The 112,437-nt window shown below is 61.7% G+C and carries 112 protein-coding genes, 2 tRNA genes and 1 pseudogene (2 of these 115 cut by a window edge); 46 read left to right on the forward strand and 69 right to left on the reverse strand.

The annotated features are described in order from the left end of the window. From fliP to flgF, 13 genes are all read right to left on the reverse strand, one after another. Nucleotides 1-471, reverse strand: partial view of a flagellar type III secretion system pore protein FliP gene (gene fliP, locus J7U39_RS16665; RefSeq protein ID WP_011424032.1) — the 5' portion only. 267 nt of this gene lie to the left of the window's left edge; only the first 471 of its 738 coding nucleotides appear in the window; the start codon lies at nucleotides 469-471; its stop codon lies beyond the left edge, outside the window. Further along, nucleotides 468-971, reverse strand: a complete 504-nt coding sequence (locus tag J7U39_RS16670; RefSeq protein ID WP_210629202.1) for a flagellar basal body-associated FliL family protein — start codon at nucleotides 969-971, stop codon at nucleotides 468-470. The genes fliP and J7U39_RS16670 overlap by 4 nt, the downstream gene beginning before the upstream one ends. Nucleotides 972-983: 12 nt before the next feature. Continuing rightward, on the reverse strand, nucleotides 984-1,700 hold the full coding sequence (flgH, locus tag J7U39_RS16675; RefSeq protein WP_210629203.1) for a flagellar basal body L-ring protein FlgH: 717 nt from the start codon (nucleotides 1,698-1,700) through the stop codon (nucleotides 984-986). Then, nucleotides 1,697-2,236, reverse strand: a complete 540-nt coding sequence (locus tag J7U39_RS16680) for a MotE family protein (protein WP_210629204.1) — start codon at nucleotides 2,234-2,236, stop codon at nucleotides 1,697-1,699. The genes flgH and J7U39_RS16680 overlap by 4 nt, the downstream gene beginning before the upstream one ends. Continuing rightward, the gene (locus tag J7U39_RS16685; protein ID WP_210629205.1) at nucleotides 2,233-3,354 is read right to left on the reverse strand and encodes a flagellar basal body P-ring protein FlgI; all 1,122 of its coding nucleotides are present in this window, start codon (nucleotides 3,352-3,354) and stop codon (nucleotides 2,233-2,235) included. Before J7U39_RS16685 ends, J7U39_RS16680 begins: the two co-directional genes overlap by 4 nt. After that, nucleotides 3,351-3,833: a flagellar basal body P-ring formation chaperone FlgA gene (gene flgA, locus J7U39_RS16690; RefSeq protein WP_210629206.1), complete on the reverse strand. Its 483-nt coding sequence runs from the start codon at nucleotides 3,831-3,833 to the stop codon at nucleotides 3,351-3,353. The genes J7U39_RS16685 and flgA overlap by 4 nt, the downstream gene beginning before the upstream one ends. Before the next feature lie 16 nt (nucleotides 3,834-3,849). Further along, on the reverse strand, nucleotides 3,850-4,638 hold the full coding sequence (gene flgG / locus J7U39_RS16695) for a flagellar basal-body rod protein FlgG (protein WP_210629207.1): 789 nt from the start codon (nucleotides 4,636-4,638) through the stop codon (nucleotides 3,850-3,852). A 19-nt stretch (nucleotides 4,639-4,657) separates the two neighbouring features. After that, nucleotides 4,658-4,999 (reverse strand): flagellar hook-basal body complex protein FliE, encoded by a 342-nt coding sequence (locus J7U39_RS16700; protein ID WP_210629208.1) that lies wholly within the window; start codon nucleotides 4,997-4,999, stop codon nucleotides 4,658-4,660. 3 nt (nucleotides 5,000-5,002) lie between these two features. Then, entirely contained in the window at nucleotides 5,003-5,419 is a 417-nt protein-coding gene (gene flgC, locus J7U39_RS16705) for a flagellar basal body rod protein FlgC (RefSeq protein ID WP_064693821.1), read from the reverse strand. A 5-nt stretch (nucleotides 5,420-5,424) separates the two neighbouring features. Continuing rightward, the gene (flgB, locus tag J7U39_RS16710; protein ID WP_011424023.1) at nucleotides 5,425-5,817 is read right to left on the reverse strand and encodes a flagellar basal body rod protein FlgB; all 393 of its coding nucleotides are present in this window, start codon (nucleotides 5,815-5,817) and stop codon (nucleotides 5,425-5,427) included. A gap of 158 nt (nucleotides 5,818-5,975) precedes the next feature. Beyond that, nucleotides 5,976-6,518 carry a flagellar protein gene (locus J7U39_RS16715; protein ID WP_210629209.1) on the reverse strand — a complete coding sequence of 181 codons (543 nt, stop codon included), beginning with the start codon at nucleotides 6,516-6,518 and terminating at the stop codon, nucleotides 5,976-5,978. A gap of 2 nt (nucleotides 6,519-6,520) precedes the next feature. Continuing rightward, entirely contained in the window at nucleotides 6,521-7,918 is a 1,398-nt protein-coding gene (gene fliI, locus J7U39_RS16720; RefSeq protein ID WP_210629210.1) for a flagellar protein export ATPase FliI, read from the reverse strand. A 3-nt stretch (nucleotides 7,919-7,921) separates the two neighbouring features. Beyond that, on the reverse strand, nucleotides 7,922-8,656 hold the full coding sequence (gene flgF, locus J7U39_RS16725) for a flagellar basal-body rod protein FlgF (protein WP_210629211.1): 735 nt from the start codon (nucleotides 8,654-8,656) through the stop codon (nucleotides 7,922-7,924). Between the two features lie 255 nt (nucleotides 8,657-8,911). Between flgF and motA the strand changes: the two genes are divergently transcribed. The 6 genes from motA (at nucleotide 8,912) to J7U39_RS16755 (ending at nucleotide 14,214) form a co-directional block, all read left to right on the forward strand. Further along, nucleotides 8,912-9,784 carry a flagellar motor stator protein MotA gene (gene motA / locus J7U39_RS16730; protein ID WP_020920386.1) on the forward strand — a complete coding sequence of 291 codons (873 nt, stop codon included), beginning with the start codon at nucleotides 8,912-8,914 and terminating at the stop codon, nucleotides 9,782-9,784. Next, the gene (locus J7U39_RS16735) at nucleotides 9,785-10,735 is read left to right on the forward strand and encodes a FliM/FliN family flagellar motor switch protein (RefSeq protein ID WP_210629212.1); all 951 of its coding nucleotides are present in this window, start codon (nucleotides 9,785-9,787) and stop codon (nucleotides 10,733-10,735) included. 65 nt (nucleotides 10,736-10,800) lie between these two features. Further along, the gene (gene fliN, locus J7U39_RS16740; RefSeq protein WP_210629213.1) at nucleotides 10,801-11,388 is read left to right on the forward strand and encodes a flagellar motor switch protein FliN; all 588 of its coding nucleotides are present in this window, start codon (nucleotides 10,801-10,803) and stop codon (nucleotides 11,386-11,388) included. 27 nt (nucleotides 11,389-11,415) lie between these two features. After that, entirely contained in the window at nucleotides 11,416-12,456 is a 1,041-nt protein-coding gene (gene fliG / locus J7U39_RS16745) for a flagellar motor switch protein FliG (protein ID WP_210629214.1), read from the forward strand. Nucleotides 12,457-12,688: 232 nt separating this feature from the next. After that, a complete protein-coding gene (gene flhB / locus J7U39_RS16750; protein ID WP_210629215.1) occupies nucleotides 12,689-13,768 on the forward strand; it encodes a flagellar biosynthesis protein FlhB in 1,080 nt (359 codons plus the stop codon). A gap of 5 nt (nucleotides 13,769-13,773) precedes the next feature. Beyond that, nucleotides 13,774-14,214 (forward strand): hypothetical protein, encoded by a 441-nt coding sequence (locus tag J7U39_RS16755; protein WP_210629216.1) that lies wholly within the window; start codon nucleotides 13,774-13,776, stop codon nucleotides 14,212-14,214. Nucleotides 14,215-14,278: 64 nt separating this feature from the next. Here J7U39_RS16755 and J7U39_RS16760 read toward each other — a convergent pair whose 3' ends face one another. The 13 genes from J7U39_RS16760 to J7U39_RS16820 form a co-directional block, all read right to left on the reverse strand. Beyond that, nucleotides 14,279-15,025 carry a helix-turn-helix transcriptional regulator gene (locus J7U39_RS16760; RefSeq protein WP_210629217.1) on the reverse strand — a complete coding sequence of 249 codons (747 nt, stop codon included), beginning with the start codon at nucleotides 15,023-15,025 and terminating at the stop codon, nucleotides 14,279-14,281. Between the two features lie 8 nt (nucleotides 15,026-15,033). Beyond that, nucleotides 15,034-15,780, reverse strand: coding sequence for a LuxR C-terminal-related transcriptional regulator (locus tag J7U39_RS16765; RefSeq protein WP_210629218.1), 747 nt, complete (start codon nucleotides 15,778-15,780; stop codon nucleotides 15,034-15,036). 442 nt (nucleotides 15,781-16,222) lie between these two features. Continuing rightward, a complete protein-coding gene (gene fliF, locus J7U39_RS16770) occupies nucleotides 16,223-17,914 on the reverse strand; it encodes a flagellar basal-body MS-ring/collar protein FliF (protein WP_210629219.1) in 1,692 nt (563 codons plus the stop codon). 197 nt (nucleotides 17,915-18,111) lie between these two features. Beyond that, nucleotides 18,112-18,501, reverse strand: a complete 390-nt coding sequence (locus tag J7U39_RS16775) for a hypothetical protein (RefSeq protein ID WP_088395213.1) — start codon at nucleotides 18,499-18,501, stop codon at nucleotides 18,112-18,114. Nucleotides 18,502-18,517: 16 nt separating this feature from the next. Beyond that, entirely contained in the window at nucleotides 18,518-19,072 is a 555-nt protein-coding gene (cheD, locus tag J7U39_RS16780; RefSeq protein WP_210629220.1) for a chemoreceptor glutamine deamidase CheD, read from the reverse strand. Then, nucleotides 19,069-19,458: a response regulator gene (locus tag J7U39_RS16785; protein ID WP_004672258.1), complete on the reverse strand. Its 390-nt coding sequence runs from the start codon at nucleotides 19,456-19,458 to the stop codon at nucleotides 19,069-19,071. Before J7U39_RS16785 ends, cheD begins: the two co-directional genes overlap by 4 nt. Beyond that, nucleotides 19,459-20,502, reverse strand: coding sequence for a chemotaxis response regulator protein-glutamate methylesterase (gene cheB, locus J7U39_RS16790; protein ID WP_210629221.1), 1,044 nt, complete (start codon nucleotides 20,500-20,502; stop codon nucleotides 19,459-19,461). It lies immediately after the preceding gene. After that, on the reverse strand, nucleotides 20,499-21,407 hold the full coding sequence (cheR, locus tag J7U39_RS16795; protein WP_020920377.1) for a protein-glutamate O-methyltransferase CheR: 909 nt from the start codon (nucleotides 21,405-21,407) through the stop codon (nucleotides 20,499-20,501). Before cheR ends, cheB begins: the two co-directional genes overlap by 4 nt. Continuing rightward, entirely contained in the window at nucleotides 21,404-21,871 is a 468-nt protein-coding gene (locus J7U39_RS16800; RefSeq protein ID WP_011424005.1) for a chemotaxis protein CheW, read from the reverse strand. Before J7U39_RS16800 ends, cheR begins: the two co-directional genes overlap by 4 nt. Before the next feature lie 3 nt (nucleotides 21,872-21,874). Next, entirely contained in the window at nucleotides 21,875-24,154 is a 2,280-nt protein-coding gene (locus tag J7U39_RS16805) for a chemotaxis protein CheA (RefSeq protein WP_210629222.1), read from the reverse strand. Between the two features lie 17 nt (nucleotides 24,155-24,171). Further along, entirely contained in the window at nucleotides 24,172-24,537 is a 366-nt protein-coding gene (cheY1, locus tag J7U39_RS16810; RefSeq protein WP_003570362.1) for a chemotaxis response regulator CheY1, read from the reverse strand. Further along, a complete protein-coding gene (locus J7U39_RS16815) occupies nucleotides 24,534-24,830 on the reverse strand; it encodes an STAS domain-containing protein (RefSeq protein ID WP_210629223.1) in 297 nt (98 codons plus the stop codon). The genes cheY1 and J7U39_RS16815 overlap by 4 nt, the downstream gene beginning before the upstream one ends. 63 nt (nucleotides 24,831-24,893) lie before the next feature. Further along, the gene (locus J7U39_RS16820; RefSeq protein WP_210629224.1) at nucleotides 24,894-26,525 is read right to left on the reverse strand and encodes a globin-coupled sensor protein; all 1,632 of its coding nucleotides are present in this window, start codon (nucleotides 26,523-26,525) and stop codon (nucleotides 24,894-24,896) included. A gap of 641 nt (nucleotides 26,526-27,166) precedes the next feature. Here J7U39_RS16820 and J7U39_RS16825 point away from each other — a divergent pair. Beyond that, nucleotides 27,167-28,588 carry a glycosyltransferase family 39 protein gene (locus tag J7U39_RS16825; protein WP_210629225.1) on the forward strand — a complete coding sequence of 474 codons (1,422 nt, stop codon included), beginning with the start codon at nucleotides 27,167-27,169 and terminating at the stop codon, nucleotides 28,586-28,588. A 16-nt stretch (nucleotides 28,589-28,604) separates the two neighbouring features. Here the strand turns inward: J7U39_RS16825 and J7U39_RS16830 are convergent, their stop codons facing one another. After that, nucleotides 28,605-28,901, reverse strand: a complete 297-nt coding sequence (locus tag J7U39_RS16830; RefSeq protein ID WP_210629226.1) for a helix-turn-helix transcriptional regulator — start codon at nucleotides 28,899-28,901, stop codon at nucleotides 28,605-28,607. A gap of 32 nt (nucleotides 28,902-28,933) precedes the next feature. Here J7U39_RS16830 and ybaL point away from each other — a divergent pair, with 32 nt between their 5' ends. The 4 genes from ybaL to J7U39_RS16850 all read left to right on the forward strand — a co-directional run bounded on the left by ybaL (nucleotide 28,934) and on the right by J7U39_RS16850 (nucleotide 34,708). Continuing rightward, on the forward strand, nucleotides 28,934-30,751 hold the full coding sequence (gene ybaL / locus J7U39_RS16835) for a YbaL family putative K(+) efflux transporter (RefSeq protein ID WP_210629227.1): 1,818 nt from the start codon (nucleotides 28,934-28,936) through the stop codon (nucleotides 30,749-30,751). A gap of 54 nt (nucleotides 30,752-30,805) precedes the next feature. Continuing rightward, nucleotides 30,806-31,183 carry a hypothetical protein gene (locus J7U39_RS16840; protein ID WP_210629228.1) on the forward strand — a complete coding sequence of 126 codons (378 nt, stop codon included), beginning with the start codon at nucleotides 30,806-30,808 and terminating at the stop codon, nucleotides 31,181-31,183. A gap of 85 nt (nucleotides 31,184-31,268) precedes the next feature. Next, nucleotides 31,269-33,818 carry a protein translocase subunit SecD gene (gene secD, locus J7U39_RS16845; protein WP_210629229.1) on the forward strand — a complete coding sequence of 850 codons (2,550 nt, stop codon included), beginning with the start codon at nucleotides 31,269-31,271 and terminating at the stop codon, nucleotides 33,816-33,818. A gap of 173 nt (nucleotides 33,819-33,991) precedes the next feature. Further along, nucleotides 33,992-34,708, forward strand: coding sequence for an ATP-binding protein (locus J7U39_RS16850; protein ID WP_210629230.1), 717 nt, complete (start codon nucleotides 33,992-33,994; stop codon nucleotides 34,706-34,708). Between the two features lie 136 nt (nucleotides 34,709-34,844). Here the strand turns inward: J7U39_RS16850 and J7U39_RS16855 are convergent, their stop codons facing one another. From J7U39_RS16855 to J7U39_RS16865, 3 genes are all read right to left on the reverse strand, one after another. Then, nucleotides 34,845-35,282: a response regulator gene (locus J7U39_RS16855; protein WP_210629231.1), complete on the reverse strand. Its 438-nt coding sequence runs from the start codon at nucleotides 35,280-35,282 to the stop codon at nucleotides 34,845-34,847. A 28-nt stretch (nucleotides 35,283-35,310) separates the two neighbouring features. Beyond that, nucleotides 35,311-36,015: a helix-turn-helix transcriptional regulator gene (locus J7U39_RS16860; protein ID WP_210629232.1), complete on the reverse strand. Its 705-nt coding sequence runs from the start codon at nucleotides 36,013-36,015 to the stop codon at nucleotides 35,311-35,313. A 478-nt stretch (nucleotides 36,016-36,493) separates the two neighbouring features. Beyond that, a complete protein-coding gene (locus tag J7U39_RS16865; RefSeq protein WP_210629233.1) occupies nucleotides 36,494-36,871 on the reverse strand; it encodes a response regulator in 378 nt (125 codons plus the stop codon). 194 nt (nucleotides 36,872-37,065) lie between these two features. On the opposite strand from J7U39_RS16865, the gene J7U39_RS16870 reads away from it, so the two are divergent. The 4 genes from J7U39_RS16870 to J7U39_RS16885 are packed head-to-tail and all read left to right on the forward strand — an operon-like array spanning nucleotide 37,066 to nucleotide 42,926. Then, nucleotides 37,066-39,210, forward strand: coding sequence for a PAS domain-containing sensor histidine kinase (locus J7U39_RS16870; RefSeq protein WP_210629234.1), 2,145 nt, complete (start codon nucleotides 37,066-37,068; stop codon nucleotides 39,208-39,210). Further along, a complete protein-coding gene (locus J7U39_RS16875) occupies nucleotides 39,197-39,622 on the forward strand; it encodes a response regulator (RefSeq protein ID WP_210629235.1) in 426 nt (141 codons plus the stop codon). The genes J7U39_RS16870 and J7U39_RS16875 overlap by 14 nt, the downstream gene beginning before the upstream one ends. Before the next feature lie 4 nt (nucleotides 39,623-39,626). After that, nucleotides 39,627-41,222 carry a response regulator gene (locus J7U39_RS16880; RefSeq protein ID WP_210629236.1) on the forward strand — a complete coding sequence of 532 codons (1,596 nt, stop codon included), beginning with the start codon at nucleotides 39,627-39,629 and terminating at the stop codon, nucleotides 41,220-41,222. A 21-nt stretch (nucleotides 41,223-41,243) separates the two neighbouring features. Beyond that, complete coding sequence (locus tag J7U39_RS16885; RefSeq protein WP_247241679.1) at nucleotides 41,244-42,926, forward strand: VOC family protein; 1,683 nt, start codon at nucleotides 41,244-41,246, stop codon at nucleotides 42,924-42,926. On the opposite strand, the gene J7U39_RS16890 is transcribed toward J7U39_RS16885, so the two are convergent. The 3 genes from J7U39_RS16890 to J7U39_RS16900 all read right to left on the reverse strand — a co-directional run bounded on the left by J7U39_RS16890 (nucleotide 42,892) and on the right by J7U39_RS16900 (nucleotide 45,884). Continuing rightward, nucleotides 42,892-43,797, reverse strand: a complete 906-nt coding sequence (locus tag J7U39_RS16890) for a DMT family transporter (RefSeq protein WP_210629238.1) — start codon at nucleotides 43,795-43,797, stop codon at nucleotides 42,892-42,894. The genes J7U39_RS16885 and J7U39_RS16890 overlap by 35 nt on opposite strands. Nucleotides 43,798-43,907: 110 nt before the next feature. Beyond that, nucleotides 43,908-45,392 (reverse strand): FAD/NAD(P)-binding protein, encoded by a 1,485-nt coding sequence (locus J7U39_RS16895; protein ID WP_210629239.1) that lies wholly within the window; start codon nucleotides 45,390-45,392, stop codon nucleotides 43,908-43,910. 63 nt (nucleotides 45,393-45,455) lie between these two features. Beyond that, nucleotides 45,456-45,884 carry an OsmC family protein gene (locus J7U39_RS16900; protein WP_210629240.1) on the reverse strand — a complete coding sequence of 143 codons (429 nt, stop codon included), beginning with the start codon at nucleotides 45,882-45,884 and terminating at the stop codon, nucleotides 45,456-45,458. Nucleotides 45,885-46,028: 144 nt separating this feature from the next. Here J7U39_RS16900 and J7U39_RS16905 point away from each other — a divergent pair, with 144 nt between their 5' ends. From J7U39_RS16905 to ligD, 4 genes are all read left to right on the forward strand, one after another. After that, complete coding sequence (locus tag J7U39_RS16905; RefSeq protein ID WP_210629241.1) at nucleotides 46,029-46,289, forward strand: hypothetical protein; 261 nt, start codon at nucleotides 46,029-46,031, stop codon at nucleotides 46,287-46,289. Nucleotides 46,290-46,361: 72 nt separating this feature from the next. Then, nucleotides 46,362-46,592, forward strand: coding sequence for a DUF2188 domain-containing protein (locus J7U39_RS16910; RefSeq protein ID WP_210629242.1), 231 nt, complete (start codon nucleotides 46,362-46,364; stop codon nucleotides 46,590-46,592). An 18-nt stretch (nucleotides 46,593-46,610) separates the two neighbouring features. Next, nucleotides 46,611-47,462, forward strand: a complete 852-nt coding sequence (locus J7U39_RS16915) for a Ku protein (protein WP_210629243.1) — start codon at nucleotides 46,611-46,613, stop codon at nucleotides 47,460-47,462. A gap of 1 nt (nucleotide 47,463) precedes the next feature. Continuing rightward, nucleotides 47,464-49,974: a DNA ligase D gene (gene ligD / locus J7U39_RS16920; protein WP_210629244.1), complete on the forward strand. Its 2,511-nt coding sequence runs from the start codon at nucleotides 47,464-47,466 to the stop codon at nucleotides 49,972-49,974. 101 nt (nucleotides 49,975-50,075) lie between these two features. Here ligD and J7U39_RS16925 read toward each other — a convergent pair whose 3' ends face one another. From J7U39_RS16925 to J7U39_RS16945, 5 genes are all read right to left on the reverse strand, one after another. Next, nucleotides 50,076-50,879, reverse strand: coding sequence for a Ku protein (locus J7U39_RS16925; protein WP_210629245.1), 804 nt, complete (start codon nucleotides 50,877-50,879; stop codon nucleotides 50,076-50,078). Nucleotides 50,880-50,970: 91 nt separating this feature from the next. After that, nucleotides 50,971-52,116 (reverse strand): right-handed parallel beta-helix repeat-containing protein, encoded by a 1,146-nt coding sequence (locus tag J7U39_RS16930; protein WP_210629246.1) that lies wholly within the window; start codon nucleotides 52,114-52,116, stop codon nucleotides 50,971-50,973. A gap of 222 nt (nucleotides 52,117-52,338) precedes the next feature. After that, nucleotides 52,339-53,361 (reverse strand): ABC transporter permease, encoded by a 1,023-nt coding sequence (locus tag J7U39_RS16935; protein ID WP_210629247.1) that lies wholly within the window; start codon nucleotides 53,359-53,361, stop codon nucleotides 52,339-52,341. Then, nucleotides 53,345-54,865 (reverse strand): sugar ABC transporter ATP-binding protein, encoded by a 1,521-nt coding sequence (locus tag J7U39_RS16940; RefSeq protein ID WP_210629248.1) that lies wholly within the window; start codon nucleotides 54,863-54,865, stop codon nucleotides 53,345-53,347. Before J7U39_RS16940 ends, J7U39_RS16935 begins: the two co-directional genes overlap by 17 nt. Before the next feature lie 167 nt (nucleotides 54,866-55,032). Next, a complete protein-coding gene (locus J7U39_RS16945; RefSeq protein WP_210629249.1) occupies nucleotides 55,033-56,019 on the reverse strand; it encodes a sugar ABC transporter substrate-binding protein in 987 nt (328 codons plus the stop codon). A gap of 303 nt (nucleotides 56,020-56,322) precedes the next feature. On the opposite strand from J7U39_RS16945, the gene J7U39_RS16950 reads away from it, so the two are divergent. The 9 genes from J7U39_RS16950 to J7U39_RS16990 all read left to right on the forward strand — a co-directional run bounded on the left by J7U39_RS16950 (nucleotide 56,323) and on the right by J7U39_RS16990 (nucleotide 65,668). Next, a complete protein-coding gene (locus J7U39_RS16950; RefSeq protein ID WP_210629250.1) occupies nucleotides 56,323-57,330 on the forward strand; it encodes a LacI family DNA-binding transcriptional regulator in 1,008 nt (335 codons plus the stop codon). A 224-nt stretch (nucleotides 57,331-57,554) separates the two neighbouring features. Then, complete coding sequence (locus tag J7U39_RS16955) at nucleotides 57,555-58,286, forward strand: FadR/GntR family transcriptional regulator (protein WP_210629251.1); 732 nt, start codon at nucleotides 57,555-57,557, stop codon at nucleotides 58,284-58,286. Beyond that, nucleotides 58,283-59,869: an ABC transporter substrate-binding protein gene (locus tag J7U39_RS16960; protein WP_210629252.1), complete on the forward strand. Its 1,587-nt coding sequence runs from the start codon at nucleotides 58,283-58,285 to the stop codon at nucleotides 59,867-59,869. The genes J7U39_RS16955 and J7U39_RS16960 overlap by 4 nt, the downstream gene beginning before the upstream one ends. Nucleotides 59,870-59,965: 96 nt before the next feature. After that, nucleotides 59,966-60,925 (forward strand): ABC transporter permease, encoded by a 960-nt coding sequence (locus J7U39_RS16965; RefSeq protein ID WP_210629253.1) that lies wholly within the window; start codon nucleotides 59,966-59,968, stop codon nucleotides 60,923-60,925. Between the two features lie 3 nt (nucleotides 60,926-60,928). Further along, a complete protein-coding gene (locus J7U39_RS16970; protein WP_210629254.1) occupies nucleotides 60,929-61,804 on the forward strand; it encodes an ABC transporter permease in 876 nt (291 codons plus the stop codon). A gap of 19 nt (nucleotides 61,805-61,823) precedes the next feature. Continuing rightward, nucleotides 61,824-62,741 carry a dihydrodipicolinate synthase family protein gene (locus J7U39_RS16975; RefSeq protein WP_210629255.1) on the forward strand — a complete coding sequence of 306 codons (918 nt, stop codon included), beginning with the start codon at nucleotides 61,824-61,826 and terminating at the stop codon, nucleotides 62,739-62,741. A gap of 8 nt (nucleotides 62,742-62,749) precedes the next feature. Further along, on the forward strand, nucleotides 62,750-63,769 hold the full coding sequence (locus tag J7U39_RS16980; protein WP_210629256.1) for an ABC transporter ATP-binding protein: 1,020 nt from the start codon (nucleotides 62,750-62,752) through the stop codon (nucleotides 63,767-63,769). Next, nucleotides 63,766-64,719, forward strand: a complete 954-nt coding sequence (locus J7U39_RS16985; protein ID WP_210629257.1) for an oligopeptide/dipeptide ABC transporter ATP-binding protein — start codon at nucleotides 63,766-63,768, stop codon at nucleotides 64,717-64,719. The genes J7U39_RS16980 and J7U39_RS16985 overlap by 4 nt, the downstream gene beginning before the upstream one ends. 10 nt (nucleotides 64,720-64,729) lie before the next feature. Further along, nucleotides 64,730-65,668 (forward strand): dihydrodipicolinate synthase family protein, encoded by a 939-nt coding sequence (locus tag J7U39_RS16990; protein WP_210629258.1) that lies wholly within the window; start codon nucleotides 64,730-64,732, stop codon nucleotides 65,666-65,668. Nucleotides 65,669-65,757: 89 nt separating this feature from the next. Here the strand turns inward: J7U39_RS16990 and J7U39_RS16995 are convergent, their stop codons facing one another. After that, on the reverse strand, nucleotides 65,758-66,162 hold the full coding sequence (locus tag J7U39_RS16995; RefSeq protein ID WP_210629259.1) for a RidA family protein: 405 nt from the start codon (nucleotides 66,160-66,162) through the stop codon (nucleotides 65,758-65,760). Between the two features lie 162 nt (nucleotides 66,163-66,324). Between J7U39_RS16995 and J7U39_RS17000 the strand changes: the two genes are divergently transcribed. Next, a complete protein-coding gene (locus tag J7U39_RS17000; protein WP_210629260.1) occupies nucleotides 66,325-66,933 on the forward strand; it encodes a TetR/AcrR family transcriptional regulator in 609 nt (202 codons plus the stop codon). 40 nt (nucleotides 66,934-66,973) lie between these two features. Here J7U39_RS17000 and J7U39_RS31820 read toward each other — a convergent pair whose 3' ends face one another. Next, nucleotides 66,974-67,201: a hypothetical protein gene (locus J7U39_RS31820; RefSeq protein ID WP_184457179.1), complete on the reverse strand. Its 228-nt coding sequence runs from the start codon at nucleotides 67,199-67,201 to the stop codon at nucleotides 66,974-66,976. Between the two features lie 210 nt (nucleotides 67,202-67,411). On the opposite strand from J7U39_RS31820, the gene J7U39_RS17005 reads away from it, so the two are divergent. Both J7U39_RS17005 and adhP read left to right on the forward strand, forming a co-directional pair. Then, nucleotides 67,412-68,668: an arsenic transporter gene (locus J7U39_RS17005; RefSeq protein ID WP_210629261.1), complete on the forward strand. Its 1,257-nt coding sequence runs from the start codon at nucleotides 67,412-67,414 to the stop codon at nucleotides 68,666-68,668. A 392-nt stretch (nucleotides 68,669-69,060) separates the two neighbouring features. Next, on the forward strand, nucleotides 69,061-70,134 hold the full coding sequence (adhP, locus tag J7U39_RS17010) for an alcohol dehydrogenase AdhP (protein ID WP_210629262.1): 1,074 nt from the start codon (nucleotides 69,061-69,063) through the stop codon (nucleotides 70,132-70,134). Between the two features lie 320 nt (nucleotides 70,135-70,454). Here the strand turns inward: adhP and J7U39_RS17015 are convergent, their stop codons facing one another. The 6 genes from J7U39_RS17015 to J7U39_RS17040 form a co-directional block, all read right to left on the reverse strand. After that, nucleotides 70,455-71,003 carry a DoxX family protein gene (locus J7U39_RS17015; protein WP_247241680.1) on the reverse strand — a complete coding sequence of 183 codons (549 nt, stop codon included), beginning with the start codon at nucleotides 71,001-71,003 and terminating at the stop codon, nucleotides 70,455-70,457. Further along, a complete protein-coding gene (locus J7U39_RS17020; RefSeq protein WP_210629263.1) occupies nucleotides 71,000-71,776 on the reverse strand; it encodes a DNA-binding domain-containing protein in 777 nt (258 codons plus the stop codon). Before J7U39_RS17020 ends, J7U39_RS17015 begins: the two co-directional genes overlap by 4 nt. Before the next feature lie 2 nt (nucleotides 71,777-71,778). Further along, entirely contained in the window at nucleotides 71,779-72,666 is an 888-nt protein-coding gene (locus J7U39_RS17025; RefSeq protein ID WP_210629264.1) for a DUF692 domain-containing protein, read from the reverse strand. A gap of 62 nt (nucleotides 72,667-72,728) precedes the next feature. After that, the gene (locus J7U39_RS17030) at nucleotides 72,729-73,016 is read right to left on the reverse strand and encodes a DUF2282 domain-containing protein (RefSeq protein ID WP_210629265.1); all 288 of its coding nucleotides are present in this window, start codon (nucleotides 73,014-73,016) and stop codon (nucleotides 72,729-72,731) included. A 200-nt stretch (nucleotides 73,017-73,216) separates the two neighbouring features. Further along, nucleotides 73,217-73,489: a hypothetical protein gene (locus J7U39_RS17035; RefSeq protein ID WP_247241681.1), complete on the reverse strand. Its 273-nt coding sequence runs from the start codon at nucleotides 73,487-73,489 to the stop codon at nucleotides 73,217-73,219. Nucleotides 73,490-73,635: 146 nt separating this feature from the next. Beyond that, on the reverse strand, nucleotides 73,636-74,529 hold the full coding sequence (locus tag J7U39_RS17040; RefSeq protein WP_210629266.1) for a LysR family transcriptional regulator: 894 nt from the start codon (nucleotides 74,527-74,529) through the stop codon (nucleotides 73,636-73,638). A gap of 99 nt (nucleotides 74,530-74,628) precedes the next feature. On the opposite strand from J7U39_RS17040, the gene J7U39_RS17045 reads away from it, so the two are divergent. From J7U39_RS17045 to J7U39_RS17065, 5 genes are all read left to right on the forward strand, one after another. Continuing rightward, nucleotides 74,629-75,090, forward strand: a complete 462-nt coding sequence (locus J7U39_RS17045) for a cupin domain-containing protein (RefSeq protein WP_210629267.1) — start codon at nucleotides 74,629-74,631, stop codon at nucleotides 75,088-75,090. Between the two features lie 87 nt (nucleotides 75,091-75,177). Beyond that, nucleotides 75,178-75,993, forward strand: coding sequence for an arylamine N-acetyltransferase (locus tag J7U39_RS17050; RefSeq protein WP_247241686.1), 816 nt, complete (start codon nucleotides 75,178-75,180; stop codon nucleotides 75,991-75,993). A gap of 38 nt (nucleotides 75,994-76,031) precedes the next feature. Next, nucleotides 76,032-76,649, forward strand: coding sequence for a YceI family protein (locus J7U39_RS17055; protein ID WP_210629269.1), 618 nt, complete (start codon nucleotides 76,032-76,034; stop codon nucleotides 76,647-76,649). Between the two features lie 193 nt (nucleotides 76,650-76,842). Further along, entirely contained in the window at nucleotides 76,843-78,024 is a 1,182-nt protein-coding gene (nhaA, locus tag J7U39_RS17060) for a Na+/H+ antiporter NhaA (protein WP_210629270.1), read from the forward strand. Between the two features lie 217 nt (nucleotides 78,025-78,241). Then, complete coding sequence (locus J7U39_RS17065; RefSeq protein ID WP_210629271.1) at nucleotides 78,242-79,063, forward strand: hypothetical protein; 822 nt, start codon at nucleotides 78,242-78,244, stop codon at nucleotides 79,061-79,063. 168 nt (nucleotides 79,064-79,231) lie between these two features. Here the strand turns inward: J7U39_RS17065 and J7U39_RS17070 are convergent, their stop codons facing one another. Further along, nucleotides 79,232-80,023 (reverse strand): hypothetical protein, encoded by a 792-nt coding sequence (locus J7U39_RS17070; RefSeq protein WP_210629272.1) that lies wholly within the window; start codon nucleotides 80,021-80,023, stop codon nucleotides 79,232-79,234. A gap of 369 nt (nucleotides 80,024-80,392) precedes the next feature. On the opposite strand from J7U39_RS17070, the gene J7U39_RS17075 reads away from it, so the two are divergent. From J7U39_RS17075 to J7U39_RS17085, 3 genes are read left to right on the forward strand one after another with little or no spacing between them, the layout of a single operon-like run. Beyond that, nucleotides 80,393-82,333, forward strand: a complete 1,941-nt coding sequence (locus tag J7U39_RS17075; protein WP_210629273.1) for a DUF3604 domain-containing protein — start codon at nucleotides 80,393-80,395, stop codon at nucleotides 82,331-82,333. Next, a complete protein-coding gene (locus J7U39_RS17080) occupies nucleotides 82,330-83,247 on the forward strand; it encodes a peptidylprolyl isomerase (protein ID WP_247241687.1) in 918 nt (305 codons plus the stop codon). The genes J7U39_RS17075 and J7U39_RS17080 overlap by 4 nt, the downstream gene beginning before the upstream one ends. After that, entirely contained in the window at nucleotides 83,244-84,239 is a 996-nt protein-coding gene (locus tag J7U39_RS17085; protein WP_210631695.1) for a HupE/UreJ family protein, read from the forward strand. Before J7U39_RS17080 ends, J7U39_RS17085 begins: the two co-directional genes overlap by 4 nt. A 213-nt stretch (nucleotides 84,240-84,452) precedes the next feature. On the opposite strand, the gene J7U39_RS17090 is transcribed toward J7U39_RS17085, so the two are convergent. The 10 genes from J7U39_RS17090 to J7U39_RS17135 all read right to left on the reverse strand — a co-directional run bounded on the left by J7U39_RS17090 (nucleotide 84,453) and on the right by J7U39_RS17135 (nucleotide 90,537). Beyond that, nucleotides 84,453-84,528: transfer RNA gene (locus J7U39_RS17090), tRNA-Phe, on the reverse strand. 180 nt (nucleotides 84,529-84,708) lie between these two features. Next, nucleotides 84,709-84,921, reverse strand: a complete 213-nt coding sequence (gene yacG, locus J7U39_RS17095) for a DNA gyrase inhibitor YacG (protein ID WP_064800614.1) — start codon at nucleotides 84,919-84,921, stop codon at nucleotides 84,709-84,711. A 131-nt stretch (nucleotides 84,922-85,052) separates the two neighbouring features. Then, a complete protein-coding gene (locus J7U39_RS17100; RefSeq protein WP_210629274.1) occupies nucleotides 85,053-85,673 on the reverse strand; it encodes a Maf-like protein in 621 nt (206 codons plus the stop codon). 36 nt (nucleotides 85,674-85,709) lie between these two features. After that, entirely contained in the window at nucleotides 85,710-85,928 is a 219-nt protein-coding gene (gene infA / locus J7U39_RS17105; protein WP_003545338.1) for a translation initiation factor IF-1, read from the reverse strand. 122 nt (nucleotides 85,929-86,050) lie between these two features. Next, nucleotides 86,051-86,536, reverse strand: coding sequence for a low molecular weight phosphatase family protein (locus J7U39_RS17110; protein ID WP_210629275.1), 486 nt, complete (start codon nucleotides 86,534-86,536; stop codon nucleotides 86,051-86,053). Next, the gene (locus J7U39_RS17115) at nucleotides 86,533-87,006 is read right to left on the reverse strand and encodes a UPF0262 family protein (protein ID WP_210629276.1); all 474 of its coding nucleotides are present in this window, start codon (nucleotides 87,004-87,006) and stop codon (nucleotides 86,533-86,535) included. Before J7U39_RS17115 ends, J7U39_RS17110 begins: the two co-directional genes overlap by 4 nt. Nucleotides 87,007-87,016: 10 nt before the next feature. Continuing rightward, the gene (hisD, locus tag J7U39_RS17120) at nucleotides 87,017-88,312 is read right to left on the reverse strand and encodes a histidinol dehydrogenase (protein WP_210629277.1); all 1,296 of its coding nucleotides are present in this window, start codon (nucleotides 88,310-88,312) and stop codon (nucleotides 87,017-87,019) included. A gap of 57 nt (nucleotides 88,313-88,369) precedes the next feature. Next, on the reverse strand, nucleotides 88,370-88,801 hold the full coding sequence (locus tag J7U39_RS17125; RefSeq protein WP_210629278.1) for a DUF2948 family protein: 432 nt from the start codon (nucleotides 88,799-88,801) through the stop codon (nucleotides 88,370-88,372). 156 nt (nucleotides 88,802-88,957) lie between these two features. Continuing rightward, a complete protein-coding gene (murA, locus tag J7U39_RS17130; RefSeq protein ID WP_210629279.1) occupies nucleotides 88,958-90,250 on the reverse strand; it encodes a UDP-N-acetylglucosamine 1-carboxyvinyltransferase in 1,293 nt (430 codons plus the stop codon). A 92-nt stretch (nucleotides 90,251-90,342) separates the two neighbouring features. Beyond that, a complete protein-coding gene (locus J7U39_RS17135; protein WP_011423945.1) occupies nucleotides 90,343-90,537 on the reverse strand; it encodes a hypothetical protein in 195 nt (64 codons plus the stop codon). Between the two features lie 156 nt (nucleotides 90,538-90,693). Between J7U39_RS17135 and J7U39_RS17140 the strand changes: the two genes are divergently transcribed. Then, nucleotides 90,694-90,768 (forward strand) — tRNA-Thr (locus J7U39_RS17140). Between the two features lie 346 nt (nucleotides 90,769-91,114). Continuing rightward, nucleotides 91,115-91,357, forward strand: a complete 243-nt coding sequence (locus tag J7U39_RS17145; protein WP_210629280.1) for a DUF982 domain-containing protein — start codon at nucleotides 91,115-91,117, stop codon at nucleotides 91,355-91,357. Nucleotides 91,358-91,579: 222 nt separating this feature from the next. On the opposite strand, the gene J7U39_RS17150 is transcribed toward J7U39_RS17145, so the two are convergent. Then, complete coding sequence (locus J7U39_RS17150; RefSeq protein ID WP_210629281.1) at nucleotides 91,580-91,843, reverse strand: hypothetical protein; 264 nt, start codon at nucleotides 91,841-91,843, stop codon at nucleotides 91,580-91,582. Between the two features lie 228 nt (nucleotides 91,844-92,071). Here J7U39_RS17150 and J7U39_RS17155 point away from each other — a divergent pair, with 228 nt between their 5' ends. Beyond that, nucleotides 92,072-92,338 carry a hypothetical protein gene (locus J7U39_RS17155; protein ID WP_210629282.1) on the forward strand — a complete coding sequence of 89 codons (267 nt, stop codon included), beginning with the start codon at nucleotides 92,072-92,074 and terminating at the stop codon, nucleotides 92,336-92,338. 96 nt (nucleotides 92,339-92,434) lie between these two features. Further along, entirely contained in the window at nucleotides 92,435-94,495 is a 2,061-nt protein-coding gene (locus tag J7U39_RS17160) for an ATP-dependent helicase (RefSeq protein ID WP_210629283.1), read from the forward strand. Nucleotides 94,496-94,542: 47 nt separating this feature from the next. On the opposite strand, the gene J7U39_RS17165 is transcribed toward J7U39_RS17160, so the two are convergent. From J7U39_RS17165 to mscL, 6 genes are all read right to left on the reverse strand, one after another. Continuing rightward, nucleotides 94,543-95,511, reverse strand: coding sequence for an MBL fold metallo-hydrolase (locus tag J7U39_RS17165; RefSeq protein ID WP_210629284.1), 969 nt, complete (start codon nucleotides 95,509-95,511; stop codon nucleotides 94,543-94,545). Nucleotides 95,512-95,753: 242 nt separating this feature from the next. Then, nucleotides 95,754-96,806 (reverse strand): enoyl-CoA hydratase/isomerase family protein, encoded by a 1,053-nt coding sequence (locus J7U39_RS17170; RefSeq protein ID WP_210629285.1) that lies wholly within the window; start codon nucleotides 96,804-96,806, stop codon nucleotides 95,754-95,756. An 83-nt stretch (nucleotides 96,807-96,889) separates the two neighbouring features. Further along, entirely contained in the window at nucleotides 96,890-98,851 is a 1,962-nt protein-coding gene (locus tag J7U39_RS17175; protein WP_210629286.1) for an EAL domain-containing protein, read from the reverse strand. 116 nt (nucleotides 98,852-98,967) lie between these two features. Continuing rightward, nucleotides 98,968-100,002, reverse strand: a complete 1,035-nt coding sequence (galE, locus tag J7U39_RS17180; protein WP_210629287.1) for a UDP-glucose 4-epimerase GalE — start codon at nucleotides 100,000-100,002, stop codon at nucleotides 98,968-98,970. 203 nt (nucleotides 100,003-100,205) lie between these two features. Further along, nucleotides 100,206-101,372, reverse strand: a complete 1,167-nt coding sequence (locus tag J7U39_RS17185) for a pyridoxal phosphate-dependent aminotransferase (RefSeq protein WP_210629288.1) — start codon at nucleotides 101,370-101,372, stop codon at nucleotides 100,206-100,208. A gap of 186 nt (nucleotides 101,373-101,558) precedes the next feature. Beyond that, entirely contained in the window at nucleotides 101,559-101,996 is a 438-nt protein-coding gene (gene mscL / locus J7U39_RS17190; protein ID WP_037143248.1) for a large conductance mechanosensitive channel protein MscL, read from the reverse strand. A 222-nt stretch (nucleotides 101,997-102,218) separates the two neighbouring features. Here mscL and J7U39_RS17195 point away from each other — a divergent pair, with 222 nt between their 5' ends. Beyond that, entirely contained in the window at nucleotides 102,219-105,722 is a 3,504-nt protein-coding gene (locus tag J7U39_RS17195; protein ID WP_210629289.1) for a PAS domain-containing hybrid sensor histidine kinase/response regulator, read from the forward strand. 9 nt (nucleotides 105,723-105,731) lie between these two features. On the opposite strand, the gene J7U39_RS17200 is transcribed toward J7U39_RS17195, so the two are convergent. Next, on the reverse strand, nucleotides 105,732-106,289 hold the full coding sequence (locus J7U39_RS17200; protein ID WP_210629290.1) for a TetR/AcrR family transcriptional regulator: 558 nt from the start codon (nucleotides 106,287-106,289) through the stop codon (nucleotides 105,732-105,734). Nucleotides 106,290-106,424: 135 nt separating this feature from the next. Here J7U39_RS17200 and J7U39_RS17205 point away from each other — a divergent pair, with 135 nt between their 5' ends. Beyond that, a complete protein-coding gene (locus tag J7U39_RS17205; RefSeq protein ID WP_210629291.1) occupies nucleotides 106,425-107,621 on the forward strand; it encodes an MFS transporter in 1,197 nt (398 codons plus the stop codon). A gap of 15 nt (nucleotides 107,622-107,636) precedes the next feature. Here J7U39_RS17205 and J7U39_RS17210 read toward each other — a convergent pair. Beyond that, nucleotides 107,637-108,081: pseudogene (locus tag J7U39_RS17210) on the reverse strand (nuclear transport factor 2 family protein). A 98-nt stretch (nucleotides 108,082-108,179) separates the two neighbouring features. Continuing rightward, nucleotides 108,180-108,584, reverse strand: coding sequence for a GFA family protein (locus J7U39_RS17215; protein ID WP_210629292.1), 405 nt, complete (start codon nucleotides 108,582-108,584; stop codon nucleotides 108,180-108,182). Between the two features lie 115 nt (nucleotides 108,585-108,699). On the opposite strand from J7U39_RS17215, the gene J7U39_RS17220 reads away from it, so the two are divergent. Next, complete coding sequence (locus J7U39_RS17220) at nucleotides 108,700-109,143, forward strand: MarR family transcriptional regulator (protein ID WP_247241689.1); 444 nt, start codon at nucleotides 108,700-108,702, stop codon at nucleotides 109,141-109,143. Between the two features lie 314 nt (nucleotides 109,144-109,457). On the opposite strand, the gene J7U39_RS17225 is transcribed toward J7U39_RS17220, so the two are convergent. Then, entirely contained in the window at nucleotides 109,458-111,662 is a 2,205-nt protein-coding gene (locus J7U39_RS17225) for a 3-hydroxyacyl-CoA dehydrogenase NAD-binding domain-containing protein (protein ID WP_210631696.1), read from the reverse strand. Nucleotides 111,663-111,733: 71 nt separating this feature from the next. Then, on the reverse strand, nucleotides 111,734-112,437 hold the 3' portion of the coding sequence (locus J7U39_RS17230) for an acetyl-CoA C-acetyltransferase (protein WP_210629294.1). Its footprint extends 505 nt past the window's final position; only the last 704 of its 1,209 coding nucleotides appear in the window; its start codon lies off the right edge, out of view; the stop codon is at nucleotides 111,734-111,736.

Raw genomic sequence — 112,437 nt, forward strand, 5'->3', positions numbered from 1 at the left:
CCCGCGCTCACGCGCCAGATCGACGAAGAGCGCCAAATCCTTGTCGCGGGTATTGGCCGCCATGAAGGTGCGGAAGGGCTCGGCGATACGCTGCACCGCCTCCGTCTCGTTGATCTGGTTGGCAAGCAGTGGCTGAACGCCGTTCTGCCAGGCCTGATCGAAGGTCGGCGACATGACGTAGAAGGTCATGAAGAGCGACAGCGACAGGAGGATCATGTTGGAAGGCGTCGAGGAGAGGCCCATCCCCGAGCGCAGGATCGAGAAGGCGATGACGAAGCGCGGGAAGCTCGTCACCATGATCAGGATGCCGGGCGCGACCGAAAGTACGGTCAGCAGGCCGAAGGTGCGGATGATCCAGGCGGCGACGGAGCCATCGACCGGCACGTTCAACAAGTCGGTCGGCAGCTGCTGTGCCACCGCCAGTTCCGGCACCGCCATCATGGCGGCAAGGAAAACTATGAAACGAATCATTCGATGACAAAGGTCCTGAACATGACCTTCGATACCCGCCCTTGCGAGCGAAGGTCAACACGTTCCTGGATGTCATCCTTGAGATATTGAAAGCCCCGCGGCCCCTCGATCTGCTGAAGGGAAACGGTCCTGACATAGGCGAGGATATCCTGATGAATGTCCTCGGCGACCTTGACGTCGGGCGGCCCGTTGAACAACAGCGCGACTTCTAGTCGGACCCAGTTTTCCGACGGGTAAGCAAGGTTCGATGTAATCGGCTCGAGCTGGACGACGTTGTTGGCCTCGGTCGAGATGCGCGCCAGCCCCTCCTCGGCCTTCTTCTTGGCCTCGGCTTCCTTGGCCTGCTCTGCCTCTTTGGCGCCCTTGATCTGGGGCGCGACGATCGTGCCGACCGCCCAGCCGCCGCCGGCGCCGAGGAGCGTCAGGACGGCAATGCCGATGATCGTCATCAGGCCGGATTTCTTCTTCGATTGACCTGCGCTTACGTCTTCGTCTGCCATCGTCGTTGGGCCTCAAAGCGGCGAGAAAAGATCGACGGCCTGCTGCCCGCGCGGAGGCTGCTGCACTTCCATCAGGCGACCGCGGCCGCCATAGGAGATGCGGGCTTCGGCGATCTTGTCGTAGGAGATCTGGTTGTCGGCGTTGACGTCCTGCGGACGCACGATACCGGCGACGTTCAGGATGCGCAGCTCCTGGTTCAGACGGACTTCTTGCGAGCCAGAGATGACGAGGTTGCCGTTTTCAAGAATACCGGTGACGACGGCCGCAACGAGAAGGGTCAGCTTGTCGGTGCGCTCGATCTTGCCCTTGCCGTCGGTGCTGGTATCCGAACCGTAGGTCAGATCGGTCTTCGATTCCGGGGTCCAGCCGAAGATCTGGGCATTGACGTCCCAGTTCATGCCGCTCGAATTCTTGCGGCTGCGGTTGGTCTCGTTGTCGAAGGAGGCTTTGTCGTTGATCTGGATGTCGACGGTCAGGATGTCGCCGACGTTCAGCGCGCGTGCATCCTTGAAGAGCGCGGCCTGCGAATCGCTCCAGAGCGAATAGCCCTGCGCCACGGCACGCGGCTGCTTCGGATAAAGCGCCATCTGCGGGGTCTGGCCATAGGCAAGTCCACTGCCGATCGGGCTCATGGCGGGCGCACGGCCGATCTCGCTGACTGCCGTCGGGGACTGGCAGCCCGCTAGGAGTGCGAGGGCGGCGACCGCGGCCGGGAAACGCATGTTCATGAAGGATCCTTCGACGTATTGGGATCGGACGCACTGGCGATGATGCCGGCGATGATGGCGGCTTTCTGCGGGTCCATCTCGTTGAGGATGAGGCTCGACTGACGCGGACCGAGCCGCATGATGACGGCCGAGGCCACTTCGACCTTCATGTCCTGCAGCTGGAGCGCCGCCGCATCCGGCTTCATCTTCTTATAGATTTCGGTGAGGCCGGCTTCCGCCTGCTGCAGGAAGTCGTCGCGCCGCTTCAGCCAGTCCTGGTATTCGGCCTTGCGCTTGTCCATCTCCTCCATCCGGGCGTCGATGTCGGCGCGGAGCCTTTCCAGCTCCTGTTTCTGCAGCAGGTAGCGCTGGTCGCGGGCTGGATCGGCGATGTTGGTGCAGAATTGCTTGATCTCGTCCTGAGACGTGATGTCTCCCTCCGGGTGCTCCTGTGCGAAGGCACCCGGGATCGACAGCAGGACGAGGCCGGCTGCCGGCAGCGCCAGGCGGCGCAGCAGCTGCAGCACGGTCATGTCAGGATTCAGGATCGTCATCATTGCAATACAAGCTCCGCCTGCAGGGCGCCCGCCGATTTGATGCCCTGGAGAATGGCGATGATCCCATCCGGTTTCACGCCGATATTGTTGAGACCGGCAACAAGGGTCCTGAGGTCGGGACCGTCGATTATGGCAACGCGCCCGCCGGTCTGCTCAGCCGCGATATCGGTCTGCGGCTGAACGGCAGTCCGCCCGCGCGAGAAGGGTTCGGGCTGGATGATCTGCGGCGTCTCGGTGACCTGAACCGTGAGTGTGCCGTAGCTGACGGCGACCGGCGAGACGCGGACATCGGAGCCGATGACGATCGTTCCAGTGCGCTCGTTGATAACCACCTTGGCCGGCGTATCGGTTTCGACGATGAGGTTTTCGACGTCGGCCATCAGCCGGGTGAGATCGGCCGTGCGCGGTTTCTGGATCACCACTTCCTGCGAATCCTTGGCTTCGGCGACCGGGCCGCCGAAGCGCGCGGAGGCATAGCCATTGACGATGTCGGCAATGCGGATCGCCGTCGAGAAATCGGGATTGCGCAGCTGCAGGACGAGATTGACTGAATCCTTGAAATGCGACGGCAGTTCGCGTTCGATGATCGCGCCGCCGGGTACGCGGCCGGCGGTGGTGACGCCTTCGGTCACCGTCGCCGCCTGGCCCTGCGCCTGAAAGCCGGAGACGATAACAGAGCCCTGGGCGACAGCATAGATCTGGCCGTCGGCACCGGAAAGCGAGGTCATGACGAGCGTGCCGCCGCGCAGCGAGGTCGCATCGCCGAGCGAGCTCACCGTAACATCGAGACGGCTGCCGGGGCTCGCGAAGGGCGGCAGGTTGGCGGTGACCATCACGGCCGCGGTGTTCTTCGCGTTGGACTGGCCGCCCTGTGTCGAGATGCCGAGATTCTGGAGCATTGCCCGCATCGACTGCTCGGTGAAGGGCGAGGAACGGAAGCCGTCGCCGGTTCCCTGCAGGCCGACGATCAGACCGTAGCCGATCAGCTGGTTATCGCGGCCGGCCTGAAGCGAGGCGATATCCTTGATGCGTGACGTCAGCGCCCAGGCGGGCGCCACGTCGGCCAAACTCATGGCGACAACCGCAGCAAAGGCGACGATACGGAAGAACAATTTCATTTCGCCCTCACATGGATCGTGCCGTCCGCAAGCACCGTGCCGCTGACGATGACGCCGGAATCCATATTACGTGCACGGACCACCTGCCCCGTCGCGCCGTCTTCGAGCGGCGTGCCGGCAGCGGAGATCGTCATTGCGCCGAGAGAGAAGACCAGGCGGATCGAAGAGCCGCGCGTCACCGTATAGGGCTCGCGCAGGGCTGAAACCGAGATTGTGCGCCCCGGTAGCAGCGTGCGTTTGGAAACCAGACCTTCGACCTGCGAAATCGATTTGGCATAATCGCCGGCGAGGTTGGGGTTGGTGACCTCAACCTCCTGAAGCTGGCTGCCCGACAATGTGTCGCCGGGGTAGATGATCGTCGTCGGGACGACGGCATAACCCATGCCGGCACCCGCGTCCGCAGGCAAGACCACGCCCGCGAGTGCGATCGTGGCTGCCGCCACCCATCCTGAGATGCGTCCTGCCCGGCAAAACATCATGTTTCGGCCCTTCCCTTTACTTCAGGTTCTTGCTGACGATGGAGGCCATTTCATCAGCGGTCGTGATCACCTTGGAATTCATTTCGTACGCACGCTGAGCCGATATCAGCTCGGTGATTTCCTTCACCGGGTCGACGTTCGAGGATTCCAGATAACCCTGCTTCATATAGGCAAAGCCTTCCTCGTCGGGGTTGCCGACGACCGCATCGCCCGAGGCCGGCGTTTCCTGGAAGAGATTGTCGCCGATCGGCTGAAGACCCGCTTCGTTGACGAAGTCGGCAAGCGTCAGCTGTCCAAGAACAGTCGGATCGGTCTGACCCGGCAGCTTCGCCGAGACCTCGCCGGAGCGGCTGATGGTCAGTTCGGTCGAACCCTGAGGGATGGTGATCCCAGGCAGGACTTCATAGCCGTCGATGGTGACGAGCTGGCCCTGGTCATTCTTGTTGAAAGCGCCAGCGCGGGTATAGAGCGTCGTGCCATCGGTCGACTGAATCTGAAAGAAGCCCTTGCCGATCAGCGCCACGTCGAGGTCGTTGCCAGTCTGTGTCAGTTCGCCCTGGAGATGCAGATTGCGGACCGCGGAGGTCTGGACGCCGAGGCCGATATTTGCGCCTTCAGGAACGACGGCCTGATTGGCCCGGTTGGCGACGCCCTTGGCGCGTTCGGTCTGGTAGAGAAGGTCGGTGAACTCGGCGCGGGCCCGCTTAAAGCCCGTCGTGTTGATGTTCGCAATGTTGTTGGCGATGACTTCCAGATTGGTCTGCTGGGCATCCATGCCCGTTGCTGCGATGGCGAGCGCTCTCATGTATTCGTCCTCAAATCAGTTACATCTGCATCTTGGTGACTTCGAGAAAGGCCGAAACGACCTTGTCGCGGATGGCAATCGCGGTCTGCAGCGTCTGCTCGGCCTGGAGCATGGAATCAACGACTTCACGGGTCGTCGCCGTGCCCTTGATGCCGGCGAAGGACATGTTTTCGGCACCCTTCAGGCTGTTGACGGCGTCGGTCGCCATGCCGCCCAGGACCGAGGCGAAGCTCAGGCCATTGGCCGCACCGGCGGTGCCCGGCATGGTCGTTGCGGAGGACGAGGCGGAATTTTCGGTGTCGACGGCGCCGAGCGCGCGGGACATCGAAAGATTGCTGACATTCTGGACGCTGCTGATCATTGATTATTGGCTCTTCAGAAGATCGATCGTGGACGAGATGAGGTCGCGGGTCTGCTTGATGGTCTGCAGATTGGCGTCATAGGAGCGATTGGCTTCACGCATGTCAGCCATCTCGACGAGGATGTTGACGTTCGGCAATTTGACGACGCCCTTGGCGTCCGCCGCCGGATTGCTGGGGTCGAACTCGGTGCTGAAATCGCCTTCGTCGACGCCGACCTTCTTGACGTTGACGGTCTCGACGCCGCTGGTGCGGTCCATCTGCTGGCCGAAGGTGATCGTCTTGCGGCGATAGGGGTCGGCGCCCGGCGTGTCACCGGTCGAGCGGGCGTTGGCAATGTTTTCCGAGACGATGCGCAGGCGCGTCGATTGCGCCTCGAGCCCCGAACCGGCGATTTTCATAGCTGCGGAAAGCGGATCCATGACAATTACTTCCTGACCGTCATCAACATCATGCGGTTGAAGGAGCTGACCAGCGAGGTGTTCAGATCGTACTGGCGCTTGATGTCACCCGACTTGGAAAGCTCTTCGGCCAAACCGACGGTGTTGCCGGATTCCTGAATGCCGATCTCCTGGTCGAGGGCTGCTTCCTTGACGTCGATATCGCCGCTGTCGCTGAAATCGTTGCCGCTGAAGTGCGCCGGATTGGTGCGCGCCATGGTGATGTCGGATCTGTCCAGCACGGCATCGAAGGGCGTGACGTCCTTGGCGCGGAATTTCGGAGTATTGGCATTCGCGATGTTGCCGGCAACAACCTGCTGACGGATCGTCAGCCATTCCGCCTGTCGCGAAGCCAAGTCGAAAAGTTGGATCGGTTGCATGAGAACTCTCCGTTTTTACTATCCGGAACCTAGAGCGGTAATCTTGCGTGGGACTTACGGGAATTCGGCCTTCGAGGCCTCGCCGAAAACCGCCATAGAAAAGGGCCCCTGCCGGTTCGCGGCGGAGCCCCTCTTGTCTTCAGCCGTTGCGAAGGGATTCAGTCGTTCTTGTAGATATCGCCCTTGGAGGTGATGATCACCCACTTGCCCTCGCGCTGCTCGATCATCGCCAGGCGGCTTTCGTCGGGCAGGACCGAGCCGATGCGCACCACATACATGCCCGAGGGATCCTCGATCAGCGCCCGGCCGTTGGACACGTGGAGAAGGCGGAAGGAAGACTTGCCCGGGAAAGGCTGGTCTTCCAACATCACGCCGCCGTCACGCTGCTTGCCGAGATCGGAGACCGTCGCCGTCGTCAGCGGATCGATCGGCGGAGCCTTCTTGGCTGCCTCGTTCTTGTTGACCATGGCCAGCGGTGAGACGCTGAAGACGTTGCGGGCGGGCCAATCCGGCAGTTCGCGCGAATTGCTGCTGGTGGCGACGTTGATGCCGAACTTGTCCGCATTGAAGAAGACATACCAGGGGAAAAAGGCGGAGGCGCCGGCAAGCGCCAGGCCGGCGAAGGTGAGAAACCGATCCAGAGTGGCGGTCTTTTTGCGCTGCTTCAGGGAAGCGATGCGTTCATCGTCAAAATCAGCCACTTTTATCTCCTCTGCATGGGTGCGCCCTGATTGCCCATGCCGGCAGCAGCCTTGAGCGCGCCGGCGAGATCGGCAAAAGCGTCAACCGAGTCGCGATCGCCCGGAGACTGTTTCAGGACGTCGTAAATGATAGGGACCTGCTTGACCGCCATGTCGAGATCAGGATCGGCCCCCTGGCGATAACCGCCAATCAGGCGCAGGTCCCTCGTTTCCTCAAAGCGGTGGATCAATACCTTCAAGCGCGACACCAGCTTTTCCTGATCCGGAGTCCAGGCCTTGCGGGCAAGACGCGAGATCGAGGCGAGCGGATCGATCGGAGGATAGCGCCCTTCTTCGGCGAGACTGCGCTGCAAGACGATATGGCCGTCGAGAATGCCGCGCGTCGAATCGGCGATCGGGTCGTTGTGGTTGTCGCCATCAACGAGGATCGAGATAATGGCGGTGATCGTGCCGGCGCCTTCGGGGCCAGGACCGGCGCGTTCGAGCAGGCGCGGCAATTCGGTGAAGACAGAGGCAGGATAACCGCGGGCGATCGGCGGTTCGCCGGAGGCGGTCGCCACCTCGCGGATCGCATGGGCAAAACGCGTGACGCTGTCGACGATGAAGAGCACGTTTTCGCCCTTGTCGCGGAAATGCTCGGCGATGGTGACCGCCGTCAGCGGCGCCATCTTGCGCAGCATCGGGCTTTCGTCGCTGGTCGCGACGACGGCAATCGCCTTCTTCATATTGCTGCCGAGCGTATCCTCGATGAATTCGCGCACCTCGCGGCCGCGTTCGCCGACGAGCGCGATGACCACCTTGTCGAAGGCATCGGCGCGGGCAAGCATGGACAGAAGCGTCGACTTGCCGACGCCGGAGCCGGCAAAGATGCCGAGACGCTGGCCGAGGCAGAGCGGCGAAAAGATGTCGATCGCGCGCACGCCGGTCTTGAAGCCGGTCGCCACGCGCTGGCGCGTCATCGAGGGTGGCGCAGCGTTGGAAATCGAGCGGCGATCGAGCCCTTGGCCGATCGGACCCAGCCCGTCGATCGGCTCACACAGCGAATTGATCGTGCGCCCGCACCAGCTGTCGGATGGCGAAATTCGGAAGGCGCCTTTGCGAATGACCGTGTCATGGATGCCGATCGGCTCGCCCGGTTCGATCGGGCAGACATAGATCAGGTCCGGCTCGACACGAACGACCTCGCCGAGATGGATGCCAGTCGCCGATTTATGCGCTACGAATTCACCGAGACGAACATGACGGGAGAGACCGCGAACCGTATAGTGGCCGGCAGCGATGGTCTGGACGCGACCGCCATGAGCGACGGCGAATTCCGGCGATGCGTATCGGTCGACGAGACCCGCCAGATGCGCGAGCTTCGGAGAAAGGCCGTCTTCGGACAGTAGCGTCGTGCTCATTGCTTAGCGGCTGCCCCCAAGCGTCTGGACGGCCTGCTTGAACGAATCCTCGCTGTCGCGCATCAGCGAGGAAATGCTTTCGAAGGCACGGTTGACTTCGATCAGCTGAGTGATCTCGCGCATGGCGTTGACGTTGGAATTTTCCAGATAACCCTGCTCGACACCGACATTGAAGCGGTCGACGACGGCGCGCGGCTGGTCGGTGGTCAGGATGCCGCTGTTTTCGTAGCGCAGGTAACCCTTGCCGATATCGGCCTCGAACAGGCCCAGCGAACCGACCTGGCGGTCGCCTTGATAGATGATGCCGTCGGTGCCGACAGCAGGCTCGCCGCCCTTCGTGTCGAGCTGGATCGGTGCGCCGCCGGCATCGAGAACCGGATATCCGCGGATCGAAACGAGTTCGCCGGTATCCCTGAGCGTAAAGCGGCCGTCCCTCGTGAGGACGCGGCCGGCCGGTGTGTCGAGGGCAAACCAGGCATCGCCCTTGACGGCGAAATCAAGCATGTTGCCGGTGTGCTGCAACTCGCCGTTCTGCTCGTTCAGGTAGTCGTTGCCCTGGGAAACGAAGGCGACCTTGGTGTTCAGCTTGTTCTTGGTGGCCGCCACCATCTCGTCGAACTTCACCTCGGTGGCGCGAAAACCGGTGGTGTTCACGTTCGCCATGTTGTCGGCGATGGTGTTCAAGCGCTTTTCAAGCGCCATCTGCGACGACAGAGAAACGTAAAGACCGGATTGCATGTCTGTAAGCTCCAAGCATTGGCGATGAACGGAACGAAAAGCCGGGCGTCGTCTGATCTGGTTCGGCCGGGATTTCGCTGAGGCGGCATCTCAGAAACGGGCGCGAGCGCGCCCATTCGTCTCCTTTAGATTGGCGGCAGATGCTTGCGCGAAGCTGGCACGTGGAAATGCCTGGGACCGACCCTTTCATCAGCCTCACGCAAGGCAGAAACCCTATCCGTCTCGAAGAAAAGCAACGTTCAGATTGGGCTGACGATGAACATCATTATCGGATTTATTGTTGTCTGCGGCTGCATCGTCGGCAGCTTCATGGCAATGGGCGGCGAAGTGGATGCGCTGTTCCAGCCCTTCGAATTTCTCATCATCGGCGGCGCCGGTCTCGGCAGCTTCATCATGGCGAACCCGATGAAGGTGGTGAAGGATTCCGGTAAGGCGCTTGCAGAGGCCTTCAAGCACGCCGTACCGAAGGAGCGCAATTATCTCGATACGCTCGGCGTGCTCTACTCGCTGATGCGGGACCTGCGCACCAAGTCGCGAAACGAAATCGAAGCCCATATCGACAATCCTGCCGAATCGACGATCTTCCAGCAGGCTCCGACGGTTCTGAAGAACAAGGAACTGACGGCCTTCATCTGCGATTATGTGCGCCTGATCATTATCGGTAACGCCCGTAGCCACGAAATCGAGGCGCTGATGGACGAAGAGCTCAACACCATCATGCACGACAAGATGAAGCCCTATCACGCGATCCAGATCATGGGCGATTCCTTCCCGGCGATCGGTATCGTTGCGGCCGTTCTCGGCGTCATCAAGGCGATGGCCCACATCAACGATTCGCCCGAGGTGCTTGGCCATCTGATCGGTTCGGCGCTCGTCGGCACCTTCCTCGGCATTCTCCTATCCTATTGCGTCTGCTCGCCGCTGGTTTCCCAGATCAAGGTCGTCCGCAACAAGCAGCATCGCCTCTATGTCATCGTCAAGCAGACGCTGCTTGCCTATATGAACGGTTCGGTGCCGCAGGTCGCTCTCGAATACGGCCGCAAGACGATCTCGGCCTACGAACGTCCTTCCATCGATGCGGTCGAACAGGAAATGATGAACCCAGGCGGCGAAAACAAGGCGGCTTAAATGACCATGAGCGATGCTTCGCGTGACAAACCGGCAATGGATCCCGCCCTTCTCGCCAAGCTGACCGGCGGGCTCGGAGACAGAGGCAGGGTCGCCAAGATCTGCAGCGCCTTCGGGGAGGTCTACAGCGAGTTCTTTCCCGACGTCATCAAAAGCGAGACCGGCCTCGACGTGACCGTCAGCTATCTCGGCTGCGAGATCGGCTACAAGAACCACCTGGTTGACGACCTCAGCCACAACGTCACGCTCGTCGACGCGACGCTGCGCAACTGGTCTCAGAATGTCACGCTTGCCTGCGGCAACGGTTTCGTCATCACGCTGATGGAACACCTGCTCGGCGCCACCGCCGATACGATCGAGGAGCCGGCCGAGCGGCTGCTCTCGGTCATCGAACTCGATCTGGCGGTCATGGTCTTCGACAAGATCGCCAAGGTGCTGCGCTCGGCGGTCAATGCACCTGGCGGTTTCGAGCCCAGTCTTTCGGCCCCGCACGCCCATGACGCCAGCCCCCGGCCGGCGGAGGACAAGCCGGACGAATTTGCCGCCGCCATCAACATGTCGATCACGCTCGCCGGCATTGTTTCGGAATTCGCACTGATCATTCCGCAGACGGCGCTGCTCAAGACCAAGGTGACGCCGCCGAAGCCGAAGCGCCAGACCGGCGGCAATTCGCCGGAATGGGCCGAACAGCTTGGCGATCAGGTCCGCCGCTCGCATGTCACGCTCGAGGCCAGGATCCGGCTACAGGACCTGACGCTGCGCACCATATCGAAGCTGATGGTCGGCGACGTCATCCCGTTCCGCGACGGCCGCGACGTCCGCGTCGAGGTCAGCGCCAATAGCAAGGAATTGTATATATGCGAGTTCGGGCGTTCTGGCGAAAACTACATGGTCCGCGTCAAGGATACGATGAACTCGGATGACGAACTCATCCGTCATTTAATGAATTGATCGGTTCTCTGGCTTCCGGGCTGCAAAGGCAGTTTGAGGCAAGTTTCAACTGGAATAGTGATTTCATGGCAACGAAGAAAACACAGCAGAACAGTGACCTCTCCCTGGATATGCCGGGCAGCGAGGCCGATCTCGACCAAGCGATCGACGATCTGCGCGGCGTGCTGAAGAAGGATGCCGATAGCGACCTGTCGCAGTTTGGCGCCGAACTGGAGAATGATGGCTTCGCGGCAGGAACGGATCTGACCGCCTTCGGCGGCGAGATTTCGGATTCCCCTTTCGGCGGCGATGATTTCGGCGGCGATTTCGGCGCCGGCAATGCCAGCCCGGCTGCAGGCATGGATTTCGGCGGCAGCTCTTCGTTCGAGGCGTCATCGGCGCCGCTCGGCAGCGCGCTGACCTCGAATTTCGAGCTGATCATGGACATTCCGATCGATGTCCAGATCATGCTCGGCACCAGCCGGATGCAGGTCTCCAGTCTGATGAATCTTAATGAAGGAGCGACGATCGCCCTCGACAAGAAAATCGGCGAACCCGTTGAGATCATGGTGAACGGCCGCAGGATTGCACGCGGCGAGATTACGGTTCTTGATAACGACGACACCCGGTTCGGCGTGAAGCTGATAGAAGTTTTGAGTACGAAAAAAGCCTGATCCCTGTGGGGACGGAGAGGTTAGACCATGATGGACTTTGACGATTTCGGCGGCGCGCTAGCCGGGAAACCGTTGACCCAGGCTGAAAAGGCGGCGGCGGTCCTTCTCGCCATGGGAAAGGGTGTCGCCGGCCGGCTGTTGAAATATTTCACTCAGGCCGAGCTGCAGACCATTATCGCATCGGCCCAGTCACTGCGCGCCATTCCGCCGGACGAGCTCCTGTCGCTCGTCTCCGAGTTCGAGGACCTCTTCACCGAGGGCGCTGGACTGATGGACAATGCCAAAGCGATCGAGGCCATTCTGGAAGAAGGCCTGACCCCCGACGAGGTGGACAGCCTGCTCGGCCGCCGCACGGCATTCCAGGCCTACGAGACCTCGATCTGGGATCGCCTCAGCGAAGCCGAGCCGGCATTCGTCGCACAGTTCCTGCTGCGTGAACATCCGCAAACCGTCGCCTACATCCTTTCGATGATGCCCTCCTCCTTCGGCGCCAAGGTGCTGCTGCAGCTTCCCGACAACCGCCGCGCCGACATCATGAACCGGACGGTCAATATGAAGGCCGTCAGCCCGAAGGCGGCGCAGATCATCGAGAACCAGGTGATGACGCTGCTTGCCGAAATCGAGGCAGAGCGCAACGCTGCCGGCTCGACGAAGGTCGCCGATCTCATGAACGAGCTCGACAAGCCGCAGGTCGACACGCTGCTCACCTCGCTCGAATCGATCAGCCGCGAGGCGGTCAACAAGGTTCGGCCGAAGATCTTCCTCTTCGAGGACCTCATGTACATGCCGCAGCGCAGCCGCGTCCTGCTGCTCAACGATATTTCGACCGACGTGCTCACCGTCTCCTTGCGCGGCTCGCCGGCCGAGATCCGCGAATCGGTTCTGTCCGCCATCAGTCCGCGCCAGCGCCGCATGATCGAATCGGATCTGCAGAGCGGCATGGGCGGCGTCAATCCGCGTGAGATCGCCATTGCGCGCCGCGCCGTGGCACAGGAAGCGATTCGCCTGGCCAACTCAGGCCAGATCGAGCTCAAGGAGAAGGAAGGCGAGGCCTCGGCCGCCGCCTGACCCTCTGAGACTGTTGACAAATCCGGCCGGCAAGCAGGCCGCTGTTGATCGCCGCGCCGCGGGCGACTACCTTTCATCGATCGGCCGCACTCTATGGCGTGTCGCAGAGCACATGGCTCCTGCGACGCGCCTTGGGTTTTTGTTTTGACGCATCTCGTCATCCCAGAATCGCTGCCCTGTTCGGGGTGGCATGCATTCGCTGCGGCCTGTTTCTTTGACGGAGGGCCGCGACTTGGCCGATGATGACAAGGACAGCAAAACAGAAGCCCCGACCGCGAAAAAGCAAACCGACGCCGCGGAGAAAGGCAATGTGCCGTTTTCGCGCGAGCTGTCGATCTTCGCGACCATCCTCGCCACTTTCATCTATCTGGTGTTCTTCCTTCCCGATAGCGTCGGCCGCATGGGCGAAACGCTGCGCGACATTTTCGAGCAGCCCGACCAATGGAAAATCGAGACGGGACCGGATATTCTGGCGCTCTTCGTCCGGCTCGGCTGGGCGAGCGCGGCGCTGCTGGCACCCGCCCTCATCCTGTTCATGGTCTTCGGCATCGCCTCCTCGATCTTCCAGAACCTGCCGACGCCTGTGCTCGAACGCATCAGGCCTCAGGCCTCACGCATCTCTCCGGTCAAGGGCTGGTCACGGCTCTTCAGCCTGCCCGGCCTCGTCGAGTTCGGAAAGTCGCTGTTCAAGGTCGTCGTCGTCGGGGTCGTCCTGTTTTTTGTGCTCAGGAGCGAATATTTCAGCTCAATCGACGCCATGTTCTCCGATCCGCAGACAATCCTCGTGCGGATGATGACGGCGATGCGCAAGATCATCATCGTCATGCTGATCGCCACCGCGATCGTGGCGATCGCCGATCTTTTCTGGACGCGCCATCACTGGTTCACCGAGCTCAAGATGACGCGCCACGAGGTGAAGGAAGAAAACAAGCAGGCGCAGGGCGACCCCTTTGTCAAAAGCCGGCAGCGCTCGCTGATGCGCGACCGCGCGCGCCGCCGCATGATCGCCAACGTGCACCGCGCCACGCTTGTCATCGCTAACCCGACGCACTATGCCGTAGCGCTGCGCTATGCGCGTGAAGAGAACGACGCGCCTGTGGTTCTGGCAAAGGGCCAGGACCTGATTGCACTCAAAATCAGAGAGATCGCCGAGCAGAACGGCATCCCGGTGTTCGAGGATCCGCCGCTCGCGCGCTCCATGTTTGCGCAAGTCTCGATCGATAGTGTCATACCGTCAGTCTTCTATAAGGCCGTTGCGGAGCTCATACACAGGGTCTACGCCGCAGACGCCAAGAACAAACGGGTAAGATAAGCCGAATGAAAAAATGCCCTCACTCTGCCCAGCGTGAAAAGATCCTCGCAGACGCGATCAGCCCCGTCGCCACCGAACTGCGCCTTCTGGATGCCTCTGACCTCATTTCACTGCTGCGCTTCGAGTATTACGGCAATCTGGCCGATCTCGTCGCTTCGGCGGCGGAGCTTTTCTTTCATCCGGGCACGGTCAATTTCGGCCTCGGCGGAAACTATACGCTGGAATGGGGCGGCAAGCCCGAAGTCGTTCTTGACTTGGAAATCAAGCCGCGGGGCGTCACCGTCTACGCCCAGCTCACCCTTGCCGACAATCATGCCGGCATCGAAATCAACCACATCGCCTTCGAGGACCCCTCCTCCGACCCCGACGAGAACACTACCTTTCTGGAAAAGAGCCTTCAGCAGTCCCGCTACAGCGTGAAACCGCCGCGCGCGCTCGCCAGCTGATTTGCCCCCAGGACAATCCAGCCTCGCTTTCGCGCCGCCTTTCATGAAGGCGGCAGGAACCGGTTCAGCTGATGTAGCCGAGCCGGATCGCCTTGGCGATCGCCTGGATGCGGTTGACGGAATCGAGCTTGATGGTCGCCGAGCCGAGATAGGCATTGACCGTGTGCACGGACAGGCCGAGTTTTTCGGCGATCTCTTCGCTGATACGGCCATCGCCGGCGAGTTGGAGACAGGCGATTTCGCGTTCGCTCAGCGCTTCGGCGGCGGCCGAGCGGCGTTCGTCGAGAGAGAGCAGATCCATCATCACGTGGCAGCAGCGGCCGTGCAGCTCGACGATCGTGTCGCTTGGAGGATCGATATCATCGCCGGTGAAAAGGATGAAGCCGTTGCCGAGGGCGCCGAGCCGCACCGGGAAGGCAAGGCCGGAGAAAGGCAGAATTCCATCCTTCAGGCGTGTCATGAAGGGCGCGAAATCCGCCGGACCGGGGGCCGCTCGGTCGTGAGCGCCGGCCCATGAAAGCGGCAGCAGCGACTTTTCGATATGGTCAAGAAGAATATCGCCATAAGCATCCGTGAAGGCCTTGGCAAAACCGGTATTCGAAGGCCCCCAGTTCTCGAGCTCACAGACTAGGCGCTGCTTTGCCGGCAATCCCGAGCCGCTGACACGGTAGATCGCGAAGCCTTGAGCGTCGGCGAGCTTCTGCATCGCGACCAGCCGCGGAAAAAGATCCGAACGGCTGGAAATCCTGTTCACCCGCACCACGCGCAGCGGATCGGCGCCGTTCATCGCCCTGCTTGATGGATGTGCCATGGATTCCCCTATACGAGATTGTTGCGGACCGCGAAGGCAATGGCCTCCGACCGGGTCTTGGTCGCCGTCTTGCGCATCACGCTGGTGATGTAATTGTTGATGGTATTGCGGGATATTCCGAGAATCATCGCGATCTCATCGCTGGTCTTGCCCTCGGCGATCCAGAACAGGCATTCCAGCTCGCGGTCGGTCAGTTCGAAATCGCGGTCGACCTTTGCGCCCCCGCAGCGAAGGAAGCTCGCGACGTAGCCGGCAAGCAGTCCCACATCCCGCAGGCGCTCCGGCGACAGGATGAAGCCTTCGCCGAACAGGAACATCAAGGCGAGCCGCGAGCGGCCGACATTGAAGGTCAATGAGCAATATTGGCGGCTGGCGCCATCAGGCACATCGGCGTCATCGGGCAGAAGAGCGAAGTTCGGCTGGAAAACCTGCATGCATTTTTCCAGCTCGGTCGAACGGGCATAGGTGCTGACCAGATCGTTGGCGATATCCTTAACCAGATCGAACGGCCAGTCCGACGAAACGATGAAATCGAGACCGCTTTCCTGGATGAGATCACAGCGCGCCAGAAGATAGTGCGACGCACCCACATAGTCCGTCAGCGCGCGCAGACCGGACTGCAACCTCCCAGTGTCGGCGACACCGTGCAGGCGCCGAATCAGCTCGTCGCGCGGCAAGAGAGCCGGCGCCACCACGCTCGCGAAATTCGCCATTTGCCTCTCGCCTTTGCTCGCCTGAAATATCGTCATATCCATTGGCAATTTCCTGCGGCTGAGGAACGATCAAACTCGGTGCAACAGCGATTTTTTTGTGAAGGATTCAATTCAAGCCCCGCTCGAATCCCATTTCGAATCACCTAAGGGTAAGCCAGCCGGTGTAAATCACCATCTCCGACTTCTAGGGATTTACTTTCGCTGTCGCTCATGCCGTGATTCGAGGACGACTTGCGCCCCTCAGAATACTGGGAAGGCTAAGATGATTCTGGCTGTACCGCAACTTCATTCGCGTTTTACGCGAGTGATCTTCAACAGTATTATTCAAATCCTTCACGCGGCCGTTTCTATTCCCGTTCGACAGCCGGAGCCGAATACAAACCGGGGAGCTGTCGGCTCCCCCGCGGAGGACCGATAACAATCCTGCTCCGGCAGTGAAAAGCCTGATACAGACATGAAAAGGGCCGGTTGCCCGGCCTCTTTCTTATGCTGCGTCGTCGATCGCCCACTTCCTGAGAATTTTGGCGGCGCGCTCCTCGTTGATCTCCACCATGCGGGCAAGCTTGCGTTCCGGGCCCTCCTTGACGCGGCGGTTGAAGTTGCCGTCGTCGTCGCCGAGGCTGAGCAGATCCTCGGTGCTGTCGAAGCCGAAATCGGAGCCGAAGCCGTCCATGAGAGCGCCTCCAGGAGCGCCGGCCGCCGGCGCGAAGTCCGGAAGTTCGAGACCGGCCGCTTCTGGCGTGGCGTCGCCAAGCACCGAGCTCGCGCCGTTACCGCTGACGCTGCGTACCAGCGGCCGCAGACCCATCCAGACCACCACGAAGGCGACCGCCACGAAGGCGAGCGAGTTGATGATGCCGGCAAGGTTGCGGCTCAGCATATCCATGACGCGGACACCGCCGGTGGCGTCTTCCAGCAGCTGGTTCTCGAGGAAGTCCATCGCCGTGACGGTGACGACATCGCCACGCTTGGCGTCGATGCCGGCTGCCGAAGCGACAATCTTCTGCATTTCGGCGAGATAGGCGTCGATCTTGGCCTGATCGACGGGCTCGCCGACCATCTTGGCGATGCGGCCCTTGTTGACCACGACGGCGATCGAAAGCTTCTCGACCTGATAGCTGTTGCGGGTCGTCGCCGTCGTCTTGCTGTTGATTTCGTAGTTGGTCTGCTCTTCGCGCTTGTCCGACTTGTCCTGTGATTCCGGACCGCTTGCGCCGCCGGCATCGGGGGCCGCCTGGGGAATGTTCTGTTCGACAGTCGTTGCGTTGTCGGACTGCCTCTGCTGCGACTGCTGGGCTTCCTTCGTCGAGCGAACGGAGCGTTCGACCTTGGATTCGGGATCGTAGACCGTTTCCTGAATCTGCTGAGCATCGGTGTTGAGGTCGGCGGTGACGCTGGAGCGGAAGTTGTCCGTGCCGAGGAAGGGCGCCAGCGCCTTGTCGATGTTGGATTCGACTTCCTGCTGAACGTTCTGGACGATGTTGAGCGAGCGGTTCAGCGAGCTGTTGCTCGCCTCGTCGCCGGACGCGAGAAGCTGGCCGGCAGAATCAAGAATCGTGACGTCATCGACATCAAGCCCCGGCACGGCCGAGGCGACGAGGTGACGGATCGAGGTCGCCGCGCCGCGCCCGGTGGCGGCGCTGGCGCGAATCATCACGGAGGCGGTCGGTTTCTGCTCCGCCTTCCGGAAGTTTCCAACCTCGGGCATGACGATATGGACGCGCGCGGCCGTTATGCCCGAGATCGATTGGATGGTGCGTGCGATTTCGCCTTCCAGCGCTCGAACCCGCGTCACCTCCTGCATGAAGGAGGTCAGCCCAAGCGAGCCGACATTGTCGAAGAGTTCATAGCCGGCATTGGCGCTGTTCGGCAGGCCGCGCTCGGCAAGCATCAGGCGGGCCTTGCCCGTCATACCAGCCGGAACGGTGATGCTGGAGCCGTCCGTGCCGACCTGGAAATTGATGTTGGCTTCGGCAAGCGCCATGCTGATCTGGTTGAGATCGGGAGCGTCGAGACCGACATAGAGCGTTTCTTGTGCCGGTTTGTTGACGAAAAGGGCGGCCGCAAGGATGATTGCGATGGAAACGGCGCCGACGCCTCCCAGAATCATCAGGCGTGTCCGGCCCAGGGCGCCAAAGTTCTTAAAAATCTGAACTAATTGATTTAACAGATTCATTCTGTTCTCGCACGATCCGTCAAAGACAAAGCAGGCTTATTGCCTCATCCGACGAATAATAGGCGAAACTTGTGCGAGCGTTTCGTGAGGAGCGCGCGAGAGCGAAAGGCTGAAGCATGTCGCGCGGCGAGTTTGCGAGAACGACATGCTTGAAAAGGACCCGAGGCGCGAGAAGCGGAGTTGAAAAACCGTTCGCTTCAGAAGAAGTCGAAGTCGCCGGCGGCCTTGCTCAGCGGCTGCGAATGACCGTGGCGCGTGGAGCCGCCCAGCGCCTTCTGCATCTCCGCCAGCTTGACGAGGCTGAGCGCGGTGGCGACGTCGACCGTCCAGCCGAGCGGGATTTCGCCGGTGATGGTGTCGATGAATTCGGCAAGGCCGCGTGACTTCTGCACGGCCAGGTCGATGCCCTGCATGACCTTCATGGCGTCAGGCGAGTTCAGAATTTCAGCGCCACCGAGGTCGAGAAGCTGCGGCTCGATGCGCTCGATCAGGTAAGCCACATCGTGCAGTTCCGAAACGATGCGCATCAGGATGTCGCTCAGCGCTTCGACAGGCGCGGGCGGCTCCATCACCGGAGTAAATGTCATATCAAAATCCTCGCCATCAAAAAAATTCGATGCTGGTTTCGGCGGGCTTCTGCGGAGCGGCGGGACGCTGCTCGAGAGCGACGGTTCTCTGCGTTTCGGCGCCGGTCAAAGGGTATTGCCGGGCCCGACCGGAGACCGGCCAATATTCGAGCTTGCGCCCATGCTCTCCGCCTGTGGAGGAGCCGACCACCGGAATGCCTTCATCCCTCAGGAACTGCATGGCGAAGGCCGCATTCTGCTCCCCGACGTTGGAGAAAGTCGAGATCGTCTTGGCGCCGCCGAAGATCTTTGCCTCCAGCCGGTCGCGCCGGGCGCCCTGCTTCAGGAGACCGTTGATCAGCAATTCCATCAGATGCACGCCGTAACGTGTGGCATCGCCGCCTGATGTCGGCGACGTCGCCGAGCCGGGCAACAGAAAGTGGTTCATGCCGCCGACACCGGCGACCGGATCTCTGAGGCACGCAGCCACGCACGAGCCGAGAATGGTCGAGAGAACCGCATTCGGATCGCTCAGAACCTTGTACTCGCCTTGAATGATGTGCACGCGGCGGGCTGCCCCCTCAATGATCATTTCAGAGCTCCAAACACGGCTTCGATAGCAGCTTTCATCTTCTCGATCGTGAATGGCTTGGCGAGCACGTTGTTGGCACCGAGCTGGGCCGCTTTCTGCACCAGCGCGCGATCGCCCTGGGCGGTGAGGATGATGAAGGCCGCCTTCTTGGTGTTCGGGTTGGTGCGCACGGCCTGAAGGAAGCCGATGCCATCCATCTTCGGCATGTTGAAATCAGAGATCACCAGGTGGTGCGGCTGCTCGGTCATGATCTTCATGCCCTGCTCGCCGTCGCCTGCGGATGTGATCTGCTTGAAGCCGAGCTGGGTCAGCGCGTCGCTGAGCAGCAACCGGCTCGTTACCTGATCATCGACGATCAGAACTTTGATTTTCTCCGCGATCGACATTTATTCGGTCCCTTCCTTTCGGGCGGCTGTCAATTTCAATATTTCTTCACCGATGGCAGTCAGTGGCAGCTGCTGCTCGACGGCGCCAAGTTCGTGAGCAACCCTTGGCATTCCGTAAACGACGCAGGTTTTTTCGTTCTGGCCGAGCGTTCTGGCGCCCGCGTGGCGCATTTTCAACAATCCGGCGGCGCCATCGCGGCCCATTCCGGTCAGAATCACGCCGACGGCATTGCGGCCTGCGAGTTCCGCGACCGAATCAAAGAGCACGTCCACGGACGGGCGGTGACCGTTGACGGGCGCCCGATCGACGAGACGGCAGCACGGCGCGGAGCCGCCGCTGACCTGAAGATGACGTTCGCCGCCCGGCGCCAGATAGATCTTGCCGATCTCGAGACGGGCGCCGTCGGTCGCTTCCTGCACCACCGGCGCGCAGAGACGGTTCAGCCGCTCGGCGAAGCTCTTGGTGAAAGTCGGCGGCATATGCTGAGTGATGACGGTCGGTGGGCAGTTTGCCGGGAATTTCTGCAGCACGGCGATCAGCGCCTCGACGCCGCCGGTCGACGAGCCGATCGCGACGATCTTGCGGCCGACGCGAAAATCGGCGACGGAGGGCGGGGGCGCGACGGCGGCGGTCGGTTGGGAGAACTGACGCTGCGTGCGCGCGGCCGCCTTGACCTTCTCGGCGAGATCGCCGAAGGGCCTGGGTTCGCCGGGACCTGGCTTGCCGACGCAATCGAAGGCACCGATCTCAAGCGCCGCAAGCGTCGCTTCGGCACCGCGATGCGTCATCGTCGAGACCATGATCACCGGCATCGGCCGCAGGGTCATGATCTTTTCAAGGAAATCGAGGCCGTTCATGTTCGGCATCTCAATGTCGAGCGTCACGACGTCGGGATTCAGCCGCTTGATTGCCTCCCGCGCTTCCAGCGCGTCGCCGGCCTGGCCGATGACGCTCACTTCCGGGTCGGAGCTCAGCACCGCGGTAATCAAACCCCGCATCGTCGGCGAGTCATCAACAACGAGAACTCTGGCCGGAGCGCTCATGCCTTCCTCCCGAGACCCTTGGTCGTGTAGCGATAGGTCGTGATGCCGATATTGTCGAAGACGTGCTTCGCCTCACCGGAGACGCGCTCGGAATGGCCGATATAGAGATGGCCGCCTTCCGGCAGCAGGCCGGCAAAACGCTGCCAGATCTTCATCTGCGTCGGCTCGTCGAAATAGATGACGACGTTGCGGCAGAAGATGACGTCGAACTTGCCCTTGAACGGCCATTGCGCCATCAGGTTCAGCTCATTGTAGGTGATCAGCCGCTTGACGCGGTCGTCGACCTGGAACTTGCGCCGGCCCTGCACCTCGACTTCGCTGAACCATTGCTTGCGCATGGCGGGTGAAACGGTTTCGAGCGCGCTCTCGTCGTAGGCGCCGGCCCGGGCGATGGCGAGGATTTTCGGATCGATGTCAGTGGCCAGGATCTTGAAGTCGTAATCGGCGACGTTCGGCATCAGCGACAGCACGGTCAGCGCGATCGAATAGGGCTCCTGCCCGTCGGAGGAAGCAGCCGACCAGATGCGCACCCTGCCGCCCGATCTCGCCCGCTGCAGAAGCTCCGGCAGAACATGATCGCGCAGATGCTCGAAATGATGGTTTTCGCGGAAGAAGCGAGTGAAATTGGTCGTCAGATGCGAGAGCATTTCGCGGCGCGCCGCAGCCCCCGCCGGCGAAGCGACGAGTTCGCAATATTCCCGGAAGCCGGACAGACCAAGATTGCGGATATGTTTCGACAGACGCGAATAAACGAGCGAGGCCTTCGTCTCGTTGAGGAAGATGCCGGCATCCGAGTAGATCATGGCGGCGATTTCCGTAAGGTCGCGGCGCGTCAGCGGATATTCTCCGCTCGCCAGCACCTCATCGGCTCCCTGCCTCTGATCTTTTGCACCCATTGCACTCATGCGGCTTCGCTTTCGGTCTCGGAAAAGAGGGCTTCAAGTTCGATCAGGCAGATCATGCGCTTGTCGATGGCGAGAATGCCCCGTGCAAATTGGCGCTCGAGGTCGGAGGAGATTTCGGGCGTCGGCTGAATGATCTCGTCGGTGACGGTCAGAATGTCGGAGACGGCGTCGACCAGGAGGCCGACGACCTTGCGACGGACCTGGGCGACGATGATGACATGACGGGCTGTGGGATCGGCCGGCTTCATGCCGAGCCGGGCGGCAAGATCGATGATCGGCAGCACCGCGCCGCGCAGGTTGATGACCCCCAGCATATAGGCAGGCGAGTGCGGCATCGCGGTCGCGGGGGTCCAGCCCCGGATTTCGCGAACCGACATGATATTCACGCAAAATTCCTGATCTCCGATGCGGAACGCGATCAGTTCGCGATCCCCCTGGTTCAGACTTTTTACAGCGTACGACATTCCTTACCCTACCGCTGCTAACGACATTTCCGCTTTGAGCGACTGGCCGCGCGAGGCGCCGACAACCGCGTCGACATCGAGGATGAGCGCCACGCGGCCGTCGCCAAGGATGGTGGCGGCGGCGATGCCGGGCACATGGGTGTAGTTGGCCTCCAGGCTCTTGATAACCACCTGGCGCTGACCCTGGATGGCATCGACCATCAGGGCACGCTGGCCACCGCCTTCCGATTCCACCAGCAGCGCCACGCCCTCGACGGGGTTGGCCTGGGTCGCGCGGAAGTTCAGGATGCGGCCGACATCGACCAATGGGCAGAACGAGTTGCGGATCGAGATCAGCCGGTGGTTCGCGCCGAAGGAGTGGATTGCGGACGCTTCCGGCTGCAGGGTTTCGACGATCGCGGTCAGCGGCACGACCAGCGTCTGGCCGGCGACGGTGACTACCATGCCGTCGAGAACGGCAAGCGTCAGCGGCAGGCTCATGGTGAAAACCGAGCCGTGGCCCGGCTTGGAGGTGATGTTGATGCGGCCGCCGAGCGCCTGGATCGAGCGCTTGACGACGTCCATGCCGACGCCGCGGCCCGATATGTCGGAGATCTTGTCGGCCGTCGAGAAGCCCGGCAGGAAGATCAGGTTATCGATTTCCTCATCCGACAGGTTGGCGTCGGCGGGGATGAGATCGTTGTCGATCGCTTTCTGGCGGACCTTCTCGCGGTTGATGCCGGCGCCGTCGTCGGCAAGCTCGATCAGGATGCGGCCTGAGCGGTGCTTGGCGGTGAGGCGAACCGTGCCTTCGGTGTTCTTGCCGGCGGCTGCGCGTTTTTCCGGGGTTTCGATGCCGTGGTCGACGGCATTACGGATCATGTGGGTCAGCGGCTCGGCCAGCTTGTCGATAACCGTCTTGTCGACTTCGGTATTTTCACCTTCGGTAATGAGGCGAATCGACTTGCCGGTCATATCGGCGATTTCGCGGACGATACGCGACATGCGCTGGAAGACCGGCTTGACCGGCTGCGCGCGGATCGCCATGACCGAGTCCTGGATCTCGCGGGTGAGCTGCTGCAGCTCCTCGAGACCCATGTTGATCGAGGACGTGCCTGTTGTGTCGTTCTCGATGACGCTCTGCGACAGCATTGCCTGGTTGATGACCAGTTCGCCGACGAGGTTGATGAGACGGTCGACGCGGTCGAGATCGACGCGGATTGTCTGGCCGGCGCCGGCGGCATTGTTCTGGGCGGCGGCATTGGCCGCGGCGGCCGCGGCGGCCGATTCCTTCTTCTCGACGCGAGCGGCGGCTGCCGCCATCTGCGTGACGTTGGAAGCGGTTTCGGCGGCGGCAACGGCAGCGACCGTGTCTTCGGACCGTGCAGCGGAAACGCTCTCCGTTGCGTCGGTCTCGTCCAGGATCGAGAGGTCGAAGGGAACCGGCACCATCGGCAGTTCCTCGTTGCTCGAAGCGGCGCCACTGGTCTCCTCAACCGGCTTCACCGTCAGCTCGCAATCCCACTCGGCGAATTCGAAGACGGCGCGGATCGCATCCTCGCCCTTGTCGGTCTTGAGCGTGACGTTCCAGAAGAAATAGGCAGCCTCCGGATCGAGCTCTTCGAGACCCGGCAGCTCATCCGTATTGCAGTAGATCGTCATTTCGCCGAGGCGCGAAAGGTCGCGCAGCAGCAGGGTGGCGTCGTTACCCTTCGAATAGAGTTCGTGGCGCGGCTTGAAGGTGATCTCGTAGGCCGGCAGGCCGGTCTCTGCGCCGTCCTCGTCGGCGAAATCGTCGAAGGAAAAGGGGACGGGCTGGAAGCCGCTGTCGTCGGTCGGCTTGGGGGCCGGCGCCGGAGCGGCCGGAGACGCCTTTGCGGCGGCCTTGGGCGCAGGCGCTTCGGCCGAAGGAGACGGCAGCTCGCCGTTGGCCAGCGCCTCGAGCTCCTTGACGAGGCCGCGGCTGCGGCTTTCATCGACACTGCCGCCGTCGCGTGCAGCATTGGTCAGGTCGGCGAGCACATCGGCCGACTTCAGCATCACCTTCAGGACGTCCTGGGTCGGCTCGAGCTTGTTGGAACGAACGCAATCGAGAGTGGTCTCGAAAACATGGGCGAAGGCAACCAGATCATCAAGGCCGAAGGCGCCGGCACCCCCCTTGATCGAATGCACGGCACGGAACACCGCATTGACGGTTTCCGGATCGCGATCGCCATCGTTCATTTTCAGCAGACCGGATTCCAGCTCGGCGAGCTGTTCCTCGCACTCCTGGAAAAAGATCTCTTTGATTTCGTTCATATCCATAGGAGCAAATCCTGGGTTTAAGCGGTTACGCGCTCAATTGCATCGATCAGCTTGGCCGGGTCGAAAGGCTTGACGATCCATCCGGTGGCGCCGGCCTGGCGGGCGCGGTTCTTCTTTTCCGCATCGCTCTCGGTGGTCAGGACCAGGATCGGGATCGCCCGATATTTTTCGTTGCGGCGCACACCTTCGATGAAGCCGAAGCCATCGAGGCGCGGCATATTGATGTCGGTCACGATCACGTCAGGATTGGATTCTTCGAGCACCTCAAGGCCCTCGACGCCGTCTTCCGCCTGGATCGTCTCGAAACCGGCATTGTTCAGCGTCACGAGCAGCATGTTTCGGATGGTGCGGGAATCATCCACGGTAAGCACTTTTTTCTTCATTGCCGAATCTCCTTGGCAAGCAGGTGGTCAATATTGACGCCAACCAGCTGCATGGTTTTGTGAAATGCGTCGGACACCTTGGAGAAGGTGAATGGCTGCTTGTCCTGCTCCCAGGTCTTCTCGGCGGACATCAGGACCTGAGCGCAAAGAGCCCCGATCCGCTCGACGCCCGATGCGTCGATTGAAAGACCGCTGCCCCTGAGAGAAAGGAGCTTGTCACGCAAGGCGGAAGCCTCGTTGAGATCGAGCACCGCTGTCAAATTCAGCGTCTTGCCACTCTTCTTTGCTACCATCAGCTTGTCCTTGTCCCTTTGTCCCCGGCCCGAAAAGATGAGCTGCGGCGATCATCCGATAGGTTAGTAAACATTCCGCCCACCTCCGACGCTTACGAGCGATTGCGGAAGGCCAAAATCATCATTTTCGTATTCGTCTTCGACCGCAGGACGGGCAGCCGCTTCGATCGCGCGCGACGGCGCCGCGCGGACCGATGCTGCACGCCCGGTGTGCGCATTTTCCCGGGCGATGCGGAATTCGCGAATCGTCTGGCCGAGCTCGAGAATGACGGTATGGAGGTGGTCGGCGCCTTCGGCGGAGCACTCGGCCAAACCGGCATTGTCCGCCACCTCTGCGCCGAGACCCTTGACGTCGGCCGCCACGCCGTCGAGGCTTGCGGCATGCTCGCCGGTCCTGGTGGCGATGCCGGATATGGCGGCGTTGATGTCGGTGACCTGCCGCACGATGCTGCCGATCGAATCCTGGGTACGTCCGACCATCTGCACGCCGGCGTCGACCTGCGCCTTGGTCGTCGTTACCAGGGTCTTGATCTCGCGGGCGGCGTCGGCCGAGCGCTGGGCAAGCGCGCGGACTTCCTGGGCAACGACGGCAAAGCCGCGGCCGGAATCGCCAGCGCGGGCCGCCTCGATGCCGGCGTTCAGCGCCAGCAGATTGGTCTGAAAAGCGATCTCGTCGATCGCGCCGATGATCTGGCCGATCTTCTCGGCCGACTGCTCGATGTCGGCCATGGCGCTGATGGCGCGGCCGACGACCTCGCCGCTTTGTTCGACCGCAGCGCGCGTCGAGGCGGCCGCCTGTTCGGCGGCGCGGCTGTCGGCGGCGCCGTCGCGCACGCTTCCGGCAATGCCGGCAAGGGCAGCGGCGGAAAGCTGCAGCCGGCCTGCCTGGCCGGACGCAGTGCCGGCGAACTGCCGCGACTGAGCGGCAAGCGAAGCGGTCGCCGTCTCGGCCTTATCAGCGCGTTCGGTCATGGCGGCGAATTCTGCCTGCAGGCCATCCAAGGCGCCGTTCAGGGCGGCGGCGATGCCGGCATAGGCGCCGTCGGCCTCGACAGGCGCGCGCCGCGTCAGGTCGCGGGCGGCGAGGCCCTCGATAACCTCACCGAAGATCCGCCCGATCTCCGCTTCACTTCCGGCGCGCTGATCGGCGAGCGCGCGGCTCTGGGCGGCTCGCAGCGCATTGAAGCGAAGCGAAACGGCAATTTCCACATCGACCATGACGATGCGGATGATCGCCGTCATCAGATCGGAAATTTCGCGGGTGCGGCGCCTGGCCGAGGGCAGCAGGGGCCGGCCGGCGATCTCTTCGGCGAGGCCGGAAAGGACGTGTTCCAGCATGACGCCATGGCCGGCCACGTGCCAGCGCGGCTCGAGGCCCATCTTGCTTTCGGTGTCGGCGAGGACCTTGACACGCTCGGCATAGAGGCTGTCGAAGCGCGCATCCGTCAGCAGGTCCCAATGCGAGGACTGCAGATCATGCAGACGATCGACCTGTCGGTCGCTCTCGAAATTGCGAGCGGCGTCGGGATAGGACTGGAACCTGTGGAAGAGATCGCGCAGGCCCGCTTTCAGATGCGCTTCGAGGGCCGGTCGGTTACGGCGCACCAGTTCGCACTGATCGGCATCGAGACCGGCAAAACGCAGGCGGTCGCGCAAGCTGCCTGCCTGCGCTCCACGAGCCTGATCTGATGGCATGTCCTGCCTCAACGCCTGTCCCCGACCCACTTTCCAGGCGAATGCCCGGCAAAAACTTTTGCAGCATTCGATGAACGCAAGCGTGGAGCCGGTCTTCACCACCGGCGACGACCGGCAGGTAAAAGCCCCTGATCAGCTATGTTTCGAAGCTGTCTGAAGAGATGGATACCGGATCGACCCGGTACGGCGGTACGGCGTCATGCCTGCTGGGAACGAGCACATCTTCCCATTCCGACGTGTAGCCCAATGTTTATGGTTAATTCCTTGCCCGAAGGTTAATACGCCGTTCCAGGCGCAGGCTTTTGGAGCAATTCAAGGCAGTTCGCAGGAAATACTTCCACGGAGTTGCACGGCTGCTACAAGGCACACGCAAGCTCCGTGTTATAGGCCGGTCGACAACCAAGACATGACGTCGACAAGGACAGAGCAATGATTGTTCTCGGATTGGGTTCCTGCTTGATCGCAATGGGCGTACTTGCCGCCATCGCCAGCCTCGATTTCCTTGCCGCAAGCCGCGACATCCGCATGCTTCGGGTGTTCTGAAAGCTCTCCCGCTCCAAGCCGATCCATCCCCCGTTGGCAGTCCGGCGCCTTTGGTGTAATCGCACTCGCGCCTTTCATGTCAGCGGAACACTCGGTTCATGTCCCCCAGATCTGGTCTCCTCATCGTTCTCGGCTTCACGTTCTGGCGTGTCGTCACGCTGCGTTTCGATGCTACTGACCTGTTTGTCGACGAGGCGCAGTACTGGTTCTGGTCGCAGAATCTCGATCTCGGCTACTATTCGAAACCACCGATGATCGCCTGGGTGATCCGGGCAATGACGGAGCTTTCCGGCTCCAACGCCATCTATTTCATCAGGCTGCTCGGGCCGCTGATCCACATGGCGGCGGCACTGGTGCTGATGAAGGTGGCAAAGCGTTTCGTCGGGCCGGAGATCGAAGGCTGGACGGGCGCCACCTATATTACGCTGCCGGGGGTGGCGCTTTCTTCAGTGTTCTTCTCGACCGACGTCATCCTGCTGTTCTTCATCGCGATCGCTCTGCACGCCTATTTTGGCCTGACGCAGCGGCGCTCGGTCGGACTGGCGCTCATCATGGGCCTCGGCGTCGGCCTCGCCTTCCTGACGAAATATGCCGTGCTGTTCGTCGTACCGGGCGGCGCGATCGCCCTCCTGCTCATTCCGTCGGCGCGCATCGCCGTCCGGGACTTCATCATCGCGGTCGCGGTTGCGGCTGTCGTCGCCCTGCCAAACCTCTGGTGGAACCTGCAACACGACAATACGACGGTGCGCCATACGCAGGATATCGCCCATTGGAGCGACATCGGCATCAATCTGCGGCGCGGGCTCGAATTCTTCTCCGCCCAATTCGGCGTCGTCGGACCGATCATCTTTTTCGCAATGCTCTGGGCGGTCTATCGCATGATCAAGGGCCGGAGCGACGACCGCGAAAAGATGCTGATCTGGCTGTCGATGCCGGTGGTGGTGCTGATCACCTTGCAGGCGACGGTCGCGAAAGCCTATGCCAACTGGGCCGTGACCGCCTATGTCGCGGGGACCATTCTTGCCGTCTGGCTGCTTTACCGGATGTGGCCTAAGGGGTTGAGGCTGTCGCTCACCATCAACGGCATCGCAAGCCTGCTCTTTCCGCTGGCGACGATCTTTCCGCAGCAATTGCTGTTGCCGAACGGCGACGAATTGATGAAGCGCTATCTTGGTCGCGCCGAGGTCAGCCGCGAGGCGGGAGCCCTTGCAGCTCAGGCCGGCACCGACATTATCGTCACCGACAACCGCGATATGGTCGCCGACCTCTTTTATACACTGCGCGACGCATCCTACAGGATCTACGCCCGGGCGCCCGCAGGACTTCCGGAGAGCTACTACGAGCAGGAGTTCGCGCTGCCCGCCGACGTCACCGGCAAGGTGCTTTTCCTGACGGACGTCCCCCTTAGCTGTGCCACGGAAACGCCGGAGGTACTGAAGAAATGGCAGCCGACCGCGGGCTATTACAAGGGCAAGGCGCTTTCCATCTACAAAGTCTCCGCCGGCTGCCTGGCGCCCTGAGCCGGCTTCAGCCTGTTCAATTGGGCAGGCAGAGGCCGGTGCCTGCCCCTTCGATCTCGACGAACCTGACACCACCCCTTTCGAAAGCAAGGCGCAACTGCGCCTCCGTCGCGCGGTGGATGTCGTGGTGGCGTCCCTCGTAATCGCGGATGGTGCTGCGCGAGACGGCGGCTCTTTCGGCCAGATCGGCCTGGGTCCAATCTAGCAGGCCGCGCGCCGCGCGGCAGAGAGCCGGAGTGAGAATTGTTTCCCTTGCGCCTTGACCCATGGTGTGATGTTGCCCATATTGGTTGAGATAGACCATATATGTCATATTACGCGGGATTTCCAGATCGGGAGACAGCAATGCCGCACGATACGCCCTTGATTTCGACAATCGTCGGCGGCCTCGTGCTGGCTTTCATCTTCGGCGCCCTTGCTCATCGGCTGCGCATGCCGCCGCTCGTCGGCTATCTGATCGCCGGCGTGCTGGTGGGACCGCACACGCCGGGCTACGTGGCGGATCAGAGCCTTGCGCCGGAGCTTGCCGAAATCGGCGTCATCCTGCTGATGTTCGGCGTCGGGCTGCATTTCTCGCTCAAAGACCTGCTGTCGGTACGCGGCATCGCGCTGCCGGGTGCCATCGTGCAGATCAGTTTTGCGACTTTGCTCGGCTGGGGGCTCGGCGCCTTGATGGGCTGGCCGACCGGCGGCAGCCTGGTCTTCGGCCTGGCGCTGTCGGTCGCCTCTACCGTCGTGCTCTTGAAGGCGCTGCAGGAGCGCCGGCTGGTGGAGACGGAGCGCGGCCGGATCGCCGTCGGCTGGCTGATCGTCGAAGACCTCGCCATGGTGCTGGCGCTGGTGCTGATCCCGGCGGCAGCCAGCATCGGCGGCGGCCATGGTCCGGTCGAGCCGCTGTCGGCGGCTCTGAACAGCCTGCTCGGCCTCGATCTCGGCATCGGCGGGATAATCGCCATGACGCTTGTCAAGGTGGCGCTGTTCGTGGCGCTGATGCTGGTCTTCGGCCGCAAGCTCATTCCCTGGACGATGCACCGCATCGCCCACGCCGGCTCGCGCGAGCTCTTCCGGCTCGGTGTGCTCGCCATCGCTCTTGGCGTTGCCTTCGGCGCGGCGAAGCTCTTCGGCGTGTCCTTGGCGCTCGGCGCCTTCTTTGCCGGCATGGTGCTGGCCGAAAGCGAGCTCAGCCACCGCGCGGCCCAGGAAAGCCTGCCGCTGCGCGACGCCTTTGCCGTGCTCTTCTTCGTCTCGGTCGGCATGCTGTTCGATCCGAACATCCTGCTCGACAGGCCGCTGCCGATCCTTGCCACCGTCTTCATCATCGTCATCGGCAAGTCCGTCGCCGCCTTTCTGATCGTGCTCGCCTTCAGGAAGCCGCCCGGCACGGCGCTGACGATTTCGGCAAGCCTCGGTCAGATCGGCGAGTTCTCCTTCATTCTCGCCGCTCTCGGCACCGAACTCGGGCTGTTGCCGGAGGAGGGCCGCGACCTGATCCTTGCCGGCGCCATCATCTCGATCGTCCTCAATCCGCTGCTGTTCTTCCTCTGCGACCGCATGCGGCCTCTTCTCGAAGGTGCAAAGCGCGAGGAAACCGTGGCCGACCCCGCTTCCGCCGCGGTTGCGGATCCCGCTCAAGAGCAGGCGGCGTCTGACAACGACGACGCGCATCCGACCACGCTAACCGGCCACGCGATCCTCGTCGGCTATGGCCGGGTCGGCAGGATCGTCGGGCAGAATCTCAAATCGTCCGGCACGCCCTTCCTCGTCATCGAGGATTCCGACAAGCGCATCGGCGAGTTGAAAGCACAAGGGATCGAAGCCTTCATGGGCAATGCGGTGGCGCGGGAGACGCTCGATCTCGCCAATCTTTCGACTGCGCGCAGCCTCGCCATCGCCATCCCGAACGCCTTTGAGGCCTGTCGCATCGCCGAGCAGGCGCGCAGCGTCAATCCCTCGATCCTCATCGTCGCCCGCGCCCATTCCGACGCCGAGGTCGACGAGCTGAAGCAATACGGCGCCGACACCGTCATCATGGGCGAACGCGAAATCGCGCTTGGCATGGTTGACCGGCTCGCTCAAGTGCATCATGAGAGTGTTTCCTATGAAGACAGGCAGGAGCCTGATACAATCATCCCGACGGGCACTGCTCCGCCGGAAAGAGAATGAGAGATTGGCGCGCTTTTGAGCCGATACGGTAGTGACATCGCCGGGACGGAGGAGATGGAGCTGGACCAGCACCGTCTGACGAGCCGTATCGCCGCTTCCCTCCTCTTCGCCATTCTTGCCTATATCGGCCTGCTTTTCGGCGGCAATCTCATTGAGCCGGCGACCGCCGTCAACACGCTTTCCTCTTCCGGCCGCGATCCCCAGCCGCAGCAACTGAGCGCGCGCGAAGCCGTGCGCGGGGTGCTTGTCGCCGAGCGCAAGCTTGCGCCGAAACAGACCGGCTACGACGCCGGACCGCCGGCCCTTGCCGCCGCCCCTGCTGTCGACTTTACCGGCTGGGACATTGCCGCTCCTCTTGCGGCATTCGAGCCTGCGCTTCATCAGGCAGTTTCCAGGACCCATCAGGCGCGCGCACCGCCGATCGTCGCCTGAGGCCTGCGCCGAGCGGCGCTTCCGACCATTGACGACATGCCGCCAGCGCCCGGGCGCCGGCCCTCGATTATCTAAGGAATACAACATGCGTACTTCACCATGGCTGGTGTTCACCTATACGGTGATCATCGTGATCGGCTTATTCATCGCCCTGCCGAACGTCCTGCCGCAGTCCACCCTCCAGCGCATTCCGGCATGGCTGCCGCATGAGCAGGTGTCACTCGGCCTCGACCTTCGCGGCGGTTCGCACCTCGTCCTGGAAGTCGACGAAGCGGACCTGACCAAGGAGCGGCTGCAATCGCTGCTTCAGGACGCCCGCCGCGTCCTGCGCGAAAAGGGCATCCAGCCAAAGGCCGTCGTGCGCAGCCAGAACCAGATCGTCGTGACGCTCGCCGATGCCGCGCAGAGCGATGCGGCTGTCACCGATCTGAAGACGCTTGCCAACCCGATCAGCACCGGCCTCAGCGCCGGCCAGGCAGATCTCAATGTCACCGCAAACGGAGCGACCATCACTGTCGGCTTCTCGCCGGCCGGCATCTCCGCCAATGTCGACAATGCCGTCCAGCAGAGTCTTGAAGTCATCCGCCAGCGCGTCGACCAGGTCGGCGTGTCCGAGCCGACCATCCAGCGCATCGGCGGCAACCGCGTGCTCGTCCAGCTTCCGGGCGCGCAGGATCCGTCGCGCCTGCGTGAACTTCTGGGCTCCACGGCAAAGATGTCGTTCCACATGCTGGCGCCGAACAACCAGCCCGGCCCCGGCGTCACCATGCTGCAGGACGACGAAGGCAGATCCTATCCGGTGCTCGATCGTGTCGAAATCTCCGGCGACCGCCTTTCGGATGCCCGCGTCAGCTTCGATCCCAACACGCGCGAACCCATCGTCAGTTTCCGCTTCGACAGTGCCGGCGCCACCCGCTTTGCCGAGATCACCCGCCAGAATGTCGGTAGTCCCTTTGCCATCGTCCTTGACAACAAGGTGCTGAGCGCTCCCGTCATCCGCGAGCCGATCACCGGCGGTTCCGGCCAGATCTCCGGCAACTTCTCGGCCGACAGCGCCACGACTCTTGCCGCCATGCTGCGCGCCGGCGCCCTGCCCGCCAAACTGACTGTTATCGAAGAGCGCACGGTCGGCGCCGATCTCGGCGCTGACGCCATCAAGATGGGCATCTATTCCGGCATCGTCGGCTTCGCCCTTGTTGCCGCCTTCATCTTCGTTCTCTACGGCACCTGGGGCATCCTCGCCAATGTGGCGCTGCTGATCCACACGATCCTGACCTTCTCGGCCCTGACTCTGGTCGGCGCGACGCTGACGCTGCCCGGCATTGCCGGTGTCGTTCTCGGCATCGGCCTTGCGGTCGACGCGAACGTCCTCATCAACGAGCGCATTCGAGAAGAGACCCGCAAGGGCAAGGGCGCCTTTGCCGCCATCGACACGGGCTTCAATCGTGCCTATTCGACCATTATCGACGGCAATATGACGGCCCTGATCGCTGCGGCCATCCTGTTCTGGTTCGGTTCCGGACCGGTTCGCGGCTTTGCCGTGACCATGGCGCTCGGCCTGATCATCTCGATGTTCACCTCGGTTGCCTTCGTTCGCGTCGCGATGATCGAGATTACCCGCCGCCGCAGGTTCAAGGTACTGAACATCCGGCCGTTGATCCCCTTCAGCCCTTATGACAAACACATCCAGTTCATGAAGGCGCGCTTCTTCGGCGTCACCGTTTCGGCGCTGCTTTCGATTGCCTCCGTCGTGCTCTTCATCCATCCCGGACTCAACTACGGCGTCGATTTCCGCGGCGGCATCCAGATGTCGGTCAAGACGAAAGAGGCGGCCGATCTTGCGAAGTTCCGCGAGGGACTTGATAGTCTCGGCCTCGGCGAAATCACGCTACAGACCTTTGGCGACAACAACAGCATTCTCGTTCGGGCGCAGCGGCAGGAAGGCGGCGAGGAGGCGCAGACGGCTGCGGTGACCAAACTGAAGGCCGAAGTCGCCAAGATCGATCCGAGCGCTACCGTCGAAGGTACCGACGTTATCGGCCCGAAGGTCAGCGGCGAGCTTGCCTCGGCCGGTATCCTGTCGGTCGTGATCGCCAGCTTCGCGATGCTCATCTATATCTGGGCGCGGTTCGAATGGCCGTTTGCCGTCGGCGCCATCGTTACGCTGGTGCTCGACGTCACCAAGGCGATCGGCTTCTTCGCAATCACCGGCCTCGACTTCAACCTCACGGCCATTGCCGCCATCCTGACGCTCGTCGGCTATTCGGTGAACGACAAGGTCGTCGTCTACGACCGCATGCGCGAAAACATGCGGCTCTACAAGTCGATGCCGCTGCGCGAGATCATCGACAAGTCGATCAACGAGACCCTGGCGCGAAGCCTTTACACCAACGCGACGGCCTTCCTCGCCCTGGTGCCGATGGCGATCTGGGGCGGCAGCGCCGTTTCGAGCTTTGCGATCCCGATGGTCTTCGGCATTCTGGTGGCCGGCGCCTCGTCGATCTTCATCGCCGCACCGATCCTGCTGTTCCTCGGCGACTGGCGCCGCCGCCACGCCAAGGCGGCACTGGCAACCGATACGGCAGCCGAAATCATCCCGCCGGAAGAGGGCCGCTCGCGCAAGTCGGTGAGCTGAAAAACGGGTTGTTAACGTATCCTTGAAGAGGGCGCCGGTTGCAGAGCCGGCGCCCTCTTTTTATTGTTGCCTATTGCCAGGATAAAATTGTGCAGCAATTCAAGATATTACAGCGTCCGTCGCGCGGCTGAAAAAGGCGCGCGACGCCGCAGCAGAGATCGGGAAACCGCCAGATGTCACCCAACCCGGCGAAACCGCCTGAGACCAATATTGCCGGCGATAACGAGGAGCGCATCAAGCGCTTTCTCGCAACCGCCTCGCACGACCTGCAATCGCCGCTGCGCCATATCGCCATGTATGCCGAGCTGCTGCTCGACGATCTCGAGGAGACACTCGACGGCGAACAGCTTCAGAGCCTCAAGATGATCCTGGAAAAGGCGCAAGCCGCACAACGCCTCACCAAGGCACTGATGAGCCTTGCCGGTGGAACACCACAGGTAACGCCCGAAAAGGTCGACCTGAAGGCCTTGGCCGAGAAAATCTGGGGCGACCTCATCGATGAGACGGGGGCTCGCGACGCGACGTTCGCCAGTAAGGGACTCCCCTCCATCCGCACCGACCCCGCGCTGTTCGGACTGGTGCTGAGGCAGCTCATGTCCAACGCACTCACCTATCGGAACTCATCGCCGCCGCATGTGGCGATGACGGCGGAACAAGAGGGGGCGAACTGGTTCGTCCGGATTTCCGATAACGGGATAGGCATCGATCCTGCTTATCGAGAACGGATCTTCGAGCCGTTCTGGAAATTGCCGAAGGCGGGGGCAGCCCCCGGCGCCGGCCTTGGCCTGACGACGGCGCAGGAAGTTCTGAAGGCGCTTGGCGGCGATATCAGTCTCGAGCATTCCGACGAAACCGGCAGCCGCTTCACCGTTCGCCTTCCCGCCGGCTAAGCAACCTATTGCAATCGCTCAGCTTCGTTTGCCGTGCTTGAAGCGCTTTGCGATCTCAGATTCGCCGGACGTGCTTCCAGTCCTTTTCTGCGCATGCCGCTACCGCAAAACGTTCGCGCTATTTTGCGCGCCACGCTCAAATGCTGTAATCGTCCTTCCAGAAATCCGGGACATCATAGTTCACATATTCGCGGATGATGTGCTGCAGCGTCTGAACGTCGATTTCGTCCTTGCCAATGCGGAAGTCGACGCCGTAATCCGGGAATTCCTGGAAATAGCCACCCGATATGTCGGTCGAGACGACGCCGATCGGGCCGGTATAGCCGATGCCGCGCAACTCCGGCACCGTCTCGCGGAAATCGGCATTGGGCAGAAGGCGATTGTCGAGCAGGATGAGATCGAAGCGCGCCGCGCGGACCTTTTCCAATGCGTCTCCGATCGACGGCGAATATTCGACTTCGACCGCCGGCTCGGAGAGATCTGCGATCTTCTTTTTGAGCGCGCGGAATTCGATGAACTCGTCATCGACAAAGAGAACCTTTACGGCATTCTGTCGGACCGTTTTGGTGATCATTTCATTTTCCCAGTCCCGAAGCCAATTTTCACGAAACCAACCCATTCCTCAGGGCGATCGCCACCATGTGGACGCGGTTCACGGCGTCGAGCTTACGCGCGGCCGCAGTGATATGCGAATTGACCGTATGTTCGGACAGACCGAGAATGATGGCGATTTCGGCCGAGGTCTTGCCTTCGCTGGTCCATTTGACGATTTCCGATTCGCGCTGGGTCAACCGTCCGGACATCTCAGGCGTCAGGATTTCCTCGTAGAGCTTGTCGAAAATGCGCATGGCATCCAGAAGCATGTCGGCGATCTCACCCTGATCCGGCTCTTCACGCTCGCCGCTCAGCACGAGGCAATATCGCCGCCCTTCGGGCGTGAACAGCGGAATGAAGAGGAAGACGCCGCAGCGGAACTCGTTGAAAAGCAGATCGGAGGGAAAGGTGTCCGGCTGCGCGCTCCTGCCATGGACGGGCGTCGCCAAAAACTGGGCGCTCTTTGCCCGGACGGTCCCGAGCGCCTCCCTCAACGTCGCAATGAAAAGGCCGACCCGTCGCTCGGCGACATTGGTGATGACGATATCGCGCTCGCCGAAAGGAGTCGAAGCCTCGGAAATGCGGGCAAGCGCGAAATTGTCGAAGTGGTAATGCTGCGCCGCCGCTTTCAGCAGACGGAAAAAATCGGTGCGGTTAATCGCCCGGCTCAGCTCCGGTCCGGCATGAAAAGGAGTTGCCGCGGCATTGTTCATTCCCACTCTTCCTCTCCTCCCGCCATGCCCCCGATCCCCAAATCTTGGGATATACGTCTTAAACGCGAACAGCTACAAAAATTGCGAGACGGTTGATGAGAGATATCGAAACGGGGACTTTCGGTATACAAGGCGGATATCATCAAATGCCTCAACTACAGGTGATGCACGGGCAGATATACTGAGGGGCAGTAATTCTTACCTGGGTATCGTAAATCTTCGCGCGTTCAACATCCATGAATGCGAGAAGGCAGTGCCAGACGTAAGCGCGAGAGAGCCGATAGGCCCATTCAGCTAAGGGGTTGGCTGGAAGTTCGTGGCGGCGAACACGGGTCAATCGGTTCTCTCAGCGCTTATTTTTTGTTCCGTCCTTTTCGCTTCGGTTGCATCTTGAAATGCACACTCCGCCTTGTCAATTGCGGTTTGTCACTTCGCCCGGACGAACGCCAGGAAACGCACCATTCGGTTTCGCTGTTTCCTACACTTCCAGATTGAGAAGGATCGCGGCGAGGTCAAGCGGCTTCTCAAGGTAAAGATCGGCACCGGCTTCGAACGCGCGCGCGCGATCCTCATCGGCATCCGATCCGCTGCAGATGGCGAGACGCATCGTTCTGAAACGATCATCCCCGCGCAGGCTGCTTACCAGACCAATGCCGCTGTCGAGGGGCATGTAGAGATCGGCGACCAGCAGCTCCGGCGGGGCCCAGCCTTCCGCCACGCGCTGCTTCAGCGCCTCCAGCGCCGTCTCGCCCGTCGAGAAACAAAATAGATCGACGTCTACCTGCTGCTTCTTGCGGATATAGTCGAGATAGAAGAGATCGTCCCTGCTGTCGTCGACGTAAACTATCGTAGGCATGCGGCACCGTGATCTGGGTATTGTTCGAATGAACCTCGTTGTCTTCCGACGTCACGATATCGCGATTTCACGAAAATTCGATCTGCCCGATCGAAAAATCATTTCGGAAAAAGCGCGATGGCGGCGTCCACTGCCTATTGAGTATTCCTCGATTTCGGAAAAAATGGCCGCGCGAACCGAGAGAGGATACACGGGTGCAGGATAAGGGCAACGTGGACCTGCAGGACCAGCGGAGGCGATGGCGCTACCGTGCCTTCGCGATTGCGGTCGGTTGCCTGCTGTTCCTTCTCGGGGTGAGCGCCCTTGCCGGCTGGCTGTTGCAGATCAAGCTCATCATTTCGCTCTTCCCCGGCTTTCCGTCGATGGCCTTCAACACCGGGCTCTGCTTCATACTGTCCGGCCTTGGGCTTGCCGCATCGACGTTTTCCGCCCGTCGCTTTCTTACAATGGCAACTGTCATGACTGGGTTTGCAGCGGCGATCGCGGCAGCCCGGCTCGTGGAAATCGTCACCGCCGGCCGGACCGTCCACTATGTCGACCAGTTGATCACTGGCTGGGTGATTCCGCCCGATTTCATCGCAGAGATCGGCGGCGGCATGGGACCCAATACAGCGCTGATCTTTCTGATCGCCAATCTTTCGCTGCTGCTCTCGCTTCATGTGGAAAAGTCTGGAAATCAGGTGGTGCAGGAGCTGACCGCCTATGTCGTCGTCACGCTCGGCATGATCGCGCTCGCCGGCTATCTCACCGACGCCGAACAGGGCTACCGCTGGGGCCCCTATGCGGCGATGGCTTTGCACACGGCGATCGGAATGGTGCTTTTCGGCGCGGGCCTGCTTGCCCGCTCCTGGTGGATGCAGCCGACAAACCGGGCGCAGATTCCGCTCTGGATTCCGGCGGCGGTCTGCTTCACCGGCCTTGTCGTCGATCTCTATACGCCGCTCGGCCTTGCCAACGGCATTCTTTATGTGCCGCTGGTGCTGACGGCCCTCTGGTTCGGCAACAGGAATGCGCCGCTCTTCTTCGCCTTTGCCTGCACCGTGCTCCTCATGCTCGGCTTCTTCGCCGTCAGGCATGACGAGGCGGCATTCTGGCAGGAGATCGCCAACCGCACCATCACCGCTGCCACCCTCTGGCTGATCGCCATCCTTATCTTCTATTTCCTGCGCAACAACAACAACCTGGAAGCCGAACGCGTTCGCTTCGGCGCGCTGGCGCGCAGCACGCCGGATGCCGTCCTCGTCATCGACGGACGTGGAACGATCAAGAGTTTCAATCCGGCAGCCGAGATCATGTTCGGCTATTCGCCGCAGGAAACGATCGGCCGGAACATCAAGATGCTGATGCCCGAGCCTTATCATTCCGAGCATGACGGCTATCTCTCCCATTACCGGCAGACCGGCGAGGAACGTATCATCGGAACGACGCGGATGGTCTCCGGTCGGCGCAAGAACGGCATCGTCTTCCCGATCGAAGTGTCCATCAGCGTTGTCGTCAGCGGCGAGACCAAGACCTTCGTCGGCATCGTACGCGATATCAGCGAGCGCGTGCGGCAGGAAGAACGGATGAAAACGACGCTTGCCCAGCTCGAGGCCTATACGGCGGAGCTCGAGCGCAGCAACCACGACCTGGACGAATTCGCCTATATTGCCTCGCATGATCTGAAGGAGCCGCTGCGTGGCCTGCACAACCACTCGCGTTTCCTCCTCGAGGATTATGAGGACAAGCTCGACGTGGACGGCGTGCGCCGGCTGAACCGGCTCGTGCGTCTCAGCCAGCGGATGGAGAAGCTCGTCAACGACCTGCTCTACTTCTCCCGGCTCGGTCGGCAGCAGCTGGCAGTCAAACGCACCGATATCGGCCTGATCGTCAAGGATGTGGTCGCGACGATGGAGCTGTTGCTGGAAGAGCGGCATGCCAGGGTCGTCACCGACGGCCGGCTGCCTGACGTGGTCTGCGACGCGCCGCGGCTGACCGAAGTGTTCCGCAATCTCATCACCAATGCGATCAAATACAACGACAAGCCGGCGCCGTTAGTCTCGATCGGCTATCTCGAACGGTTCGTCGGCAAGGACGGCACGGTTGCCCGCAACGTGTTTTTCGTTAGGGATAACGGCAAGGGAATACCCCAGGAATTCCATGAGGACATTTTCCGCATTTTCAAACGGCTCGAAAAGTCGCAGGATTCCGACGACGGGACCGGAGCAGGCCTCACCTTCGTCCGCAAGATCATCGCGCGGCACAACGGCGATATCTGGCTGGAGTCCGAAGTCGGCGTCGGCACCACGTTCTATTTCACCCTGGGAAGAAAGCGCGAGGGGCAGAATGCAGCAGCGTGACACGCAACCGATCTTGATCGTCGAAGACAGTGAAGACGATTTCGAAGCGACAATGCGCGCCTTCAAACGGACCAACCTGCGCAACTCGATCCGATGGGCCGCCTCGGGTCAGGAAGCCCTCGACATGCTCGCCGTGATGGCGCCGAAACCAGGGCTGATCCTGCTCGATCTCAACATGCCGGGTCTCGATGGCCGCAAGACGCTGCAGGCGATCAAGTCGAACGACGGCTGGCGTAAGATCCCGGTGGTGATCCTGACGACGTCAGACGATGAACGCGACATCGAAGGCTGCTACGCGCTCGGCGCCAACACCTATGTGCAGAAGCCGGTCGATCTCGACGGCCTCTTCGCCGCGATCCAGCGGCTGAAGGAATACTGGTTCGAAATCGCGATCCTGCCGCTCGAGGACTGACAGTTTGGCGGAAGACTGCTGCATTCTCATCATCGACGACAACATCGACGACCGCGAGGTCTATCGCCGCATCCTTCGACGTGTCTCCAGCACGGCCTATACCGTCCTCGAGGCGGAGACCGGTGAAGAGGGACTTGCGCTGAACAGCCGGAAACGGCCGAACTGCATCCTGCTCGACTATTCGCTGCCGGGGCGCGACGGACTCGGCGTTCTTGCCGATATATTGGAGGACGATCCCGCCGCAAACGTCATCATGCTGACCGGCCAGGGCAGCGAAACCGTCGCCGTCGAGGTGATGAAGAGCGGCGCGCGCGACTATCTCACCAAGGATTCCCTTTCACCCGAAACGCTGCATCGCTGCATCCAGAACGCCATCATGCACGGCATGCTGGAAGGCCAGCTGGAGCAGAAGCGGCAGTCGCTGGAGATCTTCACACGCGCCATGGCGCATGATCTGAAGGAGCCGCTGAGGACCATCAAGTCCTTCAGCCGGATCCTGCACGGTTCTGCAGTGCTTCCGGCGGAAGACCGCGAGCTGCTCGATTATGTCCTGAGCGCCGCCGACCATATGGAAGACCTGATCGTCAAGGTTTCGAACTTCACCAAGCTCGAAGCCTATGGCGGGCCGGAGTTGACGCCGGTCTCGCTGTCTGATGTGCTCGACCAAGTGGAGAACAATCTGCGCCAGCAGATGGAGAGCCGCGGGGCCGTCATCATCCGCGGGCCGCTGCCGGAGGTGATGGGCGATGCGACACTGCTGACCCAGCTTCTCCAGAACCTGGTGTCGAATGCCATCCGCTACTGCGATCAAAAGGTTCCGGAGGTCCAGATCTCGGGCGAAGCGCATGGGAATAGCTGCCGCCTGACGGTGCGTGACAATGGACCGGGCATCGATCCCCAGCACCGCGAGCTGATCTTCCAGCCGTTCAAACGGCTCGTCGGCCGCGGCATCGAGGGCACCGGGCTCGGCCTTGCCATCTGCCGACGCATCGCGCAGCTGCATGGCGGCTCGATCTGGTGCGAACCGGAGAAGGGACCTGGCGCCACCTTCGTCGTCGAGATGCCGCTCGCCGCGGCACGGCCCGCGCCGCCCGCCGCATCAGCCGTTCCGCCCAGCCTGAAGCCGGCGGAGCAGCCGGGCGAGGGTTCCGGCAGGCTTGCCGAGGTGCTGCTGGTCGAAGACAGTCCCGCCGACATCCAGATTCTGAAGATCAAGCTGATGCGGCGGGAGAAGGTGGCCTTCAACCTGCATGTCGCCACCAATGGGCGCGAGGCGATGCGGCTGCTCGAAGAGCGCGCCGGCATAGCCGACGTCCCGCAGATCGACCTGATGCTGCTCGACATCAACATGCCGATCATGGATGGTTTCGAGGTGTTGAACGCGCTTTCGGCCGATGCCCGTCTGAAACGGATTCCCGTCTGCATTCTCAGCACCTCAAGCGATGAGACCGACATGCAGCGGGCCAGAAATCTCGGCGCGCGCGCCTATATGGTGAAGCCGCCGACCCTGCAGCAACTGGAAGAGGCGCTCGAAGATGTCGACCATCTGGAACTGCTCCAGCGCGGCGATTCGCTTGCGCTTTGCGCGGAACAAAACTAAGCGGTGGTCATTGGCAACGGTATGACTTTCGCAGCTCTCATACTCGCGCTCCTGACGACGCCGCTTCAATCAGGACTGCTCTCGATGGTATCAGGCATACATCACGTTACAGCCATCACCCGAAAGGTGCAGGCGAACGTGGATTTTTACGCCGGCTTTCTCGGCATGCGGCTCGTCAAGCAGACGGCCGGCTACGAGGATGCGACGCAGCTCCATCTCTTCTACGGCGATTCGGCAGGCACGCCGGGTTCGCTCGTCAGCTTCCTCGTCTGGGAAGATGGCGCGCCCGGCCGGGCGGGCTACGGCCAGATCAGCGAAATTTCGCTGGCGATCGATCCGGCGAGCATCGGCTACTGGCTGACGCGCGCCATGAGCTTCGGCCTGCGCTCGGAAGGACCCGCCGATGAATTCGGCGAGCCTGTCCTCAGGTTGAAAGACCCCGACAATATCATTCTCAAGCTCGCGGGCGCAAAGGACCTGACATCGCCGGCTGTCTGGGACGGCGCCGCGATCCCGGTCGGGCATGCCGTCCAGCGGGTGCGCGGCGCAACCATGCTGACGGAAAAGCCGGCCGAGAGCCGCAGCTTCCTCGAGCGCCATTTCGGCTACCGCTTCCTGGCCAACCGCGGCACGATCGACAGGCTGGTGTCGCAATCGGGCGATGTCATCGATGTGCGCGATGCACGCGGCTTCTGGTCCGGTGCGCCGGGGACCGGCACGGTCGATCATGTCGCTTTCCGGGCCGCCGATGAGGAGGCGCTGCTTTCGGTATCCAAGGCGCTGGAGAAGACCGATGCATCGCCGACCAACATGCACGACCGCAAGTATTTCCGCTCGCTCTATGCCCGCGAGCCCGGCGGCACGCTGGTGGAGCTTGCAACCGACAAGCCCGGCATGACTGTTGACGAAGAGCATGCAGCCCTCGGCACCAAGCTCTTCGCGCCGCCGGAAGCGATCACCAATCTCGACGACCTCAAGGTGGTTCTGCCGCAATTTTCGTTGCCCGGCCAGCCGCGCATCAATTACCGCGAGCTGCCGTTCGTTCATCGCTTCTACACGCCGCCGAATCCTGACGGCAGTGTCTTCGTGCTTCTGCACGGCTCGGGCGGCAATGAGACGACGCTGATGCCGCTCCTCAACAAGGCGGCACCGCGCGCAACACTGATGGGCGTGCGGGGCCGGGCGACGGAAGAAGGCTTTCCGCGCTGGTACAAGCGCATTACACCCTTCTCTTTCGACCAGAACGACATCAAGACCGAGGCCGAAGCCTTTGCGGCCTTCATCGAAGGCGCCGTCAAATCCTACGGCCTCGATCCGAAGAAGATCGTCTATGTCGGCTATTCCAATGGCGCCAACCTCTTGAACTCGCTGCTCTACCTGCATCCGAACCTCGTTCACAAGGCGGTACTGCTGCGCTCCATGCCTGTGCTCAGTGACTATCCGCATGCCGATCTGAAGGGCACGGACCTGCTCGTCATCAGCGGCAAGACCGATGCCTACGGCAAATATGCGAGCGACCTGGAGGAACGGCTGAAGAGTTCCGGCGCCACCGTCGATTCCGACGTCATCCCCGGCGGCCACGATCTCGGCGACGCCGATGTGCCGATCATCCAAAAGTGGCTGCTTCAGAGAATGGGGGACGATCCAGCGCCGCTGGAGCAGCAAGCGGTCAGGCCGGCGAGCGAGCCGTTCGGGCAACCATGATGCCGGCGAGCACCACCCCGGCGCCCAGCGCCTGCATCGTCCCGATCGCCTCGTCGAGCAGCGCCCAGGCGAGGATTGCGGCGACGACCGGCTGCAACAGCAGCGTCAGCGATGAAAAGGCGGGCGGCAGATAGGCCAGCGCATAGGTGATCGCCACCTGCCCGCCGGCATGACTGACAAAGGCGAGGCCGAAGAGGATCGACCAGCCGTAGAGGGTCGCCGGCAGCATCTGCCCTTCGAAGAAGAAGGCGATCGGGAAGATGCAGACGGCAGCCGATGCCGTGCTCCACAGCATGATGCGGATCGTATCGAACCGGCTGCGCAGCCTGCCGATCGCCAGGATATAGCAGGCATAGAAGAAAGCGGCGATCATCGCGGTGCCGTCGCCGCTCAAGCCGCCATTGCCGAGCCCTGCCGGTCCGCCTTTTAGGATAACGACGCCGGCAAGCGCCAGGACCAGCCCCAGCAGGAAAACACCGCTGGTTCGCGCCTTGAAAAACAGGACGGCGATCAGCGTGACGAAAACAGGCGCGAGGTTTGCGAGCAGCGTCGCGTTGGCGACCGAGGTCATGGTGAGCGAAAGATGCCAGGCGGCGAGGTCGAGCGCCAGCATGAGGCCCGGAAGAACCAGCAGCCCATAATCGGAGAGGCTTTGCGGCTTCGGCCCCCTATCCTTCTTCATGAGCGAGACGATGAAGATCGGGATCAGCGCCAGCGCCACACGCCAGAAGGCAGTGGCCATCGGCCCGGCTTCGGACAGCCGAACGAAGATCGGCGAGCCGCCGATCGCCGCCCCGCCGACAACAAGAGCGGCCAGCGCCAGACGGTTGGAAGGCGAGGCTTCGGAGAGAGTGGAAGCGGTCTGCGACATGGTCTCGATTTTCTTGATTGCCCGAACATTGGCGGCGGGCCATTGACTGGAGCGTGCGTAGCAGAAGTCATGTGCCGGCGACAGTCGAAGAACGACATCGGAACGGAAAATCAGGCCGGGCGGGTGTTCGTCTCGGCCAGCCGCAGCTTTGCGGCGATTTCGCCTGCAACGAAGAAGGCATGCTCGGTCACCTGCGGCAGCCCCATCAGTTCGCCGAAAGTGCCGCGCGCCAGTGGACCGGAGATCAGTAGCGAAGGATCCGCCTTTCCCGACGGGCCGATCGCCTCCGACTGCTCGGTGCAGGCAAGGCCGAGGCCTGTCGGGTCAAGCGACAGGTGGCCGCTTGCAGCAAGCGCCGCGAGCCAGGGCTGAGTTTCGAGAATGCCGCCATGCGCCGGGCCCGTGGTGACGACGACGGCGTCATAGCTCCGCTCCAGGGACTGACGCCGATGGCGCGGCTGCAGGGTGCAAAGAACAAGCTCTCCTTCAATGCGCGCATCGGCGACCGACCCGGCAAGGACTTCCAGGCGGCCGGCGGCAATCGCCGCGTCGAGCACGGCTTCCACCTGCGGCGCGATGCGAAAGCGATGCACATCCCAATAGGGACGCAGATGGCGGACGAGACGGCGCCGTTCGGCGATCGGCAGCGCCTGCCAGAGTTCGTATCCCTGCGCCCGCACCTGATCAATCACGCCGTGCCAACTTATGCCCTGCGCCTTCGCGGCCTCTATGTCGGCGCGGATCCTGACAAGCAGCGCAAGGGCGGAATGCGCGGCCTGGGAGACGAAGTCTCCAAAGAGCTGCTGCGGTTCCGGCGAATGGCCGCGCGAACGCAGGCCGCGGCGCGAGATCGCCGTCACAGGGCCATCATGACCGCACTCGGCAAGAGAGGCGATGACATCGGCGGCCGTCAAGCCGTTGCCGATGACCAGCACCCGGTCATGCCGACGGATCACGCCGAGCGCGCCCGGCTTGGTGGTATCGGCGACGAAGCGGGGATGGGCGGCCAAGCTGGCGGCAAGCCGGCCCGGCGCTGCCGGCGGCGGATGGCTGGTGGCGATCGCAACTATATCGGCCTCCGTCACCCCGCCTTTGTCGTCCTGGATCGACCAGCGGCCGCCCCGGCGCTCGAGACCGGTCACGCGGGCGCAGTTGTGGAGCACGACGCCCTCTTCCAGCAGCGGTTTCAGCAGGGAGGCGACATATTCGCCGAAGAGCCGGCGCCGGGGGAAGAGCATGCCGTCCGGTTGTCTTGCCCCCGGATCGTCCGCGACGGCGTCGCGAGCTTCGATCCAAGCCTGGAATTCGCCCAGGTCGTCGGGCTGCAGGCTCATCTTGGCGGCGGGAACATTGATACGGTGCGCCGGATCGTCCGTGTCATAGGCAAGGCCGCGGCCGAGCTCCGCGCGCGGTTCGAAGACCATGATGATGGGGCGCTCACCGCAATTTGCCCTGGCGAGATGATAGGCGACGCCCGCGCCGGAGAGGCCGCCGCCGATAATGGCGACGACGGATCGTTCGGACTTCGGGAGAGGCTTCGGATGCATGACGGCCGGGATATTCACTTGCGATGGCCGAGCATAAATGCCGGACATTTCCCGCGCAATCTCCCTCACCGCGAATTGTCTATAAATTTTATTGGGTTTCGAGTGCGACCTCTATCCCACTATCGTGGTCGAGAATTCGGGATTGCCGCGGATGGTGTTGCTGACTGTGCAGATCTCCTCTTCGGCAGCATCGACGATCTTGCGGCGGGTCTCTTCGTCGACATCGCCCTTGATCGAGAAGACGATGTTGAATTTTGCAACGCGTGAGAGCCCTTCCGCCGCCTTCTCGCCGGTGACGTCGGCGGTGATCTCGCTGATCCTGTCGAGAACCCCCATCTGACTGGCTGCAATGCGGGCGCTGAGCACGAGACAGGCCGAGAGCGAGGCATAGAGCAGATCGAGCGGGCTGAAGCCCGGCTGAGAAGGGGCGGTGACGATATCGATCTCACCCTTGGTGGTGGACGTGACATGCGGAAAGCCGGTACGGCCGAGAGTGGCGATAGCACCTGTCGGACGGGGGCGAGCCTTGAGATCGGCCATGAAAAGATCCTCTGACAACAGCCTCGCAGAAATAGCGAGTTACGCCTCGGCCCGCAATGACGGCGCGATGCTTGGTAACGGAACCTTTCCTTCCGTCATCAGTTGACTACACCTGAACGAAATCAGTGACAAAGGTGCATAACGATGCCGCATGCCCGCAACATGCATCGTCAGGACCGGCGGATGGACGCCCGCGACCGGCTGATTGTCGCGCTCTATGCACAGCTGAAGGCCGAGCGGGAAACGCGCGAGACGCTGGAATGGGCCATCCGCAACGGCGCCATCTCGCAGGAGGTGCTTGAGGCTATCGCGGCCGATCCGGTTCCCGTCGTCACCAGCGAGGACATCGCCTCCCTGGAGAAAATCATCGCGCTCGATGAAAGACGCAAACCACATCGGAACTAGGCGTGATGCCGAAGCGTGCGCGGTTTTCGACCGGCATCATGCCGCCATCGAACTGAAAAGAGGAGATCCGAAATGGCTGACATCACCTATCAGGTCGTGCCGCATGACAATGGCTGGGCCTACAAGCTCGGCGACACGTTGTCGGAAACCTATGCGACGGCTGAGGAAGCGATTGTCCACGCCAAGGATGCTGCGTCACGTCAGAAAATCGGCGATGGCGACGCGTTGCTCGCCTATCCTTCACCCGATGGCGGCTGGGCGTTTCAGGAACTCGAAACAGATAAGAGCAACAGTCGTCTGTGATTTGCAACGGAGGATGGCATGGCCGCGCGGGCAAGCTGGAAAGGTCATCTGAAGGTAGGCGACCTTGCTTGCGCCGTCGGGCTCTATACCGCCATCTTCTCCTCGGACCGGGTTTCCTTCAACATCATCAACCGCAGGACGGGACACCGGGTGGAACGGCAATTCGTCGACAGCGAGACCGGCAAACCGGTCGAGCGGGACGAGCAGGTCAAAGGTTATCAGATGGAGAATGGCGACTACGTCGTCATCGAAGGAGACGAGATCGCAGAGATCGTGCCGGAGAGCGACAAGCTGCTCAACGTCAAAGCTTTCATCGCCTATGACGATATCGACAAGCTTTATTTCGATCGTCCCTATTACCTCGCACCTGTCGACGAACATGATGAGGAGGCGCTGTCGCTGATCGTCCGCAGCATGCGCGACGGCAAGGTCGCGGCGCTCGCCGAAGCCGTGCTTTTCCGGCGCATCCGAACGCTGCTGATCCGGCCTCATGACGGCCACATCATCGCGACCACGCTGAACTTCGACTATGAGGTGCGCTCGACCGACTCGGTCTTCAAAGACATTCCCGACGTCAAGTTCGACAAGGAGATGCTCGAACTCGCCGGTCACATCATCGAAACCAAGCGCGGCAGCTTCGATCCGAGTGCCTACGAGGATCGCTACGAAGCGGCCCTCGTCGAACTGGTGAAAGCAAAGATCGAGGGCCGGGCAGCGCCGAAGAAGGAACCGGCGCCGGAGGGCAAGGTCGTCGACCTGATGGAGGCGCTGCGCCAAAGCGCGGGGATGAGCGGCAAGACGGCGAAGAAGGCGTCGGCAAAGAAGAAGGCGCCGGCGCGCAGCGATAGCCTAAGGAAGAAGGCAGGCTGAGATGGCCCTCGAGACCTATGAGGCGAAGCGCAATTTCAAACTCACTCCGGAGCCACGTGGTCGCTTGGGCCGCAGCAGCGGCAACAGTTTCGTCATCCAGAAGCATGATGCAACGAGGCTGCACTATGACTTCCGCCTGGAGATGGATGGGGTGCTGAGGAGCTGGGCCGTGACCAAAGGGCCGAGCCTCAACCCCGAGGACAAGCGCCTTGCCGTACACGTCGAAGATCACCCGCTTTCCTATGGCGATTTCGAAGGCATCATTCCAAAAGGTCAATATGGCAGCGGCACTGTCATCGTCTGGAATCGCGGCACTTGGACGCCCCTCGGCGATGCGCACAAGGACTATCGCGAGGGCCATATGGAATTCGAGCTCGATGGCGAAAAGCTGAAGGGCCGCTGGCACCTCGTGCGCATGCATGGCCGGCCCGGGGAAAAGCGGGAGAACTGGCTGCTGATCAAGGGAGATGATGCCGCGGCGCGCCACGACGGCGACATTCTTCAGGAGCGGCCGGAATCGGCAAAGACCGGCCGCCGGCTCGAAGAGGTGGCGGGAAATCCGGATACGACCTGGACCTCCAAGTCGAAAGACGGCAAGCCGGCTGCCGCTAAAAGACCGGCTTCAAAGGCCGAAGCCGCCGCACCAGGAGAACGCGACTGGCCGAAGGGTGCTCGCAAGGCCGCAATGCCCGATTTCATCGAACCGGCGCTTGCCAGGTTAAAGACGAAGCCGCCGGCTGGTGATCGCTGGATCCACGAAATCAAGTTCGACGGCTACCGGCTGCAGGTCAGGGTCGAGAACGGCAAGGTCAGAATGTTGACCCGCAGCGGCCTCGACTGGACGGAGAAATTCGGCAGCGAGGTGCTCGAGGCCTTTGCCGCCCTGCCGGTGCAATCGGGGGTGATCGACGGCGAAATCGTCGTCGAGCGCGATAGCGGCGCCTCGGATTTCTCGGCGCTCCAACGCGATCTGAGCGAGGGCCGCGACGATCGCTTCGTCTTCTATGCCTTCGATCTTCTCCACCTCGACGGCCACAGCCTGGTGAATGTGGCGCTCACCGATCGCAAGCAGCTGCTCGAAAGCCTGCTGCCCGACAATAACGACAAGCTGCGCTACAGCGCGCATTTCAACGAAAGCGGCGGCCTGGTGCTTGACCATGCCTGCCGGCTCAGCCTCGAAGGGGTGATTTCCAAACTGCGCGATAGCAAATACACGTCGGGACGCAAAGGCGATTGGATCAAATCGAAATGTTCGCACCGGCAGGAATTCGTCATCGGCGGCTACGTGCCGTCGACATCGATGAAGAATGCGATCGGCTCGCTGGCGATGGGCTATTACCAGGACGGCGAACTCAAACATGTCGGGCGCGTCGGCACCGGATATACGGCGGCGACCGCGCGGATGCTTTATGAGAAACTGTCGCGCCTGACGCAGAACGAGACATCATTCGACGACAAGCTGACATCGGAGGAGCGGCGCGGTCTGATCTATGTGAAGCCGCAGCTGGTTGGCGAGGTCGAGTTCCGCGCCTGGTCGGCCGATGGCAATCTGCGCCATGCCGCCTTCCGCGGTCTGCGAGAAGACAAGCCTGCGAAGGACGTGACGCGCGAGACGGAAAAGACCATGGCCCCTGCTCTGCCGAAATCGGCTGTGACACTCACCCATCCCGACCGCTTCTACTGGCCGGACGAGGGCGTTACCAAGGAGGGGCTGGCGAATTATTACGCCCAGGTCTGGCGCTTCATGGCGCCTTACGTCGTCAACCGGCCGCTGGCGCTCCTGCGCCTGCCGGACGGGATCAATGGCCGGCAGCGGTTTTTCCAGAAGCACGCCTGGAAGGGCATGAACCCGCATATCCAGGAGATTACCGATCCCAAGGACAGGCAGGGGGAGAAGCTGCTCAGAATTACCGATTTCGACGGGATCGTGGCGCTGGTGCAATCGGCCGCGCTGGAAATCCACCCCTGGGGCACAACGACCGACAATTGGGAAAAGCCCGATATGATCACCATGGACTTCGATCCCGATGACGGGGTGGCGTGGGCAGATGTGATCGCCGCTGCTTACCAACTGAAGGAGCGGCTGGAGGCCGAAGGCCTCGCCGCCTTCGTCAAGACCTCGGGCGGCAAGGGGCTGCATGTGGTGACGCCGCTCACGCCGAAGGCCAGCTGGGCCGAAGTGAAGGGTTTCGCCAAGTGGCTCGCCGACAGCATGGCCGCCGACGATCCCGACCGCTATCTGGCGACGGCAACGAAGGCCAAGCGCAAGGGGAAGATCTTCATCGACTATCTCCGCAACGGCCGCGGAAATACGGCGGTCGCGCCTTATTCGACACGGGCACGGCGAGGCGCCGCGGTCTCGATGCCGCTGGAGTGGAGCGAACTCACCGCCGACGTCGGACCGGCCTATTTCACGGTGGACAATACGCCGACGCGGCTCAACGCGTTGCCGCGAGATCCCTGGGACGGATTTTTCGCTGCAGCGAAACCGTTGGAAAAGAAGAAGCGTTAGAGCGTAAAATCATCCCGCTCTGACCTTTGGATTTGCGCAATTCCAGGCAAAGCGCTTCGCTTTGCCTGGGAAAACCGCTTCGCACTTTTCCTGGAATTGCTCTAACGCGACTTCCGCCCCCTTTGCGAAACCAGGCTCTTCTTCAGCGCATCCATGATGTTGATGACGTTGCCGGTCGATTTTTCCGGTGCGGTTTTTTTGGCAGGCGCTGCCTTCTTCAGGCTCTTCTGTTTGCCGCGGATCATCGATTTCAGGCGCTTTTGGATCGGGTCCTGCACCATGGCCGGGCTCCAATCCTTCGTCTCTTCCTTCACCAGCCGCTTCATCAGCGTCAGCAGCTTGCTGTCGATCTCCGCCTTGTCGTCGATTTCGGCCGACGGTTCGCGCACCTCGTCGCCATAGCGCAGGGTCCAGAGCACGATGCCCTTGCCTTGCGGCTCCAGGAGCACGGCACGCTCGCGCCGATAGAGAACCAGGCGGGCAATGCCGACGACGTCGTTTGCCTTCATCGCCTCGCGGATGACGCAGAAGGCTTCCACGCCGACTTTGTCCTCCGGCGCCAGGAAATGCGGCTTGTCGTACCACACCCAATCGATCGAGCCACGCGGTACGAAGCTGTCGATATCGATGGTGCGGGTGCTGTCGAGCCCGACTTCCTCGATCTCCTCGTCTTCGAGAAGAACATAATCGTCCTCGCCGCGCGGATAGCCCTTGACCTGGTCCCTGTCGGCCACTGGTTTATGGGTAACGCTGTCGACATAGCGGCTTTCGACCCGGTTTTTCGTCTGGCGATTGAGGACGTGGAAACGCAACTTGTTGCTTTCGGTCGTTGCCGGCGTCAGCGAGACGGCGGCGGTGACGAGCGAGAGCTTGAGATAACCTTTCCAGAACGCCTGACGTGCCACGACTGTCCTGCCCTCCCGGACCGATGGAACTTGGCAGTCAACGGCAAAACCGGCCTTTGGTTCCGGGCCTGGCATACCGGGATTACTTGGTTCAGATCGAGAGATACCGCTTCTGCCACGGCAGCATCTTTTCCTGCCATGCGCGCGGCGTGAACTCGTCATAAGCGGTCTCGGCGATCGCCAGCATCCAATTGCGGCCCTTGCGGGCCAACAGCACGCAGGACAATTCCATGCCAGGCTCGACGGCAATGGAAGGGCGGTTAGCGCCAGGAATATCCAATCCCTTGTCGCGCCACTGGATGACGATCTCATCGGGCTCGGATGTCCATTCACCCGAGGCGACGGAGGCCTTGCCGTCGGTATTGAAGCGGAGCGGCGGCGCCACAAGGTTCAAGAAGCTGCCGTCATTATGGTAATTGCTGTCGATCTCGCCGGCGGTGCTCTTGCCCTTTCCCGACAGAACCAAGTCCTGGCCGCATCGAATGAATATGTTGCGCCGGAGGCTCCCGGACCATGGACGATTGGCGAAAAAGGCGATGTCGCAGCCGCTGATGACGTTGTCGTGGATGTCGATGTCCTTGCGAAATGCCCGCTCCTGGTCGGAAAAGCCGCTCAGGCTGATGCCGCGATTGTTGTTCTCGATCCAATTGTCATAGACGTGATGGCCGGTACGGTCTGCCTTGTCGCCGATGCCGTAACCGAAGGAATAGTCGTTCATCCTGCCGTCGCGCATGATGTTGCTGCGCACCACGGCATCGTCGCCGATCGATGAAAAGGAGAAATTCTTGCCGCCGATGAAGTTGTACTCGACGAGATATTTCCGGGTTTTATCGCAGACCAGGGCGCCTTTGTTCGAGGTGCTCGTCGGCGACTGCAGGAAGAGGTTGCCGCGGATCACCACGTCCGAACTGATATTGTCGTCGCTGTTCTGATAGGCGAACTGGCAGCAGTCCGCGCCCTCGCCCGGAGCCGCCCCCATACGGTTGTTTTCCAGAAGAACGTTCTTCGTCTTCGTCAGATAAATGCCATCGCCCCTGACATTCTCCGTTTCGCAGCGTCTGACGACGAGGTTGCTGCCGTTGTGAAACTTGAAGCCACGAGGCGAGTTCTTGACGACGACGTCTTCGACCACCGTGTCGGAAAACACCTGATAGGCGACGCCGATATCCTCTGCACCGTCGATGACCTCAGCCCGGGTGGACGCGCCGTGAACTTTTTTTCGCAGGACTGCGGGCATCGGATCTCCATCGACGCGGTTACCGCAGCGCCGCGCATCGTCTCAGATGCGCCAAGGGTGCGGCTGGGCTTTGAGCTGCTGCAGCATTATCCTTAAATCAATTCCGATCTAAGACATACGCAGTCGCGTCGAATTAATGCAGGGCATGTGGCAGGAGTTTGACGGCCTGCCTCGACTTTGCACGCCGCCATGCGACCTCAGAGGCCCACGCCTTGCGATCGGTCACCGCGTTTCGAGTATCCGCATCAACCGGCCGCGATAGCTGTCCAGGATAACGGCAAGCACGATGACGGCGCCGATGACGATCGGCTTGATGTTGTCGTCGGCGCCCAGCAGCTGCAATCCCGTCGACAGCACCTGCAGAATGCAGGCACCGACCAGCGTTCCGACAATCGAGCCCTTGCCGCCCGAGAGGCTGGTTCCGCCGATAATGACCGCGGCGATGGCGTTCAACTCATAGCCGATGCCCGCAACCGGGCTGCCGACATTGAGGCGAAGCAGGTAAACCATGGCTGCGATGCCGGCGGTCAGGCCCGAGATGGTGAACACCGCGATCTTGTAGCGTTTCGGCTCATGCCCCGACAGCCGCACAGCCTCTTCGTTGGTGCCGATCGCGAAGACGAAACGTCCGAACACGGTATAACGCAGGACGAACCAGCCGGCGAGGACGACGATGATGGCAATCAGGAAGATCGACGGGAAGACGCCCCAGAAGATCAGGTTTCCGAAATCCACGAAAGGCTGCGGCAGGCCGGTGATGGTGGAGTTGTCGCTGACGACGCGGGCCAGGCCGCTGGCGACATTCAGCATGCCGAGCGTGACGATGAAGGACGGCAGTTTCCACTTTTCGCAGACCCAGCCGTTGATGGCGCCAAGGATCGCGCCGGTGCCCATCGAGGCGAGCGAAGCGAGCACGATCGCCTGCCAGGGCGAGAGCCTGGGGTCGATCATGATCGTCGCGCCGATGACCGTGCATAGCGCCAGCAGCGAGCCGACCGAGAGGTCGATGCCGCCGACCAGGATGACGAAGGTCATGCCCGAGGCAAGCACGGTGTTGATGGCAATCTGCACGAAGATTTTCAGGAAATTCTCAGGCGTCGCGAAATACGGCGCCGTCGCCGAGAAGAAGGCGACGATCAGGACGAGGGCGATGGCAACGCCTGCCTCTTTCATCGAGATCCGGATCAGCTTGTCCCAGAAGCCCGTCTCTTTCGCTTCGACCTTGGTTTCAATGTTGCCGGACACGACTGTACTCCTTGTAAGCGAGTGAGAGGATCCTGCTCTCTTCGAATTGATCCCGTGCGATTTCGCCGGCGATCTTGCCGTCCGACAGGACGATGATGCGATGGCAGATGCCAATGAGCTCCGGCAGATCCGAGGATACGACCAGAACACCCTTTCCTTCCGCGGCAAACTTCCAGAGAAGGTCGTAGATTTCGGCTTTCGCGCCGACATCGATGCCGCGGGTCGGCTCATCGAAAATCAGCACCTTGGGGCCGCGGAACAGCCATTTGGCGATCACCACCTTCTGCTGATTGCCGCCCGAAAACGTCCTGACCCGCTGATGGACGGATGGTGTTTTGATGCGCAACTCGCGCACGAGACGCTGCGCGTTTTCGTTCTCCATCCTGCGGCTGATCAGCCCCTTGCGGGAAATCTTGGCGAGATCGGTAACCGTGGTGTTTTCTGCGCAGCTCATGTCGAGCATCAGGCCCTGCAGCTTGCGGTCTTCCGTCGCCAGGCACAGGCCGGCGGCAACCGCATCTTTCGGCGAATGGATCGCAACCAGTTCGCCGTCGATGCGGATTTCGCCCCCGGCCTTGGCGTCGGCGCCGAATATGGCGCGGACCGCCTCTGTCCGGCCGCTACCCACAAGGCCGGCAATGCCGACGATTTCGCCCTTGGCCACTGAGAACGACAATTCCGGGCTGTTTCGGGTCACTTTCAGACCGGAAACGCCGAGCGCCTCGCCGAACACGGCGCTGTCACTGCGAAAGACGCCATGATCCGAGAGCGTTCGCCCGACCATCAGCTCGACGATGTCGGGGATGGCCAAGCCGGACAACGGTCGCGTGATGACATGCTGGCCGTCGCGCAGCACCGTCACATCGTCCCCGACTTCAAAAATCTCCTCGAGCCTGTGGGATATGTAAAGCGTCGTCACCCCACGCGCCTTCAGACGCTTCAGAATTTCGAACAGCCGGTCAACTTCCTTGGACGTCAAGGTTGCCGTCGGCTCGTCGAGAACGAGCAGCTTGCTTTCATAGCAGAGCGCCTTGGCGATTTCGAGCAGCTGCAACTGCGCGACGCTGAGACGGCTGGCGAGCGTCGTCGGCGCCACATCGAGGCCAACTTCCGCCAGCAATTCGGCCGCCCGGCGGTTCATCTGCCGGTAATCCACCAGGCCGTATCGCCGCGGAAGATGTTCGAAGAGCAGATTTTCGGCGACGCTGAGATTGGAAAGGGGGTGGAGCTCCTGGTGGATGATGCGGATGCCGGCCTTGAAGGCCTCCAGCGGCGAGGCAGGATGATAGGGCCCGCCGTCAAATGTAATCTGCCCGTCGTCCGGCTTGAACACACCGCCCAGCAGGTTGATCAGGGTCGACTTGCCGGCACCATTCTCGCCCAGCAGGACGTGGCCCTTGCCGCGGCCGATCCGCATGGAAACATTCCTGAGCGCCACGACGCCCGGGAAGCGCTTGCCGATCCCCTCCAGCTTCAGGATGTGGTCATCTGCTGCGTCTGACACGTCCCACCTCGTGCATGATCTGTTTGAATTCGAGATGGCCACCATCCGAACATGCACACTCCCAAAGGCCCGCAACGAGCCTCATCGGGAGTAGACGCAATCGGTTGGCAGCTGTCAGCGCCGGCGGGCAGCCGGCGCCTCCTTTCGTCCTAGCTCGGCAATATCGATTATTTGAGGTCGCCGGCGGTAACGAGCTTGATGTCGGTCTTGACCCAGCCGGTGAATTTTTCGCCGGCCAGTTCACGCATACCATAGTCGATGCCCATGACCGCCATCTGCGCGCCATATTGCTCGACAGTGGCAAGCATCTTGCCGTCCTTGATCAGCGGCTGGACCGGCGGGATGTTGTCGAAGCCGACAACCTTGATCTTGCCGGCCTGGCCGGTTGCATCGAGAGCCTTGACGACACCGAGCGCCATGGAGTCGTTGGCCGCCATGACACCCTGAATATCCTTATATTTGGTCAGAAAGTTCGTCATGACGGTGTTGGCTTCTTCGGTCTCCCAATGGGCGGTCTTGCTGTCGAGAAGCTCGAGCTTGCCCGACTTGACGGAGGCCATGAAACCTTCCTTGCGCTCCTTGGCATTGTCGGCCTCGGGATTGCCCTCGAGGATGACGACCTTGGCGCCTGGGCCCAGATCCTTGGCCAGCGCGTCGCCGGCGAGCTTTGCGCCTTCGCGGTTGTCCGGACCGAAGAATGCCAGGTCGATACCGGCTGCCTTCTTGGCATCGGCATCGAGCGGCACGTCGATGTTGATGACCTTGACACCTGATTTCACGGCCTTCGCAAGCGGCGTCGCCATCGCCTTGGAATCGGCCGGGGCGACGACGATGATGTCGTATTTCTGCGTCACGAAGTTTTCGACGGCATCGACCTGGGCGGCAAAATCGCGCTCGTCCTTCATGCCGACGGCCTTGAAGTCGAACTTGTCCTTGTTCTCAGCCGCATATTTATCGGCGCCGGCCTTCATCTGCTTGAAGAACTCATTCGACAGAGACTTCATGATCAGGCCGACCTTCGGCTTGCCGGCCGCAAAAGCGGGCGACACGCCGCAAGACAGTGCGAGCACCAACGTGCCGGCAAGTCCAAGCTTCAATGCCGCACGGCGCGGCGTACGCATCAGGACGGAATCACGCTTCGTAGATTGGGACATTTCTCTCCTCCGAACGGTTCCGGGCCTATCCTCACCTGAGTGCCTTCGAAATGAACCGTTTCCAACAGCACTTGGGTAACAACGCCCCGCAGGATTGTCAAGGCAGCGAAAATGGCCGCATATGGAAGAATGAGGCGCCTGTTGATGAACCGTTTCCATTGAATGCCGGCGTTCCTCGTGTTATGCAAACGCCGTCAAATTGACTGCGGCCCTTTGACGAAGGCGATGGAGACCATTAGCTGAAGCCTCATCGGGTGCCTCCGCGTCCCCGAGACCCAAAATGAAGGGACATATTCTTCCATTATGCCAAAGGTCGGAATTCGAGACGTTGCCAAACTTGCCGGCGTTTCCACCGGGACCGTCTCACGGGTGCTGAATGACCACCCCGCCGTGACCGATGAACTGAGGGCACGCGTCAGACGCATCATCGACGAACTCGGCTACAGGCCCGACCCGTCGGCCCGAAGCATGCGCAGCAAGGTCAGCCGGCTCATCGGCATCGTCATTCCCGATCTTACCAATCCGTTCTTCTCGGAACTCGTGCAGTCGGCCGAGCAGGCGGCGGCAAGCCATGGCTATAACATCATCGTCATGACTTCGTTTGACGATGCGACCAAGGAAGCAGACCGCATAGGTCAGCTGACAAGCCGAAAAGTGGACGGTATCATCCTGGTTCCCAGCAATGATTTCCATACGCTGAAGCTGCCGAAGGGCTTGCCGATCGTCGTCGTCGACCGCCTCATGCCAGGATATTCCGGGATCGCTTCAAACCACCGGGCGGGCGTGCGTCTCGGCGTCGAGCATCTCTTGAAGCTCGGCCATCGCCGCATCGGCTTCATCTCGGGACCGAGACATTCCGTGCCTGCCAACGATCGCCTTACAGGTTACCTTGACGCCATGGGGCAGCCCGACGACGGCGGACAAACAGGGTCGCCGCTGATCGCAGAGGCGGCTTTCGACTATGAAAGCGGACGATCGGCGGGAAACTATCTGCTGGCACGCGCCCGCAGCGAGCGGCCGACAGCCATTTTCGCAAGTTCGGATCAGCAGGCGATCGGCTGCATGAGAGCGGCACATGATCTGGGGATACCGATACCCGCAGCCCTTTCGATCGTCGGATTCGACGGCATCCCGCTCTCGAGCATGACCACGCCGCGCCTGACAACCGTCAAGCAGCCGATCCAAAAGATTGCCGCAGCAGCGGTCGCCGTCCTGCTGAACAGGCAACCGACGCCAGACCTCGACCACCCGATCCTGCTCGCTTGCGAGCTTTCGGAGGGGGAAACGACCGCTCCCCCGCAACCCGATTGAGCGCCGGGCCGTTCGTATGGTTTTCCGCTACTACTCACGCGGACGCGAGCTGCGTATCCGTCGCAACGCGCAGCGATCCTCCATCACCACAATGACTACTGCCAGCGCTCGGAGCGTGCGCGTCCGACCTCTCGCCGACATTCCGAAGCGAAGGAATGCTGTTGACGGATATCCTACAAGTGGATATCTCTCTAACATCTCCATTGCGGACGGAATGAGAACGCATGTCGCTGAAATCCATGAAACCCCTCGCCCGCGCGCCCCTACTTCACGTCTCGGTGCAGGAAAGCCTGCGGGCCTATATCAGCGACAACGGGTTGAAGCCCGGCACGCTGCTTCCGCCTGAATCCGACCTGGCGAACCAGCTCGGCGTCAGCCGCAATTCCCTGCGTGAAGGCATCAAGGCGCTGGAATCGCTCGGCGTGCTGGAATCGCGCCGTGGTGTCGGCATCTTCGTCAAGGCATTCTCATTCGAGCCGCTGCTCGACAATCTCGCTTATGGCCTCGGCGGCGCCTTGCGCCAGATCGAAGAAGTGATCGAGATCCGGCGAACGCTGGAAGTCGGGCTGATCGGCAAGACGGTTGAGATGATCGGCGACGACGATATTGCCGAGCTGCGCGCCACGGTGGAGCGCATGCGGGTCCATGCGGAACGGGGTCAATCCTTTGCCGACGAAGACCAGCTTTTCCACACCCTGCTCTTCCGCTGCCAGAACAACGAGACCCTTGCGCGGCTGATCGACGTGTTCTGGCTCGCCTTCTACAAGGCGTCCGATTTCGTCAACCTCGACAATGTCGACCCCGTCGCCACCTGGAGGGATCACGCGGCGATCGTCGATGCCATCGAGGCAAGGGATGTCGCGGAAGCGCAGAAGCGCCTGGACCGCCATTATGACGGCATTTCCCGGGTGATCGCAGCCAACAAGAAAAGTGCCAATGTGGGAGGAGCACAATGAAACGACTGCAAAGACTATCATCGGCCATCGCATTGAGTGCCTTGATGGCGACGACCGTTGCCCCGGCCTTCATCGGCCCAGCGAAGGCAGCCACGCTGTCCGGCGGCTTCGATGTCGGCCCGGGTGGTTTTCAGGGCAATTTCAATCCGCTTGCCGCAACGGGCGGCTTCACATGGCTCAGCGTCTATTTCGAGCCGCTGGTGACCTATGACGCGAAGCTCGAGAAGGTGGTCGGCCAGCTCGCCTCGTCCTACGAGGTCAGTCCCGACCAATTGACCTACGCCTTCACGCTTGTCGACGCGAAATGGCATGACGGCAAGCCCTTCACGGCAAAGGACGCCAAGTTCACCATCGAGCTCGCCAAGAACGCCAAGACCGGCTCCGTTCTGGCAGCGCGGCTGAGCGCCGTTTCCTCGGTCGAGGCCAAGGACGACAACACCCTGATCATCAAGCTCTCCGCCCCGTCCGCAAGCCTGATGGACACCCTGACGAAGGTGATGATGCTGCCGGAACACGCACTTTCGCAGATCCCGGCCGATCAGCTCGCCAAGAACACATGGTGGTCCACCGCGCCGATCGGCACCGGGCCGTTCAAGTTCAGCAAATATGTCACCGATCAATATGTCGAACTTGTCGCCAATACCGACTACCGAGGCGGCCAACCGGCGCTCGAAAAGATCATCAACCGCTATTTTGCCAATCCGGCAGCGGCGATCGCCGCACTTCGTGCCGGCGAAATCCAGTTCACCTACGTCGATTCCAACGATCTGAAGGCCTTCGACAACAACAAGGATTTCCGCGTCATCGAAGGCAACTCCTTCGTCGTCAACTATCTCGGCTTCAACCACGACTCGCCGATCTGGAAAGATGTTCGGGTCCGTCAGGCAGTGATGTACGCGATCAATCGCGATGCCATCATCCAGAGCCTTTACGGCGGCGCCGCCGAACCGGCAAACTGCGCCTATGTCGCCGATCAGGTGGTGCCGAAAGGCATCGAGACCTATGCCTATGATCCGGAAAAGGCCAAGCAGCTGCTGAAGGACGCCGGCTGGGATGAGATCAACGGCAACAAGCCGGTCACCCTGCTGACCTATTACACGACGCCGCTTGCCGCCAATGTCATGGCGGCGGTCCAGGCAATGCTCGCCCAGGTCGGCATCAACGTAACGCCGCGTGCCGTCGACACGCCGACCTATAACAGCATCGTGCTCAATCCGACGCCTGATGTCGCGCAGTTCCAGATGGTCTATGCCGGACTTCAGAACGGCCCGGATCCGGGCAGCATCAATGTCGGCCTCAACGAAAAGCAGATCCCGCCGGCCGGCCCGAACGTCGCGCGCGTGCGCATGCCGGTGCTGACGGCTGCTCTAGACGCAGCGCTTGGCGAGACGGATGCCGCAAAGCGCTCCGCCCGTTATCAGGATGTCTGCAAGGTGATGAACAAGGAACTGCCCTGGGGTCCGCTGTGGGTGGCGAAACGATATGGCGTCGCCTCCGCCAGGCTGAAGGACTTCATCTGGACGCCCGCTCCCGGTGGCGGCCCTTACCAGGCGCATCCGGAGAAATGGGCGATCGCCGAATAGGGCGTCACGCATCCTGAGAAGCAAAGGGCGGCCGGGTCACTGCAGCGCCACGCGTCTTCCGAGGCGCAGTGGCCCGCCCGCACGGGAACGGAATTCATGCTGAGATACAGTCTCCGGCGCCTGCTGATCGGAGTGGGCATGCTGCTTGCCTTGAGCGTGCTGATCTTCGCCATGCTGCGCCTCACGCCCGGCGATCCGATCGACGCCTATATCGATCCCAATATTCCGATGTCGTCGTCGGATCTTGCCGAGCTGCGCGCCACGCTCGGACTCGATCAGCCGCTGCCGGTGCAGTATCTTGGCTGGCTGCGGCAGGCGCTGACGGGAAATCTCGGCTATTCGATCAAGCGGCCGGACCAGCCAGTGCTCGGCCTCGTGCTCTCGCGCGTCGGCCCGACAGTGCTCTTGATGGGATCGGCGATTGCGATCGCGATCGTTGCGGGGATCGCCACCGGCGTCATCAGCGCGGTTCGCCGCAATTCCGTCGCGGACCTGTCCCTGTCAGTCTTCGCCGTCACCGGTATTTCAAGTCCACCCTTCCTCAGCGCTCTTGTCGGCCTCTATCTCTTTTCGGTCTATTTCAACTGGATGCCCTCGGGCGGCATGCTGACGCCAGGCCAGGAATTCTCCATCGCCGACCTTCTCCATCACCTGATCCTGCCCGCGACATTGCTGGCCGTCGCCCAGACAGCGCTGATCATGCGCTATATGCGCGCTTCCATGCTGGAGGTTCTGAGCCAGGATTATGTGCGTACCGCGCGCGCCAAAGGCGTCTTCGAATTCTGGGTCATCACCAAGCACGCCCTGCGCAACGCGCTGCTTCCCGTCATTACGCTGATCGGCTCGACCATCGGCCTTGCGATCGGTGGCGCGATCTTCATCGAAAGCGTCTTCAACTGGCCCGGCATGGGCCTGCTCATGGTCGATGCGGTGGAGGGCCGCGACTATCCGGTCATCATGGGTTCGACGCTGGTGATCGGTGCCTGCGTCATCGTCGTCAATCTTCTGACCGATCTAGCCTATGCGGTGGTCGATCCGCGGATCAAGGTGGGGTGAGCGATGCTGGCACGAAGCCCTGCCCGCAGCCCGGGCCCGATCATACGCTCCTTGCATCGCTTTCTGCTCAACCGGACCGCGCTGCTCGGCCTCGGCATGATCGCGCTGATGATCGTCGCAATCCTTTCCTATCCGCTGTGGTGGAGCTTCAAACCCAACGACATCGATCTCATGGCAATGAATGCGCAGCCGGGGCCGGGACACTGGTTCGGCACTGACGGGGTCGGCCGCGACATCCTTGCCCGGGTCCTGGACGGCGGTCGCATTTCGCTGCTGGTGGCCCTCACCTCGACCGTCATGTCCGCCATCATCGGTTTCCTGGTCGGCGCCGTCTCGGCGCTTGCCGGCCGCTTTGCAGATGCGGTCACGATGCGGTTCGTCGATCTCGTCATGACGCTGCCGCCGGTCATCTTCCTGCTGGTGCTCGCCTCGATCGCCGGCACCGGCATCTGGCCGACGGTCTTTGTCATCTCACTTCTCTCCTGGCCTCTGCTGGCGCGCATGGTGCGCTCGCGGCTGCTCGAACTTCGCGAACGTGACTTCGTGATGGCCGCGAGAGGCATGGGGGCGGGTCTGCCGCATCTCCTCTTCCGCCACGGCCTGCCGAACTCGATCGACATCCTCGTCGTCTTCGCGACGCTGCAGATCGCCAATGCCATCCTGCTCGAGGCCGGCCTTTCCTTCCTCGGTCTCGGCATTGCGCCACCGGCGGCAAGCTGGGGCAACATGCTGAATGCTGCCCGCTCTACCGCCGTGCTCGAACAATATCCCTGGCAATGGCTGTTTCCCGGCGGATTCCTGGTGCTTGCCGTCCTTGCAATCAACTTCATTGGCGATGGTCTTCGTGATGCCTTCGACCCTCGCACCGAACTAAACTGACGATCGAAAGAAAGCGAAAATGAGCAAATTCAAGGGTGTCGTTCCTCCCGTCATAACCCCGCTGAACAAGGATTACACGGTCGATTACCCGTCCTACACACGGGTGCTCGAAAACCTGATCGAGGCCGGATGCCATGGCCTGTTCGTGCTCGGCTCGACCAGCGAGGTGATCTTCCACGACGAAAGGACCCGGAAGGAAATCATCGAGCACTCGGCCAAAGTCATCAATGGTCGCGTACCGCTGATCGTCGGCGTCATCGACCCAACCACCGACAGGGTCATCAACCATGCCAGGATCGCGAAGTCGGCCGGCGCCGACGCGGTTGTCGTCACGGCGCCGTTCTACACCGTCACCAGCCAGTCCGAGATCATCGATCACTTCCGCTATATCCGCGATGCCGTCGACGTGCCGCTGATCGCCTACGACATTCCCGTCTGCGTGCATGTGAAACTGCAGCGCCAGACCAGCGTGACGCTGGCGAAGGAGGGAACGATCGTCGGCATCAAGGATTCGAGCGGCGACGACGGCAACTTCCGTTACGTGCTGCTCGATCTCGCGGGCAACAACGAGGTCTTCCTGATGACGGGCTCCGAAATCGTCGTCGACACGGCACTGCAGATGGGCGCCCATGGCGTCGTGCCCGGCATCGCCAATGTCGATCCGCATGGCTACGTCAGGCTCTGGAACGCCGCCCAGCGTGGCGACTGGGTCGCGGCCCGCAAGGAGCAGGAGCGCCTCTGCCGGCTCTTCGAGATCGTCTCAGTCGGGGCGGGCCGCGTCAGCGGCGGCGCCGCCGGCATCGGCGCCTTCAAGGCGGCGATGAAGAGCCTCGGCATCATCGACACGGCGCTGATGCCGCGTCCGAGGGCGGCTCTCAACGAGACTGAAACGACTAGGATCGACGAAATCCTGCGCGCGACCGGCCTGCTTTCCTGATGGATGCCATGCAACAGACCGCCGACACCATTCTCGACGTCAAAGGGCTGCGGACCGTCTTCCGTATCCGCTCGGGCGAAGTGACGGCGGTGAACGGCATCGATCTGACGGTGACTGCCGGCGAGACGCTTGCGCTTGTCGGCGAGTCCGGTTCAGGCAAATCGGTCACCAGCCTTTCGGTCATGCGGCTTCTGACCCGCAATATTGGTGCGATCGCCGCCGGCAGCATCCATTTGAAGCGCAAGAACGGTACGGTCAGCGATCTTGTCGCGCTCATCGAAGAGGACATGCGTGCCATTCGCGGCAATGACATCGGCATGGTCTTTCAGGAGCCGATGTCGAGCCTCAACCCGGTCTACACGATCGGCGACCAGATTTCGGAGCCAATCCGCATCCATCGCCGGGCGGCCCGGAAGGCCGCCATGGATGTGGCCGTCGCCCTTCTCGACAGCGTCGGCATTCCCGATGCCGGGCGCCGCGCCGGTCAATATCCGCACGAGCTCTCCGGCGGCATGCGCCAGCGCGCCACGATCGCCATGGCCCTTGCCTGCGACCCGACGCTGCTGATCGCCGACGAGCCGACGACGGCGCTCGACGTCACTATCCAGGCGCAGATTCTAGCCCTTCTGCAGACGCTGCAACGCGAACGCGGCATGGCCATGCTCTTCGTCACCCATAATCTCGGCGTCGTCGCCGAAATCGCGCATCGGGTGGCGGTGATGTATGCCGGCCGGATCGTCGAGACCGGGCCGGTGGCCGAGGTTTTCCGCAATCCGAGACATCCCTATACGATCGGCCTCCTGGCCTCGATGCCGAAACTCGGCGATGCGAGCCGGATGAAGCAGGCGGGCGAAAGGTTGGCGGCCATTCCCGGCGTCGTGCCGAGCCTGATGAACATGCCGGCCGGCTGCGCTTTCCAGCCACGCTGCAAATTTGCCATCGACTCCTGCCGCCCGGCGGTGCCACCGCTGGCCGAGGTCAATCCGCGCCACCAGAGCCGCTGCATTCGCTGGCAGGAGATCAGATGAGCGAGCCCCTTCTCTCCGTCCGCGATCTCGGCAAGCACTATACGTCCCGCGGAACCAGGCTGACCATCCTGCAGGCCATATCCTTCGATATCGGCAAGGGCGAGGTGGTCGGGCTGGTCGGCGAATCCGGCAGCGGCAAGACCACGATCGGCCGATCGATCCTGCGGCTGGTCGAACCGTCGGCCGGCAGCGTCCGCTTCGACGGTACCGAACTCACCGCCTTGTCCTCATCCGAAATGCGGCGTCTGCGGCCCCGGATGCAATATATTTTCCAAGACCCGTTCGCGAGCCTGTCGCCGCGCATGACAATCGGCGAAATCCTGACCGAGGGGCTGAGGATCCAGGGCTTGGGGACGGCAAGAGAGAGATTAGAACGTGCCCGCGAGGCGCTCGAACAGGTCGATCTTCCGCCGGACGCCGTCAACCGGTATGCCCACGAATTCTCGGGCGGCCAGCGGCAGCGGATCGGCATCGCGCGCGCGCTGACGCTCGCGCCCGAATTCATCGTCGCCGACGAGCCGGTCTCGGCGCTCGATGTTTCGATCCAGGCGCAGGTGATCAATCTTCTGCGCGACCTGCAGCAGCGCCTTGATCTGGCCATGCTGTTCATCAGTCACGACCTCGCCGTGGTCGAATATATCTGCGACCGGGTGATCGTGCTCTATCTCGGCCGGATCATGGAAATCGCGCCCAGTGCCGCGCTTTATGCCAGGCCGCTGCATCCCTATACGCGGGCGCTTCTCTCCGCGATCCCCTCGCCCGATCCCGATGCGCCGCGCGATCGCCAGATCCTGAAGGGCGATATTCCGAGCCCCGCCAATCCGCCGAGCGGTTGCGTCTTCCGCACGCGCTGTCCAAACGCTCTGCCCGCCTGTGGCGAGACCGTGCCGGAGCTGCGCGAAATGAAGCCCGGTCATTTCAAGGCCTGCATCCGTGATGACCTAAATTGAAGGACGTGCGATGACCACCACGACCCGCCGCCACCCGATCGCGGGCAACTGGGCAAGCCTGCTGCTGCCCATCGCCGACGACGACAGCATCGATTTCGAAAAGCTCGCCGAGGAAATTGACTTACTGATCGCCGCCGGGGTCGACGGCATCTATTCGAACGGCACGGCGGGAGAATTCCACAACCAGAGCGAAGCGGAGTACGAGCGAATTCAGGACGTGCTGGTCTCGCGTTGCCGCGCGGCCGGAATGCCGTTCGTCATCGGCGCCTGCCAGCCCGATCCGATGATCATGCTCGATCGGCTGCGCCGTGCAACCGTTCATAAGCCATTGGCGCTTCAGGTAATCCTCCCCGACTGGTGGCCGCTCACCAATCTCGAAGCCATCGATTTCCTGAAACGGGCATCAGACGTCGCCCAAGGAATCCCGCTCATCCTCTACAATCCGCCGCATGCGAAACGTGTCCTGTCGCCAGCCGAGCTCAGCGAGGTTTGCGGCCCCTGCCCGTCAGTGGTCGGGATGAAGGTCGCCGATGGAGACGATGCCTGGTTTTCGCAGGCGCGAGCACACCTTCCCGAATTTTCGCTGTTCATTCCAGGCCACCATCTCGCAACCGGCATGAAGCAGGGCGTGGCCGCCGGGGCGTTTTCGAACGTTGCCTGTCTCCATCCCCGCGGCGCGCAGGCCTGGACAGAGCTGATGCGCAGGGATCTCGAGGCGGCGCTCAACATCGAAAGCCGCATCTGCGCCTTCATGGACAATCACATCGTCCCGTTTCGCCGTGACCGCGGCTATTCAAATGCCGCCCTCGACAAACTGCTCGCTGTGATCGGCAACTGGGGCCCGGTCACGACCAGGCTGAGATGGCCTTACCGCTTTGTCGACGAGCGAGAGGCGGTGTTTTTGCGCGATCGCGCCCGCAGGATCATCCCGGAGCTCTTCCCCCGATAGGTCGCGAGTCGAACGATGATTGCATCGTCCGGCACCCGTCTATTGTCACAGTCCAACCATGCAGCCCGAACGGGATGCCTGGCATCATCCTAAAATCGGGCGGTGGAAGGGATGCGGGCAATGACCTTGATCTCGAAATCGAAGCCGGCCAGCCAGTTCACGCCGATCGCCGTCCAGTTCGTATAGGGTGGCTTGCTGAAAAGCTCCTGCTTGATGGCCAGGATTGTTTCAAACTGGTTTTCGGGGTCCGTATGGAACGTCGTTACATCGACGATGTCGTCGAGGCCGCAGCCTGCAGCATCCAGCGTTGCCTTCAGGTTTTCGAAAGCCAGCCGAACCTGGCGTTCAAAGTCGGGTTCAGGCGTACCATCGGAACGGCTGCCGACCTGGCCGGAGACGAACAGAAGATCGCCAGTTCGGATGGCGGCCGAATAGCCGTGTTTTTCGTAAAGGGCATTCCTGCCTGCGGGAAAGATTGCTTCGCGTTGGGTCATTTGTCGATCCTTGTCGTTGATGGAACACCAATGAGCAGCAGGCCGTCTAAGGAGCTTCACAGCCCGCCGCGTTATCTGATATACGGTGCGTATATGAAATGCCTGCATACGGGCCGTATGTCAAGTTCATATACGGAACGTATACCAAAATTTGGAGACGAGATGGTCAAACGGCGCAGCGAGACGATGGAGGAAAATCGTATGAAGCTGATCGCGGCCGGGCGAAAGGCTTTTGCCGAGAAGGGATACGCGGCCGCGTCGATGGATGAGCTGACCGCAGAGGTAGGCCTGACGCGCGGAGCGCTGTACCACAACTTCGGAGACAAGCGCGGGCTGCTTGCGGCAGTCGTCGATCAGATCGACACGGAAATGGCGTCCCGCGCCCAGGAGATCGGCGCCCGTGCGGGTGATGACTGGCAAGGTCTGCTCGCAGAGGGCGCGGCTTATATCGAAATGGCGCTTGATCCGGAGGTCCAACGCATCGTTCTGCTCGACGGGCCTGCCGTATTGGGTGATCCGTCACAATGGCCGAGCCAGAGCAGCTGCCTTCAGGCAACCAGGCAGACAATCGATCGCCTTATCGCGCAGGACGCCCTCAAGCCGGTCGACGCGGAAGCAGCCGCCCGGCTGCTCAACGGTGCCGCGCTCAATGCCGCCCTCTGGATCGCTGCCAGTGACGAGCCGCAGGATGTGCTGCCGAAAGCTGTCGAGGCCTTCGGCGCCTTGGCTGCAGGCCTTCTCAAGGCGTCGGCGGCAAACCGGGAATCTTGATGGGAGAGATGCGCTGCGGAGTGGGCCAACACTGTGTCTGTCACCAGTAGCTCCCGAAAACCAGAAAAACCGCACCGACCGCGATGACAACCAGGGCCGGCCAGTTCCGCGCCAAGCTGAGAAATCTCAGCCCTTGGCGCCGCGGTTCGAGCGTGGCGCCGCCTTGCGGCATCAGGTGCGGATCACTCGGCTTTCGACGAAGCGTCGGCCGCAAGAGAAAAACAAGGCCGCCAATTATGAGAGCGGCGCCAATCAGAACTGCCCACATCGTCACCTCCGCCGGAGATACGTGGTGCGAGTTAAACCAGATCCTACTGTGATTGTTCCGTTGGCCGATTGAGCTGCTGCTTCTGGTATTAGCGGCTTTTCAAGATAATCGGATTTGTCACTGCCCGACCAAACATGTATTCGATCCCGAAAAGCTCTTGCATCAACCTTGGCGGCTGTTCTGCCGCGCCCCAACCGAACGCGATTGCAAATGATTGAACATGCCATGACCTGGGGGATCGCCGGCCTCACTGCGATGGGCGTCGTCGTCCGTCCCTTTCGGTGGCCGGAAGCGATCTGGGCCGTCTTCGGCGCCCTGCTCCTGCTCGCCTTCCGCCTGCTCGGCCCCCATGATGCCCTGGCAGGCGTCGCCAAGGGCGGCGACGTTTATCTCTTTTTGATCGGCATGATGCTGCTGTCGGAACTTGCCCGGCGCGAAGGCCTGTTCGACTGGATCGCCGCCATTGCAATCGCCTACGCCAAAGGATCACCCCGGCGTCTCTTCGTGCTGGTCTATCTTGTCGGGGTGGTTGTCACCGTCTTTCTTTCCAACGATGCGACAGCCGTGGTGCTGACACCGGCCGTCTATGCCGCCTGCCGGACGGCGCGGGTGAAGGACCCGATGCCATATCTGTTGATCTGCGCCTTCATCGCCAATGCCGCAAGCTTCGTTCTGCCAATTTCCAATCCGGCCAATCTGGTGATCTTTGCCGGCGGTGACATGCCGCCGCTGTCCCGTTGGCTGTCGACATTCATGCTGCCGTCGATCATTTCGATCGTCGCCACGTTCCTTTGCCTCTACTGGACGCAGCGCAGCGCCCTCGCAGAAGACACTCTTGCCGCGGACACGCAACGGGCGCCCCTCTCCCACAGCGCCCGGCTGGCGGGATGGGGAATCCTGCTGACGGCCATTATTCTTATCGCGGCGTCGGCGATGCATGTCGATCTCGGCGTGCCGACCTTTGTTGCAGGCACGATCACCACCGCGATCGTTCTGATGCTCACGCGGCAAAGCCCGGCCGAGACGATGAAGGGCATCAGCTGGAGCGTTCTGCCGCTGGTCGCCGGCCTATTCGTCATCGTCGAATCTCTCGATCACACCGGCCTGACGAACATTCTCTCTGATCAGATGGCTGCGCTTGCCTCGTCCTCGCAATCGCAGGCGATCGGCGTGGCGGGCCTTCTCGTCGGCGTGATCTGCAACCTCGTGAACAATCTTCCCGCCGGACTGCTTGCCGGCAGCGTGGTTCAGGCGGCCGGCGTCTCCGACAAGATCGCCGGCGCCGTGCTGATCGGCGTCGATCTCGGCCCCAATCTGTCGGTGACGGGGTCGCTGGCAACGATCTTGTGGCTGTCTGCGCTGCGCCGCGAAGGCCTGCATATCGGCGCCTGGACGTTTCTAAAACTCGGAACCGTCGTCATGTTCCCCGCGCTCATTCTGTCTCTGGCATCGCTCCTTCTGTTTTGATTGCCTACAGGCGCTGCGCCTGCGTTACCGAGAGCGGTTCAGCTTTTTGGAAGCGCAGACGCCGCGATTGGCGCTCAGACGGTTCGCGAGAAAATGAAGCAGCTTCTGCTTGAAGCGGCAAGGTCCCTCGACGAGGCCGGCTAAGGCCTTCCCGGGTGATGTGCGCCAGGCTGCCGGCACTTTCGTGCAGGAGACATCTCATGGCCGCTCCCATTCCCGTGGTGCCTCCAGACATGCCGGTTTCGTATCCGGCCTCTCTTATTGATGGCTGCCAGAACAGTCTCCCCCTTCCCTCTGGGTCAACGGGGCCGCTCTTTGCGATGGGTCAATGTGGCGAGTGTGCGATGCCTGCATTATCCGAGCCGGATAATCATCGTGAAGGGACGAAGATCATGACGAGCAAGATGATGAAGGCGGCAGTGGTTCGGGAGTTCGGCAAGCCGCTCGCAATCGAATGCGTGCCAGTGCCTGTTCCGGGCCCAGGTGAAATCCTGGTGAAGGTCGCTGCCTGCGGAGTATGCCATACCGATCTGCATGCCGCCGAGGGCGATTGGCCGGTCAGACCGTTGCCGCCCTTCATTCCCGGTCACGAAGCGGCCGGGGTCGTTGCTGCTCTCGGTCCCGGCGTCACCGAATTCAAGGAAGGCGACGCCGTCGGCGTCGCCTGGCTGCACGATGCCTGCTTGCGCTGCGAATATTGCGAAACCGGTTGGGAAACCCTCTGCGAACACCAGCACAATACCGGCTACAGCTGCAATGGCGGCTTTGCCGAATATGTCATTGCCTCGGCCGCTTTCGCCGCCCGCCTTCCTGCCGGTGTCGATTTCGCGGAGATCGCGCCAATCCTCTGCGCCGGTGTCACGACCTATAAGGGGCTGAAGGAAACCGAAGCGCGGCCCGGCGAATGGGTGGCGATATCGGGCGTCGGCGGCCTCGGCCATGTTGCGATCCAATATGCCAAAGCGATGGGTCTCAAGGTGGTTGCTCTCGATGTCGCTGCCGCCAAACTCGACCTTGCCCGCCAGGTCGGCGCCGATCTCGCGCTCAACGCACGCGCTGAAGACACCGTCGAGAAGGTGCTGAAGGCAACAAGCGGCGGTGCGCATGGTGTTCTCGTCACCGCCGTCTCGCCGCCCGCTTTCTCGCAGGCGCTCGGCATGGTGCGTCGCAAAGGCACCGTCAGCCTCGTCGGCCTGCCGCCGGGCAACTTCCCGACACCGATCTTCGATGTCGTGCTGAAGCGCATCACCGTACGCGGCTCGATCGTCGGCACGCGCCGCGATCTCGATGAGGCGCTGGCTTTCGCTATCGAAGGCAAGGTTCGCGCCGAAATCTCCAAGGCGCCACTCGACAACATCAACGATATCTTTGCCGATCTCAAAGCGGGAACGATCGAGGGCCGCACAGTGCTCGATATCGCAGGAGAGGCGAGCATCTTCGCAGCGCGGGACCAGTCCGCAGCATAGCTGGCGCGCTGCGTGTCTCCGCCGCGCTCGGGGGAGCGGCGGAGACACTTCGCTTCGAAAACCGGAGCGCCTCGGCCCGGCCAATCCGGTGGACGGGGCAAGGCCCAGGCTGGGGCTGAGATCGAAACGCTGGTCGGTTCCGGCTGCGCTTCGAGTTCCTTCCATTGCTGACGTTGATCACAGCACCGGCCGCTAGCGTGTTGGATGCCAGCACTGCGGCAGGATCGCAGGACCATGAGATGGTCGAGAGCGTGGCAGCCGCCGACGCCATTGACGCCGGACAGTTCTACGCCAGCATCTTTCCGGTCCGGCGCAAGGCTTCATCCCGGCTGAGCGCCGCCTCGGGGAGATGACGCGTGTGGCCGCCGCGTCATTTGCGGCGCTGCAAAGACAAACGGATCAACCGCGATCTTGCCCCCACCGAACACGACCAATGCCAGCGCCATTGCCGCCCAGGGCAAGTGAAAATTCGCCCAGCCATCCGGGATGGTGAGCTGGATGATCGCCGTCATCAGAAGCAGACCGAGAGCAGCGAAGCGTGTGGCCAGGCCGAGGATCAGCAGAATTGGCAGGACCAATTCTCCGATTCCGGCGGCCGTCGCCATCGTCAGAGGAAACGGGTAGGCGACTGCGCTGCCGAAGACATGAAGCTTGAACTCCTGCTCGAAAAGATATCTTGCGCCCGATGAAAGCGTCAGGAAGCCGTCCCATTTCGTCAGCCCCGACTTGAAGAAGGGAATAGCCAGCGCAAAACGCAATGCCAAGAGCGGCAGCGACCTGGGAACGGAGGCGAGCAGGCCTTCCGCACGCGTGACGAGGGAGGCAGCGGCAGCACCAAAGCCGTACGAAGGGACCATTTCGGTTTTCATGTGGAGTTTCCTTTATACTGTTGAAGGGTGCTGAACGCGCCGAGACCGGCAAGGCCGACCAGCGCCGTTCCGAAATCGAATTCGGGGGCAGCCGCAAATGCCGCCTCTGCCGCCTCGCCAAGAGTGGCGGCATTGAACAAGGCGGCTGCAAAAACGGCGTCCCGCGGCGGCAGGATATGAACATTCACCGACATCTCCGGTCGCACGACCAGGACCGCTTGGCCGCCCCAGTCGGAGACCGGCGAAACCATCTCCTCTTGATGTGCGCTCCAGATCGAACCAACCGGAAAATTCGATAGGATCAGGTGCGCCGAGGGGTGCGGGACGAGCCGCAAATCCGAAAGAATCTCGGGCGCCACGGCTCTCAGTGCCGCAGGATCGAGAGACGCGCTGTCTGCGGCGTGGTAAGCCTCCGTCCAAGCGGCCTCGAGCCGGGCGACGTCAGGCAGGTAGACAAGCGTGCCTGCAGGCTCGAAAGCTGTGATGAAGTCGGGGAAATCGTCGCCATATTCCATGATCAGCGGCGAGGCCGGCTTATGATTCTGGGCGTAGGCCCGCGCCATGGCCGCAAAGAATTCCGAACCGACGAGCCTCTCCGTCACCGGAAAGCGTTGCACCAGCGCCTTTGTCAGCCCGACGAATACATTGTTGCGGTATACGGCAAACCGCGCCGCGTCGGGCTTGCCGCGTGCATTGATCACGCCGTCCGGCACCGGCCGCTCGGCATGCAGCAAGGCATCGGCGAAGGCGGTTTGGCAAGTTGGGAAATCCATCGTCACGCCGCCCGGGTCCGGTGCCCGCCGCGGCGAAACGTTTCGGCGGCGAGCATCGCATCCACACGTTTCGCCTCTGAATACAGTGTGGCGAAATCCGGAACATTATTGTCCCATTCAATCAGCGTCGGGAGTGCGCCGGTGCGCGCGAGGGTATGTTCGTAGAGCGCCAATACATCGCTCTTCACGGCCGTCGCGTGCGCGTCAATCAGCAGCCGGTCGCCGGTGGAGTCGACGGTTTCGTCGTAGCCGGCAAGGTGAATCTCGCCGACGAGCTCGACCGGAAAACGATCTATATAGGTGGCGGCATCGAGCCGGTGGTTCACCGCCGAGACCATCACATTGTTGACGTCGAGCAGAAGGCCACAGCCCGTCCGCTGCGCGATCGCCCCCAGAAAATCCACTTCATCGATCGTACTGTCGGCGAATAGTGTATAGGTGGAAGGGTTTTCCAGCAGCAATTGTCGCCCGAGCGCCTGTTGCGTTTCATCGACATGGTCGACGACGCGTGCCAGCGTTTCTTCCGTGTAGGGTAGCGGCAACAAATCGTTGAGAAATCCCGTTTCATGCGTCGACCAGGCCAGATGTTCGGAAAAGCTCTGCGGCCGATAGCAGTCGATCAAGCTGCGAAGTCGATTCAGATGCGCCGTGTCGAGCCCGCGCGCCGCGCCGATCGACAAGCCGACACCGTGCAGCGACAGCGGATAGTGTTCCGTGATGGCTTGGAGATAGCAATGCGGCGGCCCACCTGCGCCCATGTAGTTCTCGGCATGGACCTCAAAGAAGCCGACATCCGGCAGATCGGCCAGAATAGTGTCGTAATGCTCGGGTTTTAAGCCGAGGCCGGCCCGCGCAGGCAGGAGGACAGGTCGGTTTGTTGAAGCGGTCATCGCAATTCTCCCGATTTGGCCAGAAAAGATGGAGGCCCGGGTGTCGGGCCTCCGCTTTCGGGTCAGCCTTTGGTCGGCTCGAGCTTACCCATGTGGCCGTTGACATTCATGCTGACACAGGTGCCGGCCGGGACGGCCTTCCAGGCGTTCCCCTGATAATCCATCGTCGATGTCCCGGCGCAGGTCGTGCCGGCACCGGCGGCACAATCATTGTGACCCTTGAGCGCGATGCCATAGCATTTCTCGTTGCCCACCATTTTCTCCGCCGGCAGCGGCGCGGCGAAGGCAGCGGATGAAATCGCAGTGGCGAGCGAGCCTGCGAGGGCGAGGGTGAGAGTGGAACGGTTCATGGATGGTCTCCTCTTGCAAATATCCGCGCACCGGTCATCGGCCGCGTAATCCCTCTTTCGAGCCGACGATCCCGCTTGTTACAGGCATGACGAACACGAATTGGTGATCGGCCTTCGCACGATGGTACGGCTTTGCTCGTGGGGCAGTGGTGGTGCTCGTTTGGCGCAGGCGCCGCCGGAGGATTGCGCCGGCACTCAGCTTAGGGGGATTCCCCTGCGACGGCTTCCAGGAACAGCGGTCCTTCCGCCTCCAGCCTGACGCGGCCCCTGCCGATGCGGGCGAGGCGGATGGGCGCCTGCTTTTCTTCAAGCCGGCGGCGCAACAGCAAGAGCCGGGTTTCGAGATTGTCCTTGATCTCCGGCATGCGTGCGCCGGCGGTCAACCGCGTTTCCCGGTTCGTGAACTCGCTTCTGCCATCGCTCAGATGCCAGTCGAGTATCAGGCGCAGCGGAATGCCGGCAACACCCTTCACGATGTAAAGCTCGTTCGTCGCCGCGGTGATGAATGATCGGCGCGATCGGGGTCGAAATTCCGGTGGAGTAGCCGCATACTTCGAGACAGGGAACGGGCTCAGCAGCGTCTCGATAGGCTGTATGCCATAGGTGATTGGGACCTCGTCTATAGTCGCAGTTTGCCTGCCAGGAACGAGACGAAGCGTCGGACCTTTACCGCGATATGGCGATTGGCCGGATAGACCGCTTGCAACTGTATCGTACTGATATCCCAATCGGGGAGAAGACGGACCAACCGGCCCTGCCTGAGGTCTTCCCCGACGATAAAGTCGGGCAGAAGGACAATGCCGAGTCCGAGCACGGCGGCGTCGCGCAGACCAAGACTGTGATTAAGTTCCAGGCGGGGTACGATGGGGATGCGAAACTCCTCACCGTCCCTGCTGAACGGCCAAATCCGCCCCCATCTTAGTTCGGCGAAGTGGAGGCAGGCGTGGTGAGCGAGGTCGTGCGGCGTCATTGGTGCCCCGTGTTCGGCAATATAGGCCGGTGAAGCGGAAATTACGATTGACGATGTCGCCAGTTGTCGGGTGATGAGATTGATATCGACCTCAAGGCGGCCTCGAATTGCAAGGTCGAAGCCATCCTCGACCAAGTTCACGGGCCGATGTGACAGGTCGAGTTCGATAGACACAGCCGTATTGAGTTTGAGGAACTCCGAAACTGCCGGCACGATCACGAGCTGCCCGAGGTCGGGTGGCGCCGACACCCGCAATCGCCCGACAGCTTCCTTCTGAAACGAGATTGCGGCCCGTTCGGCCTCTCTTATCTGCGGCAGAATTCCCGAAAGCGCTTCCCTGTAGGCTGCCCCGGCCTCCGTCAGGACGATCTTGCGCGTCGATCTTTGAAAGAGGCGGATGCCAAGGCGATCCTCGAGCTGCCTGACCTGGGCGCCGACCGTCGCCCGCGCCATGCTCAGTTCCTCGGCCGCCTTCGTGAAGCTCAGATGCGTGGAAACCGTTAGGAATGCGGCAATCCCGTCAAGCGGATCAAGCGTTTTCATGAGTACAATTATCCATACAATGATGTCAGTTAATCCCTCTTATCATAGGAGAGGGCGCAAAGTAATCGGTGGGGCGTACTCAAGCAAAGGAGACCCGACATGATGACATTCACCCAAGCTGCGGTCTCGCCGTCCGGGCGTGGGACGCCGGCAATGGCGTTCGGCAAGCATGTCATCCGCATAATGGCGGCCAATACTGGCGGTTCGCTCGGCATGTTCGAAGCTTTCGTGCCGGCCGGCGAAGGACCGCCGCTGCACGTACACGAGCGCGAGGACGAGTTCTTCCGCGTGCTTGCCGGGCGCTTCGGCTTCTGGTGCGCCGGAGATTATGTCGAACTTGCGGAAGGCGGCTGCATCGCATTGCCGCGTGGTGTGCCACACCGTTTCCGCAATGTGGGGAAAACGGAGGGCCGCCTCATGGTCGTGGTCACACCGGGCGGGTTCGAAAGTTTCTTTTCGATCGTAGAACTCTGCAAGCCCGAAACACCTGAGCAGGTCGCCTCGGTCGCCAAAAGTTTCGGGCTGACCTTCCCACCTGAGGACGGCCGCAAGGTCGCCTGAACCAACGGAGTCGCACCGCCGGACCTGAGCAACGGTCCAATGAAAGGAGACCGAACGATGACACATGCACGTTCAAATGAAAACGCAATGCCCCTGACAGCCCAACAGATAGATGCCTATCTGGCCCGGATCGGAGTCGAGCGGCCGTCGCGCCTCGACATCGACAGCTTGTCGCAGTTGCACCGCGCCCATCTCATGAGCTTTACATGGGAGGCACTGGACGCCTTCATGGGATGGCCTTCCCAGATCACCCCGGCTGCGGCATTCGCCAAGATGGTCGAGGGGCGGCGCGGCGGCTGGTGTTATGAGATGAACGGCCTCTTCGGCGCCGCGCTTGCAGCCCTGGGTTTCCGTGTGACCCGCCTTTGCGGCGCCGTCGATCGCGAAAAGCTCGGCGACATCGCCATCGGCAATCATCTGACGCTGCGGGTCGACCTCGACCGTTCCTATCTCGCCGAGGTCGGCGTAGCCGACGCCATCATCGAGCCGGTGCCGCTTGTGGCCGGGCCGATCAGCCAACGCGGCTTTGACTTCTCCATCATGCCGGCCGACGGGAGCTGGCTGCGCTTCAATAATCAGGTGCTCGGCATCGCGAAAAGCTTCGATTTCCGGCTCGACCACAGCGACGAAGCCGCGATGGCCGCAACACAAGGCTGGCTGATGCAAGATCCCGGCTCGCCGTTCACCCAGGCGCTCGCGGTGTTGCGGCACACGGCGGACGGCTACGTCGCCCTCCAGAACGACCGTCTGCGCCGTGTGACGGCGAACAGCCTCAGCGAGGAGCGCATTACGAGCGCGAGCCATCTCGGCGACACATTCCAGGCAGTATTCGATCTCGACATCCCCCAGCCCGGCCGCGTCTGGGAGCGCCTCCAGACGATCCACCGCGACAAGGCGGCCTGAGCCGACAGCCACATCATTTCACATCCGAGGAACTATCAATGCTTCGTACAACCGCATGCACCCTTGCTCTGGCCTTGAGCACGGCCTTCACCTCTGCCGCCGCCGCCGATCCTGCACCGGGCGGTGCCTACAAGACCGATCCTTCGCATTCGAGTTTCAATTGGTCCTTCGACCATTCCGGCCTGTCCCACTACACGGCCCGCTTTACCGGAGTCGATGCGCGGCTCGACTGGAAGCCGCAAAAGCCGGAAACCTCCACGCTTTCGGTCACGATCGATCCGCTTTCGGTCCGCACCGACTATCCCTGGCCTGAGAAGGTCAACTTCGATGCGGAGATCGGCGGAGACGAGAACTTCCTTGCAGCCAAGCCGATCACCTTCGTTTCCAGGACGATCCACGTGACGGGCGAGAAGACCGGCACCGTCGAAGGCCTCCTGACCCTTCGCGGCGTGACGCACCCGGCAACGCTCGACGTGACCTTCAACGGCTCAATGGCGGAGCACCCGATGATGGGCGTCCCGAAGATCGGCTTCTCGGCGACCGGCAGCATCCGTCGCAGCGATTGGGGGCTGGATTTCGCAATCCCCGAACTCGGCGACATCGTCACCTTCACGATAGAAACGCAGATGGTGCCGGCTGGTTACTCGTTTCAGTGAAAATGAAGCGAATGGCAGGTCCAACGAACCCTGCGCCTCTCCATGATCTTTCCGGATCGGGTCGATTTCGCTGGAAATGGCGATGCGGCCCCTTTATCCTGCAGGGGATGGCGTGTGCTGCGTGCGCCGCGGGCTTTCCCGAAATCGACGGAGACTGAAGATCAACCTTCCAAAACAAAGGGAGCGCTGACCGGTGTCGTCGCCAATCTCTCCAGGCCTCATCCGATCCACTCTTCGTCAGTTCCTCGACAGCGAAGCGTCGGGCGGTCTCGTGCTGATGGCAGTCGCCTTGGCGGCGATCGTGACGGCGAACTCACCACTCGCAGAGGCTTACTTCCACGCGCTTCACATCCCTCTGGGGCCGCTCAGCCTGCTGCACTGGATCAATGACGCGCTGATGGCGCTTTTCTTTCTCCTCGTCGGGCTCGAGATCAAGCGCGAAATGCTCGATGGCCAGCTCTCCAGCTGGAGCCGCCGCATCCTGCCGGGCGCGGCGGCAATGGGAGGCATGCTCTTCCCCGCCCTCTTCTACATCCTGTTCAACTGGGAAAACCCGGCCGCCCTGCGCGGCTGGGCGATCCCAACCGCGACGGACATCGCATTCGCGCTCGGCGTCATCTCGCTGTTCGGCCCACGGGTGCCTGCCTCGTTGAAGATCTTCCTGGCGGCACTGGCGATCATCGATGACTTGGGGGCGGTCGTGATCATTGCGCTGTTCTACACGAACGATCTCAACCTCCTGGCGCTTGCAGGGGCTGCGGCAGTGCTTGCGGCGCTCTACGGCATGAACCGCGCCAGGATTTTGAAGCTCTGGCCGTATCTGCTGCTCGGCGCCGTGCTGTGGGTGCTCGTTTTCGCATCCGGCATCCACGCGACGCTGGCCGGCGTTCTTCTCGCTCTGACGATTCCGCTGAAGGTGACGCCTGGTACGCCCGAGGCAAGCCACGACCAGTCGCCGTTGCACCACCTCGAGCACATCCTCCACAGGCCAGTCGCATTCATCGTCGTTCCGATCTTCGGCTTTGCCAATGCCGGCGTCTCCTTCATCGGCGCCTCGGCAGCCACGCTGACAGAACCATTGACGCTCGGCGTGGCGGCGGGCCTGCTACTTGGAAAACTGGCCGGCGTTCTCAGCACGGTCTTTCTGCTCGTCAAACTCGGCCTGGCCGACCTTCCCGCGAAGGCGAGCTGGGGGCAAATGATCGGCGTGGCCGCCCTCTGCGGCATAGGCTTTACCATGAGCCTCTTCATCGGGTTGCTGGCATTCAACGACCCCACCGTCCAAGACCATGTGAAGATGGGCATCCTGCTGGGATCTCTGCTGTCCGGTCTGGTCGGCGCGGCGATGCTCGCAACATTCAACCGGCGATCCTGACGCAGCGGGGCCAGAGACGCTGCAGCTTCCGTCGACGGTGCCGCGCACTCGACCGGCAATTAGCTTGCCAGTTACTGACTCTCGCAGTGACTTTTGACCATCCGCGGTTTTTATTATCTCGCGCCAGCATCGCATGCACTTCGGTTTCAAAATGTCGATATCTTTATGTTCAGCCTCACTGCAGACCAGATGCCGCAGCTACAGTGTTGAAGATCTCATGGCGGACGCCGCCTTTGCCGCGGCTCTGCGCGAATCCGCCTCCGAGCTGCTGGCAATCCATCGCAGTGCGCCCAGAATAGTGCGTTACGTTGCCGATCTGCAGAAGTGGCTGCTCAGCCAGGCGGCATTGGCATTGCATTTTGAGCGGAAGCTCGACCCGTCCCGTCCTCCTTTGACCGCTTCCAACCTCGCAAAGTTTCTGGTCGAGAATCACGTCGCCAGCCATAACACCGCGGTCGCCCATCTGAAGGAGATGGCCTATTACAAACTATTCGAGCCCGTGGCGACGACGGATCGGCGCGCCAACCCGTTACAGGCAAGCGCCTATGCTGAAGCCTTGATCCGACAATGGTTCGAAGGGCACCTTCGTTCCCTGGACGGCATGGACGCGGGAGACCGCTGTAGCCGGTCGGAGACGGATGAGACAATTCTCTATCGCGCTCAGCCGCGTATCGCCCGCCGGCTGTTTAACAATCCGGATTGGTACAGTCCGCCAGAAAGCATCGCGCTGTTCGTGAGGTCCGAATCCGGAAGCAATATATTGCATGACCTCATGTCGCGTGTGCCACTCGCGCCGGTCGTAGGTGAACGCACCTGGGTGGGCGATGTCTCCGCACGATTGACGGCGGCCGAATATGTCATTTCCCGAAGTCATGCCGGCAGATTGTTGGCGGCCGCGCAAAATCAAGGACTACTCGGGTGGGAGGCTGCCCAAATGACCGGAGATTGCTGGATTTCCGCAAAATTCGTCCTCGACTACAGACGGTGGCAGGCCACGAAATTCTCCGTTATATCCGAAGTTTTGGCGAGCATCGGGTAGATGCGTGTTTGTGAAGCGATTCTGAAGTTGCCGGGCCGGTTCGTCAAATTTTCGTTTTTGCGCGCAGCGCCAGCCACTCCGCCCGCTGAAGGCTACGATGGACTTCCGCGCGGGGCTCGGCATGGGCTTAGCCCTCGACATTGGCTCGAAAGTCTGCCTGAAACCACGTCAAAAATGCATGACCAATCCCAGAATCGGGCCCTGTTGCACTACATCGAAGACGAAGCCGTCATTGCTGAAATCGACGCCCAGGGCACGGTAGCCGACGACTGCTGAAACGGTCTCGCCGAAACGGTAGCCGATCGCAGCAGCGACGTCCCAATCGAGGTCGGCCTGGCCGGCGCCGATCAGGCCCCATCCGGTCAGATAGATCTCGGGCGTGATGGAGTAGTTTCCGCGAAAGCCGGCCATCGCGTCCACCCATGTCTCGCCATCGCTTCGCGTCACCCCATCCAGAACGCCACCGCTGAACGAAATATCGGTGTCGACAGACCAGACCCTCGCCGCTCCGACGACATCAAGTCGCGAGGTGTTGTCATCGATGACCGAGTAGCCGACGCCGAGCAAGCCTGCGAATGTCTCCGTCGAAACTTCTACGTCGGAGGCAATGAACCCTCTGGGCGTACCTGCTGAGCCGGAAATTTTGGTGTATATGATGTCGCCGAAAATGCTGTAGCGGTCGTAGCGGGCCTCGCCAATAGCCATGGCCCCGAAGTCGAGATGGTCAAAAATATCGCTGAAGCTCATGTCGACATCGACAGTCGGCAGTCCGAATTGCGCGACATCGCCGGATAATCCTGCCGCCCAGAAGTAGGGCGCGAATGCGAATGTCCATCCCGTTTCGGTTTCAGCTTGATGAGCTTCCGGCGTCAGCGGCGATTTGATGTCAGCGGCCATGGCGCCAGCGCTGAATAGAAACCCCCCAATGAACGCCGTGGTAAGCGCAGTTCTACGTTTCATCTTCCCCCTCCAGTACTTCGAGAACCTTCTTTCAACGGTTGCAGTGATCACCGGTATCATCCGGATTGACCTTTATTGTTGAAGCAAATCTGCTCTTCTTATTTCCCCCTTGCCGCGCTTCACCATTGCATATTAGCCGAGGCGCAAGAGTCGCACCAGCAAGTTTCAACGAAGGACTGAACGCCCGTAAGGGGAGCCCAGTCGGACCTCCATCACCCTGCCGACCGGCATGTATGCGGTCGGCACGCCAGGGCCGGCCTCAGAGGATATCAAGGCTGATTTCGCCGGGACAGGGGCTCCGGTCATTGATGCTAATCAAGGAGCGCGCCGCTTCGATAGTGTAATGTTCGCACAGTGGGGGGGAGAGCCATGAAACGGACACCTGGGAAACTCTTGATTGCCGGGCTGATAAGCCTCGGTTCTGCTTTACCGACCGTGGCTCAGCAGGCCACCGATATCGGCACTCTGGACAGCGGGGCGGCTGGACGGGTATTCACCAGTAAACCTCTCTACTCGCCCTATGCGGGACGAAATTTTCCGACCCGCCCGCTTTTTGGCGACACGCATTTGCATACGGGAGCCTCCTTCGACGCCGGCGCGTTCGGCGCGAGGTTGACGCCACGTGACGCTTACCGCTTCGCCCGTGGCGAGGAGGTCATGGCCTCAAGCAGCCAGCCTGCGAAGCTGTCGCGGCCGCTCGACTTTCTGGTCGTGGCCGATCACTCCGACAACATGGGCATGTTCCCCGATCTGTTCGCCGGCAAGGCCGAAGTGATCGCCGATCCGCAGGCGAAGACCTGGTACGATATGATCAAGTCAGGCCAGGGCGCTACCGCGGCGCTTCAAATCATCTTCAGCTTCGGCAAGGGAACGCTTCCCCAGAGCATGATCTATGGGCCGGACACGCGTCCCTACAAGAACGCATGGCAGGACACGATAAAGGCTGCCGAGGAATATAACGATCCGGGGCGGTTCACGGCTTTCATCGGCTATGAATGGACGTCCAATACGGCAGGTAACAACCTCCATCGCAACGTCATCTTCCGCGACAATGCCGACAAGGCCGCCCAGGTCGTACCCTATACCACGCTGAAACCACTGGGCAGCGACAACCCGCGCGATCTATGGCAGTGGATGCAGGCCTATGAGGACAAGACCGGCGGCAACGTGCTGGCGATTGCGCACAACGGCAATCTCTCCAATGGGCGCATGTTCCCGCTGATCGAATCCTTCACCGGCAAGCCGGTCGACAAGACCTATGTCGAGCAGCGCGCCAGGTGGGAACGCCTCTACGAAACGACCCAGACGAAGGGGACCGGAGAGGCACACCCGTTGCTGTCGCCGAACGATGAGTTTGCTGATTTCGAGATCTGGGATTTCGGCAATCTCGATGCCAGCGAACGCAAGACGCCTGCTATGCTCGAGTTCGAATATGCACGGTCTGCATTGAAGAACGGCCTCAAACTCGAAGCCGAGCTCGGTACGAACCCTTACAAGTTCGGATTGGTCGGCAGCTCCGATGCACACACGGGCCTTTCGGCGATGGAGGAGGAAAATTTCTTCGGCAAGACCACGCCGCAGGAGCCGAGCCCCGAGCGTCTGACGGCAACCTTTGTCAAGGACGACAAGACCGGCATCACGGTGATGGACTGGGAAGTCGGCGCGTCGGGATACGCGGCTGTCTGGGCGGTTGAAAATACGCGCGAGTCGATATGGGACGCCATGCAACGCAAGGAGACCTATGCCACAACGGGATCGCGCATGGCCGTACGCTTCTTCGGCGGCTGGAATTTCGAACAAGCCGACGCCGAGACCCGCAACCCCGGTGAAATCGGCTACGCCAAGGGCGTTCCCATGGGTGGCGATCTCAGAGCAGCGCCGGAAGGAAAGGCACCGTCGTTCCTCGTCGCCGCGCTGCGGGACCCGATCGGGGCCAATCTCGACCGCTACCAGATCGTCAAGGGCTGGCTGGACGACAAGGGCGAGACGCATGAGCAGGTGTACGATGTCGCCTGGAGCGGGGACCGCAAACCAGGGGCCGACGGCAAGCTGCCGCCGGTCGGCAGCACCGTGAACGTCGAAAACGCGACATGGACCAATACGATCGGCGCTCCGGAACTGATCGCCATCTGGAAGGATCCCAGCTTCGATCCCAAGCAGAAGGCTTTTTACTACGGGCGCGTCATCGAAATTCCGACGCCGCGATGGACTGCCTATGATGCCAAACGGTACGGAACGAAGCCGCTCGAGGGAACGCGGATGACGGTGACCGAGCGCGCCTACACCTCGCCGATCTGGTATACGCCATGACCGCGGCTGAACAGGCCGCCGGACCGACCGCTCCACCCTCCAGCCAACGAACAGGAACGATCTGGCTGAAATCCATGCTAAGGGAGCCGCTGGTTCATTTCCTGCTGCTCGCATTGGTGATCTTCGCCGGTTACCGGCTCATTGGCGCGGATATCCAAAACAAGCCGGGCAGCATCGTCGTCACGGCGCCGAAGATCGAGCAGATGGCCATTCTATTCACCAAGACCTGGCAGCGGCCGCCGACCTCGGAGGAATTGAAGGGCCTGATCGACGACTATGTGAAAGAAGAAGTCCTGGTGCGCGAGGCGCTGGCGCTCGGGCTCGACAGAGACGACACGGTCGTTCGCCGCCGTTTGCGTCAGAAAATGGAATTCGTCGACGCCGCCGCCGACGTTCTGACGCCGACCGACGCAGACCTCCAAGCCTATCTGCAGATCAACGCAGCCACGTTCGAGATTGATCCGATGCTTGCCTTCCAGCAAGTATATCTCAACCCGCAGCGGCACGGCGACAGCACCGCTCGGGACGCAGCCTCCATCCTCGAAGCGCTGCAGGCCAATCCCGCCGCGGATCCTAACCTATTGGGCGACCCGACGCTGCTTCCCTCCGACCTACCGCTTTCGAGCAAGACGGCGATCGGGCAAACCTTCGGCGTCGAATTCCCCGAGAAACTCGACAAGGCCCCCCTGGATCAATGGACAGGCCCCATCGCCAGCAGTTTCGGGCTCCATCTGGTCCGGGTGTCCAGGCGCATGCCCGGCCGAGTGCCAGCGCTCGACGAGGTGCGGGATGCCGTTGCGCGAGAATGGACGAACGCCAAGCGGCGGGCCTTGGAAGACGGGCGATTTGCCGAGTTGCTCAAGCACTATATGGTAAGCATCGAATTCCCTGTCAGTGCGGAAGCCGGCCGATGATGCGGTTCGGCGCATTGCTGGCGGTGCTTGTCCCGCTGTTCCTGGCCACCTCAGGTATTGCTCACGAAATCAGGCCTGCCTATCTCGACCTGCGCGAAACGGCACGCGACGAGTTCGCGGTCATCTGGAAGGTGCCGGCGCAGGGCAACATGCGCCTCAGTCTCAATGCAATACTGCCGAAGCCATGCGTCGAAAAAACAGACCGAGCAAGATCGATCGGCGGCAGCGCCTATCTCCAGCGCTGGACGGTCATCTGTGCAGGCGGACTGAAAGGCGGCGAGATCACCATCGATGGACTCAGGTCGACCATGACGGAAGCGCTCGTTCGCATCGCATATCAAAACGGCGACACAGAGGTCGTGCGCCTCATGCCGGCTGCACCCTCTTTCGCCGTGGCAGGTGCAAAGAGCAGCCTCGACATCGCTCGAATCTATTTCTTGCTGGGAGTCGAACACATCCTTTCCGGTCTCGATCATTTGCTCTTCGTTCTCGCCCTTCTGCTGCTCATTCGAGAGCGCGGGATGCTGATCAAGACCATCACCGCCTTTACGATTGCCCATAGCATCACCTTGGCTGGGGCCTCGCTCGGCTATTTCAGTCTGCCGCAGAAGCCGGTCGAAGCGACAATTGCTCTCAGCATCGCTTTCGTTGCGAGCGAACTTGTTAGAATGAAGCCAGGTGAGACACGGCTTTCCGAAAGGCTTCCATGGGTGGTAGCCTTCGTATTCGGTCTGCTGCATGGCTTCGGCTTTGCCGGCGCCCTGATGGAAATGGGATTGCCACAATCCGACGTGCCGCTGAGCCTGCTAACCTTCAACCTGGGCGTCGAGGCGGGACAACTGATCTTCGTGGCCGCGGCTTCGGTCTTGCTCGGATTGGCAGGAGCACTGGTGACCGTCCCACCCGCACAAGCCCGCCAGGTCGGCGCCTACATTATCGGAACCGCGGCGATGTTGTGGCTTGTTCCACGCATCGCAGGATTGGTCGCGTGAACAGTCGACCTCGTGAATTCTCGACCACGCAGACGCTTTGAGGCGCGCCGGCTGTCGGCGATCAACACCGATCTCGGAACCACCTTGCACTGGATAGCGAAGATTACACAGGTCGCGAACGATCAGTTGCTGACCGAAAGGCGACGGGAAGCGGGTGGGCAGATCAAATTAACCACGCATGGAGGCTGTTTTTAGAATGGGCCGAAGACTGAATGGTGCCCAGGGGCGGAATCGAACCACCGACACGCGGATTTTCAATCCGCTGCTCTACCAACTGAGCTACCTGGGCCAACCTGCTTCGCGAGGGTGTTCTTGATGAAAAGAACTGCGTGGCCTTGGTTCGCCCCGGAAGCGAGCGGGGTTATAGCATCTTGTTCGGCCATGGCAAGCGTCAAATGACTCTTTTTTGACGGTCTTGCCAATTTTGCGGATTCATGTGGAAAAATAAGAGCTTCGGGGAGGAAATCTCCTAATTTTCCTCATCCGGGTAATCGGCCTTCGTTTCGTCGTCGGCCACCGGAATGGCGTAGGAGCCGGTCAGCCAGCGGGAGAGATCGACCTCGCGGCAGCGGTTGGAGCAGAAGGGGTAATGTTCGCGGTTCGATGGTTTGCCGCATTCCGGGCAAGGGCGCGTCTTGCGCAGCGGTTCGACCTTGGCGGCGGCTTTCTTGTCTTCGGGCATGATCGGTCCGTCCTAGAGCATGGCGCGCAACAGTGTCAGCGGTGTTGCAACAACGACATGCGAGAAAAAAGCCTTAAAGCGCGACGCGCGGATCTGAAAGATCGTGACGCGCTTTAAGCATCGGCCGTCGGTCAGCCCTCAGGCCACCGGCTATGCACATCGAAGCCCTCGCCGGTCAGAAGCAGAATGGTTTCATAGAGCGGCAGGCCGACGACATTGGTGTAGGAACCCACCATCTTCTGCACGAAAGTGCCGGCAATGCCCTGGATGCCGTAAGCGCCAGCCTTGCCGCGCCACTGGCCGGAGGCGAGATAATTCTCGATCTCGAAACCGGACAACCGCTTGAAGCGCACCTTGGTCTCGACGATCTTCTGGCGGATCTTGCGATCGGGCGTCACCAGGCAAATGCCGGTATAGACGAGATGGTTGCGTCCCGACAAGAGATGTAGCGAGCTCAGCGCCTCGTCGGCGAATTCAGCCTTGCCGAGAATGCGCCGGCCGACGGCGACCACCGTATCGGCGGAGAGGATATAGCTGCCCTTCCAGGTGATATCGCCCTTGATGGCGGCAAGTGCGGCCTCGGCCTTCTCGGCCGATAGCCTTCGGGCGAGCGAACGCGGATGCTCCGACTTCTTCGGCGTCTCGTCGATATCCATCGGCATCAGGCGCGAAGGCTCGATGCCGGCCTGGTTGAGGAGGTCGACGCGACGGGGCGAGCCCGAGGCCAGAATGAGCTTGTATTTCAGCGCCATGAAACCTCGACCATCGGCGGACGGGAGCGGGCAGACTTACTTGAAACGGTAGGTGATGCGGCCCTTCGTCAGATCGTAGGGCGTCATCTCCACCAGCACCTTGTCGCCGGCGAGAACGCGGATGCGGTTCTTGCGCATGCGGCCGGCGGTATGGGCGATGATCTCGTGTTCGTTTTCAAGCTTCACGCGGAACGTCGCATTCGGCAGAAGTTCGGTGACGATTCCCGGGAATTCGAGGACTTCTTCTTTCGGCATATAGTGGTTTTCTTCCTGTGGGTTGCAGAGGCAGCGCAACGCGCGCCTTTAAATTTGGGCGGAAACTACACAATCAAGGCAGGTTTGTGAACCTTGTTGATCAGGCTTTCCTTTATTTGTTTTCATGCCGATTGCGCGGCGATGCCATTTCGTTTGAGCAACCGGCTTTCGATGAGGCCGGCCAGGTGATCGCGGACCTCGCGATAGCTGTGCAGTATCTGCTCCCTCGTGCCGCTGACGACCGTCGGATCCATGGTCGGCCAGTAGACGACGTCGATCGCGTTCGACCGCGTCAGCTCGAGTGCGGCGTGATGGGCCTGCGGCGACAGCGTGATGATCAGATCGAAATAATCGTCCTCGAGTTCATCAAGCGTCTGCGGCTGGCGGCGCCCGAGGGACAGCCCGATTTCCTCGAGCACGACATCGACGAAAGGATCGCGCTCGCCGGCGCGAACGCCGGCGGACCTTATATAGGTATTGGCAGGCAGAATGCTACGGGCGATCGCTTCGGCCATCGGCGAGCGGATGGCGTTCAGCCCGCACATGAAAAGAATGGCGCCCGGCCTCTTTGCGTCCTCGACGTCGGCGGCAAGCTCCATCGCCGTCATCCGCGCCAGTAGAGCACACAGACCAGCGTGAAAAGGCGCCGGGCGGTGTCGAAATCGACCTCGATCTTGCCGGCCAGCCGGTCTTTCAGCGTCTGCGAGCCTTCGTTGTGGATGCCACGCCGGCCCATGTCGATCGCTTCGATGCGGCTTGGCGTGGCCGATCGGATCGCTTCGTAATAGCTTTCGCAGATCATGAAGTAATCCTTGACGATCCGCCGGAAGGGGGTGAGCGACAGGATATGGGTGGCAACATCGCCGCCTTCTTCGGTCTTGATGGCGAACACCAGCTTCGAATCCATCAGCGAGATGTTCAGCCGGTAGGGACCGCCGGCATGGCCGAGCGGCTCGAACCTGTTCTCCTCGATCAGATCGAAGATGGCGACGGCACGCTCATGTTCGACATCGGGCGTCGAACGGCCGATCGTATCGTCGAGGACGACGTCGCAAAGCCGGAAATCGCCCGCCGCCATCCCCTCACACCTAATCGAGGTTGAGGCGGATCGCGACCGACCGCGCATGGGCATCGAGGCCTTCGGAGACCGCAAGCGCGATCGCCGCCGGGCCGAGGGTGCGCAACTCACCCGGCCCCAGGCGCAGGATCGAGGTACGCTTGACGAAATCGAGCACAGACAGGCCGGAGGAAAAGCGCGCCGAACGCGCCGTCGGCAGCACATGGTTCGAGCCGCCGACATAATCGCCGATAACCTCAGGCGTATGAGCGCCGATGAAGATAGCGCCGGCATTGCGGATGCCGTCGAGCAGCCGGTCGGGATCGGCAACGGCAAGCTCCAGATGCTCGGCAGCGATGCGATTGGCAAGCGGGATGGCCTGCTTCAGATCGGCAACCAGGATGACGGCGCCGAAATCGCGCCAGCTTGCCGCTGCCGTGTCGGCGCGGTTCAGCGTCTTCAGCTGGCGTTCGACCGCCTGCTCCACCGCCTTGCCGAATTCGGCATCGTCGGTGATGAGGATCGCCTGGGCGCTGACATCGTGCTCGGCCTGCGCCAAAAGATCGGCGGCGATCCAATCAGGATTGTTGTCTTTGTCCGCAATCACCAGCACCTCGGAGGGGCCGGCGATCATATCGATGCCGACGGTGCCGAAGACGTGGCGCTTGGCGGCGGCGACATAGGCGTTGCCGGGACCGGTGATCTTGGCGACAGGAGCGATCGTCTCGGTGCCGTAGGCGAGAGCGGCGATCGCCTGGGCGCCGCCGACGCGATAGATCTCGGTCACGCCGGCCAGCCTGGCGGCGGCGAGCACCGCCGGATTGACGGCGCCGCCGGTGGCAGGAACGGCGATGACGACGCGATCGACGCCGGCGACCTTGGCCGGGACGGCATTCATCAGCACCGAGCTCGGGTAACTCGCGGTGCCGCCCGGAACATAGAGCCCGACCGCCTCGATTGCCGTCCAGCGCGAGCCGAGACGGACGCCGAGATCGTCCTCGTAGATATCGTCCTTCGGCAGCTGCCGGCGATGATGGCTTTCGATGCGCAGCGCCGCGAGCTTCAGCGCACCCAGCACTTCGGCGGGCACCGCCTCGATCGCCGCGTCGATCTCCTCCGCCGTCACCCGCATCGGTACCACGGCAAAATCGATGCCGTCGAATTTCAGCGAATATTCGGCCAGCGCCACATCGCCGCGCGCCCTGACATCATCGATGATAGAGCGGGCGACGGCATTCACATCCTCGGACACTTCGCGCTTCGTCGTCAGAAAGGCGGCAAAATGCTGCTCGAAACCTTCCAGTGCCTGATCCAGCCAGATTGCCAAGACCTATATTCCTTCTCAACTCGAACCGCGATGTTCAAACTTCAGGCGTCAAGCCATTCAGGGGTGGCGGGGTTTGGAAGCCGCCTGCCATGCGCCGCCGATATCGGCCATCTGGACCTCGATGCATTCGACGTCGAGCGCAATCGAGGCAGTGCCCGACAGCGCCAGCTCGATCGTGCCATCCGGCCCCTCGCCCTTCCTGTCGAAACGCAGCGCCAGCAGCGACAATACCTGATCACGATTGCCGCGATCGACGCCGAGCGAACGGACGGCAAGCACGCGTTTGAAGGCCAGAACGGCACGGCGGCGCTCGAAACCTCTGCGCTTGCGCGCGGCACTTTCCCAGACGAAGCGATTGGCGGCAAGCGCGAACTGGGCGCCGCGCGGCGACCAGTCGATGTCGCCGACCTTGAAGACGCTATCCTGCATATGCGCAGAAATGATCGCGAGGTCCTCGTCATCAAGCGCAACAAGCTTCAGGTCGGTCATTCAGGCTCAATCCCCAGAGCAGGATGCCGAAAGTGCGAGCGATTTTCGGACGACATCATGCTCTTGCTATTTAACAGGCATCGCCGGAATGGCGATGCGTCAGACAAGGGAAATAAGATGCTGCGACCGATTACGCAACCGGAATGAAGGTCTCTCTTACTCGCTGATGCGCTCGACGACGGCGCCGCAGCGGGTCAGCTTCGCTTCGAGCCGCTCGAAGCCGCGGTCGAGGTGGTAGACACGGGAGACCGTGGTTTCACCCTCGGCGGCGAGGCCGGCGATGACGAGCGAGACGGAGGCGCGCAAATCGGTCGCCATGACGGGCGCGCCGCGCAGGCGCTGGACACCTTCGATCTTCGCGGTCTGGCCGGAGAGCGAAATCCTGGCGCCGAGTCGGGCAAGCTCCTGCACGTGCATGAAGCGGTTTTCGAAGATGGTCTCGGTGACATGCGAGATGCCGGAGGAGCGGGTCATCAGCGCCATGAACTGTGCCTGCAGATCGGTGGGGAAGCCCGGGAAAGGATCGGTGACGATATCGACCGGCTTGATGCCGGCGCCGTTGCGCCTGACGCGCATGCCGTTATTGGTCGCCGAGATATCAGCGCCGGCCCGGCGCAGGGTTTCCAGTGCGGTTTCGAGCAGCGACACATCGGTATTTTCGAGCACGACGTCACCGCCGGCCATGGCGACGGCCATGGCGTAGGTGCCGGTCTCGATGCGGTCCGGCAGGACGCGATGACGGGCGCCCGAGAGCGAGGTGACGCCTTCGATGGTAATGGTCGAGGTGCCGGCGCCTGATATCTTGGCGCCCATGGCGTTCAGGCAGTTGGCGAGGTCGGCGACTTCAGGTTCGCGGGCGGCGTTGCCGATGACAGTCGTGCCGCGGGCAAGGGTCGCGGCCATCATCAACACATGGGTGGCGCCGACGGAGACTTTCGGGAAGGTGTAACGCGCGCCGATCAGGCCGCCATCCGGCGCCCTGGCGTTGATATAACCGGCATCGATCTCCATCGTCGCGCCAAGCGCCGTCAGGCCGTCGATGAAAAGATCGACGGGGCGCGTGCCGATGGCGCAGCCGCCCGGCAACGACACGCGGCAATGGCCCTCACGCGCCAAGAGTGGCCCGATGACCCAGAAGGAGGCGCGCATCTTGGAGACCAGTTCGTAAGAAGCGGTGGTATCGACGATGGTGCGGCAGGTGAAGTGGATCGTGCGGGCGTAGGAATCCTCCTGGCGCTCGCGGCGGCCGTTGACGGCGACGTCGACGCCGTGATTGCCGAGAATGCGCATCAGAAGCTCGACGTCTGCCAGATGCGGCACGTTTTCCAGCGTCAGCGTGTCACTGGTCAGAAGCGAGGCGATCATGAGCGGCAGTGCGGCATTCTTGGCGCCGGAAATCGGAATGATGCCATTCAGCTCATTACCGCCGACAATTCTGATACGATCCATGTGCGCTTACTTCCTGAAAGTTCTGCCTTGAAAGAAGGAGTGAGGTGTTTAGGGGATTTATGCAGAGGCTTCAATTCGTCCGGGACGGAACATTACGATTCGTCCATTTTTGCGGCGGGCAGCCCGTTTGTTTCGTCGGCCTGGCCGGAACGGCGGGCACGCACCTGCTGTTTGCGTCTCGAGAGATTTTCCCTGAGCTTTTCGGCGGCGCGCTCGCGGCGCAGTTTCGCCTGTGCCTCGATCGCCTCTTTACGGCTCTTCTGGCCGGTTTCGGTCTTGTCGTTCATGTCAACAGAATTAGCCGAATTCGCACCGATCCAAAAGGCCCTTGCATCTCTATCCACGCGAAGTTGGATTTTGCGGCTTGCGCTTGTCGTCAAGCTGTGGCAATAGCCGCCCCGTTCCTGCAATTGAGCCGCCCGGCTCCATGCGGATCTGGTCCTGCTGCCGTAGCTCAGTGGTAGAGCACACCCTTGGTAAGGGTGAGGTCGGTGGTTCAATCCCACTCGGCAGCACCAGTTTTCTCCCGGACATCATTTCTCACGCGCCCGGCTACCCCTGATCCGGCCGCCGCCACCTTCTCCCCATGAACGGGGCGAAGAGACCAAGCCGCGACCTCTCCCCGTGCCTAGCGGCTCCAGCGCGCAAGTTCCATAAAACTTATCTGCGACTGCTCAACATTCCCCTGGCGTGCGCACCCCCGGCGATCCGCCTCACCCAAGCTGGCATTTCGCCTCATCAGCAACGAACGATTCACCATTGTTGACGGCAAAAATCGCGCTAGAATGCCTATCATAGCGGCGTCCGTCCTGAGAATGGGAGGCGCTGCACCCTGTTTCTGTCGACAATCGTGGAGGAGAATCGATGGCAACTGAACGATGGAACAGCCCGGTCACGGTCGGTTTCGAGGGAGCCGATGCGCGAACGGTCAACGGGCCGTTCGATGCCTTGAAATGCCTGGCAGATCTCTGGCCGAGTTCGCGCGGGCTTCGTTACATCAAGGCCCGCAGCACCTGCCGGGCTGCGTTGGACGGTCGCAAAAGCATGGAGGAGGCTAGAGCCGAGTTCCTGGCGGCGGCCGAAGAGGCGAAGCTGAAGCTGCATTGATGCAGCAGACGTCCGGCCGTTTCCGGTTTGGTCAGCAAACCGTGCCGGAACGATACATTGTTTAATTTTCACTTAACCCTGCATCGAGCAGGTGCCGGGTTTTGGCGCAAAGGGCGTTGCGCCTGAGCCAGCTGTTTCGATAGAAAACATCCAGCCGTCATGATGACGGTCAGAGGCTCGTCATCCGGAAACGCAGGCGAGCCTCGTTCGAGCGGATCGGCTTCAGCAATCCGCACCGGCCTCATTCTCCATCTCGATATATCCCACACCGATGATCGTGCCGTCGGCCGCGCGGATGAAGGACGGCAGGTAGTGCGGCTCTGCCGGCTCACAAGCGACACTGCCGGTATATTCGTTGAGGGCGATCTGATCCTTCGGCAAGGCGGAATAATCCATGCCCGTCTCGAGCGAGGCATAGGCTGAGCCGACAAAGACGCCGCAGCCGATGATCAAGGTGGACGCCCAGAGGCGAAGAAGCGTCTGCATGATGGTCTCCAGCGTTTCGGGTCCGGCATTTCAACACCTGGAGAGTGCTTTGGTTCCCTCAGCGCCGCAGCAGGCGCTGCAACATAGCCTCAGCCGGCGATGCTCTCCGCGATCTCGGCCCCCGTCGACATCGCTGCGCCGGCGCACGAAACATTCGAGAACGTGACGGGCAGCAGCTCTTGGCGAAAGAGGCTGCGCGTTCCATATCAGCTGAGAAGGACGACGATGATGAAAGGGTTTCTGCCCGCCTTGTTTGCAGGGGCATTGCTGGCCGGCTGCTCCTCGGCCGATACGGCCGCGCTCGAACCCATCCCCGGCAGCATCACCTATGGCGGCCAGCCGCGAACCAAGCTCACCAAGTCGCCGATCGGCAGCGCCGTCCATCATCAATTCTACAACGAGACGGGCCAGCGCGTGGAGGAAACCTATATCCTCCAGCCCGACCGCAGCCTGAAACTGGTGCGGCGCGTGATCGGCCCGGATTTCCCCGATTAAGGTCTCGAACCGCTTGACAGCGGCTAAAATCGCGAACATTCAAGGAACATCTAATCTTCCCGGAGTGATTCTGCGGGAGCCCGACCGGACGGCTGGATGTATCTCGAAAAGCTCAATCCGCAGCAGCGCATGGCCGTCGAGCACGGCACGCTCACTGACGGCAGCCATATTGCCGGGCCGCTGCTGGTCATTGCCGGCGCCGGCTCCGGCAAGACGAATACGCTGGCGCATCGCGTCGCCCATCTGATCGTCAAGGGCGCCGATCCGCGCCGCATCCTGCTGATGACCTTCTCGCGTCGGGCAGCCGCCGAGATGGCGCGGCGCGTCGAGCGCATCTGCCGTGATGTGCTGGGTTCGAATGCCGGCATCATGGCCGATGCGCTCAACTGGTCCGGCACATTCCACGGCATCGGCGCGCGGCTGCTGCGCGATTACGCCCAGCAGATCGGCCTCGATGCCGATTTCACCATTCACGACCGCGAAGACAGCGCCGATCTGATGAACCTCATCCGGCACGATCTCGGCTTCTCCAAAACGGAAAGCCGCTTTCCGGCCAAGGGGACCTGCCTCGCCATCTATTCCCGGGCAGTGAATTCGGAGACGGCGCTCGATCAGGTGCTGCGCGACGCCTTTCCCTGGTGCGCAGCGTGGGAGCAACAACTGCGCGAACTCTTTGCCTGTTATGTCGAGGCGAAGCAGGCTCAGAACGTGCTCGATTACGACGATCTCCTGCTCTACTGGGCGCAGATGGTCGGCGAGAACGTGATTGCCGAGGATATCGGCAGCCGCTTCGACCATGTGCTCGTCGACGAATATCAGGACACCAACAGGCTGCAGGCCTCGATCCTTCTGGCGCTGAAGCCTGAGGGCCAGGGGCTGACCGTCGTCGGCGATGACGCGCAGTCGATCTATTCCTTCCGTGCGGCGACGGTTCGCAATATCCTCGATTTTCCCGCCGCCTTCAGCCCGGCCGCCAATATCGTCACGCTCGATCGCAATTACCGCTCGACGCAGCCGATCCTGGCCGCGGCCAATGCCGTCATCGATCTCGCCTCGGAGCGCTTCACCAAGAATCTCTGGACCGAGCGGCAATCGGCGGAACGGCCGCGCCTCGTTTCGGTGCGCGACGAGGCCGAGCAGGCGCGTTATATCGCCGAAAAGGTGCTCGACAATCGCGAAGAAGGCTTGAGGCTCAAGCAGCAGGCCGTGCTCTTCCGCGCCGCCCATCACAGCGGGCCGCTGGAGGTTGAGCTGACCCGGCGCAATATTCCCTTCGTCAAGTTCGGGGGCTTGAAGTTTCTCGACAGCGCGCATGTGAAGGACATGCTGGCCGCCCTTCGCTTTGCGCAAAATCCGCGCGACCGGGTGGCGGGCTTCCGGCTGATGCAGATCCTGCCAGGCGTCGGACCGTCGACGGCGCAGAAGGCGCTCGATCTGATGGCCGAGGATGCAAGCCCGCTGTCGGCGCTGGCCGCCATGCCGGCGCCGCCGCGCTCCGGCGAGGACTGGACCGCCTTCGTTTCGATTCTGCAGGAGCTGAAATCCGGCAAGGCCGGCTGGCCGGCTGAAATCGGGCTGGCGCGGCAATGGTACGCGCCGCATCTGGAACGGCTGCATGAGGACGCGGCGACGCGGCAGGCCGATCTCCTGCAGCTCGAGCAGATTGCCGGCGGCTATGCCTCGCGCGAGCGCTTCCTCACCGAGCTCACCCTCGATCCGCCGGATGCGACCAGCGACCAGGCCGGCGTGCCGCTGCTCGACGAGGATTATCTCGTCCTCTCGACCATCCATTCGGCCAAGGGCCAGGAGTGGACGAGGGTGTTCATGCTGAACGTCGTCGACGGCTGTATTCCGAGCGATCTTGCCGTCGGCGCCAGCGCCGAAATCGAGGAGGAACGCCGGCTGCTCTATGTGGCGATGACGCGCGCCCGGGACGGTCTCGACCTTGTCGTGCCGCAACGCTTCTTCACCTATGGGCAGAACGCCCAAGGCGATCGGCACGTCTATGCCGCGCGCAGCCGTTTCATTCCCGCGACGCTGCTGCAGTTCTTCGAGGCCTGCAGCTGGCCGCAGGTGAAATCGGAAGCCGCCGCCCAGGCGCAAGCGCGGCAGGTGCGCATCGACGTCGGCGCCCGCATGCGCGGCATGTGGCGATAGAGTGCGTTGCATAGATCGGCTCCATGCAACGCTCTTTGGTTCGGCGCTCAATAGTCCCAGAAGACCGGCACCCAGCGGAAAGCTTCGCCGTCTACCGCCACCCGGCCGACGGACGGGAACGGCAGGTGGGTGGCCACCAGCTGTTCACCGGTCGCCGCCAGCTCCCGCAAAAGATCGCGGCGCACACGAGCCGCTTCTTCGGGATAGTGTTCGAAACCATTGTACCAGTCGGGGTGCTCAAACCCGACCGCAAAGATGGCGTCGCCGGCGAATGTCAACTGGTCGCTGCCCGATGCCAGGCGAACAACGCTGTGTCCGGGAGTGTGGCCGCCGGTGCGTTGGGCGACCACACCCGGCGCCACCTCGGATTGCTCGTCGAATAGCCTAAGATGGCTGGCGTACTCGCCGAGGAACCGCTTTGCGGTCGCCCGAAGCGCGTCAGGGAAGCCTGGCGGCATGGACACCTGGCTGAAATCGGGCGCTTTCCAGAACTTCGCCTCGGCAGCCGCCACGTGAATCCTGAGGTCCGGACGCAGTCGGTCCTTCACCCCATCAACCAGCAGCCCGCCGATGTGATCCATGTGCAGGTGGGTCAGCACCACGTCGGTCACCGCCGCAAGATCGATACCAGCAGCCTCCAGCCTCCTGATCAGCTGCCCGGCCCGCGGCAAGTTCAAGTCCGGGTCCAGCCCCAGCCCGGCGTCGATGAGGATGGTCTGCCCGCCGCTGCGGACCAGGACCACGTTCAGCGCCCAGTCGAAAGCGTCCGGCGGCAGGAACATATCCCCCAGCCACGCTGCCCTGTCAGCCGCATCGACATTGTGCCCCAGCATCGCGGTTGGGAGCGGCAGCACACCATCGCTGATGATCAGAACTTCAATCTCGCCGATCCGCACCGCGTAGCGCGACGGAACCAGCTCATCCGGCCGCGGTCTGCCGGGCTGCGAGGTACTGTTGAGGTTGATGTTTGTCTCCTGCTGGCCAGCCGTACGGGGTCTTGCTTCTGCTTGTGACATGATGCGCTCCTGTGTTGCATGATCGAAAGATGTCGGGTCGATGATCACGAAGCGGAGACTATGCCGGAGCGCGTTTGGCGGTCGATCAGGTCAAGGGAGAGGGAAGGCTAGGCTTTAGGACAGGCCCGCCTATGGATTCGCCGTGGTGCAGTGCAGATTTGGCGTGGAGCGACCAGCAAAAGGACGCAGAGTCCCGCCCGGCAGGCGGTGCCCTCGCTAGCAGCAACGCAGGAGTTACGACATCAAAGCGAAAGCGGCGGCTCAGCCGGTTTCAGGAAGCGCTCGACCGTTTCCGGCGTCACCGCCTCGACTGATGCCGGCGACCATTTCGGATTGCGGTCCTTGTCGATGACAGCGGCGCGGATGCCTTCGAAGAAATCGGGATTATCAAGCATCTGCAGGCAGGCGCCGAGTTCGCGGCGAAGACATTCGGCGAGCGAGGCACTGCGCCGGCCCGCCCTCAGCAGCAGCAGAGCGAGTTTCAGGCTGGTCGGCGACCGGCTGAGCAATACCCGGCGCGTCTCGGCTGCAAAGTCGCCCTCTTCTTTGGCGAGAGCCGCGAGGATTTCCTCGACGCCGTCGAAGGAAAATGCGCGGTCGATCACATCGACATTCTGCCGCAACCGGCTTTCCGCCAGCGGTTCGGAAAATCCCTGCAGCAGGGCATCGACTTCCGTCGACGCGCTGGTGCGCGGCAGGTCGCAAAGGCCATCGATCACCGCGTCGAGCCGCGCCGAAGCGATCTGAAGATCGGCGAGACCAGCATAGATCGCGTCCGCAGCACCAATATCGAGCCCGGTCAGGCCGAGCCATGTTCCGGCCTCGCCGGGCGCCTTCGGCAGCAGCCATGTGGCGCCGACATCGGGGACATAGCCGATGCCGGTCTCCGGCATGGCAAGCCGCGTGCGCTCGGTGACGATGCGGTGGCGGCCGTGCGAGGACAGGCCGACGCCGCCGCCCATGGTGATGCCGTCCATCAGCGCGACATAGGGTTTGGGATAGGAGGCGATCATATGGTTGAGGCGGAATTCCTCGCGCCAGAAGGTTCCGGCGAGACCATCGCCGGCGCGGGCGCTTTCATGCAGCGCACGGATATCACCGCCGGCACAGAAGCCGCGTTCGCCTTCGCCCGTGATCACAACGCTTGCCACATCGGATCCGGAGGCAAAGCCATGAAGGGCCTCCGCGAGCGCGCGGATCATCGGCAGCGTCAGACTGTTCAGCGCCCGCGGCCGGTTGAGCCGGATGATGCCGGCAGTGCCCCGCCGTTCGATGATCACTTCGCCGTGCTGCATGGTTCACCTCGTCTGTTGAACCATGCATAGACGAGGATGCGGCATCGCTCCAGAGTATTTGCGGGCCGGGACCAAGCGATTGCTCAGGCCGACAGGGCGTCTCGGGCTGACGCTGCGGCTTCGCAGCGGTCCGCATATTCGATGGCGAGTTCCAGCGGCAGCGGCCGCGAGAAATAATAGCCCTGCGCCAGACGGACACCCATCGCCTTCAATCCCTCGGCGATCGCTTCGCTTTCCACACCTTCGGCGACCGAGGCGATGCCGAGCTTCTGACAGAGGTTGGCGACCGATCGAGTGATGTTCATGCAACGGGCGTCGCGATCGAAATTCATCACGAAACCCTTGTCGATCTTCAGCTTGTCGAAGGCCAGACGATGAATATGGCTGAGGCTGGAAAAGCCGGTGCCGAAATCATCGAGGGCGATCGAGATGCCGGCGGCGCGCAGCATCGTGATCACCCGGTCGGCCGTGTCGAAATCGGAGAGCAATGCGGTTTCGGTAATTTCAAATTCGATGCGCTTCGGGTCGATGCCGGAGCGGGTGATCATGGCAAGCAGCGCCATCGAGGTCTCATGATCGCAGATATCCCGTGCCGAGAGGTTGAAGGAGAGCCTCAGATGGCGCGGAATGATCGCCAGCGCTTCGAGCGCCTGGGCAAAGAGGATGCGCGTCATGCGGCCGATCACCGCCGTGCGCTCGGCGGCGGGAATGAAGGCTGTGGGGCTGATGCGTCCGAAACGGGCGCTGTCCCAGCGGGCGAGCGCCTCATAAGCGACGACGCGGCCGCTCTTCAATTCGACGATCGGCTGGTAGTCGAGTTTCAATTCCCCGGCGAAATCGTTTGCCTGCAACTCGAGTTCGATCAGGTAGCGCTGCGTCAGGATCTTTTCGTGTTCGGCGGAGAAGAATTCGACGCCGCTGCTGCGCTTGCTCTTGACCTGGTAGAGGGCGAAATCGGCCTTCTCGTAGAGGTCTTCGGCGGTGTATTCGCCGAGATCGGGATAGACGATGCCGCAGGAGCCGAAGACGCGGACCGAGCCATCGGGGATTTCGATGGGATCACGGACGGCGGCGCAAAGCGCCTGACCGAGATCGGCGACCGCCTGGCGCGTCATCGATGAGGGGAAAATGATGCCGAATTCATCGCCGCCGAGACGGGAGACGATACCCTCCTCGCCGACCAAAGCGGTGAAGCGTCGCGCCGTTTCCTTGAGCACGAGATCACCGGCGGCATGGCCGAAAACGTCGTTGACGGGCTTGAAGCCGTCGAGATCGATAATGCCGAGAACGGGCGTCGAGAACGGATTCTTCTGCAACCGTTCTTCCAGGGAGAGAAAGAAGCTGCGGCGGTTGGCAAGGCCGGTCAGTTGATCATGCAGCGCGTTGCGGCTGTTGACGAGGTTCAACTCCTCGGCCTCCGCCTGATTCTTCTTCAACTCCTCGGTCAGTTGCACCAGGCCGACGAAATTCTGGAAATAGCTGTTGATCACCCGGAGGAAGGGCAAGATGAGGAAGAGCCCGCTGACGGCGGTCGCCACGAAAACGGGATTGCCCGAGAACATGAAGGTGGTGATCATGGCGGAGAAGGTAATGACCGTGGTCATCGCCGCCGCCATCGGCAGATGCATCAGGCAGAAGATGCAGGAAATGCCGGTCACGACGAGGAAATAGGCGATCTGGCCCTGCTGCGACGCATCGCCATATTGGTAAAGCGCGACCGACCAGCTGCCGAAAGCGACGGTCAGGATTCCGGCGCCCGATATCGTCACCTTCATCAGCCGGTAGGCCCGCTCGGCAGTGATGCTTTCCTTGCCCCTGATCTCCCACCAGCAGAGACGGAACATACAGACGACGCTGAGCGCCACCGGAATATAGAGCGACAGCCACAGCGGCGCGGATTTCAGATGGGTAATCGCCACCGCCAGCGCATTGATGATCAGCATGATATAGAGAATGGGGATCTGCGACGACAGGGCCTGGAACTGCGCCATCAGAAGCGTCGGATTGTCTCTTTGCAGCTGCAATGAAGCCAGAAAGTTCTTCATCTTCTCTTATCCGTCGGCCAGAGCCAGGCAGCGAAAGCTTGATGTTTCCTTATTCACGTCACGTCATTCGAAGCCCGCGGGCGCTGGTGTAAACGGCAGCCGCCGCCGGACACCGCTCAGAAGGATGCGGCGGCAAGTGCCCGGTGGATGCTGTGCAGGTCGTCGACGTTTCTGTTCGACAGGAAGAGTTCCCAATCGAGCGAACTCTGGACGATGGTCTCAAGCGAATCGTAGCGGGGCTTCCAGTCGAGCACCTGCCGGGCGAGCGAAGGATCGGCGACGACGCTGGCCGAATCGCCGGCGCGCCGCGGCGCCATGTGAATCTTGAAGGAATGCCCGTGCAGGCGGGTGACCATATTCAAGACGTCGAGCACGGAATAGCCGCTGCCATAACCGCAATTGGCGACGAGCGGGCCCTTGTCCCTGCGCAGGTGCTGCAGCGCTTTCAGATGCGCATCGGCGAGGTCGGTGACATGGATGTAGTCGCGCACGCCGGTGCCGTCATGGGTGGGATAGTCGATGCCGTAAACATGGACGCTGTCACGCTTGCCGAGCGCTGCCTCGCAGGCAACCTTGATGAGGTGCGTGGCGCCCGAAGTCGACTGGCCGGTGCGGTGGTGCGGGTCGGCGCCGGCGACGTTGAAGTAGCGAAGCGCGACATAGTTGAAATCATAGGCGGCGGCGGCGTCACGCAGCATAAGCTCGGTCATCAGCTTCGACTGACCGTAAGGATTTTCCGGATTGAGGTGAGCCGTCTCCTTCACCGGCAGGTCCGTCTGCTGCTGGCCGTAAACGGCGGCCGTCGAGGAGAAGACGAAATTGCGGATGCCGGCCCTGATCGAGGCGGAAAGAAGCGTCCGGGTCTTGCCGGAATTGTTGTCGTAATAGGCGAGGGGATCGGCAACCGACACCGGCACGACGGCGGAGCCGGCGAAATGGATGATCGCCTCGATGTCGTTTTCGATGAAGATCTTCTTCAGAATATCGGCATCGGCGATGTCGCCGAGATAAAAACGCGCCGCCGGCGCCACCGCCCAGCGGAAGCCGGTGGAGAGACGGTCCAGCACGACCACATCCTCGCCGGCATCGATGAGCGCCCAAACCATGTGACTGCCGATGTATCCGGCGCCGCCCGTCACCAAAACCGCCATTCCCCACACCCCGCCTCAATTTATAAGCAGGGGCATCAGGCGCCGGTTTTCTTTCCAATTTTCTTATCACGGCGCCGTTGTAAGGCGTTTGAACGGGTATGTTTGGAGTCGTGGTTAGAGGCTGATTTCGCTCTTCGCTACAGTTTTATCGATCAGGCGATTCCGGCACGAAATCGTCCCGCACGGGCGTGCCCCGCGCCCTCTCAGCGCTTGAGGATATAGTCGCAGAGGCGCTCGGCCGCGATCGCCACCTGGGCGGGATCGCGCAGGAAACAGGCGCGCAGGAAGAGCTCGCCGCCGGCGCCGAAGGCAGCCCCGGGAGCAAGGCCGACGCCCGTCTTGTCGACGATGTCGATGGCGGCGCTGCGGCTGTCGGCAACGCCGTCGATCTTCAGGAACGCATAGATCGCGCCGTCCGGCTTCAGCGTCTCGACGCGATTGGTGGCAATCAGCGCATCGCAGAGGATATCGCGCGACCGCGCCGCCTTGGCGATGTTGGCCGCAACGAAATCATCGCCTTGATCAAGGGCTGCGACGGCGCCCTTCTGCATGAACTGCGCCACGCCGGATGTCGAATATTGGACGAGGTTTTCAAGCACCTGGCCCATCTCTGGGGGGGCGACGATCCAGCCGACGCGCCAGCCGGTCATCGACCAGTTTTTCGAGAAGGAATTGACGAAGACGATCTTGTCGTCCGGCTCCATCACGTCGAGGAACGAGGCCGCGCGGCCGCCGGCGAAGTAATAGCGCGCGTATATTTCATCCGCCATGATCCAGAGATCATGTTTGCGGGCGAGCGCCAGGATATTGCCGAGATCTTTCTTCGTCGCGGTCCAACCCGTCGGGTTCGAAGGGGTGTTGATGAAGATGCCTCTGGTTTTGGATGTGATGGCGGCTTCGACGCGCTCGAGATCGACCGTCCATTTGCCGCCTTCGAACTGCAGCGTGACGCCGACGGAGCGCGCACCTGCTATTTCGAGGGCTGCGGCAATATTCGGCCAGGCGGGGGTGAGATAAACGAATTCGTCGCCAGGCGAAGTCAGCGCCTGCACGCAGAGCTGGATCGCCTGCATGCCGGAGCCGGTGGCGTAGAAATGCTCGACCGGCAGCCGGACGGAAAAATGCCTGACATAATAATCCGACAGCGCCCGGCGAAGCTCGGGAATGCCGCGCTGCCAGGTGTAGAAGGTCTCGCCGGCGGCCAGCGCTTTCATCGCCGCCCGGCTGATGAAATCGGGCGTCGGCAGATCGCCTTCACCGACCCAGAGCGGCAGCAGGCCTTCGCGGCCGCGGGCATAATTGACGACTTCGACGATCCCGCTTTCGGGCGCCGCCACGGCGCGCGGGCTGAGGCTGTTCATGATCGACATGCAGATCTCCGGTTTTCGCCTTCATAGAGGATTTGCGACCGCAAATCCCATGATATCCAGTGATGGCATATCGATTTTCGTGATGGATGGCCGGCGCGGCCGACGTGCTGAGGGCGGGCGGAGCCATTGTGGAGCCACCACGACTTGCCTCAACACGCCAGCCTGAGCCGCCGGCCCCAGCTCCGATCAGACCGCCGGGCGCTTGGCGAGGAGATCGCGGATCTCCGTCAGCAGCTGGACGTCCGCCGGCGGCGGGGGCAGTTCTTCCGGTGCCGCCTTCTCCTGGCGCTCGACCTGCATGCGCAGATAGTTCACGCCCTTGACCATCAGAAAGATGATCCAGGCAAGGATCAGGAAGTTGATGAGGACGGTGAGGAAGCTGCCATAGGCGAAGACCGCCCCTTGGGCGCGGGCGGCGGCCAGTGTCGGCGCGTTGACGGCCGACGAGAGCGGCAGGAAATAATTGGAAAAATCGAAGCCGCCGAAAATGGCGCCGACGATCGGCATGATAAGGTCGTCGACCAGGGATTTGACGATGCCGCCGAAGGCACCGCCGATGATGACGCCGACTGCAAGATCCATGACATTGCCGCGGGCGATAAAGGCCTTGAACTCATTGAGCATCGGATCCGTCTCCCTTCGATCCCATTTCAGAGATATGCAGTTGTTTTCACTAGCTACATCTTCACTGCAATTAATCAATTGCAAATCGCAATAATCCCGCAAAGGACTGCGTGCAGTCTTTGACTTAAGGCTTAGACGGGCAGGAATTTTCAAGGCTCCTGAAATGACTTAAGCTCACCTGCATTGCGGGAGGTGCCGGCACCTGTCACCGGCGGAGGGTCAATGCTTCCAGGCTGGGTCATATTCGCGTCTGCCTTCGGCTATCTGCTGCTGCTATTCGCCGTGGCAAGCTATGGCGACCGCAAGAACCGCGGCCCGGGCTCGCTGGAAGGCGGATGGCCGGTCGTCTATGCGCTGAGCCTGGCGATCTACTGCACCTCCTGGACCTATTTCGGCAGCGTCGGGCTTGCCGCGCAGCGCGGCCTGGAATTTGCCGGCATCTATATCGGCCCGATCCTGGTCTTCACGTTCGGCATGCCGCTGCTTCGCCGCATCATCGAGCTCGCCAAGGCGGAGAAGCTCACCTCGGTCGCCGATTTCGTCGCCGCGCGCTACGGCAAGAACCCGACGGTCGCCACCATCGTCGCGCTGATCTCGCTGATCGGCACCATTCCCTATATCGCGCTGCAGCTGAAGGCGATCTCCAGCACCGTCAGCGCCATGGTCAACCCGTCCGATTACGGTATCGGCAGCGGCAATCTCTATTTTCTCGATCTGCCGCTCGTCGCGACGCTGGTGCTTGCCTGCTTCGCCATCATGTTCGGGACGCGGCATACCGATGCGACGGAGCACCAGGACGGCCTGATCCTCGCCGTTTCGATGGAATCGGTGGTCAAGCTGGTTGCCTTCCTGACGGCCGGCATCTGCGTCATCTGGTTTCTTTTCGACGGTCCGACCGACCTCTGGCAGAAGACCGTCGAAAACAGCCTGGTGATGTCGGCGCTGAATTATCATACGCCGATCAGCCGCTGGATCACCCTGATCGCACTGTCGGCCTTCGCGATCATCATGCTGCCGCGGCAATTTCACGTGACGGTCGTGGAAAACCGGACGGCGAAACAGCTGAAACTCGCCGGCTTTCTGTTTCCCTTCTATCTGGTCGCGATCAATCTCTTCGTGCTGCCGGTGGCGATCGGCGGGCTGCTGACCTTCGGCGGCGCCGGCAATGCCGACTTCTACATGCTGTCGCTGCCGCTTGCCGGCGAGATGCCGGTGGTTTCGCTGATCACCTTCATCGGCGGCTTCTCCGCCGCAACGGCGATGGTCATCGTCGATTCCGTGGCGCTGTCGATCATGGTGTCGAACGACATCATCATGCCGATCTTCCTGAGGCGCAAACTCGCCGGCCGCACCGGCCAGCGCGACGATTTCGCCAAGACGCTGCTGAACATCCGCCGCAGCGCGATCTTCGCTGTGCTGCTGTTCGGTTACGCCTACTACCGCTCGACCGACAGCACGGCGGGGCTGGCCTCGATCGGCCTTCTCTCGTTCGCCGCGATCGCGCAGATCGCCCCTGCCCTGTTCGTCGGACTAATCTGGCGGCGGGCAAATGCGCGCGGCGCCATCCTCGGGCTGACGTCCGGCTTCGTCATCTGGGTCTACCTGCTGTTCCTGCCGTCGCTCGGCGGCCCCGATTATTCGCATGTGGCAAGCGTAGTGCTCGGCTTCATCTTCCCCGGCGCCACGCTGTTTACCGCGCCCGACGCCGACCCGCTGGTCAATGCGACCGTGATGAGCCTGCTCGTCAACACCGCTTTCGTCATCGTCGGATCGCTCACCCGCAATGCCAGGCCGCTGGAACGCATCCAGGCCGGCATTTTCGTCAAACGGCATTCACGCTCGCAATTTGCCACGCGGGGCTGGAAAACCCGCATCAGCGTCGGCGACCTCAAGGCGGCGATCTCGCGCTATCTTGGCGAGGAGCGCATGCAGCGCTCGTTGACGACCTATGAGCAAAGCTCCGGCCGCAAGCTGGAGGACGAGCAGCCGGCCGACATGGCGCTGATCCATTTCAGCGAACAGCTGCTCGGCAGCGCCATCGGCTCGTCCTCGGCAAGGCTGGTGCTGTCGTTGATCCTGCAGAAGATCGAGGATGCTTCGTCCGACACCGCCTGGCTGCTCGATCAGGCAAGCGAAGCGCTGCAATATAACCAGGACATGCTGCAGACGGCGCTATCGCAGATGGATCAGGGCATTGCCGTTTTCGACAGTTCCAACCGGCTGACAATCTGGAACCGCCGCTTCCGGCAATTGCTCGACCTGCCGGAGAATGCCGGCCAGGTCGGCTTTCCCCTCTCCGAGATCGTCAATATCCTCAGCCAGCGCGGCGACATCGCGCCGGGCGATCTGCAGCAGACGGTGCGGCATTTCCTCACGCTCGACAAACCCTTCGCGCTGGTGCTCGGCGGCGGTGAGCGGATCATCGAGGTGCGCTCCAACGCCATGCCGGACAAAGGCATTGTCGCCACCTTCACCGATATCACCCAACGCGTCAGCGCCGACCAGGCGCTGAAACAGGCGAATGAGACGCTGGAGCAACGCGTTGCCGAACGCACGGCGGAACTCACCCGCGTCAACCACGAACTGGCCGAAGCGCGGGCGGCTGCCGACGAGGCGAATATCGGCAAGACCCGCTTTTTCGCCGCCGCCGGCCACGACATCCTGCAGCCGCTCAACGCCGCCAGGCTCTATTCCTCGGCGCTGGTCGAGCGTATGGCGCAATCCGACAACAGCCCGATTGTGCGCAACATCGATTCAGCACTGGAATCGGTCGAAACCATTCTGGGCGCGGTGCTCGACATCTCCAGGCTCGATACCGGCGCCATGCGGCCGCGGCTTGCCTCGGTTGCGCTTTCCGATCTCCTGGAGCGGATCGAGACCGATTTTGCGCCGATCGCCCGGGAGAAACAGCTGAAGCTGGTGGTCATGCCGACATCGCTGCGCGTCCGCTCAGACCCGAATCTTCTGCGCCGCCTGGTGCAGAACCTCGTTTCCAACGCCATAAAATACACGATCACCGGGAAGGTGCTGGTCGGGGCGCGGCGGCGCGGCAACCAGGTGATCATTCAGGTGATCGATTCCGGCATCGGCATTCCGCCATCGAAATTCCGTACCGTGTTCAAGGAATTCGCGCGGCTGGACGAAGGCGCCAAGACTGCTTCCGGCCTCGGACTCGGCCTTTCGATCGTCGACCGTATCGCCCGCGTGCTCAACCATCCGGTCGAGCTGCTCTCGACGCATGGCAGAGGCACTGAATTCCGCATCTCCATGCCGCTCGACGTCTCACGTCCGGCCGAGGCTGCGGCAGCCGTCAGCCCCGCCGACCGCCCGGGGCAGCCGCTCAAGGGACTGAAAATCCTCTGCATCGACAACGAGCCGAAGATCCTGGAAGGCATGCGGTTGCTGCTCAGCGGCTGGGGTTGCGAGGTGACGGCGGTGGATTGCCTTGCCGAGGTGATCGCCATGGACGGCCGGGATGGGCCGCCGGATCTTGCCATCGCCGATTATCATCTCGACGACGGCACCGGGCTTGCCGCAATCCTGCATCTGCGCCGGCAGTTCGGCATCGACCTCCCCGCCTTGCTTGTTACCGCCGACCGCACGCCTGAAGTGCGCAGCGAGGCCGAGCGCTACGGCATCGCCGTTCAACACAAGCCGGTGCGGCCGGCGGCGCTGCGCGCCTATATCACCCAGATAGCCGGCCTCAAACGCGCGGCTGCGGAATAGCCGGCAAGCTCAGCCGGCCGGGCTGATGACGCGAGCGACGAGATCGCGTACACGCGCAGTATCCGGCACCTCGCCAAACAGGATGCGGTACATGATCGGCGCCACAACCTGATCCATCACGAGATCGACGTCCGGGAAGGTTTCGCCCCGCGCCTTTGCCCTGTCGGCGATAACGACGATCTGCTGACGCGTATATTCGCAGCACTTGCAGGCATTGGCGCCGGCCTGCGCGGCCAACACGTCGCGGATCATCTCGCGGCCCGGCCCGGAGGACATTTCCTCGGCATATTGCTCGGCCCAGGCCTGAAGATCGGCGCTGCCGCTGCCGGCGTCGACCGGCTGCATATCCGGCCGCAGCCGCTCGACGGCGACGTCGGCGAGAAGCTCCTGCAGATCGCCCCAGCGGCGATAGATGGTCGACGGCGTCACGCCCGCCCTGGCGGCGATCAACGGGATCGTCACCTCCGTGCGATTGATCTCGACCAACAGATCGCGCGCCGCCTTGTGCACCGACGCCTGGACCCGAGCGCTTCGTCCGCCCGGACGGAGATTCTCTTTCACTGCCATGCCTGCAATCCGACCTCGTCCTGACATTGATGGTTCAAAATCTTTGACAGGAGCATAAACGCAAATAATTTGCCTTTGCGCCTTATTCACCCTACATGGAGCTAACGCAACGGGTTAGCTTTAAGGGACTTATATATGTTCGCTGCCGCCAAATCCACAGAGAATGCGCCGCGTCCCTCGATCGGTTTTCACGCGCTGACACTCGCCACCTTCTTCGGCGCCTCATCGGTGCCGACGCCGCTCTACCGGATCTATCAGGAGAACTTTTCCATCTCGCCGGTGTTGATCACGGTGATCTTCGCAGTCTACGCCTTTGCGCTCCTGGCGGCGCTGCTGACCGCCGGCTCGATTTCCGATCATCTCGGCCGCCGGCCGGTGATCTTTTCTGCCCTGCTGCTCGAACTCGTCGCCATGGTTCTCTTCGTCGCCGCCAGCAGTCCCGGCTGGCTGATCGCGGCGCGGATCGTCCAGGGCATTGCCACCGGCATCGCCGGCGCCTCGCTCGGAGCAGCCCTCGTCGATGTCGACCGGGCGAAGGGCCAGATCGTCAATTCGATTGCGCCGCTTTGCGGCATGGCGGTGGGTGCGGTCGGCACGAGCGCCCTGATCCAGTATGGCCCCTTCCCAATGCATCTCGTCTATGCGCTGCTCTTCGTCGCCTTTGCGCTGCAGGCCGCCGCGATCTGGCTGATCCCCGAGACCGGCGGCGCGCGGCCGGGTGCGCTCGGTTCTCTGATACCGCGGGTTTCCATTCCGCCGCAGGCGAAGCGGCCGCTCTCGCTGGTGACGCCGATCAATATCGCCAACTGGACGCTCGGCGGCTTCTACCTTTCGCTGGTCCCATCCTTGGTCGCCAGCACGACCGGCAGCACCGCGCCGCTGACGGGCGGGGCGGTCGTCGCCGCACTGACGGCGAGCGGAGCGATCGCCGTCTATCTCAGGCGCGGCAAGACGGCCCAGGCCAATCTCGGCTTCGGCGTATCAGCGAAGACCCTCGGTATCCTGACGGTCGTTGCCGGCGTGCATCTCGCAAACGTGCCGCTGCTGCTGATCGGCACGATTTTGACCGGCGCCGGTTTCGGCACCAATTTCCTCGGCTCGCTCGGCACCATCATGCCGCTCGCCAAAGCGGACGAGCGGGCCGGACTGCTGTCGGCCTTCTACGTGCAGAGCTACCTCGCCTTCAGCCTGCCGGCGATTCTGGCAGGCTTCCTGGCGAAATCCGCCGGCTATCAGGTGACGACGGACATTTATGCGACGGCGATCCTGCTGTTGCTGGGCGTCGGGATCGTGGCCCTTCGCGCCGGAAAGACGGCGGAGAATGCCGCCTGATTCCGGAGGGAGTGTTCACGGCTGGAGATCCAGCAGTGCCCGGCCGCTGCCATCCATGGCGAAAGGCACCGAGGCGTGCTGGTGGGCGACCAGCCAGCGGCCATCCTGCTTGACGAGGCCGAGGGTCTGACGGAACCAGAGATCGACTTCGGTGCCATCGGTCTTCTTCCCGGTCATCCGCGTGAGGCCACTCCAGAAAGCGACACCCTCGCCGACCGTCAGTTTGGCGTCGCGCACCTCGCCGCCGATCGGACCTTCCCAGGTGTCGAACCAGGCCTGCAGGCCTGCCCTTGTCCTTGCCGTTCATGACCAGCGGCGGCGCAAGGGAAAATTCCACGGAATCTTCGGCCTCGTAGGAAAGCGCCTCCTCGGCGTTCTTTTCCCCCAGCGCCTTGGCCCGCATCATCAGCATGGCGATGACCGCCTCTTCCTCGTGCCTGACATTTGCTTCGTCTTTCACGGCCGTTCTCCTTCTCCGTTATGGAGGACGCGCGGCAGGAGGACGATCCGACAATGATGCATTTCAATCTTGGCATTCCGCGTTTTGCTGGAATTGCTTCAGAGATAACTCGTCACTTCAGGCTCGTTCCACCAGGCATCGTGCCTGCCATCGGCGTAACGAACCGGCAGCGCCGCCAGTTCCTCGGGCGTAATATTATCCAGGCAGGCAATATTGATCGAGACATAGGCGCCGCCGATCGCCTCGACATAACCGTCGCCATAGGCCGGCACGCCACAGGTGCGGCAGAAGCGGTGATGGCCGCTCATCGTGTTGAACTGGTAGTCTGATGTCTCCACCTCATCGCACATCAGCCGGAAATCCTCCGGCTTGACGTTGGCGCCCCAATAACGCCGCTTGGCGCAGATCGAGCAATTGCAGCGGCCGGTCCCGGCCTCGAGGTCCATATCCACTTCGTAACGCACTTTGCCGCAATGGCAGCTTCCCCGGTAGGTCTTCTTCATGGCGCGCTCCTCCTTCGACGTTGCATCAGACACTTGGATATGACAATATGTTGTCACCATGAACGAGATACGAAATAGACAACATATTGTCAAACATAATCGACCGGAGCGAACGATGGAAGGGGATGCCTTCTCCGCTTTCGCGATCACAGCGCTGCGTCTGGCCGGTCACCTGACGGCCGCCGGCGACCGGTTGTCAAAACCGGCGGGACAGACTAGCGCGCGCTGGCAGGTGCTGGCAGCGGCAAGGCGCGGCGAGCTTTCGGTGGCGCAGATCGCCCGCACGCTCGGCCTCGCCCGCCAGGGCGTGCAGCGGCTTGCCGATGTGCTGGAGGGTGAAGGGCTGATCGCCTATGCCGATAACCCGCAGCATCAGCGCGCCAAGCTGGTGCTGCTGACGGCGGATGGAGCGGAGCGGCTTGGTGCGATCGAGGTGGCGCAGGCGGAATGGGCGAACGGGGTGAGCGCGGCGTTTACGGCAGCGGAGCTTGAATCAGCGCGGGCGGTGATGGCGCGGGTGATGGAGATATTGGAGGCCAAGGAGGAGGCTCGCGGCTGAATTGCTGGCGATGCTTCCGGGTTGTGCTCGCGGTGGAGAGTTGTCTCTTAACCGTGTGCCGTGTGGTACCCCCTCTGGCCTGCTGGGCATCTCCCCACAAGGAGGGAGATCGGCGGAGGCTTGGCTATCGCTCCCTCTCGAACGGCAGCAACACTCACCATCCCCTTAGTTGTTTGGGGAAGCCCTCGCGCCCAGCCGATCTCCACCCTTGTGGGGGAGACGGCCGGCAGGCCAGAGGGGGTGCCACACTGCTCGACGACAAAGACAGCCCTTTTTAAAACAGGCCGCCTTCGGATCAAGATCGCAGAAGCGGCTTACTTCGCTGCAGCATAGGGATCGAACCGCCCATAAAATGTCTCGCCCTTGGCGGCCATATCCTTCAGCAGCGGCGTCGGTCTGAAATGCTCTCCGTAAGCTACCGCCAACTTTTCAGCCAGTTCCACGAAAGCCTCCACACCCATGCCGTCGATATAGCTGAGCGCCCCGCCGGTATAGGGCGCGAAGCCGAAGCCGAGGATCGAGCCAACATCGGCTTCGCGCGGATCGGTGACGATGCCTTCTTCCACCGTGCGGGCGGCTTCGAGCGCGATGGTGACGAGGAAGCGCTGCTTGAGAACGGCGACGTCGACCTCGTCGGCGTTCTTCTGGCGGTAAAAGCTCTTCAGCTCCGGCCAGAGCGATTTCTTCGCCGGCTTCGGCGGATAGTCGTAGAAGCCCTTGGAATTCTTGCGGCCGAAGCGGCCCTCCTTTTCGACCATGCGGGAGATCAACTCCATATGCCTGGGGTCAATCGCCTTTTCGCCGAGATCGGCAACGGTGGCCTTGAGGATCTTCAGCGACAGGTCGATCGCCACCTCGTCGTTGAGCGCCAGCGGACCGACCGGCATGCCGGCCATCTTGGCGGCATTCTCGATCATGACCGGCGGCACGCCCCCGATCAGCATATCGTAGCTTTCCGACATGTAGCGCAGCACGCAGCGATTGACGAAGAAGCCGCGGGTATCGTTGACGACAATCGGCGTCTTCTTGATCGCCGCGACATAATCGAGCGCGACGGCCAGAGCCCTGTCGTCGGTCTCCTTGCCGAGGATGACCTCGGTCAGCATCATCTTCTCGACCGGCGAGAAGAAGTGGATGCCGATGAAATTGGACGGGCGCTTGGAATTCTTCGCCAGTCCCGTGATCGGCAGCGTCGAGGTATTGGAGGCGAAGATCGCGCCTTCCGGCAGCACGGCTTCAACCGCCTCGATGACCGATTTCTTCACCTCGCGATCCTCGAACACCGCCTCGATGACGAGATCGGCAGTAGCGAGCCCGGCATAGTCGGCCGAAGGAGTGATGCGGGAGAGAAGGGCTGCAGCCTCGTCCTGCGTAAATCGTCCCTTACCGACAGAATCCTTGACGAGGCCCTCGCACACGGCCTTGCCCCTGGCGGCAGCTTCCATGTCGCGGTCGATCAGCGTCACCGGGAGACCGGCAGCGGCGGTGACATAGGCGATCGAAGCGCCCATGAAGCCGGCGCCGACGACGCCGACATGCTTGAGTTCGGACTTGGGGATGCCGGCCGGGCGGCGGGCGCCTTTGCCGAGTTCCTGCATCGAGATGAACAGCGAGCGGATCATCGAGAAGGCTTCACGGGTCTGCAGCACCTCGGTGAAATAACGCTGCTCGATCTTCAGGCCGGTATCGAAGGGCACCTGCAGGCCTTCATAGACGCATTTCAGGATGGCGAGGGCCGCCGGATAATTGCCCGAGGTCTCGCGGCGCAGGATCGCCGGCGCGGCCGGCCAGAGCTGGGCTGATGCCGGCGTCCAGATGCCGCCGCCCGGCAGCTTGAAGCCTTTCTCATCCCAGGGCGCGACCGGCTTCAGGCCATCCTTGATCATTTGCTTGGCGGCGGGGATCAGCTGATCCGGGTCGACCACCTGATGCACGAGGTTCATCGCCTTGGCGCGCGAGCCGCTCAGCGACTGGCCCGTCGTCATCATCTGCAGCGCGTCCTGGGCGTTGGCGAGCCGCGGCACGCGCTGGGTGCCGCCGGCGCCGGGGAAGATGCCGACCTTGACCTCGGGCAGCGCAATCTTGACGCTCTTGGCATTGGAGGCGATGCGGCCGTGGCAGGCGAGCGACAGTTCAAAGGCGCCGCCCATGCAGGTGCCGTTGATCGCCGAAACCCATGGCTTGCCCGAGGTTTCGAGCTTGCGAAACAGGCCGGACATACGGCCGACGAGACCGAAGAGCGTCTGCACCGCCTTTTCCGGGCTCTTTGCCTTCTCGTCCTGATAGGAGCTGAACATCGACTTGATCATCGACAGATCGGCGCCGCCGGAGAAGGAGGATTTGCCTGATGTGAAGACGACACCCTTGACGGCGGCGTCAGCCGTGGTCGCATCGATGATGGCGTTGAGCTCTTCCATTACCTCGGCGGTGAAGACGTTCATCGATTTGCCGGGCATGTCCCAGGTGACGAGAGCGATGCCGTCGGCGTCGGTTTCGAGCGTGAAATTGGTGTAGGTGATCATTGGGAATTCCTCTCCCTGAATTCTCTTGCGGTAAAGCCCGTCCCCTCAAAGGGAGGGTTCCGATCCCATCAAACGCGTTCGATAACGGTTGCCGTGCCCATGCCGGCGCCGATGCAGAGCGTTACCAGCGCGGTGTTGAGGTCGCGGCGTTCCAGCTCGTCGAGCACGGTGCCGAGAATCATGGCGCCGGTGGCGCCGAGCGGATGGCCCATGGCGATGGCGCCGCCATTGACGTTGATCCTGTCGTGACTGATGTCGAAGGCCTGCATGTAGCGCAGCACGACGGCGGCAAAGGCCTCGTTCAGTTCGAAGAGGTCGATGTCGGACAGGCTCATGCCGGTCCGTTTCAAAAGCTTCTCGGTGACGTCGACCGGCCCGGTCAGCATCAAAGCCGGGTCGGAGCCGATATTGGCGAAAGCCTTGATGCGGGCGCGCGGCTTCAGCCCCATGCTTTCACCGCCGGTTTTCGAGCCGAGCAGCACGGCGGCGGCGCCGTCGACGATGCCGGAGGAATTGCCGGCATGGTGGACATAATTGATCCTTTCGATCTCGGGGTGGGCCTGGATGCCGACGGCCTCGAAGCCGCCCATCTCGCCGGGCATCTGGAAGGACGGGTTGAGGGAGGCGAGCGCCTGCATGTCGGTGCCGGGGCGCATATGCTCGTCCTTATCCAGGATCGTCAGGCCGTTCTGATCCTTGACGGGCACGACCGACCTGTCGAACCAGCCCTGCTCCCAGGCATGGGCGGCGCGCTTCTGGCTCTCGACGGCGT

The organism is Rhizobium sp. NLR16a, from assembly GCF_017948245.1.
Lineage (GTDB): Bacteria > Pseudomonadota > Alphaproteobacteria > Rhizobiales > Rhizobiaceae > Rhizobium.

Coding starts and splice junctions, on each gene's coding strand:
- J7U39_RS16670 (WP_210629202.1), bottom strand. CDS start 971: ATGGCAGACGAAGACGTAAGCGCAGGTCAATCGAAGAAGAAATCCGGC.
- flgH (WP_210629203.1), bottom strand. CDS start 1,700: ATGAACATGCGTTTCCCGGCCGCGGTCGCCGCCCTCGCACTCCTAGCG.
- J7U39_RS16680 (WP_210629204.1), bottom strand. CDS start 2,236: ATGATGACGATCCTGAATCCTGACATGACCGTGCTGCAGCTGCTGCGC.
- J7U39_RS16685 (WP_210629205.1), bottom strand. CDS start 3,354: ATGAAATTGTTCTTCCGTATCGTCGCCTTTGCTGCGGTTGTCGCCATG.
- flgA (WP_210629206.1), bottom strand. CDS start 3,833: ATGATGTTTTGCCGGGCAGGACGCATCTCAGGATGGGTGGCGGCAGCC.
- flgG (WP_210629207.1), bottom strand. CDS start 4,638: ATGAGAGCGCTCGCCATCGCAGCAACGGGCATGGATGCCCAGCAGACC.
- J7U39_RS16700 (WP_210629208.1), bottom strand. CDS start 4,999: ATGATCAGCAGCGTCCAGAATGTCAGCAATCTTTCGATGTCCCGCGCG.
- flgC (WP_064693821.1), bottom strand. CDS start 5,419: ATGGATCCGCTTTCCGCAGCTATGAAAATCGCCGGTTCGGGGCTCGAG.
- flgB (WP_011424023.1), bottom strand. CDS start 5,817: ATGCAACCGATCCAACTTTTCGACTTGGCTTCGCGACAGGCGGAATGG.
- fliI (WP_210629210.1), bottom strand. CDS start 7,918: ATGAGCACGACGCTACTGTCCGAAGACGGCCTTTCTCCGAAGCTCGCG.
- flgF (WP_210629211.1), bottom strand. CDS start 8,656: ATGCAATCCGGTCTTTACGTTTCTCTGTCGTCGCAGATGGCGCTTGAA.
- motA (WP_020920386.1), top strand. CDS start 8,912: ATGAACATCATTATCGGATTTATTGTTGTCTGCGGCTGCATCGTCGGC.
- J7U39_RS16735 (WP_210629212.1), top strand. CDS start 9,785: ATGACCATGAGCGATGCTTCGCGTGACAAACCGGCAATGGATCCCGCC.
- fliN (WP_210629213.1), top strand. CDS start 10,801: ATGGCAACGAAGAAAACACAGCAGAACAGTGACCTCTCCCTGGATATG.
- fliG (WP_210629214.1), top strand. CDS start 11,416: ATGATGGACTTTGACGATTTCGGCGGCGCGCTAGCCGGGAAACCGTTG.
- J7U39_RS16755 (WP_210629216.1), top strand. CDS start 13,774: ATGAAAAAATGCCCTCACTCTGCCCAGCGTGAAAAGATCCTCGCAGAC.
- J7U39_RS16760 (WP_210629217.1), bottom strand. CDS start 15,025: ATGGCACATCCATCAAGCAGGGCGATGAACGGCGCCGATCCGCTGCGC.
- J7U39_RS16765 (WP_210629218.1), bottom strand. CDS start 15,780: ATGGATATGACGATATTTCAGGCGAGCAAAGGCGAGAGGCAAATGGCG.
- fliF (WP_210629219.1), bottom strand. CDS start 17,914: ATGAATCTGTTAAATCAATTAGTTCAGATTTTTAAGAACTTTGGCGCC.
- J7U39_RS16775 (WP_088395213.1), bottom strand. CDS start 18,501: ATGACATTTACTCCGGTGATGGAGCCGCCCGCGCCTGTCGAAGCGCTG.
- cheD (WP_210629220.1), bottom strand. CDS start 19,072: ATGATCATTGAGGGGGCAGCCCGCCGCGTGCACATCATTCAAGGCGAG.
- J7U39_RS16785 (WP_004672258.1), bottom strand. CDS start 19,458: ATGTCGATCGCGGAGAAAATCAAAGTTCTGATCGTCGATGATCAGGTA.
- cheB (WP_210629221.1), bottom strand. CDS start 20,502: ATGAGCGCTCCGGCCAGAGTTCTCGTTGTTGATGACTCGCCGACGATG.
- cheR (WP_020920377.1), bottom strand. CDS start 21,407: ATGAGTGCAATGGGTGCAAAAGATCAGAGGCAGGGAGCCGATGAGGTG.
- J7U39_RS16800 (WP_011424005.1), bottom strand. CDS start 21,871: ATGTCGTACGCTGTAAAAAGTCTGAACCAGGGGGATCGCGAACTGATC.
- J7U39_RS16805 (WP_210629222.1), bottom strand. CDS start 24,154: ATGGATATGAACGAAATCAAAGAGATCTTTTTCCAGGAGTGCGAGGAA.
- cheY1 (WP_003570362.1), bottom strand. CDS start 24,537: ATGAAGAAAAAAGTGCTTACCGTGGATGATTCCCGCACCATCCGAAAC.
- J7U39_RS16815 (WP_210629223.1), bottom strand. CDS start 24,830: ATGGTAGCAAAGAAGAGTGGCAAGACGCTGAATTTGACAGCGGTGCTC.
- J7U39_RS16820 (WP_210629224.1), bottom strand. CDS start 26,525: ATGCCATCAGATCAGGCTCGTGGAGCGCAGGCAGGCAGCTTGCGCGAC.
- J7U39_RS16825 (WP_210629225.1), top strand. CDS start 27,167: ATGTCCCCCAGATCTGGTCTCCTCATCGTTCTCGGCTTCACGTTCTGG.
- J7U39_RS16830 (WP_210629226.1), bottom strand. CDS start 28,901: ATGACATATATGGTCTATCTCAACCAATATGGGCAACATCACACCATG.
- ybaL (WP_210629227.1), top strand. CDS start 28,934: ATGCCGCACGATACGCCCTTGATTTCGACAATCGTCGGCGGCCTCGTG.
- J7U39_RS16840 (WP_210629228.1), top strand. CDS start 30,806: ATGGAGCTGGACCAGCACCGTCTGACGAGCCGTATCGCCGCTTCCCTC.
- secD (WP_210629229.1), top strand. CDS start 31,269: ATGCGTACTTCACCATGGCTGGTGTTCACCTATACGGTGATCATCGTG.
- J7U39_RS16850 (WP_210629230.1), top strand. CDS start 33,992: ATGTCACCCAACCCGGCGAAACCGCCTGAGACCAATATTGCCGGCGAT.
- J7U39_RS16855 (WP_210629231.1), bottom strand. CDS start 35,282: ATGATCACCAAAACGGTCCGACAGAATGCCGTAAAGGTTCTCTTTGTC.
- J7U39_RS16860 (WP_210629232.1), bottom strand. CDS start 36,015: ATGAACAATGCCGCGGCAACTCCTTTTCATGCCGGACCGGAGCTGAGC.
- J7U39_RS16865 (WP_210629233.1), bottom strand. CDS start 36,871: ATGCCTACGATAGTTTACGTCGACGACAGCAGGGACGATCTCTTCTAT.
- J7U39_RS16875 (WP_210629235.1), top strand. CDS start 39,197: ATGCAGCAGCGTGACACGCAACCGATCTTGATCGTCGAAGACAGTGAA.
- J7U39_RS16885 (WP_247241679.1), top strand. CDS start 41,244: ATGACTTTCGCAGCTCTCATACTCGCGCTCCTGACGACGCCGCTTCAA.
- J7U39_RS16890 (WP_210629238.1), bottom strand. CDS start 43,797: ATGTCGCAGACCGCTTCCACTCTCTCCGAAGCCTCGCCTTCCAACCGT.
- J7U39_RS16895 (WP_210629239.1), bottom strand. CDS start 45,392: ATGTCCGGCATTTATGCTCGGCCATCGCAAGTGAATATCCCGGCCGTC.
- J7U39_RS16900 (WP_210629240.1), bottom strand. CDS start 45,884: ATGGCCGATCTCAAGGCTCGCCCCCGTCCGACAGGTGCTATCGCCACT.
- J7U39_RS16905 (WP_210629241.1), top strand. CDS start 46,029: ATGCCGCATGCCCGCAACATGCATCGTCAGGACCGGCGGATGGACGCC.
- J7U39_RS16910 (WP_210629242.1), top strand. CDS start 46,362: ATGGCTGACATCACCTATCAGGTCGTGCCGCATGACAATGGCTGGGCC.
- J7U39_RS16915 (WP_210629243.1), top strand. CDS start 46,611: ATGGCCGCGCGGGCAAGCTGGAAAGGTCATCTGAAGGTAGGCGACCTT.
- ligD (WP_210629244.1), top strand. CDS start 47,464: ATGGCCCTCGAGACCTATGAGGCGAAGCGCAATTTCAAACTCACTCCG.
- J7U39_RS16930 (WP_210629246.1), bottom strand. CDS start 52,116: ATGCCCGCAGTCCTGCGAAAAAAAGTTCACGGCGCGTCCACCCGGGCT.
- J7U39_RS16945 (WP_210629249.1), bottom strand. CDS start 56,019: ATGTCCCAATCTACGAAGCGTGATTCCGTCCTGATGCGTACGCCGCGC.
- J7U39_RS16950 (WP_210629250.1), top strand. CDS start 56,323: ATGCCAAAGGTCGGAATTCGAGACGTTGCCAAACTTGCCGGCGTTTCC.
- J7U39_RS16955 (WP_210629251.1), top strand. CDS start 57,555: ATGTCGCTGAAATCCATGAAACCCCTCGCCCGCGCGCCCCTACTTCAC.
- J7U39_RS16960 (WP_210629252.1), top strand. CDS start 58,283: ATGAAACGACTGCAAAGACTATCATCGGCCATCGCATTGAGTGCCTTG.
- J7U39_RS16965 (WP_210629253.1), top strand. CDS start 59,966: ATGCTGAGATACAGTCTCCGGCGCCTGCTGATCGGAGTGGGCATGCTG.
- J7U39_RS16970 (WP_210629254.1), top strand. CDS start 60,929: ATGCTGGCACGAAGCCCTGCCCGCAGCCCGGGCCCGATCATACGCTCC.
- J7U39_RS16975 (WP_210629255.1), top strand. CDS start 61,824: ATGAGCAAATTCAAGGGTGTCGTTCCTCCCGTCATAACCCCGCTGAAC.
- J7U39_RS16980 (WP_210629256.1), top strand. CDS start 62,750: ATGCAACAGACCGCCGACACCATTCTCGACGTCAAAGGGCTGCGGACC.
- J7U39_RS16985 (WP_210629257.1), top strand. CDS start 63,766: ATGAGCGAGCCCCTTCTCTCCGTCCGCGATCTCGGCAAGCACTATACG.
- J7U39_RS16990 (WP_210629258.1), top strand. CDS start 64,730: ATGACCACCACGACCCGCCGCCACCCGATCGCGGGCAACTGGGCAAGC.
- J7U39_RS16995 (WP_210629259.1), bottom strand. CDS start 66,162: ATGACCCAACGCGAAGCAATCTTTCCCGCAGGCAGGAATGCCCTTTAC.
- J7U39_RS17000 (WP_210629260.1), top strand. CDS start 66,325: ATGGTCAAACGGCGCAGCGAGACGATGGAGGAAAATCGTATGAAGCTG.
- J7U39_RS31820 (WP_184457179.1), bottom strand. CDS start 67,201: ATGTGGGCAGTTCTGATTGGCGCCGCTCTCATAATTGGCGGCCTTGTT.
- J7U39_RS17005 (WP_210629261.1), top strand. CDS start 67,412: ATGATTGAACATGCCATGACCTGGGGGATCGCCGGCCTCACTGCGATG.
- adhP (WP_210629262.1), top strand. CDS start 69,061: ATGACGAGCAAGATGATGAAGGCGGCAGTGGTTCGGGAGTTCGGCAAG.
- J7U39_RS17015 (WP_247241680.1), bottom strand. CDS start 71,003: ATGAAAACCGAAATGGTCCCTTCGTACGGCTTTGGTGCTGCCGCTGCC.
- J7U39_RS17020 (WP_210629263.1), bottom strand. CDS start 71,776: ATGGATTTCCCAACTTGCCAAACCGCCTTCGCCGATGCCTTGCTGCAT.
- J7U39_RS17025 (WP_210629264.1), bottom strand. CDS start 72,666: ATGACCGCTTCAACAAACCGACCTGTCCTCCTGCCTGCGCGGGCCGGC.
- J7U39_RS17030 (WP_210629265.1), bottom strand. CDS start 73,016: ATGAACCGTTCCACTCTCACCCTCGCCCTCGCAGGCTCGCTCGCCACT.
- J7U39_RS17040 (WP_210629266.1), bottom strand. CDS start 74,529: ATGAAAACGCTTGATCCGCTTGACGGGATTGCCGCATTCCTAACGGTT.
- J7U39_RS17045 (WP_210629267.1), top strand. CDS start 74,629: ATGATGACATTCACCCAAGCTGCGGTCTCGCCGTCCGGGCGTGGGACG.
- J7U39_RS17050 (WP_247241686.1), top strand. CDS start 75,178: ATGCCCCTGACAGCCCAACAGATAGATGCCTATCTGGCCCGGATCGGA.
- J7U39_RS17055 (WP_210629269.1), top strand. CDS start 76,032: ATGCTTCGTACAACCGCATGCACCCTTGCTCTGGCCTTGAGCACGGCC.
- J7U39_RS17065 (WP_210629271.1), top strand. CDS start 78,242: ATGGCGGACGCCGCCTTTGCCGCGGCTCTGCGCGAATCCGCCTCCGAG.
- J7U39_RS17070 (WP_210629272.1), bottom strand. CDS start 80,023: ATGAAACGTAGAACTGCGCTTACCACGGCGTTCATTGGGGGGTTTCTA.
- J7U39_RS17075 (WP_210629273.1), top strand. CDS start 80,393: ATGAAACGGACACCTGGGAAACTCTTGATTGCCGGGCTGATAAGCCTC.
- J7U39_RS17080 (WP_247241687.1), top strand. CDS start 82,330: ATGACCGCGGCTGAACAGGCCGCCGGACCGACCGCTCCACCCTCCAGC.
- J7U39_RS17085 (WP_210631695.1), top strand. CDS start 83,244: ATGATGCGGTTCGGCGCATTGCTGGCGGTGCTTGTCCCGCTGTTCCTG.
- yacG (WP_064800614.1), bottom strand. CDS start 84,921: ATGCCCGAAGACAAGAAAGCCGCCGCCAAGGTCGAACCGCTGCGCAAG.
- J7U39_RS17100 (WP_210629274.1), bottom strand. CDS start 85,673: ATGGCGCTGAAATACAAGCTCATTCTGGCCTCGGGCTCGCCCCGTCGC.
- infA (WP_003545338.1), bottom strand. CDS start 85,928: ATGCCGAAAGAAGAAGTCCTCGAATTCCCGGGAATCGTCACCGAACTT.
- J7U39_RS17110 (WP_210629275.1), bottom strand. CDS start 86,536: ATGACGGCGATGGAGCTTGCCGCCGACGTCGAGGACGCAAAGAGGCCG.
- J7U39_RS17115 (WP_210629276.1), bottom strand. CDS start 87,006: ATGGCGGCGGGCGATTTCCGGCTTTGCGACGTCGTCCTCGACGATACG.
- J7U39_RS17125 (WP_210629278.1), bottom strand. CDS start 88,801: ATGACCGACCTGAAGCTTGTTGCGCTTGATGACGAGGACCTCGCGATC.
- murA (WP_210629279.1), bottom strand. CDS start 90,250: ATGGATCGTATCAGAATTGTCGGCGGTAATGAGCTGAATGGCATCATT.
- J7U39_RS17135 (WP_011423945.1), bottom strand. CDS start 90,537: ATGAACGACAAGACCGAAACCGGCCAGAAGAGCCGTAAAGAGGCGATC.
- J7U39_RS17145 (WP_210629280.1), top strand. CDS start 91,115: ATGGCAACTGAACGATGGAACAGCCCGGTCACGGTCGGTTTCGAGGGA.
- J7U39_RS17150 (WP_210629281.1), bottom strand. CDS start 91,843: ATGCAGACGCTTCTTCGCCTCTGGGCGTCCACCTTGATCATCGGCTGC.
- J7U39_RS17155 (WP_210629282.1), top strand. CDS start 92,072: ATGAAAGGGTTTCTGCCCGCCTTGTTTGCAGGGGCATTGCTGGCCGGC.
- J7U39_RS17160 (WP_210629283.1), top strand. CDS start 92,435: ATGTATCTCGAAAAGCTCAATCCGCAGCAGCGCATGGCCGTCGAGCAC.
- J7U39_RS17165 (WP_210629284.1), bottom strand. CDS start 95,511: ATGTCACAAGCAGAAGCAAGACCCCGTACGGCTGGCCAGCAGGAGACA.
- J7U39_RS17170 (WP_210629285.1), bottom strand. CDS start 96,806: ATGCAGCACGGCGAAGTGATCATCGAACGGCGGGGCACTGCCGGCATC.
- J7U39_RS17175 (WP_210629286.1), bottom strand. CDS start 98,851: ATGAAGAACTTTCTGGCTTCATTGCAGCTGCAAAGAGACAATCCGACG.
- galE (WP_210629287.1), bottom strand. CDS start 100,002: ATGGCGGTTTTGGTGACGGGCGGCGCCGGATACATCGGCAGTCACATG.
- J7U39_RS17185 (WP_210629288.1), bottom strand. CDS start 101,372: ATGTCGATCATGAACAGCCTCAGCCCGCGCGCCGTGGCGGCGCCCGAA.
- mscL (WP_037143248.1), bottom strand. CDS start 101,996: ATGCTCAATGAGTTCAAGGCCTTTATCGCCCGCGGCAATGTCATGGAT.
- J7U39_RS17195 (WP_210629289.1), top strand. CDS start 102,219: ATGCTTCCAGGCTGGGTCATATTCGCGTCTGCCTTCGGCTATCTGCTG.
- J7U39_RS17200 (WP_210629290.1), bottom strand. CDS start 106,289: ATGGCAGTGAAAGAGAATCTCCGTCCGGGCGGACGAAGCGCTCGGGTC.
- J7U39_RS17205 (WP_210629291.1), top strand. CDS start 106,425: ATGTTCGCTGCCGCCAAATCCACAGAGAATGCGCCGCGTCCCTCGATC.
- J7U39_RS17215 (WP_210629292.1), bottom strand. CDS start 108,584: ATGAAGAAGACCTACCGGGGAAGCTGCCATTGCGGCAAAGTGCGTTAC.
- J7U39_RS17220 (WP_247241689.1), top strand. CDS start 108,700: ATGGAAGGGGATGCCTTCTCCGCTTTCGCGATCACAGCGCTGCGTCTG.